Origin of the sequence: Pseudomonas lactucae (assembly GCF_036688725.1) — a bacterium.
In the GTDB taxonomy this organism is placed as follows: domain Bacteria; phylum Pseudomonadota; class Gammaproteobacteria; order Pseudomonadales; family Pseudomonadaceae; genus Aquipseudomonas; species Aquipseudomonas lactucae.
In genome coordinates, this window is sequence record NZ_JAQQPT010000006.1 from 115,344 (window position 1) to 228,059 (window position 112,716).

The following is a 112,716-nucleotide window of genomic DNA, read 5'->3' on the forward strand; positions in this document are numbered from 1 at the left end:
TCCAGGCATTGCACATTGCCGGAACCTTCCCAAGTGGAGTTCACCGGCGCCTCGCGGTACAGACGCGGCAGGATGCTGTCCTCCACGTAACCGGCACCGCCCATGCACTCGGCGGCTTCGTTGATCATGGCCGGCGCACGCTTGCAGATCCAATACTTGCCCACCGCCGTCACCAGCCGGGCGAACTTGGCTTCCTGCTCGTCGCCCAAGTGGTCCAGGGCGCGCCCCATGCGCATGCTCAAGGCCAGCGCGGCCTCGCTTTCCAGGGCCAGGTCGGCCAGTACGTTTTGCATCAGCGGTTGTTCGCTGAGCACACGGCCGCCGACCGTGCGATGGGCGCAGTGATGGCTGGCCTGGGTCAGCGCCTGACGCATCAAGGCGCTGGAGCCGACCATGCAATCGAAGCGGGTCATGGCGACCATCTCGATGATGGTTGGCACGCCACGGCCCTCTTCGCCGATCATCCAGGCCACTGCGCCGCGAAACTCCACTTCGCTGGAGGCATTGGAGCAATTGCCGAGTTTGTTTTTCAGGCGCTGGATATAGAACTGGTTGCGCGTGTCATCCGGACGGTGCCTGGGCAGCAGGAAACAGGTCAGGCCCTTGTCAGTCTGCGCCAGGGTCAGGAAGGCGTCGCACATCGGCGCCGAGCAGAACCATTTGTGGCCGACCAGCTCATAGGCTTGCCCTGGACCACCCGCCCCCACTGGATAGGCGCGTGTGGTGTTGGCGCGCACGTCGGTGCCGCCCTGTTTCTCGGTCATGGCCATGCCGATAGTGGCACCGGCCTTGTGGGCGATGCCGACGTTGCGTGGGTCGTAGTGAGTGCTGAGGATCTTCGGCAGCCAGGTCTTCGCCAGGTCAGGCTGCAGGCGCAGCGCCGGGACGCAGGCGAAGGTCATGGTCAGCGGGCAACCGGTGCCGGCTTCGGCCTGGCTGTGCAGGTACGTCATGGCGGCGCGGGCCACGTGGACGCCGGATTGCGGATGGGCCCACGGCAGCGACGGCAGGCCATGTTCAACGGCGGTGCGCATCAGCTCATGGTAGGCCGGGTGAAACTCCACCCAATCAATACGATGGCCGTAGCGGTCATGACTGTTGAACACCGGTTTGTTCTGGTTCGCCAGGAACCCGGCCGCCATCAACGGCCCACCGGCCAGCGCGCCGTAGGCATCGATGCGCGGCTCTGCCCAGCCGGCGCCGAAACGGCGTGACCAGTCTTGCAAGGGCAAGTCGATGCGATACAGGTTGGTGCCGTCCAGGGAAGGCGGCTGGTTGGTGACGTCGTGGGTTTCAGCGAACTGATGCAGGTTCATGACGGCCTCCTGAAAAAAGGCCCCGTTTGGTTGAGGCCTGCATTTCAGTTAAGCACCGTAGCCCGGCTTAAAAAAGTGACATACCCGCCGAATGCCCGGCGTTTTCGCCCTCGAATGCGCCCAGGACGCGACGCTCCAGCACCGCCTGCAGCACCTCGAAGCGCACCGGTTTAACCAGGCGTTCAGTCACACCGATGCCGTGCCCCTGCTCGCGCTCGGGCCCATTCAACGACGAACTCAAGGCGATCACCGGCAGCTCGCCGCAGCCAGACAGGGCACGAATCTGACAGCACAACGAGAAACCACCCTCAGCAATATCCAATAACACCGCGTCGTAATTGCCTCCCTGCAACATCGCCAATGCCGCCGGACCGCTGTCCACGGTTTTGACCCGATAGCCGAGCTTGAGCAACATGCCACGCACCGCCAGCGGGTTGACGCTGTTGTCGTCCACCAACAGCACGGCGCAGTCCTGCGGGACGCGTTGCCGGTCGGGCATGGCCTTGGGCTCGGACGGCACCACGTCGACTTCCACTTCCATCTGGAAGCGACTGCCCTTGCGCGGCTCGGAGTGATGGGTGAGGCGCCCGCCCAGCAGCTCGATCAATTGCCGGCAGATAGCCAGACCGATACCCAGGCCGCCGTACTCGCGGGTGGTGGAACCGTCGAGTTGGAAAAAACGCTGGTACAGGGTGGCTTCGTCGAGGAAGGCAAAGCCGATACCGGTGTCGGTCACGATAAAGCTCAGGCGCAAGCGACCGTCGCTCTGGGGCACGCCGACCACGCGCAGGCGCACAGCGCCTTCGTGGGTGAACTTGACGGCGTTATCCAGCAGGCAGTCCAGGCATTGGACCAACTTGCAGGCGTCACCGACCAGGCGATCCGGCAGCTCGCCCGCCACGTCGATGGAAAACGCCAGGCCTTTGCCCTGGGCACTGGCGCTGAATTGCTGGCGCAGGGTGTCGAGCGCGCCACGCAGGCTGAACACGTCGGGCTGGGCACTCAAGCGCCCGGCCTGCAGTTCGGTAAGGGTGAGGATGCCGTTGACCATGCGCATCATGTCCCGCGCCGAACCGGCGGCGGTTTGCTGGTACTGCGCCAGGTCGTCGTCCAGCGGCACGGTTTGCATGAGTTCCAACGAACCGATCACCCCATTCATCGGTGTGCGCAGTTCGTGGGTCAGGGTGGCAAGGAATTCATCCTTGAGCCGGTTGCTGCGCGCCAGTTGCTGGTTGAGCACTTCGAGCTTCTGGCTGGCGTCGAACAGGGTCTGCGCCTGTTGCTCGCGCATCGCATTGATGCGGTCTGCCAAGGCCAGCGACAGCAGCGCTACTTCAATCGCCGAGCCGATCTGGCTGGCGTACATGGTCAGGAACACATTGGGCAGGTAGCCGAGCACCATCAGCGTGTTCACCACCCCGCCCAGCAGGAACGCCGACCAGGCGATGATGAAATAGCGCGCCACCCGCTGGCCGCAATACCAGGCGTTTATGGCGGCGACAAAAATGCTCACGGTGAACACCAGCGCCAGGCCGGTGGCCAGGCGTAGCGCCAGGGCGTAGCTGGTCATCAGCGACAGCAGCATCACGACCGCGCCGCAGGCCACCAGCGCCAGCAACAGACGGTTGATCCAGCGGCTGTGTTGCGCGGTGTGCAGGAAGCTGCGCGCAAACAGGCTGCCGAACAGTGCCGATGCCCCAATCAGGAACGGCGTCGCGGCATTCGCCCACCAGGGATTGTTCGGCCAGAAATATTCCACCGCCGCGCCATTGACCGACAGCTGATACATGCCGAACGAGGCGATATAGAAGATGTAATAGAGATAGCTGGTGTCGCGCACGCTGAGGTAGATAAACAGGTTGTAGACCAGCATCCCCAGCAACACGCCGTAGATCAGACCCAGGACATACAAGCGCAGCGGCTGTTGTTCCAGGTAGGCAGTGCTGGACCAGAGGGTCAGCGGCGCCTGAATGGAACCTTCGCTTTGCAGGCGCAGGTACACGGTTTTCGTCTCGCCGGGGGCGAAGTCGACTTTGAACAGGTAGTTGTTCTGACGAATCTCACGTGCGGAAAACGGCAACGCATCGCCGGTATGTCCCGCCAGGCGATAGGCGCCGGTACTGTCAGGCAGGTACAGGTCGAGGTGGTCCAGCGGCGGGTAAGCCAGCTCCAGCAACCAGGTGCGTTGGGCTTCGGGAGCGGAAGGCAAGTAATGCAGGTCGGCCTTGAGCCAGAACACCGAGCGCGAGTAGCCGGCGTTGAGCGTGTCTTTATCGTGGGGCTTGAACCGCCGCGCGGCGGAAGGCGCGCTGACATCGGCAATGGTGAGGGCATCGGAGGGGTCTTCGAGCACTTGCATGGCTCGGCCCAGCGGCAGGCTGCGGGTGTCGTGGTCGAACTCGATGGCGCTGGCGAGCATCGGCAGCCCGCACAACAATAAAATCAGCAAATAGCGCATAGAGCCCCAGCGTGGCCTGTCCGGTTATGTCAAAAGCCCCCCCTTCCTTTTGAGACGACGTACACCGGCGATACAGTTAAGTTGTTTGGATCCACTCTAGCATAGCCGGTAGAGGCCATTGGACACCATTGAATAAAATTTTTAAACGCCTCTAGACCAAGGCTTTCAGCCGGTTTTATCGCGTATTTCAAGGCACCAAAAACGTCACGTCCTGAGCAAAATTCAACCCACGCCCGACGTCCCCGCAAAAAGCGTTTGGTGGTAAGCTCGCGCACCATGAATATCTACAGCTCTCGCCCTGTTGTCCTCTGTCTCTCCGGCCATGATCCCAGTGGTGGCGCCGGCTTGCAGGCAGATATCGAAGCCCTGCTCGCCCAGGGTTGCCATGCCGCGCCGACCGTCACCGCCTTGACCGTGCAGAACACCGTCAACGTCAGCGACTTCCGCGTGCTCGACCGCGAGTGGGTGCTGGCCCAGGCCAATGCCGTGCTCAGCGACTCCGAGGTCGCCGCCGTGAAACTGGGCATGCTCGGCTCCACCGTGATGGTCGACACCGTGGTCGAACTGCTGCAGGCACACCCGCACCTGCCGGTGGTCTGCGACCCGGTGCTGCGGGCCGGCGGCGGTGGCAGCCTGGGCAAGGACGAAGTCGGCTACGCAATGCGCGAACGGCTGTTGCCGCTGTCGCTGATCGCTACACCGAATCTGCCCGAGGCGCGCATCCTGGCCGAACTGCCTGACGGCACGGCCGACGAATGCGCCGAGAAGCTATTGCCGTTTATCCAGCACCTGTTGATCACCGGCGGCCACGGTGACGAGCATGAAGTGCACAACCGGCTGTATAGCCGCGACGGCACGCGCCATACCTTTACCTGCCAGCGCCTGCCAGGCAGCTATCACGGTTCGGGCTGCACATTGGCCAGCACCCTCGCCGGGCGAATCGCTCAGGGTGAAGGGTTGGTGAGCGCGGTGCAAACGGCCCTCAACTACACTTGGCGCACCCTGCGTGACGCTGAACAACTCGGCCGGGGCCAATTTGTACCGCGCCGTCTGCCGCTGGATTTCTGCTCTTAACTTTCTGCTCTTAAAAGCAAGAGGCCTGCACGATGAAACTACGTGGCCTTTACGCCATCACCGACAGCCAGCTGTTGGCCGGCAAATTCCTCGCCTACGTCGAAGCGGCGCTGGACGGTGGCGTGACCCTGTTGCAATACCGCGACAAAAGCAGCGACGAAGCCCGGCGCCTGCGTGAGGCAGAGAAGCTGCGCGAATTGTGCTCGCGCTATAAAACCCGGTTGATCATCAACGACGACGCCGAACTCGCCGCGCGGCTGGGCGTCGGCGTACACCTGGGCCAGACCGACGGCCCATTGACGCCGGCCCGTGCGCTGCTCGGCTCCAAGGCGATCATCGGCGCCACCTGCCACAGCCAGATCGAACTGGCCGAGCAGGCCGCGAAGGAAGGCGCCAGCTACGTCGCCTTCGGTCGCTTCTTCAATTCCACGACCAAACCCGGCGCACCTGCCGCCACCGTCGACATGCTGGCCCAAGCGCGCCAGCGTCTGCACCTGCCGATTTGTGTAATCGGCGGCGTCACCCTGGAAAACGCCGAACCCCTGGTGGCCCACGGCGCCGACCTGCTGGCGGTGGTGCACGGCCTGTTCGGTGCCGACAGCACCCAGGAAGTGACGCGCCGCGCCCGCGCGTTTAACGACCTTCTTAAATATTCAGTTTAGAGAGCCCGATCATGTCCCGTTCCGAAACCCTGTTTGCCAATGCCCAGAAGCACATCCCCGGCGGTGTGAATTCCCCCGTGCGTGCGTTCAAGAGCGTGGGCGGCACGCCGTTGTTCTTCAAGCATGCCGAAGGCGCCTACGTCACCGACGAAGACGACAAACGTTATGTCGATTACGTGGGTTCCTGGGGCCCGATGATTCTCGGCCATAGCCACCCCGACGTGCTGGATGCGGTGCGCAAGCAGCTGGAACACGGTTTGTCCTACGGCGCGCCGACCGCCATGGAAACCGAGATGGCTGACCTGGTGTGCTCAATCGTGCCGTCGATGGAGATGGTGCGCATGGTCAGCTCCGGCACCGAAGCCACCATGAGCGCGATCCGCCTGGCCCGTGGTTTTACCGGCCGTGACAGCATCATCAAGTTCGAAGGCTGCTACCACGGCCACTCCGACAGCCTGCTGGTCAAAGCCGGTTCCGGCGCCCTGACCCAGGGCGTGCCAAGCTCGGCCGGCGTGCCGGCGGCGTTCGCCAGGCACACCCTGACCCTGCCGTTCAACGACATCGGCGCGGTCGAGCAGATGCTCAGCGAAGTCGGCCAGGACGTGGCGTGCATCATCGTCGAGCCGGTGGCCGGCAACATGAACTGCGTACCGCCGGCACCGGGCTTCCTCGAAGGCCTGCGCGAACAGTGCGACAAGCATGGCGTGGTGCTGATCTTCGACGAAGTGATGACCGGTTTTCGCGTGGCGCTCGGTGGCGCCCAGGCGCACTACGGCGTCACGCCGGACCTGAGCACCTTCGGCAAGATCATCGGCGGCGGCATGCCGGTAGGCTGCTTTGGCGGCAAGCGCGAAATCATGCAGCACATTGCGCCGCTGGGCCCGGTGTACCAGGCGGGCACGCTGTCCGGTAATCCTCTGGCGATGGCGGCGGGCCTGACCACCCTGCGCCTGATCAGCCGCCCAGGTTTCCACGCCGAGCTGACCGACTACACCACGCGCCTGCTCGACGGTTTGCAAGAACGCGCCGACGCGGCCGGTATCCCCTTTGTCACCACACAAGCGGGTGGCATGTTCGGCCTGTATTTCAGCGGCGCCGACGATATCGTCACCTTTGACGACGTGATGGGCAGCGACGCCGACCTGTTCAAACGCTTCTTCCACCTGATGCTGGAGGGCGGCGTGTACCTGGCGCCAAGCGCCTTTGAAGCCGGCTTCACCTCGATCGCCCATGGTGATGCCGAGCTGAAACTGACCTTGGATGCGGCCGAACGCGCCTTTGCAGCCCTGAAATAAATAGCTGAGCGACCTGACGTCGCCCCGAGCGACGTCAGATTTGCTACTTTGCCTACAGATATGTCCTTATTTGTCCGAGAATTCACCCGCAATCCGGCAGATAACTTGCCTGACCCGCAGAAAAACGAGTAAAGACTTTGTAAGCAGGGGCCTGCTTATTTCATAATGCGCGCTTATTGGATCCCTAGCGGTCCGCGCGCCCCGTCAGAGGTAAGTCGATTCCCATGAAACGCACCGGCCGCACCCTGGTACTGGGCTGCCTGTTGCTCCTTCAGCCGCTGCTGGCACATGCACAAGCAGGCGGCAACTCGTTGTTAATCCCAGCGATGGGTCGTTGCACCCTCAATACCCAGCCAGAGAGCCAGGCCGAAGCCCTGAGCGCGTGCCAGAAACAGGCCGATGGTGGGGATGCGCAGGCGCAATACGAGTTGGGCGAGTACTTCCACGACAGCAAAAACCCCGCCCGCGACCTCAACAAGGCCTTGAGTTACTTCGAGAAAGCCTCGTTGCAGGGCCACGCCCAGGCACAGTTCCAGCTCGGCACCATGTTCTTCAAAGGTGAAGGCGTACCGGCCAATAACGTTCAAGCGTATATCGTGCTGAAAATGGCCGCGGTCAATGGCGCCGAAGATGCGCTGGACACCGCCGACGAAGTCGCCGAGCACATGCAGCGCGATGAATTGGAAGTGGCCACGCAGGTGCTGGGGCAGATCTTCCGCAACTACCTTCAGGAATTGCAGAGTGCCGATGGGCGCTCGCCTTTCTCACCCCTGCCATAAGTCGTTTCAAGGCGATAACAGAGACCCCTCTCGATAGGCCTTTGCGCCTGCGACGTGGGCAATCGTCATGCCCGCCGTCGCCATTCGCCGCACGGATCGAACATACACAAGCCCTTGATGCACACACGCGACCGGCGTCACGCGGTCAGTGATCGGATCGATGATTTCCGCTAGTTTTTGCCCCGCCTCCACGTAATCGCCCACCTGCGCGCAAAACACAATCAAGCCGCCCACCGGGCTTATCACCGGCTCTACCGCTGCCAGCGGTGTCGGTGGGTTGAGCAATGGCGGCAGCGGTGGTGCATGGCCTTCGATTGCGCCGCGCTGCATCAGGTAGTTGATCACCCCCTCACAGTCCTGACGTGCCAGCTCGTGGTCTACATCCGCAACACCGCGTAACTCCACAGTCACGGCAAACCCTGGCGCCGCAAAGCGCCCGGCAAAACGCGCCTGCATCTGCGCCCAGAACAACGTAAAACTCTCATCGAACGACTGCCCGCCCGCCTCGCGTGCCAAAAAGCAGGCCCTGGCGCCCAAGTAGCGCGCCAAAGGCTCGACGTCGGACCAAAAATCCGGCGACAGATACAGGTGCTGCACGGCTTCAAAATCACAATGCAGATCCAGCACGATATCGGCGTCGCAAGCCAGCGTTTGCAGGAGCAGGCGCATGGATTGCAACGGTGTCGCCGGCACCTGGCTGGCCAACGTTTGCCGCAGGGTCGAACGGATCAGTTGCAGATTGTTGGCCGGATCATCGGTCAGCAGACCTTGCACCCGATCACCAACCGGTTGGCTGACATCCAGAAAGCAGCGGTTGAAGTTCTCCCGGCTGTCGTTATCGAAGCGCCCCTGAGGCACATCCATCAGCACCTGCTCCAACCCCTGCGGATTGGCCACTGGCACCAGCACGACCGACCAACGCAACAAACCCGCCGCCTCCAGCCGCGCCAACTGCTGTTTCAAATGCCATAAGACCAGCATCACTGGCAGTTCATCGGCATGCAGCGAGGCCTGGAGGTAGACCTTGCCCGTTGCATTGGCCGGACCGTAATGAAAGCTATGAATCTGCCGTGACGTACCCGGTACAGCCGCCAGCAATTGATGCACACACGCCTGCATATCAGCCCCCTATCGGCCTGGATCAAGAAAGCGCAACCAACGCCGCTCAGCCAGGCGAAACAGACCGACCAACGCAAATGTGATGCACAGGTAAAGGGCTGCGGCGAGACCAAAGGATTGGAACGTCAGGAAGGTTGCGGCATTGGCATCCCGTGCCACTTTGAGGATATCCGGCACCGTGGCCGTAAACGCCAACGTGGTGGAATGCAGCATGAAAATCACTTCATTGCTGTAATAGGGCAATGAGCGGCGCAAGGCCGAGGGCATGATCAGGTGGACATACAACTTACACCCATCGAACCCAAGGGACCGGGCAGCCTCGATTTCCCCGCGCGGTATCGCCCGAATCGCGCCTGCCAGAATCTCTGTGGCGTAGGCCCCCGTATTCAGGGCGAACGCCAACAGCGTGCAGTTAATCGCCTCACGGAAAAAGCCATCCAACAGGGGTTGCTCGCGCACGGCTGCAATGCTGTAGATCCCGGTGTAGAAGATAAGTAACTGGATATACAACGGTGTCCCGCGAAACAGGTAGGTGAAGCTTTGTACCGGCCAACGCAGCCAACGCCGGGACGATACCCTGGCGATGGACAGCGGCAATGCCAGCAGCAGGCCGAAAAACAAGGAGGCGCTGGTCAGCCATAAGGTCATGGCCAAGCCGGTCATTTGCTGACCGTCGGAGTAGATGAACGGCCGCCAGTAATCCTGGATCAACTCGATCATGGCGATGACTCCTGCACACCGTGGCCGTAGCGACGCGCCAACCAGCGCAGGACGAGGCTTGAAACACTGCTGAGTAGCAGATAAATCAATGCGGCCATCAGCAAGAAGGCCAGCAACTGCTGGCTGCTTTTGCCTGCGACCTGGGCCACCTTGACCAAGTCCGCCAGACCGATGATCGACACCAACGCAGTAGCCTTGAGCAAGACCATCCAGTTATTGCCGAGTCCCGGCAGGGCGAACCGCATCATTTGCGGGGATATCACGTGCACAAAGCCCTGGGCGGCGCTCATGCCCAGGGCCTTGGCGGCCTGGAACTGGCCACGCGGCACGGCCAGCAACGCGCCGCGAAAGGTTTCGGTGAAATAGGCGCCGTAGATGAACCCCAGCGTAAGCACGCCCGAACTGAATGGGTCGATTTCGATGTAGGCCCAGCCCAGTGCCTGGGTCAGGCGGCTCAAGCCGGTTTGTACCCCATAGAAGATCAACAACATCAACAGCAGGTCTGGCACCCCGCGAACCAGCGTGGTGTAGAGCTGCGCGCAAAACCGCCAAGCCCTGACCCTGGAGAGCTTGGCGCCTGCACCGAGCAATCCGAAGGCCAGCCCCAGCAGCAACGACAGCAGCGCCAGTTGCACCGTGATCCAGACACCGCGCAGCAAAAGCGGCGCAAAACCGTCCAGGGTCGCGGCAAATTGCGTAAAAGTGGGTAGCATGCTGAGGCCCTCGCCGGTCATTGACCGCTGAACATGCTCACGCCTGGGAAGTACTGCTCTTGCAGCCGAGCATACGTGCCGTCCGAATGCAGAGCGGCCAGCCCTTTATCGAGCAGGGCTTTCAATGCCTGATTGCCCTTGGCAAGACCGATTGCGCTTTTGGAAGGCATCAGTTCGCTTTCAATCACCTTGCCCATCACGAACCCCGCGCCTTGGGGTGTGCGCAAAAACCCGCTCTTTGCCTGCTGGACATCTTGCAGCGAAGCGCGCAAACGGCCCGCCACCAGGTCGGCGTACACCTGCTCCTGATCGGCATACGCCACGATCCTCATGCCCTGCGGCGCGAGTACTTGCCGGGCGTAGGCTTCCTGGGTACTGCCCTGCAAATAGCCGACGGCCGTGCCCTGGGCCAATTCCGTGCCGGGGCGAAACACCATGGCGGTCGGGCTGGAGAAGACCTCCGAGGAGAAATCGATGACCTTTTGCCGCGCATCCGTGACTGTCATTGAGGCGAAGATCGCGTCGATCTTACCGGCGTTCAAACTTGGGATCATTCCATCAAAGTCGCTCTCTACCCATTGGCAGCGAACGTTCAGGTGTGCACAGATGGCATTGCCGATATCAACTTCGAAACCCGTCAAAGTGCCTGTCCCGTCCTTGTAGGCAAACGGAGCATAGTTGGGATCGACACCAAAACGGATAACCTCATACTCTTTGGCCAAGAGGGATGTGTTTATAAAGAACGTGGCGAATAACATCAGGATTATTTTTTTCATTATTGTATTCCTCGTTATTGATGAAACAGCGGGACGGACTAAACCTCGATATGGGGAATCTCTCGACGTACATGTAAAGAATCAGCAGGCGCATCAAACTCTCGGGCGATTCGATGTCCCGAATACACGGCTGCGGCAATCGTGCCGGGGGCCACGCAGTCTCCGGTCAACGTCACCGTATTGATGCCAGCCGCGTGTAGTTGCTCAGGTGCGCTATTCAACGCGTGATACAGCGCCTGCTCGGGTTCTCGGGAAGTCACCACCAGCAGGGACGCGGCGGCGATAAAGCGCGTCCGCCCGGTGTAGACACACCCGGCGAGCACACCTTCTGGCATGCACCTGACCAGCGTGTGGGACGCAATGATCGTGACATTCAACTCCAGCAGCCGGCACTGGATACGGTGTTGCTCAAGGGTGTTATGGGTCCAGGTCGCCACATCCGCCGCCGGGGTGACAAATATCACCTCCATGCCGCGCGCCACTAACTGCTCGGCCAACACGCTGCCCATGTAATAGTGATCGTCGTCGAACAGCAGCACCGGAGAAGGCGGCAGCACGCCCGCCATCAGATCGTCCGGCGTCAGTACGGGCAGGCACTCCAGGCCCGGCAATGTGGAGCGCAGGGCGCGTCCCACGCCGTCACGCCGCCACTGAGAACCGGTGGCGATGAACACATGTTCGGCCGCAAAATCCAGAACGTCCTGGGCCTGCAAGGGGCTCTCTCGATAAATCTCGACCGACGCCAGACGACTCAAGGCATCCAGTCGATAGTCGATAACCCGCGACCAGCTCGCCAACCCGGGAAGACGGGATTCCAGCGCCACGCGCCCACCCAGCGTGCGCAGGCTATCGACCAGTGCCACCTCCATCCCCCGCCCACCCAGTATCCGTGCGCACTCAAGGCCCGCAGGCCCGGCACCGACCACCAGCGCGCGCCCAGGATGACGCATGCGATTGACCGACTCCGGGTGCCAGCCACGCCGCCACTCTTCGCCCATGGTCGGGTTTTGTGTGCAACGCAAAGGCGTGCTGGTGTGGTCGCCACTGACACACACATTGCAGCCAATGCACTCACGGATCTCCTCCGCGCGCCCCTCTTCAATCTTCTTCGGCAGGAAAGGATCGGCAATCGAAGGGCGGGCCGCGCCGATCAAGTCCAGGACGCCACGGCGAACCAGGGAAACCATCGTATCCGGTGAGGTGAAGCGTCCTACGCCCACCACGGGCTTGCAGGTCAACGCCTTGAGCCCCAATAGAAAGGTCTCTTGATAACCTTCCGGGGCAAAGCGCGACGTCACGCTGTCGTTGGACCAGTCGGCCACATTGACGTCCCATAAGTCCGGCAGGTCCGCCAGCATCGAGAAAATTTCAGCGCCCTCCCCCTCACGGCTCAAGCCGCCGGCCGTCTGCTCATCCACCGCCAGGCGAACGGCCACGGCACACCGGTCACCTACCGCATCGCGGGTGTCCTCAATCAATTCGCGCAAAAGACGCACGCGGTTTTCGAGCACACCGCCGTACTCATCCGTGCGGCGGTTGTTGCGCGGCGTAAGAAAATGAAACGGCAGGCCCAGGTCATGCCCGGCATAGACATAGATAATGTCAAACCCCGCCGTCCGCGCCCGCAGCGCGGCGGCGCGGTGCATGGCACGCAACGCCTGGATATCGGCGCGGCTCATCGCCCGGGCTTGCACCGGGTCATAACCGCGCACCGGCGTATTGGAGGGCGCCCAGGGAATTTCACGACTGTAGCGGTTAGGCGCGGAGTAACCATTGAACGCCAGCTCTACGCCGGCCAGAGAACCGTGCTCATGGACGGCCTCACACATGCGTGCCAGCGCAGGAATGTCGCGTTCATCCCATAAACGCGCCTCGATGTAAGGAGAGAACTCGCTCAACGGGCTGATCTCACACTCCTCGGTGCAAACCACACCCCACCCGCCTTCGGCTTTTATGCCACGCATACGCGCCATGGCCGAAGGATGCACATGCCCCATGCCATTACAGTGAGGAACTTGATAAAAGCGATTGCGGGTAAGCACCGGCCCTATTTGTACCGGCTCAAACAGAATGTCATAGCGAGGATCGCGCACAAGGCTACTCCCGAACAGATAAGTTCGTTAATGACGGCGTGATAAGAAACTCGGTGTTAACTAAGAGGGGGGCTTACGTGTGTTGAAGCTGGGAAACTTTAAAGCGCTTTATTATTAATGTATTAAGACGCCCCCTCTGCGCCTGGACGAAAACTGCTACTTTTTCAGCAGAATGTCCATGCATGACGGGAACATTTCAGAAGCGTCCTACAAACTCATAATGATCTTTACTTCTCAGGCATCGGCATCGGAAATGGCATCACATTGCTGGTGCCCCGCGCTTCGCTGATCTTCGGCGTGCCCAGGCGCTCGACTTCATCGATGCGCACAATCGAATGCATCGGCACAAAACTGCGCACAACGCCTTCGAACTGAGCCTTGAGTTTCTCTTCGCCCGGGTCGACGACCAATTGGGTGCGCTCGCCAAAGACGAACTCTTCTACCTCCAGGAAACCCCACAGATCACTTTGATAGATCTGCTTGGCGTACATTTCGAACACCTGGCCCTGGTTGAGGAAAATCACCTTGTAGATTGGAGCTTCACGTTTGGTCATGGCGGGCGAGCAACACATCGCGGATATAAAAGAGGGCGCGAACTATAGCATGGCACCCGATGCACAACGCTAGGAACCAATGGGCATGCCCCCTATAATGCGCGGTTCTTTACCACCAGTTGACGATTCCCATGGCCAAGAAGCTTTACATCGAAACCCACGGTTGCCAAATGAACGAGTACGACAGCTCGCGCATGGTCGACCTGCTGGGCGAACACCAGGCCCTGGAAGTCACCGCCCGCGCCGAAGATGCCGACGTGATCCTGCTCAATACCTGCTCGATCCGCGAACGGGCCCAGGACCGCGTGTACTCGCAGTTGGGCCGCTGGCGTGAATTGAAACTGGCCAACCCGGACATGGTGATCGCCGTCGGCGGTTGCGTGGCCAGCCAGGAAGGCGCCGCGATCCGTGATCGCGCGCCCTATGTCGACGTGGTCTTCGGCCCGCAAACCCTGCACCGCCTGCCGGAAATGATCGACGCCGCCCGCGCTACCAAGCTGCCGCAGGTCGACGTCTCCTTCCCCGAAATCGAAAAATTCGACCATTTGCCCGAGCCGCGCATCGACGGGCCAAGCGCTTATGTGTCGGTGATGGAAGGTTGCAGCAAGTACTGCACATTCTGCGTGGTGCCCTACACCCGTGGCGAAGAAGTCAGCCGGCCGTTCGACGACGTGCTGTCGGAAATCATCCACCTGGCCGAAAACGGCGTGCGTGAAGTGACCCTGCTCGGCCAGAACGTCAACGGCTACCGCGGCCAGACCCACGACGGGCGCCTGGCCGACCTCGCGGAGCTGATCCGCGTGGTCGCGGCGGTGGACGGTATCGAGCGCATTCGCTACACCACGTCCCACCCGCTGGAGTTCTCCGACAGCCTGATCCAGGCCCACGCCGAGGTGCCGGAACTGGTCAAGCACCTGCACCTGCCGGTGCAATCGGGTTCGGACCGCATTCTGTCGGCGATGAAGCGCAACCACACGGCCCTGGAATACAAATCAAAACTGCGCAAGTTGCGCGCGGCGGTACCGGGCATCTGCATCAGCTCGGACTTTATCGTCGGCTTCCCCGGCGAAACCGAGAAAGATTTCCAGCAGACCATGAAGCTGATCGAAGACGTCGGTTTCGACTTCTCCTACTCGTTCGTCTACAGCCAGCGCCCGGGCACACCGGCTGCGGATTTGCTCGACGAAACGCCAGAAGCGTTGAAAAAGGAACGGCTGAATGCGCTGCAACATCGCCTGAATCAGCAAGGCTTCGAGATCAGTCGACAAATGGTCGGTTCGGTCCAGCGCATCCTGGTCACCGACTATTCGAAGAAAGACCCCGGCGAATTGCAGGGCCGTACCGAGAACAACCGGATCGTCAACTTCCGTTGCGACAACCCGACCTTGATCGGCCAGTTTGCCGATGTGCATATCGATGCGGCGCAACCGCACTCGTTGCGCGGGTCGTTGATTCAGTAATATCAGATCACCACATTAGAACCGCGCAGCATTCCGATGACGTAAGTGCTTTCGTACCCGCGCCACTGGCGTTATTCTCTCTTTCACCTCAACAGCCAAAGGGCGGCTAAAAGCGACCTTGAACGCACCCATAGTAGAACCCCATCGTTTCCTCCTCGAGCCGTTTGAGGCTCGCCGTTTCGCCAATCTGTGCGGACAGTTCGACGAGCACCTGCGCCTGATCGAACAACGCCTGAGCATCGAGATCCGCAACCGCGGCAATCAGTTCGAGCTTATTGGTGAACCCCAACACACCACATCCGCGGAAAACCTGTTGCGCCGCCTCTATCGCGAGACCAAGGGCAGTGAGCTGTCGCCGGAAACGGTGCACCTGTACCTGCAGGAGTCCGCCGTGGAAGACCTGGCCAATAACCCTGTGGCCGAAGCCAGTGTGGCCCTGCGCACCAAAAAAGGCATGATTCGCCCTCGCGGCTTGAATCAGCAGCGCTACGTCAAGGAAATCCTCGGCAACGACATCAACTTCGGCATCGGCCCGGCCGGTACCGGCAAGACCTACCTGGCCGTCGCCTGCGCGGTTGACGCCCTGGAGCGCGAGCAAGTGCGCCGTATCCTGTTGGTGCGCCCAGCGGTTGAAGCCGGTGAAAAGCTCGGTTTCCTGCCCGGCGACCTGGCCCAGAAGATCGACCCGTACCTGCGCCCACTCTACGACGCACTCTACGAGATGCTCGGCTTCGAATACGTGGCCAAGCTGATCGAGCGCCAGGTGATCGAGATCGCCCCGCTCGCCTATATGCGTGGCCGTACGCTGAACAACAGCTTCATCATCCTCGACGAAAGCCAGAACACCACCGTCGAGCAAATGAAGATGTTCCTCACCCGTATCGGTTTCGGCTCCACCGCCGTGATCACCGGTGACATCACCCAGGTCGACCTGCCCAAGGGCACCAAGTCGGGCCTGGGCCAGGTGATCGAGGTGCTCAAGGACGTGCCGGGCATCAGCTTCACGCACTTCATGCCCAAGGATGTGGTGCGCCACCCACTGGTGCAGCGCATTGTCGAAGCGTACGAACGCTTCGAACACCGCGATGACGGACTGTCAAAGGACGTCCGCCGCGATGCTTGAGCTAGACCTGCAGCTTGAAAGCACAAAGCCCGCCCCCAGCGAAGCCCGATTCCGCGAGTGGTGTGCCCTGGCCCTGCGCCAGCGCACCGCCGACTCGGAACTGACCATCCGCCTGGTGGACGAGCCCGAAGGCCGCGAACTGAACCGCACCTGGCGCCAGAAGGACTACGCGACCAACGTGCTGTCCTTCCCCGCCGACGTCCCCGATGAGCTGCTGGATATTCCGCTGCTGGGCGACCTGGTGATCTGCGTCGCGGTGGTTGAACGCGAAGCCAAGGAACAAGGCAAGGCACTCGAGGCCCACTGGGCCCACCTGGTCATTCACGGCTGCTTGCATCTCTTGGGTTACGACCATATAGACGATGACGAAGCCGAAGAAATGGAAGCACTGGAACGAACGTTGCTTGCAGAGTTGGGTCATCCTGATCCGTATGCGGATGACGAAGTTTAGAAATCACCTATTAACTGTAACGATAAAGGATTCAGAGTAATCGCTATGAGCGAAGACCGATCGAGCAATGGGCAGAAGTCATGGCTGGGTAAATTGACCCAGGCTTTTGCCCACGAGCCGAAAAACCGCCAGGAGCTGCTGGAGCTGCTGCGCGAGGCCCACCAGAACAAGTTGCTGGACAGCGAAGCGCTGGCCATCGTCGAAGGCGCCATCCAGGTAGCTGACCTGCAAGTACGCGACATCATGGTCCCGCGCTCGCAGATGATCAGCATCAAGGCGACCCAGACCCCACGGGAATTCCTCCCGGCCGTGATCGACTCGGCGCACTCGCGCTACCCGGTCATTGGTGAAAGCCATGACGACGTCATGGGTGTCCTGCTGGCCAAGGACCTGCTGCCGCTGATCCTCAAGGAGAACGGCGACAGCTTCAACATCAAGGACCTGCTGCGCCCGGCCACCTTCGTGCCCGAATCCAAGCGCCTGAATGTGCTGCTGCGCGAATTCCGCGCCAACCACAACCACATGGCCATCGTGATCGACGAATACGGCGGCGTGGCCGGCCTGGTGACCATCGAAGACGTGCTCGAACAGATCGTCGGCGACATCGAAGACGAGCACGACGTCGAAGAAGACAGCTACATCAAGCCGCTGCCCAGCGGTGATTTCCTGATCAAGGCGCTGACGCCGATCGAGAACTTCAATGAGTTCTTCGACAGCGAATTCTCCGATGACGAATTCGACACCGTCGGCGGCCTGGTGATGAGTGCGTTCGGGCACCTGCCAAAACGTAACGAAATCACCGAGATCGGCGCCTATCGTTTCCGCATCCTGAATGCCGATAGCCGTCGTATCCACCTGATTCGCCTGACTCCTATTGCCCGCTAAGGAATGACATGCAGCGCCTAACCCGCCCCGGCTGGCCCGGTAACTTGCTGGCCGTGGTGGCCGGCGCCATCACTACCCTGGCGCTGGCGCCGTTCGATCTGTGGCCGTTTGCACTGGTGGCGGTCGGATTGTTCTATGTGGGCTTGCGGGAACTGACCCCACGCCAGGCACTGGGCCGTGGCTGGTGTTTCGGTTTCGGCCTGTTTGGCGCCGGGACCAGCTGGATCTACTACAGCATCCACCACTTCGGCGGCGCTTCAGTGCTGCTGGCGGGGTTCCTGATGCTGCTGTTCACCGCCGCCATTGCCTGGTTCTTCGCCCTGCCCGCCTGGTTATGGGCACGCTGGCTGCGGCGCAATGAAGCACCGCTGGCGGATGCACTGACGTTTGCCGCGTTGTGGGTTGGCCAGGAGGCGTTTCGCGGTTGGTTCCTCACGGGGTTCCCGTGGCTCTACTCCGGTTACAGCCAGCTCGATGGCCCGCTCACCGGCCTGGCGCCCGTCGGCGGCATGTGGCTGATTTCCTTTGCCCTGGCGCTAACGGCCGCCTTGCTGTGCAACCTGCCGCGCTTGCTGGCCGGCAAGCGCAACGCCTTTGTCGGCGCGGGCCTGGTGTTGCTGGTCGCGCCTTGGGCCATCGGCCTGGCCCTCAAACATCACGCCTGGACCAGTCCTTCCGGCGCCCCACTCACCGTGGCGGCCATTCAGGGCAACGTCGAACAAAGCATGAAGTGGGACCCGGAACAGCTCAACGCGCAATTGGCGCTGTACCGCGACATGAGCTTCACCTCCAAGCGTGTCGACCTGCTGGTGTGGCCGGAAACCGCAGTGCCGGTGCTCAAGGAATCGGTGGAAGGCTACCTGGGCATGATGGGCAAGTTCGCCGCCGACCGGCACACCGCGCTCATCACCGGCGTGCCGATCCGCCAGGAGGTGCACCACCAGAAGCGCTACTTCAACGGCATCACCGTCGTGGGTGAAGGTGACGGCACCTACTTGAAGCAGAAACTGGTGCCTTTTGGCGAATACGTCCCGCTGCAGGACATGCTGCGCGGGCTGATCGCCTTCTTCGACCTGCCGATGTCGGACTTCGCCCGTGGCCCCGCTGACCAGGCCATGCTGCAGGCAAAGGGCTACCAAATCGCACCCTTCATTTGCTACGAAGTGGTCTACCCGGAATTCGCCGCCGGCCTCTCGGCCCAGAGCGACTTGTTGCTGACTATCAGCAACGACACCTGGTTCGGCCGCTCCATCGGCCCGTTGCAGCACCTGCAAATGGCGCAGATGCGTGCGCTGGAGGCCGGCCGCTGGATGATCCGCGCCACTAACAACGGTGTGACCGGGCTGATCAACCCGTTTGGGCAGATCACTGCGCAGATCCCGCAGTTCGAACGCGGCATTCTGTACGGTGAAGTGGTGCCGATGCATAACCTCACGCCGTACCTGCAATGGCGTTCGTGGCCGCTGATCATTGTGTGCCTGGGGTTGTTTGGTTGGGCGTTGCTGGCGGGCCGAATGGCCAAAACCGTCTGACAAAATCACACCGGACCCAATGTGGGTATGCCTGGTTATCGGTAAAACAGCCGATAACCAGTCTGCCCCACCGCCTCATTGATCAACTGCCCGCTCTGCCACACCGACTTGAACTCCGGCATCCAGCCGCCCAGCGGCCGGGCATTGTCCACGCCCAAAAAGCCCACCGGCGCCGGCACCACCGTGAAGCCGGCCTTTTCAAAGCTCCATACCGCCCGTGACATATGCCAGGCCTGCGTCACGACCACCACACGCTTGATGCCTTCGGGCAACAGAATCTCGGCACTCATCCGCGCGTTTTCCCAAGTGGTGCGGCTGCGCTCCTCTTTCCAGCGCACCGTCACACCGAAGTCATCCTGCATCGACACCGCCATCAACTGCGCCTCGCTGGGCGGCGTACCGTAATGCAGGCCACCGCTGGTCAGCACCGGCAGCCCGGAGGCCTTGGCCAGTCGCGCGGCATAACGCTGGCGCTCCAGGCCGATACCGGTAGGCTGGTCGGCGCCCCATGCCGGGTCACCGCGCTCACGCCCCGAACCCAGCACGACAATAGCATCGGCGCGCTGGGCCAGTGTGGACCACTCTTCACGCGCCAATGGCGGCTCGGTCTCCAGGACTCGCGCGCCCCACTCCACCATCACCGGCAAGCTGATCAGCCACATGCCGCCCAGGCCCAAAGCAAAGCAGCAGCCCGCCAGCCGCGGGCGACTGCGCCTAAACCACCAGGCAAGAGCCAGCAACAGCAAAAGAATGCCGGGCGGCAAAAGCAATTGTTTGATGAAGTAACGAATAGGCATCGGGCATCTCCAAAGATGCCCGAAGCCTAAGGTGTAACGGGGTTTAGCGACAATCTTTACAGTGACATAAAGCGCGGGTGCGGCTGCACGGGGAGTGAACTACTTGCAGCGGGCGGACCGGAATGTTTCCGGGCCACGACCGGCCGGCAAGTCTTTTAGCCACACCACCTTGGCAGAGTGCGGAGGCTCTTTGGCTGGCGGGGTTGCCACCCACGGAGGCGCACTGCGCTCGTTGCGTTCCAGGTAAGCCTTGATCAGTTCCAGCTCCGCGCGGCTCAACCCGCGCAGCTCCAACTCCACAGGCCGTTCATCTCGCAATCGGCCTGCTGTCCTTGCTGCATCCAATGCACGACCCAAGCGGTCGATCAATCCTTCGTAGATGTCCGGTTTCGTTGCGATTCGCTGCGATTCAACCATCCCCTCACCTCATTGAAGAAAGACTTGCTCCCCACTAAACAGCGTAGTCCCCGTGGCTGCGCCTGCCTGGCGCCGCGACAGACGGCCCTTACCGTGTAATCAGGGTTTCCCTCGATAGAGTGGGGTCATGTATGCTACGGCGCTTCCTGTAACTCCACTTCCCGCAGGGTTTGGGCATGGACGCGCCGCTTTTTGGTGTCGATCTACCCGGACAACGCTGCGAAGAGGATTAGGCCACCCCTATTCAGTTCAAAAGTAGCCATGCACGAACACTACCAGCCCCGTGAAATAGAAAACGCCGCCCAAACCTTCTGGGATGCGCAAAAGTCCTTTGAAGTCAGTGAACAGCCAGGCAAGGAGACTTACTACTGCCTATCGATGTTCCCTTACCCCAGCGGCAAGCTACACATGGGGCACGTGCGTAACTACACCATCGGCGACGTGATTTCCCGTTACCAGCGCATGCTCGGCAAGAACGTCCTGCAACCCATGGGTTGGGACGCCTTCGGCATGCCGGCGGAAAACGCCGCGATGAAAAACAACGTGGCCCCCGCCAAGTGGACCTACGAAAACATCGCCTACATGAAGACCCAGCTGCGTAGCCTGGGCCTGGCGGTGGATTGGTCCCGCGAGGTGACCACCTGCAAACCGGACTACTACCGCTGGGAACAGTGGCTGTTCACGCGCCTGTTCGAAAAAGGCGTGATCTACCGCAAGAACGGCACCGTGAACTGGGACCCGGTCGACCAGACCGTACTGGCCAACGAACAAGTGATCGACGGTCGCGGCTGGCGTTCCGGCGCGGTGATCGAAAAGCGCCAGATCCCGATGTACTACTTCAAGATCACTGCCTACGCGGATGAACTCTTGTCGAGCCTCGACGACCTGCCGGGCTGGCCTGAACAGGTCAAGACAATGCAGCGCAACTGGATCGGCAAATCCAAGGGCATGGAAGTGCAGTTCCCGTACAACGTCGACTCGATCGGCGAAGCCGGGGCTCTCAAGGTGTTCACCACCCGTCCGGACACCCTGATGGGCGCAACCTATGTCGCCGTGGCCGCCGAGCACCCCTTGGCCACCCAGGCCGCACAGAACAACCCTGAACTGCAGGCGTTCATCGCCGACTGCAAAGGCGGCAGCGTGGCCGAAGCCGACGTCGCCACCCAGGAGAAAAAAGGCCTGCCGACCGGGCTGTTCGTCGAGCACCCACTGACCGGCGAGAAATTGCCGGTATGGGTCGCCAACTATGTGCTGATGCACTACGGCGACGGCGCAGTGATGGCGGTGCCGGCCCACGACGAGCGCGATTTCGAATTTGCCACTAAGTACAACCTGCCGATCAAGTCGGTCGTGCGTACCAGCTCGGGCGATACCAACCCGGCGCCGTGGCAGGACGCCTACGGCGAGCACGGTACCCTGATCAATTCCGGCGAGTTCGACGGCCTGGACTTCGCCGGCGCCTTCGACGCCATCGAAGTCGCCCTGATCAAGAAAAACCTCGGTGCCTCGCGCACCCAGTTCCGCCTGCGCGACTGGGGCATCAGCCGCCAGCGCTACTGGGGCTGTCCGATCCCGATCATCCACTGCGACAGCTGTGGCGACGTACCAGTACCGGAAGAGCAACTGCCGGTCGTGCTGCCGGAAGACGTGGTACCGGACGGCGCCGGTTCGCCATTGGCGCGCATGCCCGAGTTCTACGAGTGCAGCTGCCCGAAATGCGGTGCGCCCGCCAAGCGTGAAACCGACACCATGGACACCTTCGTGGAGTCCTCGTGGTACTACGCCCGCTACGCTTCGCCGCACTACGAGGGCGGCCTGGTGGAGAAATCCGCGGCCGACCATTGGTTGCCGGTGGACCAGTATATCGGCGGCATCGAACACGCCATCCTGCACCTGCTGTACGCGCGCTTCTTCCACAAGCTGATGCGTGACGAAGGCCTGGTGAGCTCCGATGAGCCGTTCAAGAACCTGCTGACCCAGGGCATGGTCATCGCCGAGACTTACTATCGCCGCGAAGCCAATGGCGCCTACACCTGGTTCAACCCGGCGGACGTCGAGCTGGAGCGTGACAGCAAAGCCAAGGTCATCAGTGCCAAGCTGATCGCCGACGGCCTGCCGGTGGAGATCGGCGGCACCGAGAAGATGGCCAAGTCCAAGAACAACGGCGTCGACCCACAATCGATGATCGATCAGTTCGGCGCCGACACCTGCCGCCTGTTCATGATGTTTGCCTCGCCGCCCGACATGAGCGCCGAATGGTCCGACTCCGGCGTCGAAGGTTCGCACCGTTTCCTCAAGCGCGTCTGGCGCCTGGCGCACGCCCATGTCAGCCAGGGCCTGCCGGCCAAGCTGGACGTGGCGTCGTTGAGCGACGAGCAAAAAGCCATTCGCCGCAGCACCCACCTGGCCATCAAGCAAGCCAGCCAGGACGTGGGCCAGCACCACAAATTCAACACCGCCATCGCCCAGGTGATGACGCTGATGAACGTGCTGGAAAAAGCCCCGCAGGCAACCGGGCAAGACCGCGCACTGCTGCAGGAAGGCCTGGAAACGGTCACCCTGCTGCTGGCGCCGATCACGCCGCACATCAGCCACGAACTGTGGAGCCGTCTGGGCCACAGCGACGCGGTCATCGATGCGCGCTGGCCGGTACAGGATGACAGCGCCCTGGTCCAGGACACGCTGGCGCTGGTGATCCAGGTCAACGGTAAACTGCGTGGCCAGATCGACATGCCGGCCACCGCCAGCCGCGAAGACATCGAAGCGGCCGCGCGTACCAACGAAAACGTGCTGCGCTTCACCGAAGGCCTGACGATCCGCAAAGTGATCGTGGTGCCTGGCAAACTGGTCAATATCGTCGCCAGCTAAATCGGATCGGGCGCGGGGCTTGAGCCCTGCGCCGAACTAAACCTTCAGGGCCTCGATAAGGCCCGCCTGGTTTCAAGGGGAGCAACAAAATGATCAAACGCAATCTGCTGGTAATGGGCCTTGCCGTTCTGTTGAGCGCTTGCGGCTTCCAGCTGCGCGGCACCGGCACCAATGAATTGTCGCTCAAGGAACTCGACGTCAGCGCGCGTAACGCCTACGGCGAGACCGTGACTCAACTGCGTCAGGCTCTGGAAAACAGTGGCGTGCACGTCTATAACGGCGCCACCTACAAACTGTACGTGGCCGACGAGCAAGAAACCCAGCGCAACATCAGCTACGCCAGTGCCGGCCGCGCGTCGGACGTTGAGCTCATCACTACGATCAACTTTGATATACAAGGCCGCGACCATTTGCCTCTGATGAGTGACAAGATTCAGGTGCAGAAGGTCGTGAGCCACGACGGCAACAACCTGGTGGGTTCGGACTCCGAGAGCCTCCAGGTGCGCAAGGAAATGCGTCGCGAGCTGATCCAGCGCATGCTGATTCGCCTGCAACTGCTGACCCCGGAAAAACTCGCAGAGCTGCAGCACATTGCCGACAACAAGGCCAAGGCTGACGCCGATGCCCTGAAAGCCGCGCAAGAGTATGAAGACAACACACCGAAACAGTCGCCTGTTGAAGTTCCTGTCGAGTAAGCCAGACGGGGCGCCCCAGGCGCCCCGTTCGCCCTGCCTATGAAACTCGCTCCCGCCCAACTCGCCAAGCACCTGCAAGGTGGCCTCGCGCCTGTCTACATTGTCAGCGGTGATGACCCGCTGCTGTGCCAGGAAGCCGCGGACGCCATCCGCACCGCCGCCCGCCAGCAAGGCTTCGATGAACGCCAGGTATTCAGCGCCGACGCCAGTTTCGACTGGGGCACGCTGCTGCAAGCCGGCGCGAGCATGTCGCTGTTTGCCGAAAAACGCCTGCTGGAACTGCGCCTGCCTTCGGGCAAGCCCGGTGATAAAGGCGCGGCCGCCCTGATGGAATATTGTTCCCGGCCTGCCGAGGACACGGTATTGCTGATCAGCCTGCCCAAGCTCGACGGCAGTGCGCAGAAGACCAAGTGGGGCAAGGCTCTGGTGGAAGGGGCACAGACCCAGTTCATCCAGATCTGGCCGGTGGACAGCAGTCAGTTGCCGCAATGGATTCGTCAGCGCCTTTCACAATCGGGGCTGTCGGCGACGCAGGATGCGGTAGAGCTGATCGCCGCCCGGGTCGAAGGCAACTTGCTGGCCGCCGCCCAGGAAATCGAAAAGCTCAAGCTGATGGCCGAAGACGGGCAGATCACCGTCGAGACCGTGCAAGGTGCGGTGGCTGACAGCGCACGCTTTGACGTGTTCGGCCTGGTGGACGCGATCCTCAACGGCGAACCCGCCCACGCCCTGCGCATGCTCGAAGGCTTGCGCGGCGAAGGCGTGGAGCCGCCGGTGATTCTCTGGGCACTGGCCCGGGAGCTGCGGGTACTGGCCAATATCGCCCTGCAATACAGCCAGGGCACACCGCTGGACAAATGCTTCAGCCAGGCCCGGCCACCGGTGTGGGACAAGCGCAAACCCCTGATGAGCAAAGCCCTGCAACGCCACTCGGCGCAACGCTGGGCGCAGCTGTTGCTGGAGGCCCAGCGCATCGATGCGCAGATCAAGGGCCAGGCGGCCGGCTCGCCGTGGATGAGCTTGAGCCGTTTGTCGCTGTTGATGGCCGGACAGCGCCTGGCGTTACCTGCCGAATAACCCCTCTCTTAAAAACACCGAAAACCAATGTGGGAGGGGGCTTGCTCCCTCCCACATTTTTGATCGCGTTACAATTCATGGGCTTTACAACGATCTGACTTAGGCAGATTATTTTTGCCGTTAAAACCACCCAACGAGAGTAACCACCATGAGCAAAAAGCCATCCAAGCATGGCCCCAACAAGGCCAAATCCATCATCGCCCAGCCACTGTTCCGCAGCCGTCAGGAACGCGCCGGCAAGGGCAAAGGCAGCTACCGCCGCGAAGCCTTCCAGTCTAATAGCTGGGAGGCTTCTTACTTTCTGGCTGCCTGAAGGCAAGCGCCCCTCCGGCATGATAAGGTCTGCATCTGATCTGTAACCCCTGGACCTGTGCATGCCCTCTAGTCTTTCCCGTCGTTGGCACCTTCGCCAATTGATCGCTGCCTCCAGCCTCATTCTGCTTGTCGCCTGCGCCGAAAAACCGACCGCCGCCGACGCCCAACCGCTGCCGAAGCTGTCGACCGCCCCCGTGGTCGCGCCCGCTGTCGTGGCCCCGCTGGCCGTGGACAATCTCGATATCCAACCGACCCAGACCTTCGCCGAATGGCAGGCAGGTTTCCGTGTGGACGCCTTGAAAGCCGGGATCACAGCGGCGGTGTTTGATAACGCCTTCGCCAATGTCACCCCGGACATGGCGGTGATCCGAGCCGACCGCAGCCAGCCGGAGTTCTCCCGGCCGGTGTGGGAATACCTCGACGGAGCCTTGTCGCCAGTGCGGGTGCGCAATGGCCAAGCACTGCTGATCAAATACGCTGACATCCTGCAAAGCATCGAGCAACGTTATGGCGTCGACCGCCAGGCGCTGGTCTCGGTATGGGGCATGGAGAGCAACTTCGGCCAATTCCAGGGCAACAACTCGGTGATCCGCTCCCTCGCAACGCTGGCCTACGAAGGTCGCCGTCCGGCCTTTGCCCAGGCGCAGTTGCTGGCGGCGCTGCAGATCATCCAGCACGGCGATATCCAGGCCGACCAGATGAAAGGCTCCTGGGCCGGCGCAATGGGCCAGACCCAATTTATCCCGACCACCTACAACACCCACGCCGTGGACTTCGACGGCGACGGCCGCCGCGATATCTGGAACAGCCCGGCCGACGCACTCGCCTCCACTGCGCACTACCTGCAAAGCTCCGGCTGGCAGAAAGGCCAGCCGTGGGGCTTCGAAGTGAAACAACTGCCGGCGAACTTCGATTACGCCCTGGCCGACGGTGGCGTGCGCAAGAGCGTGGCCGAGTGGCTGAAGCTGGGCATCCAGCTGCCACCTGGCGCGAGCATGCCGCCCAACGTCGACCAACTGTCCGCCGCCCTGCTGCTGCCGGCCGGCTACCGTGGCCCGGCGTTCCTGGTGCTGGATAACTTCCGCGCAATCCTCAAGTACAACAACTCGTCGTCCTACGCACTGGCGGTTGGCCTGCTGTCGGAGCGCTTTGGTGGCGATGGTGTGATTCGCGGCGAATGGCCCAAGGATGAGCTGCCGCTGAGTCGTTCACAGCGTATCGATTTGCAGACGGCGCTGAGCGCCAAAGGCTACGACGCGGGCAACCCGGACGGGATTATCGGCGCCAACACACGCAAAGCGATTCGTGCGGCGCAGCAGGCGCTGGGCTGGCCGGCGGATGGGTATCCGACGGTGAAGTTGCTGGAGTCGTTGCAGAACCGCTAGATTGGCCTATGGCGACTACCGCTATCGGGGCGGTGCGACGATTCAACTTGCCCCCGATAGCGGTTCAGCAGACGACAACAGATTCAGAGCTTGAAGACCACATCCTGCTCCAACACCACCCGCTGTTCCCCCGCATCCAACCGCACCTGCGCCCCCATCGGCAACGTCAGGTTCGGATCACAGTGCCCACTGCGCCATCCGGACAACACCGGAATGCACAGCGGCTCGAAGGTCTGCTTCAGCAGACGATCCAATGCGACCTTATCCACGCCCGCCACATCCCCCACCAGCACACCGGCCACTTGAGCCAGTTTGCCTGCCAGGCGCAAATGCGTGAGCAGGCGGTCGATGCGGTAGATCGGCTCGTTGACGTCTTCGATAAACAGGATGATGCCTTCTGCGTCGATTTCGTACGGTGTGCCCATCACGGCGGCGATCATCGACAGATTGCCACCCAGCAAGCGCCCACAGGCGATGCCTGGTGCAATCGTGGTCAACGGCCAGGCCACCGGGTGCTTAAGCTCGGCGCCCGTACCGAGCTGGCCACGCAGCATACTCAGCAAGGACGATTCGGTCGGTGCCTGCTTATCGCCGAGCAGATCGGCATTGAGCATCGGGCCGTGAAAGGTCACGAACCCGGCGTAGCGGTTGATCGCCAAGTGCAAGGCGGTGATGTCGCTGTAGCCGACGAATGGCTTGGGGTTGGCGCGCAGCAGGTCGAAGTCCAGCGCATCGAGCAGCCGCGGCGTGCCGTAGCCGCCGCGCAGGCAGAGGATTGCATCGATGTCGGGGTTGGCGAAAGCCGCATGCAGGTCGTGCAGGCGCACTGCGTCGCTGCCGGCGAGGTAGCCGTCGCGCTCGTAGACGCCAGGGAAGATATGCAGATCGTAGCCGCGGGCGCGCACCCATTGCCCGGCCTTTTCAACGTCCAGCGCGGCAGGGCCGGCGGGGGCGATCAGAGCGATGGTGCCTTCAGCACGAAGGGCTGGAACGGCTGCTGCCATACAACTCTCCCTAACTAACGCGGAACGAAATGTGGGAGGGGCGGTGCGACGATTCGACTTGCCCCCGATAGCGGTGGATCAGCCAGCACCTGTAGCGACTGACACATCGCAATCGGGGGCAAGCCCCCCCACATTGGACCTGCGGTGTAGCGCAGATCTGTATTACGAAACCAGGCTCGCCTTGACCAGCTTGGCCTGTTCGTCGGCGTGGTACGAAGAACGAACCAGCGGGCCCGACGCGACGTTCTTGAAGCCCATCTTGTAGCCTTCCTCGGCGAACCAGGCGAAGGTGTCCGGGTGCACGAAACGCTGCACCGGCAAGTGGCTGCGCGATGGCTGCAGGTACTGGCCCAGGGTCAGCATGTCGATGTCGTGCTCGCGCATGCGCTTCATGACTTCGATGACTTCTTCGTCGGTTTCGCCCAGGCCCAGCATCAGGCCGGATTTGGTCGGGATGTGCGGCATCATCTGCTTGAATTTCTGCAGCAGGGTCAGCGACCACTGGTAGTCCGAACCCGGACGCGCGGCCTTGTACAGGCGCGGCACGGTTTCCAGGTTGTGGTTGAACACATCCGGCGGCTCGGCAGCGGTGATTTCCAGCGCGACGTCCATGCGGCCACGGTAGTCCGGCACCAGGGTTTCGAGCATCACGTTCGGCGACAATTTGCGGATTTCGCGGATGCAGTCGGCAAAGTGCTGGGCACCGCCATCGCGCAGGTCATCGCGGTCTACCGAGGTGATCACCACGTACTTGAGTTTCAGGTCGGCGATGGCGATGGCCAGGCTTTGCGGCTCGTTCACGTCCAGTGGCTTCGGACGGCCGTGGCCGACGTCACAGAATGGGCAGCGACGAGTGCAGATGTCACCCATGATCATGAACGTGGCGGTGCCGCCGGAGAAGCACTCGCCCAGGTTCGGGCAGGAGGCTTCTTCACATACGCTGTGCAGCTTGTGCTTGCGCAGCAGCGCCTTGATACGGTCGACTTCCGGCGAAACCGGGATGCGCACGCGGATCCAGTCGGGTTTTTTCGGCAGTTCGGTGGTCGGAATGATCTTCACCGGGATGCGTGCAACCTTCTCGGCGCCGCGCAGCTTGACGCCGGCTTCCACCTTGGCACGCGGGGCCGGGGCCGGACGCTCGGTGACGTCCAGCGTCGGGATCATGGTTTGCACTGCATCAGTAGTCATAATCAGTCGATTCCGCCCGTGAGGGTCGTCTGCTCAGCATAGTCGAGGTGTTTGACGAGCTGCGCGCGCAGCCGGGCACTTACCTCGGCAAATTTAATCGGTGTCGCGTGGTCGCTCAGTTGCGTCATCGCCAACCCGGCATAACCGCACGGGTTGATGCGCCGAAACGGTGCCAGGTCCATGTCCACGTTCAGGGCCAGGCCATGAAAGGAACACCCATGACGAATACGCAGCCCTAAGGAGGCGATTTTCGCGCCGTCGACGTAAACGCCCGGTGCATCCGGCTTGGCCGCGGCGGTCACGCCATAACTGGCCAGCAGCTCGATCAGGCAAGCCTCGATGCGACTCACCAGATCACGCACACCAAAACCCAGCTTGCGCACGTCCAGCAGCAAATAAGCGACAAGCTGACCGGGCCCATGGTAAGTCACTTGGCCACCTCGGTCGACCTGCACCACCGGAATATCCCCCGGAAGCAGCAGATGCTCAGCCTTGCCGGCCTGGCCCTGGGTGAACACCGGCGGGTGTTCCACCAGCCAGACTTCATCGGGCGCCGAGCTGCCGCGCTCGTTGGTGAAGCGCTGCATGGCGTGCCAGACCGGCTCGTACGCCATCCGGCCGAGCTCGCGAAAGCCCAGGACCTGTGACATCACAACACCATGTGCACGAAGCCGGTGGCCCGCAGTTCGCTGTTGATGTTGTAGAGCTGGTCCTGATCGGTTGCAACGATGTGCAACTGGATCGTGGTGTACTTGCCGGTGGAGCTTTGACGCTCGTCCACGCGTTTGTCGTTGACCGTCGCATGCTTCTTGACGATCTCGATAATCGTGTCCTTGCGGCCCACGCCGGTATCGCTGATCACCTTGACGGGATAATCCGTCACCGGGAATTCGATTTTTGGCGCCTTTACTTCTTTATCGGTCATGGCGTAACGGCCTCGTAAGCGTAAGCCGTGGCGACGGGCAAAGCCCCGCGTCGGATCAACGCGGGGCCTTGCAGGTGCACACAATCAGTTGAACAAGCCGTAGAAGAATAGACGGATGCTATCCCACACGCGGCGGAAGATACCACCTTCGTCGACGGCGTCCAGTGCGATCAGGTCGGCGCTGTGCACCACCTTGTCGTCCAGCTTCACTTCGACCTTACCGATCACGTCACCCTTGGCGATTGGGGCGACCAATTGCGGGTTCATGGTCATGCTCGCAGCGAGCTTTTTCAGCTGGCCTTTAGGCATGGTCAGCGTCAGGTCTTCGGCCAGGCCGGCCTTGACTTGCGAGGTGGCGCCTTTCCACACCGGCGCGGTCGCCAGCTCAGCACCCTTCTGGTAGAAGGTCTGGGTTTCGAAGAAGCGGAAACCATAGGTCAGCAGCTTTTGCGTCTCGGCCGCACGGGCCTGCTCGCTGTTGGTGCCGAAGACCACGGCAATCAGGCGCTGGCCGTCACGTACGGCGGACGACACCATGCAGTAGCCGGCTTCTTCGGTGTGGCCGGTTTTCAGACCGTCGACAGTCTTGTCGCGCCACAGCAGCAGGTTGCGGTTAGGCTGCTTGATGTTGTTCCAGAAGAATTCCTTCTGGGAGTAGATCGCATAGTGCACCGGGTCGACACGAATGATCGCGCGGGCCAGGATCGCCATGTCGTGAGCCGACGAATAGTGCTCCGGGTTCGGCAGGCCGGTCGGGTTCATGAAGTGGCTGTTGGTCATGCCCAGGTCGGCCACGGTTTTGTTCATCATGTCGGCGAAGGCGTCTTCGCTGCCGGCGATGTGCTCGGCCAGGGCGACGCTGGCGTCGTTACCGGACTGGATGATGATGCCATGCAGCAGGTCGCTCACGGTGACTTGCGAACCCACCTTGATGAACATCCGCGAACCGCCGGTGCGCCAGGCGTTTTCGCTGACGGTTACCGGATCGTTCTCGCCGATCTGGCCGCGACGGATTTCCAGGGTCGCGATGTAGGCAGTCATCAGCTTGGTCAGGCTGGCCGGTGGCAGGCGCTGGTCACCGTTGTTCTCCACCAGCACGTTGCCGCTGGCGGCATCCATGAGCACCCAGGCCTTGGCGGCCAGTTGCGGTGAGGCCGGCACCATTTCAACCGCCCAGGCGGCCGGGGTGATGATCAGCGAAAGAAGCAGGCACGTGCGTTTGGCTAAGGTGGTGATGTTCATCCGTCTCTCGAAATTGCTTATGGAAACTTGCCCTCGCGGGCAAAACTTTTTATTCAGACAGCCCGCTACCAGACTGTCACGTGTTCGGTTGCTCGCTCACCCCTTGCCTTCGGGTTTTTATTGTTAAACGAGCCAACAACCAGGGTTCAGGCACGCGCACGCGCCCGGACCATCAATCTTTTTATTCGGAGGTCACTACGCTGGGTTGCCCCAGGTTGGCCAGACGCACACTGTTCTGCACTTGCGCCACTTCGCTGGGCGAACCGATCGGCCCCATGCGCACACGGTGCAGGGTCTGCTGGTTACGCACGATGGAGCTGATGAACACCGGCGCGCTGACCATGCCGCTGAGCTTGGACCTTAACAGTTCCGCCGCATCCGGGTTGGCGAAAGCCCCCACCTGCAGGTACTGCCCGCCCACTGCCGAGGCACCCGGTGCCGCACGAGGCACCACCACGGTGTCCGGGGCGTGCTGCTGGGGCGGCGGTGTCCACTGCTCGATCTTGCCGGCCGACGCGGTTACCTGTGGTTGTGGGGCCTGCGGTTCGTTGAGCATCAACGGCGCCGGTTTGCCACGCTGGGCCCAGTACTGCGCCGGGTCGATGCCTTCGACCTTGACCCGTGCGGTGCCGGTTTCGGCGTAGCCGAGTTTCTTCGCGGCGGCGTAGGACAAGTCGATGATCCGGTCCGAATAGAACGGCCCACGGTCGTTGACCCGCAAAATCACCGTGCGGTTGTTGTCGAGGTTGGTCACGCGGACATAGCTGGGCAGCGGCAGCGTCTTGTGCGCCGCGCTCATGCCGTACAGGTCATACACTTCGCCGTTGGCGGTGTTCTGGCCATGGAATTTGGTGCCGTACCAGGACGCCGTGCCCGACTGCACATACGTCTTGGAATCCTGCAGCGGGAAATAGGTCTTGCCCAACACCGTATAAGGGTTGGCCTTGTAGGCGCCGGTGTGCAGGGTCGGGGTGGCATCCGGGATCTTCGACACGTCGACATCCCACCACGGCGCGCCGTCTTTGTGCGCGCGGTTGATGTCCAGACCCGGCTGGGAACGCACCGCGGTGCCGCCGGCCTTCTGCGCCGGCCCGCGGCTGGTGGAACAACTGACGACCAGCAGGGACAACGCGGCGAACGCCACCAGCTTGAGCGGTTGATTGAACAGCGATGCCCGCATTACTTGTTGCCCCGTGCTTGGACCAGCATGTCTGACAGCTGATGCACGGCCATGGCGTACATCACACTGCGGTTATAACGCGTGATTGCGTAGAAATTCTTCAGGCCCATCCAGTATTCAGGGCCATTTTCGCCTTCCAGGCGGAACGCCGTGACCGGCATGTCATCGCGTGGCGCATTCTGACTCGACCAGCCCAGCGCCCGCAACTCCCCGACCGTCTTGGCCGGCTCGATGCCCTGGGTCAGGCCCTCATCAACGCGCTCCCCGGCCACATCGGCGCGGATCACCACAGGCTCGCCGCCTACCCAGCCGTGGCGCTTGAAGTAGCTGGCCACACTGCCGATGGCATCGTCCGGGTTACTCCAGATATTGATGTGCCCGTCGCCGTCGAAATCCACGGCATAGGCGCGAAAGCTGCTCGGCATGAACTGCGGCAGGCCCATGGCGCCGGCATAGGAGCCTTTGAGGGTCAGCGGGTCGACCTGCTCTTCACGGGCCAGCAGCAGGAATTCGCGCAATTCCTTGCGAAAGAAGTCGGCGCGTGGCGGGTAGTCGAAGCCCAGGGTGGACAAGGCGTCGATCACCCGGTAACTGCCGGTATTGCGCCCGTAAAAGGTTTCAATGCCGATGATCGCGACAATCACCTGGGCCGGCACGCCATATTCCTGCTCGGCGCGGGCCAGCACGGCTTCATGCTGGCGCCAGAAATCCACACCTCGGGCCACGCGAGCATCGGTGAGGAACATCGGGCGATATTCTTTCCACTGCTTCACGCGCTCGGCGGGGCGGGAGATGGCATCGAGGATCGCCTGCTTTTTCTGCGCCTCGCGGAACACGCCCATCAGTTGCTCACCGGCAAAACCGTAGTCGCGGGTCATTTCACCGACAAATTCGGCGACCTGGGGTGAACCATCGTAGTCACCGGCCAGCGCCTCTTGCGTCGCGCCCAGCAGCCCAATCAGGCTCATCCAGGACGCATGCCGAGTCGCCCAGCCGCGCATTACTTGCATTGACATCTTCACCTTATTCAAACCTGCGCGATCCACTTGCGATGCGTATGAATCGACATCAAAACCCCAAACGCTGACATCAATGTCACCAGCGAAGTTCCGCCGTAGCTAATGAATGGCAACGGCACCCCCACCACCGGCAACAGGCCACTGACCATACCGATGTTGACGAAAACGTAAACAAAAAAAGTCATGGTCAGGCTGCCGGCGAGCAATTTGCCGAACAACGTCTGCGCCTGAGCGGTAATCACCAGGCCGCGCCCGATCAGCAGCAAATAGATCAGCAGCAGCGCGCAAATGCCCACCAGGCCGAACTCTTCGCCCATCACCGCAATGATGAAGTCGGTGTGGCTCTCGGGCAGAAAGTCCAGATGGGACTGGGTGCCCAGCAGCCAGCCTTTGCCAAATACGCCGCCGGAGCCGATGGCCGCCTTCGACTGGATAATATTCCAGCCGGTGCCCAGCGGATCGCTTTCCGGGTCGAGGAAGGTGAGAATCCGTTGTTTCTGGTAGTCGTGCATAAAGAAGAACCACATGGCCACCGCCACGGGGATGGCGGCGGCCAGCACGCTGAGGATCCAGCGCCAGCGCAGCCCGCCCATGAACAGCACGAACGCACCACCGGCCAGGATCAGCAGCGAGGTGCCGAGGTCCGGCTGACGCACGATCAGCACAAACGGGACGCCGATGAGGATCAGGCTGATACCCACGTGCTTGAGCTGCGGCGGCAGGGTGCGTTTGGACAAATACCAGGCAATCGTGGCTGGCATCAGAATCTTCATGAATTCCGACGGCTGGAAGCGAATCACCCCCGGAATATTGATCCAACGGGTCGCGCCCATGGCGTTGTGGCCCATGACGTCCACCACAACCAGCAGTAAAACGCCGGCGACATACCCCAACGGTACCCAGCGCGCCATGAAGCGCGGTTCCAACTGGGCGATGACCACCATCGACAACAGGCCCAGGCCGAACGAGGATGCCTGCTTGATCAGCAGGTCCCAATTCTTGCCGCTGGCCGAATACAGCACGAACAGGCTGCCGGCCGCCAGGGTCAGCAGCAGGATCAGCAACGGGCCATCAATGTGCATGCGTTGCAGCAACGTCGCGCGGCGACGCATCACATCTTCGCTGGAGAGGATGCGGTCAAAATTACTCTTCACTGGCCGTAACCTCGGGAATTGAAGGGGGGCCGCCAAATTCGGGCTTGAGCCTGCCGTCGTCGGCCAGCAACCAGGCGTCCATCACCTGGCGAACCACCGGTGCAGCGACGCCGGAACCGGACTCGCCGTTCTCGACCATCACCGCGACCACGATCTTCGGGTCGTCCGCCGGCGCAAAGCCGACAAACAAGGCGTGGTCGCGATGGCGTTCCTGGACCTTGGAGCGGTCGTATTTCTCGCCCTGCTTGATCGCGACCACCTGGGCCGTACCACTCTTGCCGGCAATGCGGTATTGCGCGCCGATCGCCGCTTTGCGCGCGGTGCCTCGGGCACCGTGCATCACCTGCTGCATGCCATGGTTGACCTTGGTCCAGTCCGAGGGATCACGCAGCACGATGTCCGGAATCGGGTTCTCATCCACCGGCTTTTCGCCTTCGATGGTCCTGGCCAGGTGCGGTCGGTTCCAGATGCCTTTGTTGGCCACCAGCGCCGTGGCCTGCGCCAATTGCAATGGCGTCGCCTGCATATAGCCCTGGCCGATCCCAAGAATCAGGGTTTCACCCGGGAACCATGCCTGCCGGCGGGTTGCACGCTTCCACTCCCGTGATGGCATCAAGCCTGGGGACTCTTCGAACATATCCAGGGAGACTTTCTGACCGAGGCCGAACTTGCCCATATAGGCAGACAAACGGTCGATCCCCAGCTTGTGGGCCAGGTCATAGAAATAGGTGTCGTTGGAACGCATGATCGCGGTGTCCAGGTCGACATAGCCGTCACCGGTGCGGTTCCAGTTACGGTATTTGTGATCGTAGTTGGGCAGCATGTAGTAGCCGGGGTCGTAGACCCGGCTCGATGCGGTGACCACACCGGCGTCCAGGCCGGCAATCGCTACCGCCGGCTTGATGGTCGAACCCGGCGGGTACAGACCACGCAGCACACGGTTGAACAGCGGCCGGTCGATGGAGTCACGCAGCTCGGCATACGCCTTGAAGCTGATACCGGTGACGAACAGGTTCGGGTCGAAGCTAGGCTGACTGACCATCGCCAGCACTTCGCCGGTCTTCGGGTCCAGCGCCACCACCGCGCCACGCCGACCGCCCAGGGCCATCTCCGCGGCTTCCTGCAGCTTGATGTCCAGGCTCAGCACAATGTCCTTGCCCGGCACCGGGTCGGTACGCTTGAGCACACGCAAGACGCGGCCGCGGGCGTTGGTCTCGACCTCTTCGTAACCCACCTGGCCGTGCAGCTCGGGCTCGTAGAAACGCTCGATGCCGGTCTTGCCGATGTGATGGGTGCCGCTGTAGTTGACGGGATCGAGGCTCTTGAGCTCTTTCTCGTTGATACGTCCCATGTAGCCGACGGAATGCGCAAAGTGTGGCCCTTGCGGGTAATGGCGCACCAACTGCGCCACCACTTCCACACCCGGCAGACGGAACTGGTTCACCGCGATCCGGGCGATCTGCTCTTCGGTCAGCTCAAACAGGATCGGCACCGGTTCGAATGGCCGGCGCCCCTGTCGCATGCGCTTTTCGAAGATCACCCGGTCTTCCGGGGTCAGTTGCAGCACTTCGACGATGACATCGAGCACCTGCTGCCAGTCGCCGGAACGTTCGCGGGTCATGCTCAGACTGAAGCTGGGCCGGTTATCCGCCACCACCACGCCATTGCGGTCGAAGATCAACCCACGGGTCGGCGGAATCGGCTGCACATGCACCCGGTTGTTTTCCGACAACGTGGAGTGATAGTCGTACTGGATCACCTGCAGGAAATACAGGCGGGCGATCAGCACCCCAATCAACGTCACCACCATGATCGCGCCAAACACCACGCGCGCGCGCACCAGACGTGCGTCTTTCTCGTGGTCCTTGATGCGGATCGGCTGAGTCATCGGGAAAGGCGCAGATTATTTGTGGTAAGGGTGCCCGGACAGCACTGTCCAGGCGCGATACAGCTGTTCACCGATCAGGATCCTTACCAACGGGTGCGGCAAGGTCAATGCCGACAACGACCAGCGCTGATCGGCCCGCGCACAGACTTCCGGCGCCAGCCCTTCGGGGCCGCCGACCATGAAGTTGACGGTGCGCGAATCCAGGCGCCAACGGTCCAGTTCCACCGCCAATTGCTCGGTGCTCCAGGGTTTGCCGTGCACTTCGAGGGTGACAATGCGCTCGTTGGGGCCGACCTTGGCCAGCATGGCTTCGCCTTCCTGGCGGATAAACCGCGCCACGTCGGCGTTCTTGCCCCGGGTGTTGAGCGGTATTTCCACCAGTTCAAGCGACAGCTCAGCGGGCAGACGCTTGGCATATTCGTGCCAGCCTTCTTCCACCCACTTGGGCATGCGTGAACCGACAGCGATCAGACGCAGGCGCACAGCCGTTCCTTATTCCTGGTCTTTGTTGAGCTTGTCGAAGTGCGCGTGGCCCACTTCCGGGCTGTGGTGCTTGCCATCGGCGGCACGGCTCTGCTCGGCGCCCTTCCACAGGCGTTCCAGGTCGTAGAACTGGCGGGCGTTGGAGGTCATCATGTGAACGATCACGTCGTCCATGTCCAGCAGCACCCAGTCGCTGTCGCCCTTGCCTTCTTCACCCAGCGGCTTGACGCCTTGGGCTTTGACGGCTTCGCGCACCTTGTCCAGCATCGCGCCGATCTGGCGGTTGGAGGTACCGGTGGCGATGATCATGAAGTCGGTGATGCTCTGCTTGTCGCGCACGTCCAGCACCTGGATGTCCTGGGCTTTCACGTCTTCCAGGGCAGCCACGGCGACTTTCACCAGCTCTTCGCCGGCCAGCTCGGGGCCAACGTGGGCTTCAACCGGCAGCGGAGCGCTTTTGAAGGTGCCTTTGCGCTTAACTTTGCTTACGTCTTTGTTCGTCATATAAAACTCGTTTTGCTCGTATGTTCGGGCGCTCGCTGCACGACGGTGCGTAGCGACAAGCGCGCCTTTTCAGTTCGACGCACGGTAAAGCCCGTGCGCATCGATGTAGGCCAGGACCGCGTCAGGCACCAGGAAACGTACCGACTTACCGCTGGCCAGCAGTTGACGGATCTGGGTGGCGGACACCGCAAGCGGGGTCTGCCAGACGAATGCAATATTCCCGTTCGGCCCGGTCAGGGCCAAGGGGTCACTTACCGACCGCGCGGCCAGCAGGTTGCGCAAGGCATCCGGCGGTTCGCTGTCGGCATCCGGGCGTTGCAAAACCAGGATGTGGCAATGCTGGAGGAGTTCCTCCCAGCGATGCCAAGAGGGCAGGCCGCAAAATGCGTCCCAGCCCAAAAGCAGAAACACCTGGTCATCGGCGGCCAACTCGGCGCGCATCAGTTCCAGGGTGTCGACAGTGTAGGACGGTTTATCGCGCTTGAGTTCGCGGTCGTCCACCACCAGCGGCGCTATGCCTTCCACGGCCAGGCGCACCATTTCCAGGCGCTGCTGTGGTGACACCTGCGGCGTGTCGCGATGCGGCGGCCGGAAATTGGGGATCAGGCGCAGCTCATCCAACGCCAGGGCATCCGCAACTTCCAGGGCGCTGCGCAAATGGCCGATGTGCACGGGGTCGAAAGTACCGCCGAGCAGCCCGATGCGTTTAGCCATCAAGTGCGCACATGACCGTCGCCGAACACCACGTACTTCTCGCTGGTCAGGCCTTCGAGACCAACCGGGCCACGGGCGTGGAGCTTGTCGGTGGAAATACCGATCTCCGCGCCCAGGCCATATTCAAAGCCGTCGGCAAAGCGTGTCGAAGCGTTGACCATCACCGAAGCGGAGTCCACTTCGTTGAGGAAACGCCGGGCATCGCTGAAATGCTCGGAAACAATGGCGTCGGTGTGCTTGGAGCCGTATTTGTTGATGTGTTCGATGGCCTGGTCCAGGTCGTCGACGATGCGGATCGACAGGATCGGCGCCGTGTACTCGGTGTACCAATCCTGCTCGGTCGCCTCGATCACGTCCGCGCCCAACAGCGCCCGGGTGCGTTCGCAACCACGCAGCTCCACGCCTTTGTCACGGTAGATGGCGGCCAGCGGCGGCAACACGCGCTCGGCAATGCCAACGTGCACCAGCAGGGTTTCCATGGTGTTGCACGGCGCGTAGCGGTGGGTCTTGGCGTTGTCGGCGATGCGGATCGCCTTGTCGATATCGGCTGCGATGTCGATGTACACGTGGCACACGCCGTCCAGGTGCTTGATGACCGGCACCTTGGCGTCACGGCTGACGCGCTCGATCAGGCTCTTGCCGCCACGCGGCACGATCACGTCGACGAACTCGGGCATGGTGATCAACGCGCCGACGGCGGCACGGTCAGTGGTTTCCACCACCTGCACCACGTCGGCCGGCAACTCGGCCACGGCCAGGCCTTGCTGGATGCAGGCGGCGATGGCGCGGTTGGAGTTGATCGCCTCGGAACCGCCGCGCAGGATCGTGGCGTTACCGGACTTGAGGCACAGGCTTGCGGCGTCGATGGTCACGTTGGGACGCGACTCATAGATGATGCCGATCACGCCCAGGGGCACGCGCATCTTGCCGACCTGGATGCCGGACGGCAGGTAGCGCATGTCGCGGATTTCACCGATGGGGTCAGGCAGCTTGGCCACCTGACGCAGGCCTTCGATCATGTCGTCGATACGTGCGGGCGTCAGCGCCAGGCGGTCCAGCAGGGCCGGCTCCAAGCCATTGGCGCGGCCGCTGGCCAGGTCCAGTTCGTTGGCGGCGGCGAGCTCGGAGCGCGAAGCATCCAGAGCATCGGCGGCGGCCAGCAGCGCACGGTTCTTCTGCGCGGTGCTCGCACGGGCGATCAACCGCGAGGCCTGACGGGCAGCGCGACCCAGGCGGGTCATGTAGTCAAGAACGGACTCAGTCATAGTCAGGGAGTCTTGGCAAAGAGGAAAGCGGCAGATTATAGCTGTGACGCCGCTCGACTGACAGCGGTGAGGGGCGGATGGTCGAAATGAACTGTAAAAACCTGAGGTTCAGCGGTAATTAAGGTGGGAGTTGTTATGATTCCGTCACATTTAGCCGTATTTACCTCTACCGCCATGCCCAGCACTTCGCTCCAACTGCCCGCCAGCGCCCTGCCCGACAGCTTCTTCGACCGCGATGCACAAATCCTCGCGCGCGAACTGCTGGGAAAAGTCATACGCCACCGTGTCGGCGATCTCTGGCTTTCAGCGCGAATTATTGAAACCGAAGCCTATTACGTGGCGGAAAAAGGCAGCCACGCCTCACTCGGCTACACAGAAAAGCGTAAGGCTTTGTTTCTGGATGGTGGCCATATCTACATGTACTACGCCCGTGGCGGTGATTCGCTGAACTTCAGCGCACAGGGGCCGGGTAACGCCGTGTTGATCAAATCGGCCTATCCGTGGGTCGATGAGATCTCCGGGCCGGCGAGCCTGGCGCAGATGCTGCTGAACAACCCGACTGCCGACGGCGGCCCGCGCCCATCGCAAAAGCTCTGCGCCGGCCAGACATTGCTGTGCAAGGCGCTGGGCCTGAAAGTGCCGATGTGGGATGCCAAGCGCTTCGACCAGGAATTGCTGTATGTGGAAGACGTGGGCCAGGTGCCGACGCAAATCATCCAGACTACGCGACTGGGCATTCCCAGTGGGCGTGATGAGCATTTGATGTACCGTTTCGTCGATGCGGGCTATGCACCTTATTGCACGCGGAACCCGCTGCGCCGAGGCCAGGTCGAAGGCCGCGACTATTTTTTGATTTGATCAATTGAACGCAGCGGTTCTTGCTGGACGATATTTGCCGCACAGCAGAACCCCTTGTGCTTCTGAGTATGTATTGCATTGTTGGAGTGGATTGTATGGGCCAATGGCTCGATAGCATCACCGGCTGGCTGAGCCTGAACCCGCAATGGCTGGCTGCGGCAGTGTTTATCGTCGCGTGCGTGGAGTGCCTGGCGATTGCCGGACTGATCGTGCCGGGCACGGTATTGCTGTTTGCCATTGCCGCACTGGCCGGCAGCGGTGCGCTATCGCTGAGCGAAACCCTGTTGCTGGGTTTTCTGGGCGGGTTATTGGGTGACGGGGTCTCCTACTTCCTGGGCCGGCACTTCCACCAGAACATCCGCCGCCTGCCCGGCTTGCGCCATCATCCCGAATGGATGAACGGTGCAGAGACCTACTTTCACAGGTACGGCATTGCCAGCCTGTTGGTCGGGCGCTTCATCGGCCCGTTGCGCCCCATGCTGCCGATGGTTGCCGGGATGTGCGACATGCCGTTCCCGCGTTTTGCCTTGGTGAGCGTGTTCGCCGCAGCCGGCTGGACGGTGGCCTACCTGCTGCCGGGCTGGGCCACTGGCGCCGCGTTCCGCCTGCCGTTGCCCGAAGGTTTCTGGCCCGAGGCAGGCGTGGTGATGGCGTGTCTGGCGGTGCTGCTGGGGCTGAGCCTGAACAGCAGCCTGCGCGAACATCGACGCGCCACGGTGTGGATCGGTTGCGCCAGCCTGACGCTATTGATCGCGCTGTTTATCGGCTACCCGCACCTGAACGACTTCGACCAGGGCCTGAGCGCACTGGTGCAGGAGCATCGCAGCCCGTGGCTGGATGAAACCATGGTGAGGGTGACGCAACTGGGCGAGTTCAAGAAGATGTTCGTCGCCAGCGCGATCTTCACCGGCCTGCTGCTGTTGGCTCGACAATGGCGCCACGCGCTGTTCGTGGGCGCGACCCTGGCCGGCGCGGCCGTGATCAATACGGCCAGCAAGCTGTTTTTCGCGCGCGGTCGCCCGGAAATCCTGACAGACCCATTGACCAGCTTCAGCATGCCCAGCGGCCACGCCTCGGGCGCCTTTGCGTTTTTCCTGGCCCTGGCAGTGCTCGCCGGGCGCGGCCAACCCACGCGACTGCGGTTGACGTGGTTGCTGCTGGGGTGCATTCCCGCAGCCTTCATCGCCCTCTCGCGGGTGTACCTCGGTGTCCACTGGCCCTCGGATATTCTCGCCGGGACCCTGCTGGCAATGACCGTGTGCGCGTTCAGCCTCACGGCCAGCGAGTACCGCAGCCCGCTGCCGCCGATGTCGGCCAAGGCCTGGTGGCTGGTGCTGCCCGCCGTGGTTGCGGTGTTCGGTTTTATCGCGCTCACCGGCACCGCCCACGCGCTGCTCAGGTATGCCTACTGACCCTTGGCGGGGCCGATCCACTCCACCGCGGCGGTTCGCCGCTCGGTGCAGCGTTCCCGTCGCTCCAGCAACATCTCGTCAGCTAGTTCAGCGGCGCGCTCGGCAATGTACTCCGGGCCGCGCTGTTCATGGTGCTGGATCAATTGCGTGGTGACACTGACAAAAAAGGCATCCCAAGTCGCTTGTTCCGATTGCGTCAGCCGAATCATGTTCATCCCCAGATCAAGGTCAAGTGATCGGAAACTAGCTGAGTCGATCACCGCAGAAGCGCAGGAATGCCTGAAAGATACGTAGGACAATCCTGAAGTTCAGGTAAACAACTCGCCCTGCAACTCATCCAGCAACATCTGGATCGCATCCAGGCGTTGCTGCGGGTCGTCGAGTTGCAGCAGTTCGATCTTGTCGGCCTCGGTAAACGGCAACAGATACGCCAGTTGGTTGCCCAGGGCCTGCTGGCCTTCGGCGTGGGCGTCCATGTCCAGCGACGCAACCATCGGGTGCTCGGCCAGCGCTTCAAGCAACGCCAGCAAGTCGGCATCTTCTTCATCCAATGGCTGGTCCGGCACCTCTTCCAGCCATTGCACATCGGCTACCAGCAGTTGGTCCTTCTGCACTCCGGCGTCGCGTACGCGGAAACGGCGGCCGCCCTCGACGCGAATACCGAGCAAGCCGTTGTCCTGCTGCTTGAAGTCGCGAATCAACGCTTCGCAGCCAATCAGTGCGTAACCATCCGGGGCGATGCCGACCTCCTTGCCTTCGAGGATGCACACCACGCCGAAGCCTTCACCCTTTTTCATGCAGCGGCTGATCATGTCCAGGTAGCGCGCCTCGAATATTTGCAGATCGAGGATGCAGCCGGGGAACAGCACGGTATTGAGCGGGAACAGCGCCAGACTCATAAAAGCGTCCTTAAACCTGGTTTAAACGATTACCGACACAGCCAGCGGCAGGAATACCGCCGTGGCCACGCCCATCAGACTCATGGCCAACGCGGCAAAGGCGCCGCACTCTTCACTTTCCTGCAGGGCTACCGAGGTGCCGACCGCGTGCGCCGTCATGCCCAGGGCCATGCCGCGCGCCTCGGGGCTGTGCACGCCCAGGCGCGAGAGCAACGCCGGGCCGACCATCGCGCCGACCACGCCGGTGATCAGTACAAACACCGCCGCCAATGCCGCCACGCCGCCGATCTGCTCGGCCACCAGCATGGCGATCGGCGAGGTCACCGACTTGGGCGCCATGGTCATCAACACCATGTGCTCGGCACCGAACCACCAACCCAGCAGCACACACAGCCCGGTAGCCAGCACCCCGCCTAACACCAGCGTAGTAAAAATCGGCCAGAACAATTGGCGAATCCGCCGTAGATTCAGATAAAGCGGTACCGCCAGGGCCACCGTGGCCGGGCCGAGCAGGACACCCATGATCTCGGTGCTCTTGCGGTACTCGGCGTAGCTCAGGCCACAGCTGAGCAACACGCCGATCACCAACAGCATGGAGACCAGCACCGGCTGCAGGAAAATCCAGCGGGTTTTCTCGAAACCCGCCAGCACCAGTTGATAGGCGCCCAGGGTAATGCCGATGCCGAACAGGGGATGATGAATCACCGCCGTCCACGCCCCCTGCCAGTCGAACATCATTGGTCCTTCTCCTTGCGCTTGACCATCTGCTGCATCAGCACACCGACAAACGCCATCGCGACCACCAGCGACAGCACCAGCGCGCCGACGATGGCCCAGAAATCCGCAGCGATGTCCTTGGCGTAGACCATCACGCCGACCGCCGGCGGCACCAGCAGCAACGGCAAATAGCGCAACAGGCTGCTCGCCGCCAGGCTCAGTGGCTCGCCGACTTCACCACGCCAGATCAGGAAACCCAGCATCAGCAGCAGGCCGATAATCGGACCCGGCAATACCGGCAACAGCAAATGATTGATCGCCGTACCAATCAATTGAAACAGCACCAGCCAGGTCAGGCCACGTAACAGCATTCGCTCTCTCCCCTCGAGACTCGCCCGCATTATAAGCACGCCGGCGCTATGGATCGGCATTCGCCAAGAGCATGGTGGGTTGACCGTGCCGGTTGCCCATGATGATCTACATTGGTTGTCTGTCACCCATGAAAACCGTATCGATGAACCAAGGAGAGACGCAATGCCCTATGTACCCGTAGCGCAGCTCAACGATTATGTCGGCAAGGAACTGGGACGTTCCGAATGGCTCACCATTGACCAGGCACGCATCAATCTGTTCGCAGAGGCCACCGGCGATCATCAGTTCATCCACGTCGACCCGGTCAAGGCCGCGCAAACCCCGTTCGGCAGCACCATCGCCCACGGTTTCCTGTCGCTGTCGCTGATGCCCAAGCTGATGGAAGACATTCTGATCATGCCCGAAGGCCTGAAGATGGCGATCAACTATGGCCTGGACAGCGTGCGCTTTATCCAGCCGGTGAAGGTCAACTCCAAGGTGCGCCTGAACGTCACCCTCACCGACGTCACCGAGAAAAAACCCGGCCAGTGGCTGTTCAAGGCCACCGCCACCCTGGAAATCGAAGGTCAGGAAAAACCGGCTTACATCGCAGAGTCGCTGTCACTCTGTTTCGTGTAAGGCGTTCCCTGTGGTGAGGCACTGAAACTCACCACAGGGTATGTAAATTTATGTATGAAACTCGCAGCTGCGGCATACTCGGCGCTCAATTATCCGGATCCCGCTATGCGCCCACTCGCTCCCCTTGCCCTTGCCCTGCTGCTCACCGCTTGCGGAGACGGCGAATCGCTGTTGCCGCCCGACGCGCGCCTGCCCGATGGCGGCCGTTACCGGGGCGATGTGGTCAACGGCCTGCTGCAAGGCCAGGGTCGCGTCGACTACCCCAACGGCAGCTGGTACGCCGGCGCGTTCGACAAAGGCCAGTGGCACGGCCAGGGTGAGTGGCATGGCAGCAATGGCGAAGTCTATAAAGGCCAGTTCAAGCAGGGCCTGTTCGACGGCCAGGGCAGCCTGACCACGACAGGCAGCCACTATGTCGGTGGGTTCAGCAAGGGTCGGCGCAACGGCGAAGGCACCCTCAAAGAAGGGCAGATGACCTATCGCGGCGAATTCAAGGACGACCAGTACTCCGGCCTCGGTCGCCTGGAACTGGCCGACGGCAGCCAGTACCAGGGTCAATTCGCCCACGGCAAACCCAACGGCGAAGGCCAGCGCAACGACGACAGCGGCAACCAGTTCAGCGGGCGTTTCGTCGAGGGTCAGCTGGAAGGCAACGGCACCTTCAACAGCGCCGACGGCGACATCTATGTCGGCCAGTTCAAACAGAACCAGCTCAACGGCAAGGGCCGCTACGAAAACGCCGACGGTGACGTGTGGATCGGCCAGTTCAAGGAAGGCGCGCTCACCGGCAAGGGCGAGTTGATCGGCGTGGACGGCAGCCATTACGTCGGCCAGTTCAGCGACTGGCGCTTCAGCGGCGAGGGCCGTTTGAACCTCACCGACGGCAGCTTCTATATCGGTGGCTTCGACAGCGACAATTATCAGGGTCGCGGCACGCTGGTACTCACCGACGGCACGGTGCAAGCCGGCACCTGGGTCAATGGCCTGCGCGTGCGCGATGCCGACGGTAAATTACTGCCCGACCCGCTGGAACTCGGCGTACTGGCCCAGGGCCGCTTGCTCGATGAAGCCCTGGCCGCCGTGCCCGCGTCCACCCCCGCCGTGGAGCTGTATACCCTGGTGCTGGCCGGCGACGGCAAACAAAGCGTATTCCTGCGCGAAGCCGATTACGTCAGTAACCTGCTTGCCTCGCGCTTCGGTGCACGCGGGCAGGTCCGTCTGGTCAACCACCGCGACCATATCGCCGACCGCCCCCTGGCCACCCGCGAAAGCCTGCGCCAGGCGGTGCAAACCCTGGCCGAACGCACCGGGCCGGAAGACCTTGTGTTTATCTACATGACCAGCCACGGCACCCACGAACACGAACTGGTGCTGGACCAGCCGCGCATGGAGCTGGCCGACCTGCCGGCCGATGAACTGGCCGCCGTGCTGGCACCGCTGAAAAACCGCGACAAGATCGTGGTGATCTCCGCCTGCTACTCCGGCGGTTTCATCCCGGCGCTCAAAGACGATCGCACGCTGATCATGACCGCTTCGCGGGCTGACCGGGTGTCCTTCGGTTGCTCGGAGGAAGCGGACTTTACCTACTTCGGCGACGCTCTCTTCGCTCAAGCCTTCAACCAGACAGACGACTTGCAGCAAGCCTTCAAGCTGGCGCAACTGCACGTCGCCGAACGCGAACAGGCGGACAACTTCGAAGCGTCCGAACCGCAGATCTGGGCCCCCAAGGGCGTGATCGCCCACTGGCAATTATTACGTAAACAGCAGGCACGAAAGGCGCTGGAAAGCGTCTCAATGAATAGCAAGGAAGCCAAAGGCAACTAAGCTGTAACGTGTAACAAGGGGGAAACACCATGTACCTGACACCGCAGCATATCCTGCTGGCTGGCGCCTCTGGCCTTACCGGCGAACACTTGCTCGATCGCCTGCTCAACGAACCCACCGTTACCCGCGTACTGGCACCCAGCCGCAGACCACTGGCCGAACACCCGCACCTGGAAAACCCGGTGGGCGACCCGGCGGCGTTGCTGCCGCAACTGAGTGGGCAGGTGGACATCGCCTTTTGTTGCCTGGGCACCACCCTGAAAAAAGCCGGTTCCGAAGCAGCCTTCCGCGCCGTCGACCTGGACCTGGTGGTGGCCTTCGCCCAGCGCGCGCGGGAGCTGGGCGCGCGGCACCTGATCGTCATCAGCGCGATCGGTGCCGACGCGAAATCCTCGGTGTTCTACAACCGGGTCAAAGGCGAAATGGAGCAGGCGCTGAAGGCCCAGGACTGGCCGCAACTGACCATCGTGCGGCCATCGCTGTTGTTGGGAGAGCGATTGGAACCGCGTCTGGCCGAACAACTGGCCGGGCCGTTGTCGCGGTTGATCCCGGGCAAATACCACGGCATTGAAGTGTGCGAACTGGCGCGAGCCATGTGGCGGCTGGCGCTGGAAGAGCAGGATGGGGTGCGCGTGGTGGAGTCGGATGAGCTGCGCAAACTCGGTAAGTAAGGCGATCTAAAGACCTTACACATTGGTTTTGTGTTGCCGCAGGAAGTTACGTCATAACCCGCCCGTGGCGTTAAACCCCACCCCCAGCACTGTCAATACCGACAGCGGCAACAGCAAGGTATCGAGCAACGCACTGGCCGGCAGATCGACGCCGGGGTAACTCGGAGCCTCGGCGCCAAACCGGTCCTTGGCGCAGCAGCCGCCATTGATCGCATACAGGTCCAATCGCGTGCCGGCATACACCACCGGCGCGCCGGGTTGCGCGGCGTCCAGCGTACGCGCGGTGGCGCAGCCCGTCAGATCCAGCGCCAGCACCAGCAGCAGGGCCTTATTCATCGCTGCTCAAATGGTGCTCGCCCCAACGCGGCAGCATGTCCTGGGGGATGTTCAACAGGTTGAGAATGCGCGCCACCACGAAGTCCACCAGGTCATCGATGGTTTGCGGCTGGTGATAGAAGCCCGGCGACGCCGGCAGGATGGTCACGCCCATATTCGACAACTTGAGCATGTGCTCCAGATGAATGCTCGAATACGGCGCCTCGCGCGGCACCAGAATCAACTGACGACGCTCTTTCAAGGTCACGTCCGCCGCACGCTCGATCAAATTGTTGCAGGCCCCCGTGGCAATCGCCGACAGCGTACCGGTGGAACACGGCACCACCACCATCGCCGCAGGAGCACCGGAGCCCGAGGCCACCGGCGACATCCAATCCTCTTTGCCATAGACCTTGATCTGCCCCGCCGCCGCACCGGTGTACTCAGTGAGGAACGCCTGCATGGTCTGCACCTTGGCCGGCAACGCCACGTCGGTCTCGGTGGCCATCACCAGTTGCGCGGCCTTGGAGATCAAAAAGTGCACCTCACGGTCCTCGCGCACCAGGCAGTCGAGCAGGCGCAGACCATAGGGCGCACCCGAGGCGCCGGTCATCGCCAGGGTGATGCGTTCGGGCCCGCTCATTTGAGCGCCTCGGCCAGCTTGCCATGCAGGCCGCCAAAGCCGCCGTTGCTCATGACCACCACGTGGGTGCCCGGTTTGGCCTGTTGTTTGACGTACTCGATAATGCCTTCAATGCTGTCACGAACCGTCGACGGCACGGTGCACAACGCCGCAATGCCCGGCAGGTCCCAGCCGAGGTTGGGCGGCGCATACCACACGGCCTGATCGGCATCGTTGACGCTTTCGGGCAAGCCATCGCGGTGCGCGCCGAGCTTCATGGAGTTGGAGCGCGGCTCGATGATCGCAATGATCGGTGCATCTCCCACACGCTTGCGCAGGCCATCCAGCGTGGTGGCGATCGCCGTGGGGTGGTGGGCGAAGTCATCGTAGATGGTAATCCCGTTCACATCGGCGACTTTTTCCATGCGCCGCTTCACGCTCTTGAACGCGCTCAACGCAGCAATGCCCATGGACGGCACCACACCCACATGCCGCGCAGCCGCCAACGTCACCAAGGCGTTAGCGACGTTGTGCTGGCCGGTCATGTCCCATTCGACGATGCCCTGGGCTTGGCCTTCGAACAGCACTTCAAACCTGGAACCGTCTTCGCTGAGCAATTTGACCTGCCACTGTCCGCCGGCGCCGGTGGTTTGCACCGGGGTCCAGCAGCCCATCTCGATCACGCGCTGCAAGGCCGGCTCGGTGGTGGGGTGAATCACCAGGCCTTCGCTCGGAATGGTGCGCACCAAGTGGTGAAATTGACGCTCAATGGCTGGTAGATCGGGGAAGATATCCGCGTGATCGAACTCCAGATTGTTCAGGATCGCCGTGCGCGGACGGTAGTGGACGAACTTGGAGCGCTTGTCGAAAAACGCGCTGTCGTATTCGTCCGCTTCAATCACAAAGAATGGTGTATCGCCCAGACGCGCCGACACCGAGAAGTTCTGCGGCACACCGCCGATCAGGAAGCCGGGGCTCATGCCCGCATGCTCCAGCACCCAGGCGAGCATGCTGCTGGTGGTGGTCTTGCCATGGGTGCCGGCAACGGCCAATACCCAGCGCCCTTGCAACACGTGGTCAGCCAGCCATTGCGGGCCGGACACATAGGGCAAGCCCTTATTGAGTACGTATTCGACCGCAGGGTTGCCACGGGACATGGCATTGCCGATCACCACCAGGTCGGGCGCCGGGTCGAATTGCGCAGGGTCGTAACCTTGGGTCAGCTCAATGCCCTGAGCCTCGAGTTGCGTGCTCATGGGCGGGTAGACATTGGCGTCGGAGCCCGTAACGTGGTGCCCCAGCTCTTTGGCCAGAACCGCCATCGAACCCATGAATGTGCCGCAAATACCGAGAATATGAATATGCATGGTTGACCTCTTAAACATCGAGGCAGGTTAGCGCAGGGCGTATGAAATCGCACTCTTTATACAGCCTGCGGCCGAGCAAGGTGTCGCAAGGACCTTGACTCGGCCGCAACGCTTTTCAGGCGGTCGTTACAGCCCCAGCTTTATTTTCCGTCTCTTTCATCGCGGCAAGAAAACGCAACTTCTCGTATGTCTCGACCATGCGTTCGAATTTCTTATCGATCAGATCAAGACGTTGTTCCGGTTGTGTGGGAATCGCTTCCCAAGGCTTATACGGCTTGAACACAAGGCTGTTTTGCCGAGCCGCTTTTTTCAGTTGTTGTTCCGATACACCGAGCAACTTCTCAAGGTTATTCAAACGTGCGGCAGTATCGGTAGGCCAACTTTCATCTTTGGTAAATACATCGCGCGTATCGCCGAGCAGAAACATTACGGTAGACGCCATGCCCAGCAACTTCATCTCGGCTTCCTCCAACCGAGCATTGATCGGGTCTGGCGCGGACAGTGTCGATTCAGTCGACGAGGGCGCCTGGGGTTTCGGTGCGCTGCCCGCCCCCGGCAAAAAAGGTGGCGGCAACACGCCCGGCGCATAGGTCGCCTTGATCGACTCGCCGGTGGCCACCGAGCCGGCATAGGACGCCACGTTGATGGGCGCGCTGACCATCCCGGTGATACCTGCGCTGATAAACGCATCACGGGCCACGCGACTGGCATTGGGTGCGGTGGAAATAACGCCCGCCTTGATCAGCTTGTCAGCATCGATCAAACGCTTGGCGGCATCCGCCACGCTGATCGGCGCCTGCTTGCGCAGGTTGGTCAGCAGCAACTCATCCTGAACCTTGATTTTATTGGCGTGGATAATCGCCTGCCCCGTTCCCTTGAATTTTTCCTGCAACGGAATCTGGCCGGGTTTTGAAGACGGTCCGGGCTTTGGCGAAAGCACAGGCTTGGGCGGCAGGGTTGGCCCGACCAGGGCTGGCTTTGGAGGAAGTGGCGGCGGGGATGGGGTTTTTCTAAACCACGAAAAGCTCAGTCCTCTTTTGCTGCGCCGTAAGGGCGCTTCAGGTGCGTCGTTGTCGTAGGTTGTCGGCGGTGCAGAAGGTGCCTCCACGGCTGGCGGTTGTGCAGGAATGAAAGGAACGGCTGGTGTGGTAATTCTCATCGTGTTCACCCGAGTGCTTGTTATTGTCAGAAAACACTGTCGCTGGTTGCCCTAATTAAGTGGGCCATCTGCGCTGAACAGTTCCTGTCAGCGCAGCCCAACTCAACGCGCACGATGTTTCCAACTAAACAATAAAAACTCGGTATCACTGACACGCTACGAGCACAACAACTGACAGACCGAACTTACAACGAGGCAGAACGGTTAATGCCATGCTTGCGTAACTTGCGATACAACGTATTGCGACTTACGCCCAAGTGTTCGGCGGTCTGCGTCATGTGCCAATGCTGACGCTCCAGCGCGGCGATCAGGGTCTGGCGCTCGGCATCTTCCAGCGGCCACTCGGTGATCGGCGGCGGCATGGGTGACGGATGAAGCAGCGCAGGCAGGTCCGCCAACCCCACTCGGCCGTCATCACACAGCGCCACCAGGGTACGCAGTACCGTCCGCAGCTGGCGCAGGTTGCCCGGCCAGGCAAAGGCCAGCAGCGCCTGGCGAGCATCGGGGTCCAGCTGCACCGATTGCGCCCCGGCCTCTTCGGCGAGCAGGAAGTCCAGCACCTGGGATCGGTCACTGCGCTCGCGCAAGGATGGCAGGGCGATTTCCAGACCGTTGAGTCGGTAGTACAGGTCTTCGCGAAAACTGCCGTCCCGCACACGCGCCAGCAAATTCCTATGGGTTGCGCTGATGATGCGCACATCCACCACCTGGGGTTCACCGCCCAGCGGCACCACCTTGCGATCCTCCAGCACACGCAACAGGCGGGTTTGCAGAGCCAGGGGCATATCACCGATTTCATCGAGAAACAGCGTTCCGCCGTCGGCCTGTTGCAACTTGCCGTGCATGCCCTCCTTGCGCGCACCGGTAAAGCTACCGCCGCGGTAGCCGAACAGTTCGCTTTCGATCAGGCTTTCCGGGATGGCGGCGCAATTGAGCGCCACGAAAGGGTTACCGGCGCGCTGGCTGGCGTGGTGCACGGCCTTGGCAAAGGCTTCCTTGCCGGAACCGGTTTCGCCGTTGATCAGCAATGGCACGTCACGCTCGAATACGCGCAGCGCCTTGCGAAAATCGCTTTGCAGCGTCGGGTCGCCCAGGCAGATGCCGGGCACAGGTGCCGGCTGCGCCTTGACCACGGCAGCCGGCACCGTGCGTGGCTGACCACGCAAGGCCGCAAACAGATGCCGCCCATCGCGGGTGCGCAGGGGCCAACTGGCGGTGGCATTGGCGCTGGCGCGACCGAGCAATGAGTCCAGCGAACAGTCGAAAAACGCGTCGACCGGTTGCCCCAGCAAGCCGTCACGCACCTGGCCGAGCAAATTCAGCGCGCTCTGGTTGACGGCACAAATCCGCCCCTCCCCATCGAACGCCAGCAGCCCCTCACTGAACAGGCCCACCGATTCGGCCTGCAGGTGAAAGCGCAGCAGCCAGTGGTGCTCGAAATGACGCAGGAAGTAACAGCTCTCGATCATCTTGGCCGACAGGTTCACCAACGCCATGGTGTGAAACTGACTCTGGCGCGATACCGCCTCGCGGGCCGATGACACATCCAGCACCGCCAGCAGGTCGCCATGGGGATCGAACACCGGACTCGCCGAGCATGTCAGCCCGGTATGCCGGCCGCGAAAGTGTTCATCACGATGAATGGTCAGTGACTGACGCTCTACCAGGCAGGTGCCGATGCCGTTGGTGCCTTCACAGGCTTCGCTCCAATCGGCACCGAGCCACAGCCCGGCACGCTCGAAAATCCGGCGCTCGGACGGCGCGGTGACACAGTTGAGGATCACCCCGCGGGCGTCGGTGAGCAGCACCGCGTGGCCGGCGCCGGAAAGTTGCTGGTGCAGGCTGTTCATCTCCGTGCCGGCGATGTGCAGGACTTGTTGCAGACGCTCGCGGCTCTCCAGCACGCGACCATGTTCCAGCACCGTGGGAGCGATGGTCTGCGCAGGGTCGAGGTGGTAGTCCTCCAGGCAACGCAGCCAGGAGCGGGCGATGGACGGGTCGCTGGCGGGGCCCTGAGGCAGGCTGTGCCCGCGTGCAACGGTCAGTACCTGCTGGGCATGGCGACTAAAATGATCGTTGTGCATGTTCTTATTGTTCTCCCTGCGTGAGAACGCCCAGCATCCCCCAGGCTTTGCGCCAATGCAATCCCGGCCCGACCCACCGGTCACAGGCTGTACCGTTTATGGCACAGATTGTCACTCCACCTGTGCCGGGAGCGTGACGGTCATGCGTCGCAACAATCTCCAACCCCTTGATTTACCTGCCCGCGAAGCGCTGGCCCGACCTTTGCTCTACGCTTTATCAAGCGCTTGAGCGCTGCACTCCAATAAACATAAAAGCCAGGAGATACCCACCATGCGTTACGCACACCCCGGTACTGAAGGCGCAATCGTTTCGTTCAAGGCCAAGTACGGCAACTTCATTGGTGGCGAATTTGTTGCGCCGGTCGACGGCAACTATTTCACCAACACTTCGCCGGTCAACGGCAAGCCTATCGCCGAATTCCCGCGCTCCACCGCCAAAGACATCGACAAGGCGCTGGACGCCGCCCACGCCGCCGCTGACGCCTGGGGCAAGACCTCGGCGCAGGACCGCTCGCTGGTGCTGCTGAAAATCGCCGACCGTATCGAACAGAACCTCGAACTGCTGGCCATCACCGAAACCTGGGACAACGGCAAGGCCGTGCGTGAAACCCTTAACGCCGATATCCCGTTGGCTGCCGACCACTTCCGTTATTTCGCCGGTTGCATCCGCGCCCAGGAAGGCACCAGCGCCGAAATCAATGAACACACCGCCTCCTATCATTTCCACGAACCCCTGGGCGTGGTCGGCCAGATCATCCCGTGGAACTTCCCCCTGCTGATGGCCGCCTGGAAACTCGCCCCGGCGCTGGCCGCGGGCAACTGCGTGGTGCTCAAGCCCGCCGAGCAAACGCCGCTGGGCATCAACGTGCTGATGGAAGTGATCGGCGACCTGCTGCCACCAGGCGTGCTGAACGTGGTGCATGGTTTCGGCAAAGAAGCTGGCGAAGCCCTGGCCACCAGCAAGCGCATCGCCAAGATCGCCTTCACCGGATCCACCCCGGTGGGCTCGCACATCATGCACGCGGCGGCCGAAAACATTATTCCATCGACCGTCGAACTGGGCGGCAAGTCGCCGAACATCTTCTTCGCCGACATCATGAAAGCCGAGCCATCGTTCATCGAAAAAGCGGCGGAAGGCCTGGTGTTGGCGTTCTTCAACCAGGGCGAGGTGTGCACCTGCCCATCCCGTGCGCTGGTTGAAGAATCGATCTACGACGACTTCATGAAAGTGGTGATGAAGAAAATCGAACAGATCAAGCGCGGCGACCCGCTGGACACCGACACCATGGTCGGCGCCCAGGCGTCCGAGCAGCAGTTCGATAAAATCCTGTCTTACCTGGAAATCGCCAAGGGCGAAGGCGCGCAACTGCTCACCGGCGGCAAGGTCGAGCAGCTCAGCGGCGACATGGCTGGGGGCTATTACATCCAGCCGACCCTGCTCAAGGGCACCAACGACATGCGCGTGTTCCAGGAAGAAATCTTCGGCCCGGTGGTCAGCATCACCACCTTCAAGGACGAAGCCGAAGCCCTGGCGATTGCCAACGACACCGAGTTCGGCCTCGGCGCCGGCGTATGGACCCGCGACATCAACCGCGCGTACCGCATGGGCCGGGCGATCAAGGCCGGTCGCGTGTGGACCAACTGCTACCACCTGTACCCGGCGCATGCCGCGTTTGGCGGTTACAAGAAGTCCGGCGTGGGCCGTGAAACACACAAGATGATGTTGGATCATTACCAGCAGACTAAAAACTTGCTGGTGAGCTACGACATTAATCCGTTGGGCTTCTTCTAACCAACCCTCCCCTCCCACGTTTGAAATGCAATCAACTGTGGGAGGGGGCAAGCCTCCTTCCACATTTAAATCTTCATAAGTACTTGCGATGTGCATCCGGCACAAAGATGCCGGGTTAAAAACAATAACAATGAAAGGTACTTCCCTATGCCTAGCGAACCCACTGGCTCTTCCGTCGACTTCGAAAAAGTCGACACTGATTACTTCCAACAACGCGAACTTAAAAAAGGCGCCGCCGGCTGGGTGTTATTAGTCGGCCTCGGCGTTGCCTACGTGATCTCCGGCGACTACGCCGGCTGGAACTTCGGCCTGGCCCAGGGCGGCTGGGGCGGGATGTTCCTCGCTACCTTGCTGATGGCCACCATGTACCTGTGCATGTGTTTTTCCCTGGCCGAACTGTCTTCGATGATTCCCACCGCCGGCGGCGGCTACGGTTTTGCCCGCAGCGCCTTCGGGCCCTGGGGCGGGTTCCTCACCGGCACCGCGATACTGATCGAATACGCTATCGCCCCTGCCGCCATTGCGGTGTTTATCGGCGCGTATTGCGAGTCGTTGTTCGGCATTGGCGGCTGGATGATCTACCTGGCGTTCTACATCATCTTCATCGGCATCCATATCTTTGGCGTCGGTGAAGCCTTGAAACTGATGTTTGTGATCACCGCCATCGCCGCGATTGCGCTGGGTGTGTTCCTGGTGGCGATGGTGCCGCACTTCAACGTCGCCAACCTGCTGGACATCCCAGTCACCGAAGCCAAGGGCGCCAGCACCTTTCTGCCCTTCGGCTACGTTGGCGTGTGGGCCGCAATCCCTTATGCGATCTGGTTTTTCCTGGCGGTCGAGGGCGTGCCACTGGCGGCCGAAGAAACCAAGAACCCCAAGCGCGACCTGCCTCGGGGCTTGATCGGCGCCATTGTGGTGCTGACCAGTTTTGCCCTGTTGATTCTAGTGATCGCACCAGGCGGCGCGGGGACTTATGCGCTGATCAAATCCGGTAACCCATTGGTGGAAGCGCTGTCACTGTCGTACGGTGGCTCGACGTGGATGGGCAGCTTCGTCAACCTGGTCGGCCTGGCGGGGCTGATTGCGAGCTTTTTCTCGATTATCTACGCCTATTCGCGGCAGATTTTCGCCCTGTCCCGCGCCGGCTACCTGCCGCGCAAGCTGTCGCAGACCAACAAGAGCAAGGCGCCGGTACTGGCGCTGGTGATCCCCGGCATCATCGGTTTTGGCCTGTCGCTGACCGGCCAGGGTGATTTACTGATCCTGGTAGCCGTGTTTGGCGCGACCATTTCCTACGTGCTGATGATGGCCGCGCACATCACCTTGCGCATCCGCCGCCCCAAAATGGAACGTCCTTACCGCACACCGGGTGGCATCTTCACTTCCGGCGTGGCGCTGGTACTGGCCTGCGTCGCCGTGGTGGCGGGCTTTCTGGTGGATCCTCGGGTGGTGATTGGCGCTGCGATCATCTATGGAGTATTAATTGCTTACTTTGCTTTCTACAGCCGGCATCACTTGGTAGCAGGCACGCCCGAAGAGGAATTCGCGGCGATCCAGGCCGCAGAGGCCGCCTTGCACTGACTGCCGTAAACCTCGGCGCGGGCGCCTTGCCCGCGTCGCCAAGGAGACACTGTATGGCAAGCTTTTCCCACGCGGTCGGTACACAAACCTACCGCTTCGACAGCCTCAAGGACGTGATGGCCAAGGCCAGCCCGGCACGCTCCGGAGATTTTCTGGCCGGCGTGGCGGCACAGAACGACGGCGAACGGGTCGCCGCGCAGATGGCGCTGGCGAATATCCCGCTCAAGCACTTTTTGCAAGAAGCGCTGATTCCTTATGAAAGCGATGAAGTCACCCGACTGATCATCGACACCCACGATAAACAGGCGTTTACCCCGGTCAGCCACCTCACCGTCGGCGGGTTGCGCGACTGGCTGCTGAGCGATGCGGCCGATGAACACTCCCTGCGTGCGTTGGCGCCCGGACTGACACCGGAAATGGCCGCCGCCGTGTCCAAGATCATGCGTGTGCAGGACCTGGTACTGGTGGCGCAGAAGATCCGCGTGGTCACGCAGTTTCGCGGCACCATGGGCTTGCGCGGGCGCCTGTCGACGCGCTTGCAACCCAACCACCCGACGGACGAACCGGCCGGCATCGCCGCGAGCATCCTCGACGGCCTGTTGTATGGCAACGGCGACGCCATGATCGGCATCAACCCGGCCACCGACAGCATCGCCTCGATCTGCGCCATGCTGGAGATGCTCGACGCCATCATCCAGCGCTATGAAATCCCCACCCAGGCCTGCGTGCTGACCCACGTGACCACCTCCATCGAGGCGATCAACCGTGGCGTACCGCTGGACCTGGTGTTCCAGTCGATTGCCGGCACCGAGGCGGCCAACGCCAGTTTCGGCATCAGCCTGAGTGTGTTGCAGGAAGGCTACGAGGCGGGCTTGAGCCTGAACCGCGGCACCCTGGGCCAGAACCTGATGTATTTCGAAACCGGCCAGGGCAGCGCCTTGTCGGCCAACGCGCACTTTGGCGTCGACCAACAAACCTGCGAAACCCGCGCCTATGCGGTGGCACGGCACTTCAAGCCGTTTCTGGTGAACACGGTGGTCGGGTTTATCGGCCCCGAATACCTGTACAACGGCAAGCAGATCATCCGCGCCGGTCTCGAAGACCACTTCTGCGGCAAGTTGCTGGGTGTGCCGATGGGCTGTGACATCTGCTACACCAACCACGCCGAGGCCGACCAGGACGACATGGACACCCTGCTGACCCTGCTCGGCGTGGCCGGGATCAACTTCATCATGGGCATCCCCGGCTCCGATGACATCATGCTCAACTACCAGACCACTTCGTTCCACGACGCCTTGTACGCCCGCCAAACCCTGGGGTTAAAACCGGCGCCGGAGTTTGAGCAGTGGCTGGCGAAAATGGGCATCTTCACGCAGGCCGATGGCAAGGTACGTTTCGGCAACAGCCTGCCACCGGCGTTTCGCCACGCATTGGCGCAATTGGGATGAAGGAACCTACCGTGCAACCAGACTTGCCTGACAACCCGTGGCTGCAATTGCGCCGCCTGACCCCGGCGCGTATTGCCCTGGGTCGCACCGGCACCAGCATCCCCACCAGCGCGCAACTGGACTTCCAGTTCGCCCACGCCCAGGCGCGGGATGCGGTGCACTTGCCCTTCGATCATGCGGGCCTCAGCCGCCAATTGGCCGAACGTGGACGTGACAGCCTGTTGCTGCACAGCGCCGCGACGGATCGGCACAGCTACCTGCAACGCCCGGACCTGGGTCGGCGTTTAAGCGACGAATCGGCTCAGGCGCTGCGCGAGCATGCGGCGGCCAACCCTGGCGGCGTGGACCTGGCGGTGGTAGTGGCCGATGGTTTATCGGCGCTGGCGGTGCATAAACATACGCTGGCGTTTCTGACACGCATGGAAGAACAGACCCACGCCGAGGGCTGGTCGCTGTCGCCGGTGATTCTGGTGGAGCAGGGTCGCGTGGCCGTGGCCGATGAGATCGGGCAATTGCTCGGTGCCAGAATGGTGGTGATCCTGATCGGTGAACGCCCAGGGCTCAGCTCGCCGGACAGCCTGGGCTTGTATTTCACCTACAACCCCAAGGTCGGCCTCACCGACGCCTACCGCAACTGCATTTCCAACGTACGCCTGGAAGGCTTGAGCTATGGCATGGCGGCCCATCGTTTGCTGTACTTGATGAAAGAGGCGTGCCGTCGGCAGCTGTCGGGGGTCAATCTCAAGGACGAGGCGCAGGTGCAGACCATCGAGTCCGACGACCCGGACCTGATGAAGGGCAACTTCCTGCTCAGCCCACCGACCGACTGATCCCGGCACGATTGCGCTTTTTGGCGTCTTTAGGCAGCATCGAGTCACGGCCGCGCGTGTGGTCGTACCCATTGGAAGTTGAGGCCTGGCATGCGGATCACTCAAGCGACCCTGGAACACCTGGACCTGCTGACCCCATTGTTCGTCAAATACCGCGAATTCTACGGGGCCCTGCCCTTCCCGGATTCATCGCGCGCCTTCCTGGAGAAGCGCCTGCGCCGCAAGGAGTCGGTGATCTACCTGGCCCTGGCCGACGATGACGACAAAAAGGTGCTTGGGTTTTGTCAGCTGTACCCGAGCTTTTCGTCGCTCTCGCTCAAGCGGGTGTGGATTCTTAACGATATCTACGTGGCCGAAGACGCACGCCGGCAACTGGTGGCGGACAACCTGATGCGCACGGCGAAGAAAATGGCCAAGGAGACCCACGCGGTACGGCTGCGGGTATCGACCAGCAGCGACAACGAAGTGGCGCAGAAGACGTATGAGTCGATCGGGTTTCGTGAAGACACGGAGTTCAAGAACTACACCTTGCCGATCAGCGAGGATTAAGTTCGACAGACCAGACAACACAGATCCCCTGCGGGGGGCGGTGCGACGATTTGACTTGCCCCCTCCCACAGTTGAGTCTCCAGCGGTTCCCAAGTCGCGCACCACGACATCCCCCGCTACAAAACCAACACGCTTTTCACCGATCAATCCGTATAATGCCGCCCTTTCAGGGTTGTAAGAAATACGGCATACAGGTGTAGCCTTATTACCCGAGCTTCCGCACAGGCCTGCAGAGCAGGGCCGTTCACACAGGTGCCACCAATGGATTTCAACCCGCTTGACCTTATCCTGCATCTCGATGTTTACCTCGACCTGCTGGTAACCAATTACGGTCCGTGGATCTACGCCATTCTGTTTCTGGTGATCTTTTGCGAAACGGGCCTGGTGGTCATGCCCTTCCTGCCGGGTGACTCCTTGCTGTTTATCGCCGGCGCCGTAGCCGCAGGTGGCGGCATGGACCCGGTGTTGCTGGGTGGCCTGTTGATGCTCGCCGCCATCCTCGGCGACAGCACCAACTACGTGATCGGGCGAACGGCGGGAGAACGCTTGTTCAGCAACCCGAACTCGAAAATCTTCCGTCGCGACTACCTGCAAAAAACCCACGATTTCTACGACAAACACGGCGGCAAAACCGTGACCCTGGCGCGCTTCCTGCCGATCCTGCGCACCTTTGCGCCGTTCGTCGCCGGTATCGCGAGAATGCCTTACGCGCGCTTCTTCGGCTTCAGCGTGCTGGGCACCGTGCTTTGGGTGGGTGGCCTGGTGACCCTGGGCTACTTCTTCGGCAACGTGCCCTTTATCAAGAAGAACCTGTCGTTGCTGGTGGTGTTCATCATTCTGCTGTCGCTGGTGCCGATGATCATTGGCGTATTGCGCAGCCGCTTTGGTCGCGCCTCCTCCGAAGCCAAGTCACAGTAACCCGCAATGTGGTCCCTCAGCGCCTGGCGTCGCCGGCGCCTGCTGGCCAAGCACCCGATTGCCGATGACACCTGGCAGCGGGTGCGCCACCACCTGACCTTCCTCGATGGCATCAGCACCGAGCAGGACCAATGGCTGCGTGAAGCCTGCGTGGTGTTCCTCGACGAAAAACACCTCACCGCCCTGCCCGGCGTCGAGCTGCACCAGGAACACCGCCTGCTGCTTGCCGCCCAGGCGCAACTGCCCTTGATGAACCTCGGCGACCTCGACTGGTACCAGGGCTTCCACGAAATCGTGCTGTACCCCGACGACTTCCTGAGCCCGCAACGCCATCGCGACGCCAGCGGTGTGGAACACGAGTGGAACGGCGAACACAGCGGCGAAGCCTGGCAACAAGGCCCGGTGATCCTGGCCTGGCCCGGCGTGCTCGCCAGCGGCCAATGGGAAGGCTACAACCTGGTGATCCACGAACTGGCGCACAAGCTCGACATGCTCAACGGTGACGCCAATGGCCTGCCACCGCTGCACAACGACATGCGCGTGCAAGAGTGGGCCCGTGTGATGCAGAGCGCTTATGACGATCTCAACCGCCAGCTCGACGCCGACCCCGATGTAGAGACGGTGATCGACCCCTACGCGGCGGAAAACCCGGCGGAATTTTTTGCCGTGACCAGCGAATATTTTTTCAGTGCCCCGGATCTGCTGGTCGACAGTTATCCACAGGTGTACACCCAACTCAGCCGCTTTTACCGCCAGGATCCCCTGACCCGCCTGACCCACCTGCAGGCGCACGATCCACGTTATCAGCCACAAGACGAATGACCGTACGACGTCTGGCGCATGGCATCGGCAACGGAATATGCCTATAATCGCCGCCACTTTTAGGCCAATCCGGCCAAGTTTCTTGGCCAATTAACGGGGGCAACGCCCAATGAGCTACAGCAAGATTCCGGCTGGCAAAGACCTGCCGAACGACATCTACGTCGCCATCGAGATTCCGGCCAACCACGCGCCGATCAAATACGAAATCGACAAAGACAGCGACTGCCTGTTCGTTGACCGTTTCATGGCCACCCCAATGTTCTATCCGGCCAACTACGGTTTCATCCCCAACACCCTGGCTGACGACGGAGACCCCCTCGACGTGCTGGTCGTCACCCCTTACCCGGTGACCCCAGGTTCGGTAATTCGCGCACGTCCGGTCGGTATCCTGAACATGACCGACGACGGCGGCGGCGATGCCAAAGTTATCGCAGTGCCACACGACAAGCTGTCCCAGTTGTACGTGGACGTGAAGGAATACACCGATCTGCCGCCGCTGCTGCTGGAACAGATCAAGCACTTCTTCGAGAACTACAAAGACCTCGAAAAAGGCAAATGGGTGAAGATCGACGGTTGGGGCAACGCAGACGCCGCCCGCGCCGAAATCATGAAATCGGTCGCCGCCTACAAAGGCTGATACCCGCTACTCATTGCCTGGCAATGTAAAAAAGCCCCGATTATTCGGGGCTTTTTTATGGGTAAAATTAAACATCAAGTTCAACTAACAGCAGCTTACGTTTAATAAAACGGCAAAACTGAAAAAACAGGCCACAACTAAGCAAAAACCTACACACCTAATTCAACGCATGGTTTATTTGCTTTGTTTTTCCGGCCAGTAAACTCGCGTTTATGAATAAATCAGGTGATCGTTTAAAAGCGCTATTACGGGAAGTTCATCTTTCCGCCTCCGACTTCGCCAAGAACCGCGGCGTCACGCCTCAACACGTGAACAACTGGTTCAAGCGCGGCGTGCCCATGGGCCGACTCAACGAGTTCGCAGAACTGTTGTGCGTGTCCAGCCGCTGGCTGCGCACCGGCGAAGGCCCCAAACATCCACCGGCCAACTTCCTGCTGGAAGGCTCGGACACTCGAAAAGGACTCGCCAGCACCCGCGAAGGACGCGGTAAATACCTCACAGGCCCCACCTGCGCCCCGGAAAAACTCGACGTGGAGATCCCCCTCCACCCCACGTTCACCTCAACCGAACGCATCCGCGTCTCCCTGCACACGCTCCAGACCCTCACCGTCAACCCCGACCGCGCGGTAGGCGCCTACATGGTCGACAACAGCATGATCGACATCATCCAACAAGGCGCCACCCTGGCCATCGACCGAGGCCGCACGCAAATCATCGACGGTGAAATCTACGCCGTCGAACACGACGGCATGCTGCGCATCAAATACCTCTACAACCGCCCCGGCGGAGGCCTGCGCATGCGCAGCCATAACGCCGGCGAACACCCCGACGAGTACCTCACCCACGAACAACGCTTCGAGCAAAACTTCCAGATCGTGGGCTGGGTCTTCTGGTGGTCCACCCTCAACAACCGCCGCCCACCCGTCCCGCTGGATGAACACCTGCTGGGCTGGGAAGGCTCTAAAACGGATCCGGAGGTGGGCAACTGAAGTGAATGTGGGTATCATGCGCCGCACATTTGGCAGGGGGCGGCGCAACGCTATCCACCCTGCCCGGCGAAGCGGAGGAGTTCCCGCGGATGCCCCTACTATTCAGCCCGACACGACGTGGGCTGAGCGATTTGAAGGCTGCTGAGGTTTGTCAAAAACAAGCTGAAGCAGTCAGCGAGAAGCCGGCCACAAGCCGGCTTTTTAATGCCTGCACGATTTCAGCGGGCAGCAGGTTGCGCTACCCGCCTTTACCGTCGTGTTACGCCGTTTGCAAACACTCCACAGCCCGATCCGCCACCATCTTCGCCATCTCCACCAAATGCATCACCGCCCTCTGCGGCGCAGGTAGCGGCTCACCGAGCACCTGCGACGTCGCCACTGCGCATTGCAGCAACTCCGCCACCCGCACCCAGGCATCTTCGAAGCTCAGTTCTTCATTCACAGTAAATGGGTGAGTTGCAGCCGATGAGGGCGAATCCGAAATAACGTTATCCATAGCAAAACTCCAATCGATAATTTAGAGCTGCCACTTCACGCGACTAAACGAAAGGCGGCAGCTGTACGCAGGTTAGTCGACCGGTCGATTGGAAACCCGGCGCACCCGAAGGTGCCCTGCGCACAGCCACCATAAGATGCAGGCGAAGAGATACCTGACTCATGAATTGCTTATGCGCCAATCGAATCCGGGCGACTAAACCCGATCACTGAATAGGCAGTGACGATCCGCAGCCTAGTCACGCATTTCCGCTGGCGCAAGCGCTTGGGATTCTCTCGGAAACGTCCTGCAAATGAAAGGGATCCGACCTGCTGGCCTTTAAAAATCACGTCCGAACCCTCTCCCGTGTTACCCCCCACCCACCCGTATCCACCAGTGACACTGTCTCTCCTCCCCGCCCCCAGAACCGTCCCAACGAATCCTCCTACAACCCCCTCTACCCCACCCATTCCCCACCGCCCAGCATTTTTTGGCCCAAAACCTGCTTATTGCACACCGTACAATAAAACCACCCTCAAGCCGGTTCACCCTCCACCACCGCTGCCCACCGCAGCCAGGGGAATGCTGATGGCGACTACACCGCTTCACTCTTCCAACCACGGCCTGGCGCGCTCGCTCAAGGAGCGGCATGTCATGTTGATTGCGATCGGCGGCATTATCGGGGCTGGTCTGTTTTTGGGCTCGGGCAAGGCGATTGCCACGGCGGGGCCGGCGTTGTTGCTGGCGTATGCGTTGTGTGGCGCGATGATTTATTTGATTGCGCGGGCGTTGGGGGAGTTGTCGTTGTATCGACCCGGCAGCGGTTCGTTTGCGACTTATGCGCAGGAATTTCTGGGGTCGCGCGTGGCGTTTGTCACGGGGTGGTCGTATTGGCTGATCTGGATTCTGGTGGGCGTGCTGGAGGTCACCGGGATCGGGGTGTTGATGAAGTATTGGTTCCCGGAGTTACCGCAGTGGATCCCCGCGCTGGTTACGGTCGGGATGTTGACGATGATCAATCTGTTTGCGGTGAAGACGTTTGGCGAAGTGGAGTTCTGGCTGGCGTTGATCAAGGTGTTGACGATTGTCGGGCTGATCGGCGCGGGGCTGGTGATTCTGTTGTTCGGGCTGGAAACCTCGGCGCAGGCCACACCTTCGCTGGCCAATCTGTGGCGCCATGGCGGTTTTTTTCCGAATGGCTGGAGTGGCTTCTGGTATGCGGTGCCGGTTGCCGCGTTCACCTTTGCCGGGGTGGAGGTGATTGGTTTGGTGGCCGCGGAAACGGCCGAGCCGCGGCGCACCTTGCCACGGGCAATCAATAGCCTCATCTGGCGCATGGCGATTTTTTATCTCGGGTCGATTGCGGTAATCATGGCGCTGTACCCGTGGAACCAGATCGATACGGCGCAAAGCCCGTTTGTGATGGTGTTCGACAGTATCGGCCTGGGCGTCGCGGCGGGGTTTATCAACTTTGTGGTGATCAGTGCGCTGGCCTCATCGTGCAATACCGGGCTGTTCGCGACCAGCCGCATGTTGTTTGCGCTGTCGCATCTGCAGCAGGCGCCGCGCCGGTTGCAGGTATTGAGCAAACGCCAGGTGCCAGTGCGTTGCCTGATGGTGTCGACCACCGTGTTGCTGGTGGGGGTGTTGCTCAATTATTGGATACCGGAGCGCATTTTCAGCCTGTTGATCACCGGGATTCTGGGGCTGTTGATCTGGGTGTGGACGGTAATAATCGCGGCGCATATGGCTTACCGGCGCAAGGTACGACGGGGTGAGACGCCCGAGGTGGCGTATCGCTTGCCTTGGGCCAGGGTGAGCAGTGTGCTGGTGCTGGGTTTTCTTGGGGTGCTGACCGTATTGGTGATCCGCGATCCGGAAACCCGTGCAGCCTTTTATGTAGCGTCGGCGTGGTTTGCACTGTTGTTGCTGGCGTATCCCAAGCCTCTTGCGACCAAGGAGGTGAACGATGTCTGGAACGCCTGAAAAGCTCGCGCTGGAGCGCTGCATCGAACGTTATATCCAGGCCAACCCGAACAGTGCCCATCAATTGAGCTGGGCCGCGCGGGTGATGCCCGGCGGTAATACGCGCTCGGTACTGTTCTACGAGCCGTTTCCATTGGTGATGTCGGGGGGTATCGGTTGCTTCCTGGATGACCTGGACGGGCATCGTTATGTCGATTTCCTGGCCGAATACACGGCGGCGCTGTACGGCCACTCTCACCCGGTGATCACCCATGCGCTGACCACCGCGATGGCCAACGGGCTGAACCTGAGCGCCCACACGGAGCTGGAGGCGCGGCTGGCCACGTTGATCGTGGAGCGCTTCGCGTGTATCGAGCAGGTGCGTTTCACCAACTCCGGTACCGAGGCGAATCTGCTCGCATTGGCGGCGGCAAAAGCCTACACCGGACGCGACGCCATTCTTGCGTTCAATGGCGGCTATCACGGTGGCGTGTTGAGTTTTGCCGGGCCGCACACGCCGATGAATGTGCCGCATCGTCTGCACCTCGCCGACTACAACGATTTGAGCGACGTCGAGCAATTACTGGCAAGGCATCCCGGTGAGTTCGCGGCCATCCTGGTGGAGCCGATGCTCGGTGCGAGCGGCTGTATCTGCGCCGAAGAAGGCTTTTTGGAAGGTCTGCGGGAGATGAGCCTGGCCCACGGCACGCTGTTAATTTTCGATGAGGTGATGACCTCGCGCCTGGGCCCTGGCGGCTTGCAGGAAAAACTTGGCGTCACCCCCGACTTGATCACCCTCGGCAAGTACCTGGGCGGCGGCATGCCATGTGGCATGCTTGGCGGGCGCCGGGACATCATGGCCCAGTTCGCCCCCCGCGGTGGGTGCCTGTCCCACGCCGGTACCTTCAACAACAATGTAATGACCATGGCCGCCGGCATCGCCGGGTTGGAGCAGGTGTACACCCGTGACGCGGCGGCGGCATTGAACGCGCGGGGCGATTGGTTGCGCGGGCAGCTCAATGCGGTGCTGGCGCGCCTGCCGATGCACTTCAGCGGGCAAGGGTCGGTGATGAATCTGCACCCCACGGCCGCGCCGATCCGGCGCCCGTCGGACAGCCCAACGGATCGAAACCACCTACGGGACCTGTTCTTTTTTCACCTGCTCGAATGTGGGATCTACAGCGCCCGACGCGGCTTGTTTGCGTTGAGCGTGCCGTTGACGGAGCAGGAATTTATCCGGCTGATCACGGCAACCCATCGCTTTGTAGAGCGCTATGGCGGCCTGTTGCGCAGCGATTGATCCGACGTCCGCTTGAGCGACAGCGCGTCGGTGAGCGACTATTCTTGCGCCGTCGCTCAACGGAACAAAACCCATGACCAGCAAAACCGCAAACCCACGGGGCCGGCGTAAAAAGACCGTGGGCGAAGCGTCGCAAGGTGTGCTGAACAAGGACACAATCATCGCCGCCGCGCTGGCCTTGATCGACCGCGACGGCCTGGACAAATGCAGCCTGCGTCACCTCGCCGATCAATTGGGCGTGTACCCCACGGCTATCTATTGGTATGTCTCTTCACGCGAGCTGTTGTTGAGCGAAGTGCTGGCCAAAGTCCTGGCGTCTGTGGCGCCGCCGCCCCAGGCACGCTGGCAGGATTACCTGCGTGCGGCGATGCTCAACTGCCATGACGCCGTGCGTCGACACCCGAATATTGCGCCATTGCTCGGGGCGCAATTGGTGTCCAACAGCCGTACCGACTTCACGCTGGTGGAGGGCGTATTGGCCGCCTTGCAACAGGCCGGTTTCAGCGGTCCGGCCTTGGTTGGGGCGTACAACACCTTTATCGCCGCCCTCGCCGGTTTCACCACGCTGGAGTTCGCGCCGCTGCCGGATAACACCCACGCGTGGCAGGATCAGGTGCAGCAAAGCCTGCAGTCGGTCGACGCCGAACAACACCCCACCCTCGCGCAAAACATGCACCGGTTAAGCAATCGCGGTTTCAGCCTGCGCTGGCAAAACGGCGTAGACGCGGCGCTGGATGAGAGTTTTGCGTTCTATGTCGACACAGTCCTGTGCGGCCTGGAAACCCTCGCGAACCGTTGATGCCCGCACGCGCATTGTCTCCTTTGAGTTGACGGTAAGACACGCGACAGCCGATTTATCAACGTGTCCCCACCCATTAATCTGTGCCCATGTTGAACGCAACGCCCAAACCCACTTAAACAAAAAGGATTCAACCATGAGCACTGCAACCTACAACCGCTTGAACAAAGACGACGCCATTGTTCTGCTGGTCGACCACCAGACCGGCCTGATCTCCCTGGTGCAGGACTTCTCGCCCAACGAGTTCAAGAACAACGTGCTGGCCCTGGCCGACCTGGCCAAGTTCTTCGACCTGCCGACCATCCTCACCACCAGCTTCGAGCAAGGCCCCAACGGCCCGATCGTACCGGAGCTCAAAGCGATGTTCCCGGACGCGCCGTACATCGCCCGCCCCGGTCAGATCAACGCCTGGGACAACGAAGACTTCGTCAAGGCGATCAAGGCCACCGGCCGCAAGCAGATCATCATTGCCGGTGTGGTCACGGATGTGTGCGTAGCGTTCCCGACCTTGTCGGCGCTGGCGGAAGGGTTTGATGTGTTTGTAGTGACCGATGCGTCCGGTACCTTCAACACCACGGTGCAGCAAGCAGCCTGGAGCCGCATGACACAGGCCGGCGCGCAGATGATGAACTGGTTCTCGGTGGCCTGTGAGCTGCACCGCGACTGGCGCAACGATATCGAAGGGCTGGGGAATTTGTTGTCCCAGCGGATTCCTAACTATCGCAATTTGATGAACAGCTACTCGGCGCTGACTGCTCGTCAAGACTAAGGTAACGACATCCCTTCAATAGGGTAATACGTAGCAGCTGTCGAGCCCTGGCGAGGCAGCTGCTACGCCAGGGGAACGCTCAAAATCACGCCCCGTCAATCCAGGATCAAATGCGGCAGAAACCGGCTCGAATCCTTGGTGATCAAACTGTTGTCCTCCCGCACACCAATCCCCGCCGCCTGATCACCTATCACCCAAGACCCGATCAGCGTGTAGCTGTCGTCAAATTTCGGCAACGGTGCAAACTCCTGAAGGATAAAAGGCGCATCGGTGTAGGGACCGTCTTCTTTGACGATCAGACCGTCGGCGGTTTGCAGTTCGATGTTGGCGCCTTCGCGCGAGAAGAACGGCTTGCGCACCCAGCCCTTTGGCACGGCTCGGCCTGGCTCGGTATCCAGGTGGGCCGCGAGCAGGTTGGGGTGGCCTTTGTTGAACTCCCACAACAGCGGCAGGATGCCTTTGTTGGAAAGAATGGACTTCCACGCAGGCTCGAAAAACTGCGTGTCACTCTGGGCAATCGCGGTACCAAAGGGTTCGTGGAAGATAAATTCCCAGGCGTGCAGTTTGAACAGGTGAGAAATCCAGCGATCCTGCAGGTCGACGAAACGGCCTTCGCTGGTCAGGCCGATGTCTTCGATATCGATGTGACGTGATTCGATGCCGACCTTTTCCGCGACCAGACGCAGGTAATCCGTGGTGCCTTTGTCTTCGATCGAGTCTTTCATCGAAGCAAAGTAGAACGGCTGGTTGAGCTGCAATTGAGCGAAAGCCTGATGCAGTTTGGTGTCGATGCTGTTGAATTGGTCGGCGTGCCTGGGCAGCAAGCCGCGTTCGATGCACTGCTCCAGCCAGCCCCATTGAAACGCCGCCGCCTCATACAGGCTGGTTGGCGTGTCGTAGTTGAGCTCCAGCAATTTGGCCGGCCCGGTGCCGTTATAGGAAAAATCCATGCGGCCATACAGGTGCGGGTGGCCTTCGAGCCATGAGGTGCGAATCATGTCGTAGAACGGCGCGGGAATGCTCAGGCGCTCCAGCAGCGCCTCGCTCTGAACCACACGGGCCACGAGGTCCATGCACATGTCATGGATCTCGGTGGTCGGGTCTTCGAGGTCGCGCTCGATTTGCTTGAGTGTGAACTGGTAATACGCGCGCTCGTCCCAGTAAGGTTCGCCGTCGATGGTATGGAACAGAAAGCCCAGGCTGTCGGCGGTCTGTTTCCAGTCATGACGCTCTGCGCAATGGATCTTCTTCATGGCCCGGGCTCCTTAACTGCTCGACCCGCCGCCGCCCCAGCCACTGCGTGCGCTGGCCTTGCTGCCAAAGCCGCCACGGGAGGTGGCCGAGGCAACGGCGCTCGACTTGCTGGAGGAACGCAGGGTATTGGCGTAATCGCTGCTGCCATACCTGGCCTGGTTGGACCGGCCGAATGTCGCCCCATTGGAGACGCGCTGATTGAGTGTCGAGTTGCCATAGTCGCCGCGATCATCGCGGTAGCGATACACCGGCTCGGAGCGGTAGCTGTTGCGATTATTACTGAGCATGTTGCCGATCAACAGGCCGGTCAGCAGGCTGCTGGTGGAGAAGCCTGAGCCGCCATTGCTCACTTGCGAGCCAGGCACTTGCGCTTGGGCGGCGTCCACCTGGGACTGTGTCACTTGGCCTTCGGCGGTCAGTTCGAAACCGCCCAGCTTGGGGATGAACTGGCCGTTGGAGTCCAGCTGGCACCAGCCGGCGACAAAGTCGGCATCGCAATCGGCCTGGCTGGCGTACACCGGGGCGATGCGGCGATGCTCGGCCATGGCCGTCATATAGGCATCCGAGCACACGTCCACCGGCAGCTTTTCATCGGCACATTGCTGGACCGACTGGAAGTTGTACTTCTTTTGCAAATCGTAGGTTTTTTCCGTCGGCCCGCAGCCGGATATCGCCATGGCGACCGAGGCGGCCAGCGAAAGCTGGACGTACTTGCTTCGTTTCATCGTGAGCTCCGTGCGCAATCAGTTCTGGGAAGGCGTCATGCACGCGGCATTCAACATGCCGACGCTGATGGCCACCGCAGCCACGTAGATGCCGGCGGCGAGCTCGCCTTTCTTGATGCGCGCAGAAGTGCCTTTGAGCACCAGGCTGGTCACCAGGAACGCCAACAGTTGGACGATGGCCGCGATCAATGCCCAAACCACGAAGTCGAGGATGCTGATCGAGTAGGCAATGACGTTGCTGGCTGGAATGGCGAAACCGATGATGGCACCGCCCAGCGCGACCGCAGCCGACACGTTGCCCGCACGGATCAGTTCGAATTCCTTGTGCGGCGTGAGGCGGGTATAGACGAACTGGAACAGTGCGAACAGTACGGCAGCCCCCAGGAGGTAGCTGACAAACCCGAACACAGCCGCTTTGTTCAGGGAGATGGAGAGAGCTTCTAGCATGGACGACTTCCTTTTTCAGAGCGCATTCAGGTCGGTTGTGTACAGCGAAATGCCCAGCGACGTGCTCAGGCTGACGGTGCCTTCGGCGTCTTCTTCGACGGAAAACAGCAAAAACTCTCGACGGTCGGTCAGGCCTGTGTCGCGGGCGTACAGCATTGAACGGTGTTCGACAATGTAGGAATCTTCTGGATTGATCACTTGCTCGCTCATCGCCACCAGTTCTGTCTGCCCCTCCTCGCCCCCCCACACACGGGCGTATTCCACGCCGTTGTGGGTGTAGGTCGGCAACCCGATCAGGCTTTGTGGACCCGCCAGCCGACGCAGTTCCGCTTCACTGCCGATAGTGACGTAACTCAGGTAGTTGAACAGGATCACCGACTCGACCTGCCCGGCGATATCGCCTGTGGTGTGCACCTGCAGCCAGTAATCTTCGTCGTTCATGTAGTAGCGCGACAGCCAGGTCGACTGCCCCAGGTCAACGGTGCCGTTACTCCAGATCTCCTGGGAGCCGGGGATCACCACCGAGGTTTTCCCGTCGAGCAACAACTTCAGGGTCGTGTCAAATATCACGCCTTTGCCCGGTGCCAGGCCCAACGGACCTGTAGTTGGCAGAGTGGTGCCGGCAGAGCCTTTCGACGCTGTATTCGCGTTCGGGGCCTCAAGCCCCATCAATTGTTTAAGCCATCCCATTGGAAATTTCCTTGAGGCGGGTGGAGGCGATATAGAAGAGTTCGCCGCCTTCAACGCGCGTGGCACTGGGCGGGTTGATCGAGGGTTGCCGGTCACCTTTGGCGCGATAGCCGATAAGGGTAGCGTTGTGGTGCTCTTTCATCTGCGTGTATAGATCGCCGAACGTGGCTTCAAAAGCCTCGGGCAATTTCATCAGGTATTGAGTGGCGCCTTGCCCTACGCACAGCAGCTCATTAATGACGACTGACGAACCCGGATCCTGGGAGGCGCGTACCAACATCTCGATAGCCATGCTTGAGGTGCATTCCAGACGGGGCGCGTAGGAGCTGGCGAGGGCGGCAATTTCACTTTCATTGAAGTGGGCGACTACATGCCCTACAGGACTCAGCTGATTCACCGCCAGTACGGTGGCCAGGGTCAGATCGTCGGACGGGGTACGCACCAGCACACGCTCGGCCCCCGGAACCCCGGCACGCAGTAAGAACGCCGTAGAGGACAGGCTTTCACCACGAATGAACGCCGCCTTGCCCGGCATCGGGTTTTCCTCGAGGGTGCAGTCGCAGATGACGATCAGGTTGTCGTTCGAGGTTTCGTCCTGAAGCAACAATTCAATGACCCGCTCGCTGCACGCCCCTTCCCAGCCAATGAGCACCGTATGGCCAACCTTGCCGGTGAAATCGCCTTTGCCCTTCATACCTTTTCTCCATGCATCGATAACACTGCTGGTGGTTTTGCCGATGGCTGCCGTCAACAGCGCAATGCCCCCGAGCATGACCCAGGTAGCCACAAAAACGCGCCCCGCCGCTGTCTGCGGCGCGAGATCGCCGTAGCCGACGGTAAGCGTGGTGGTGAGATAGAAGTAAACAAACGTGGCCGCAGCGGTGAGGTGCTGTTCGCCCAGCAATACAAGGCCCAGATAGGCCGTGCTCAGGTGTACTCCCAGGGCAACGACCAAGCCTGCCCAGCCGAATCGGTGAAAGAGGGACGAAGCGTACAGGCGCAATAAAAGAAAAATCGACATATCGTCCCTGGCTCCCTGGGGTACTTGATCCCTCATGGCGTCGCCTCTACGTCTGGAGGCTCTCGCGCATTCAGCCGGCATTAAACCTGCTGCGCGGCGTCGAGAGAAGTACCTTGGCTGCAATAAATCCGGCGAACGCACCAAAAAGATGGCCTTCAAAGGAAACGCCCTGGCGAGGCAGAAAGCCAACGACCAGGCCGCCGTACAATAAAGCCACGACACTGGCCGTTATCAGGTTGCTCCAACTGCGGTGAAACCAGGCGCGAGACAACAGGTAGGCCCATAGCCCAAATACCCAGCCGCTGGCACCGATGTGCAGACCTGCAAAACCGAACAACCAGACCAGCGAGCCGCCCAGCACAATAATGATCGCGCTGACGGCCATAAACCGTTTGACTCCTTCGATGATGACCAGGGTGCCCAGTATCAAAAAGGCAATCAGGTTCGCACTCAGGTGGGCAAAGGATGCATGCAAAAACGGTGAGGTGAGGATGCCGGGCAACCCGCGCATCGTTCTCGGGATCAGTCCGAACGCCATAAGGCTGTAACCGGTCACGGCATTGAGCAATTGCAGCGCGACCATGAACAGGGCCAAGCCTGCGATTATCTTGAAACCGTTAAGGGCACCCATCCCGACCTCGACACCTCGACATAAAAAAGAAGGGCAACTGATGCCCTTCTCGCGGCGGCGTCGCTTACTCGGCCGACTTTTGCTTCAGGCGTTCCAGAATCGCGTTGGCGCTGCCTTCGTTCGGCGTGATGCCGGCCTCGCGCAATTTGCGCTCCAGGTCGGTCCCCGTCGAGGCCTCAGCCAGCTCGTCCTGGGCTTGCAGTTCGGCGGCGCGTTGCTGCTGCTTGGCCTGCAAGCGGTTGAGCGTACCGACAGCGGTTTCCAGCTTGCCGTTGGCACCGCCACTGGCGATGGACGCACTGACCTGGGCCTTCTGTACGCTTTCGCGGGCCTTGGCCATGTCCACTTGCTGGCGCAGGCTTTTAATCCGGCTTTCGGCCTTGGTGATGTCCTTGCGCATGCTGTCGGCGTACCCACCGAATTCGGCGGTCTGCTTCTGCTCGACGTCGCGCTCGTTGGTCAGGGTAGAAATAGCTTCGGCCACTTCCAGGGCCAGGTCTTCACGGTTGGCCTGGATAGCGGCCATCGCCTTGGATTCCAGGTCCTTGATCTTGGCGTCGTACTCGCCGACGCGATCAGCCGCCAGTTTGTGCTTGGCCATGATGCTGACCAGCTCGCGCTTGGCGTTGGCCAACGCGGTGTCGGCATCGCGAATTTCCTGATCGAGGATGCGCAGGGCCTGTTGGTCGACGATCGATTCGCCGACTTCGCTGGCACCGCCACGCAGCGCGGTGAACAATTTGCTCCAGATGGATTGAGTCATTGGATACTCCCGAATACTTAATTGAAGAAACGTTCGAAGGCTTCGCTGGCGCGCTGCACGTTATCGACGAGGGTTTTCACCTCGGTCACGATGTTGGTCAGGCTGGAGTCGGAACTCAATGCGCCGAACATGTTGTAGACCACCTGCCCGTTAGGCATGGACTCGATACCGATCGAGGACAGCGGGAACATTTCCCGACTGCGTAGCACAGCATCGTTGAATGCCGTTACGTCAGTGATGGACTCGACGTCGACCAGCACGGTATCGACGATGATCTGCTCGCCCACTACCGCGATGTAAATCGGCAAGCCTCCGAAGTCGTTCATTTCCAGCTTGATACTGGATTCGGAACCTTGAACCAGAGACAGCGTAATGTCGTTGGCAACCACGTCGTCCAGGGCCTGAAGCGCACTGAAGAGGCGGTCGATGTTCCAGTTGGTACCTGCGCTCATGTAGTTCTCCGATATGAATGAGCCCGCCAGAATCGGCTGGCGGAGCTGTTTCTCCATTTGCTTGAGCAGGCTTCGGTTTTCGGGAAGCACCCAAGTTTCGTGTTTCACATAACCGGCCGCCGCCAGGCCCGCGCGCATCTGCTTCATGTAAAAGCTCGATGGCTTTTTAGCGGACGGTTTCAAGCGCTCTCCCTTGCGGCCTGGTGAATCTGTCTCGGGCCCTGCTGGCGGGCTCGATGGAGAGCTGCTTTTCATGGTACTGACCTCGTTGTGAAAAACTCACGCGTGAGAAAATCTACAGGTAATGTTCGCTATGCTCAATAGCTCACGCGTGAGATTTTTCTACGCACGTTGGATGAAGGGTTATGCAGCGCTGACGGCTCATCAGAAGCAAACCCGGCGACTGACCTGTGCTGCAAAGCAGGTGTGTGGCACTCTCCCTATCCCGCCAGCTCCCGCTCGATCTGTTCGATGCTCGGCAAACTGGTTTGAAGCGCTGCCGGCAACGACTCCCTTAATTGATAGTGCGCCACGCCAATCGGCCGATTGTTGTCGCGCAGCGCATACTCGGCCACTACTTCATTCTTGCTCTTGCACAACAAGAGTCCAATGGTCGGGCCATCCTGGGGATGTTTAAGCTGGGCATCCACGGCGGCGAGGTAAAAACTCAGTTTACCCAGGTGCTCTGGCTTGAATTTTCCGGTTTTGAGTTCGATCACGACGTAACAGCGCAGCTTCACGTGATAGAACAACAGGTCAATGAAGAACTCATCGCCCCCCACGTCCAGTAGCACCTGTTGGCCGACGAAAGCGAAACCTGCCCCCAGTTCCAGCAAAAAGTCGGTCACGTGCTTGATCAGGGCGTTTTCTATGTCGCGCTCCTGCGCATCCAAGGCCAGGCCAAGGAAATCAAAACGATAGGGATCTTTCAGCGACTCGCGCGCCAGATCCGATTGCGGCTTTGGCAAATGGCTCTCAAAGTTGCTGACAGCCTTGCTGCTGCGCTCCAGCAGACGATTCTCGATGTGCATCACCAGCGTATTGCGCGACCAGTTGTGTTCGATTGCCTGGGCGATGTACCAGCGGCGGGTTTCAGGGCCCGGAAGTTTGTCGAGCATCACCACGCTGTGACCCCAGGGCAATTGTGCAGCAGCCTGTTGCACAAACTCCAAATCCGGCCAGGCCTCGGCAAATGCACGCATGTACTTCAGATTACGCGGCGAAAACCCCTTCATTTGCGGAAAAGCCGCGCGCAAATCCTGGGCGAGCCGGTCGATAACCTTGCTACCCCAACCCTGCTCGCTTTGGCGAGTCAAAATATCGTGTCCGATTTTCCAGTAGAGCAGCACCAACTCGCGGTTGACGGCGAGTGTTGCGCGTTGCTGCGCCGTATGAATACGGCCCTTGAGGTCGGTCAGCCAATCGCTGTAGCCCTCAGGCGATGCGGTCACGCCGGTAGATACATTGCTCATGCCCGTCTCACGCTTGGGTTTTCGGCAGACTAGGCAGAGACCTGTGCCGTCACAAGTGCTTATGAATACTTCAGGAAGCGCCCTTCAAACCTTGCGGAACGGTCCTGCTGGCCTTTGCAAATCGACGTATTGCAATCCTCTCTCTTGACTCTCCCCTATACGGCACCCCCTACCCTGAATCTCATTTCAGGAGCTGTTCACATGAGCCAACGCATCCTGGTCGTCCTCGGCCACCCGTCCAACACCAGTCTCTGTTCAGCCCTCGCCGACACCTATACCCACGCAGCAAAAACCGCCGGCCACGAAGTCCGTGTACTGCGCCTGGGCGATCGGGTGTTCGACCCCGTCCTGCACGACGGTTACACACAGACCCAGCCATTGGAGGCCGTCCTGCAAAGCGCCCAATCCGACATCCTCTGGGCTACTCATCTGACGTTCGTGTTCCCGATCTGGTGGGGTGGTATTCCAGCGTTGATGAAGGGGTTTATCGACCGTATTTTCCTACCTGGTTTTGCCTTCAAATACCGTGCGGGCAAGACATTCCCTGACAAGCTATTACACGGCAAGACGGCGCATTTGTTAGTGACCCTGGACACACCGCCGTGGTATTACCGCTGGTTCCAGCACATGCCGGGCGTGCATCAGATGCGCAAGGCCACGCTGGCGTTTTGTGGCATCAAGCCGATCAAGACGCTGCTGTTCGGGCCGGTACTCGGCTCTACACCGGCACAACGCGATAGATGGCTCAAACAAGCCGGCGCACTATTTGGAAAAGGGAATTTTCATGTACATCGGCAAAGCCGCGCAACGGTCGGGCACCACCATCAAAGCGATTCGTCACTATGAGGCCATAGGCCTGCTGCCGGCGCCGCAGCGCCAGGGCCAATACCGGGTCTATTCGGAGCAGAGCGTTGAGCTGCTGATGTTTATCAAGTGCGCGCAGCAGTTGGGGTTCAAGCTCAAGGAGTTGCAGGAGATTATGCGCGACAGCCCACGAGACACCTTGCCCTGGGACCGGGCAGAACACGCCATCGCCAGCAAAAAACGCGAGCTGGCCGCGCAGATTACCGAGTTGCAGAAAATGCACACAGGGCTGACAGCGTTTGAAAGCCAGTTGAAAGAGGCGCAGGGACAATGCTCGTCAATGAGCTTGGTCGTTATTTGAAGTAGCCCTTCAGCGCGAGTTGGCGCTGACTTTTACGCCGCTGTCGTAAGCCCATTCTGATTTTCCCAACCGTTCATCCAGCCGCTTTTTGCAGCGGCAGACTCCGACGCCTTGCCCCCTGCCGAGACGTCACGGATGACCCACGCCGCCCACATTGCCTCTATCGAACATGAGTTGAATGGCTTTCATCAGAGCCTGGCGGTGTATCGCCAGCAGATGGGCGCCTGGTATTCCCGTGCGCTGGATTCGGTGAGCCATGCCGCGGATATGCCGTCGTTGCTGGGCATGGACCGAGTGGTGCGGGTGGGGGATACGCAGCGCTCCGTGAGCCTGTCCGATGCCGACTTTTCCACCGTGGCCCGTTGCCCGGTGGGCGGTGAGCTGAAGATCGAGAGCCAATTCGAGTCGCTGTATGACGTGCCGATTGGCGATATTCCGGTCGAGGTGATCGGGCTGGACGATGGCAGCTCCACGATGCTCATGCTCGACGAGCACGGCAAGGGCTCGCACTACTGCGCTGCCGGTGGGCGTTATCAGGTGCGGGTGCAGGGCGGCGTGTCGGCAGAGCAGGTGGATGCGTTGTTTGCCTCCTATGCCGGGCTGACGGCAGACCTGGAGCAGTGGCTTCGGTCTCATTGGCAAGCCGTCAAACCGTATTGGGAGCAGTCCACCGCCAGCGCGATTGGCAGCGGCGTGCGGGCGGGCAGTTGGGCCGCGATCATGGACGTGTGGGACAGCATCAAGCTGGTGCAGGCGATCCTTGAAAACCCGCTGAAGTACGTCGAACAGCTCGGTGATCAGGCAGCCAAGTTGGCGCAAATCGCCACCGATGCGCCCAAGGTCATGGAACAGGCGATGTTGCTGGCCAGTGACGAGGCGGCGTTGTTCCTGCTGGTGCGCACGGCGATGCTGTGGCTGGACGCGCTGCCGCCCGGCCAGGTTGCGCAGGTAGGTGCAGGGTTTGTGGTGTCGCTGCTGGTCGATCTGGTGATTGGCGTGGTGCTGACCATCGCCTTGCAGGCGGCGGGTGTGGCATATCTGGGTGTGCGCTTGGTCAAGTACGGCGCGCAAATGCTGGATGCCGCGGTAGGTTTTGTTGAAGGCCTGCTAAAGATTCTGACCCGCTTCATGCAGGCCGTGGATCGCTACAAGGCGGTAGCGATTCGCGGGGTGGTCGGCGGGGTGAAGCAAGGCACCTTGCAGATGCGCTGGCGGGCGCGGCAGAACGCGGTGCTGAAGCAGACCGAGCATGTGGACGATGCGCCTGTTTCGGGGAAAAACCTGAACGGGGATGCGGCGGCGGCTTCGGATAAGACCGTGACTAATGGGTGCCCGGTGTCGATGGTGACCGGGGAGGAGTTGCTCACGCTCACCGACGGCACGTTGGATGGGATTTTGCCGTTTGAGTGGACGCGGTTGTATCGCACCAGCGCGGTGGAAGTGGATGTTGGGTTGGGGTTTGGTTGGAGTCATTCGCTGGCGCAGCGGTTGGTGGTTTCCGGCGATTCGGTGGTGTGGACGGATCATGAGAATCGCATTACTTCGTTTCCGATGCCGACCGTTGCTCGCCCGGCAATCACCAATAGCCTGGCTGAAGCGGCGATTTATTTGGGTTCGTTGCCGGATGAATTGGTGCTGGCCCAGGCATCGCGGTTTTATCACTTTCGCGACGGTGTGCTGGTCTCGATCAGTGATGCGTATGACAACCGGCTGCGGATTGCCCGGGATTTTATGGGCCGCATTGAGCGGTTGGATAACGGTGTCGGCCGCTCGTTGTGTTTGCGTTATGAGCTGGGCCGCATCGTGGCGGTGGATTACCAGGTTCAGCGGGCCAAGGGGTATGAGCCTTACGAATGGATCACTGAGCAGAGCGTCGTTTCCTACGCCTATGACGACTTGGGCCGACTGGTTTGCGCGACCAATGCCGTCGGCGAAAGTGAGGTTTATCGGTACGACGAGCAGCACGTCATTCTGGAGCGGGGCTTGGCTGGTGGGGCGAGCTTCTTTTGGGAATGGGAACGCTCCGGCAAGGCCGCACGCTGTGTTCGGCACTGGGCCAGTTTTTCGCAGATGGATACGCGGTATGCCTGGGGTGATGACGGCCACGTTGTCGTGCATAACGCCGATGGCAGTCAGGAAGTGTATGTCCACGATGACCGCGCACGGCTGGTGCAGCGCATCGATCCGGACGGTGCCCAGCATTTTAAATCCTACGACGCTAAAGGCCGGCTGACCGTCGAGCAGGACCCGCTGGGGGCGGTGACGGCGTATCAGTACGACGACGCCGGACGCTTGGTGGCGGTGTTTCCGGGGGATGATGAGCCGACGTCCTACGAGCATGACAATGGTTTCGTACGGGTTGTGCGGCGTGGGAAGGCGCTTTGGAAGTACGAGCGTAACGATCAGGGCGATGTGACGCGTAGGACCGATCCCGACGGCCAAGTGACGGACTACAGCTACAACCAATATGGGCAGTTGATTGGGGTTTGGTACCCCGATCACAGCTGTCATCGCCTGGTCTGGAACGAACGCGGCCAGTTGCTTGAAGAGCAACTGCCCAATGGCGGCATCAAGCGCTATCGCTACGACGATCTGGGCCGCCAGATTGCCCGCGAGGATGAACAAGGCGCGCTGACCCAATACCAATGGGACAGCGTTGGTCGGCTAATTCGCGTCGTACTCCCCGGCGGTGCCACGCGGGAATACAGCTACAACCCCTACGGAAAAATCACCGCCGAACGCGACGAACTCGGCCACATCACCCGCTACGAATACGCCGACGGCCTGCACCTGATCAGCCGCCGCATCAACGCCGATGGCACTCAGGTCAAGTACCGCTACGACAACGCTCGACTGCTGCTGACCGACATCGAAAACGAAATCGGCGAAACCTACCGACTGGACTACCACCCCAACGGCCTGATCCAGCAGGAAATCGGCTTCGACGGCAAACGCACCGCCTACGTTTATGACCTCAACGGCAACCTGCAGGAAAAAACCGAACACGGTGATGACGGCCGTCAGCTAGTTACCGTTTACCAGCGCGACCACGCCGGCCGCCTCGTACGAAAAACCCTCCCCGACGGCAACACAGTCGATTACACCTACGACCGCCAAGGCAACCTCCTCAGCGTCGACGACGGCCACTGGGCACTGGCCTACGAATACGACGCTCAAAATCGCCTCACCGCCGAACATCAGGGCTGGGGCACCCTGCGCTATGGCTATGACGCCTGCGGTCAACTTCAACATCTACGACTGCCAGACAACAACCGACTGGTGTTCAACCACGCCAAAGGTGGTCATTTGGCGACAGTTGAGTTGAATGGCGAAACGCTGACCTCGCACCTCTTCAAAGCCGGCCAGGAACACCAACGCCAACAAGGCCAACTCCTCAGCCACTACCACTACGACGAGCAGCACCGCCTGCACGCCCACACCGTCACCCAGCAGGAGAACTATTTTTACCAACGCCACTACGACTACGACCCATCCGGCAACCTCACCCGCCTCAATGACACCCGCAAAGGCGAACACCACTACCGCTACGACCCGCTCAACCGGCTGACCCGCGCCGATCACTCGCAAGACCAGCAAGAACGCTTCGCCCACACCCCCGCCGGCAACCTGCTTATGCAAGACCGCCCCGGCCCTGACATCGTGGCGGGCAATCGGTTGATGATTCAGGGTGATCGGCACTACGACTACGACGCCTTCGGCAACCTGATCCGCGAACGGCGCGGCAAGGGCCATCAACTCGTTACCGAATACCGCTACGACTGCCAGCATCGGTTGATCGGTATTACGCAGCCCAACGGCCAAACGGCGAGTTACCGTTATGACCCGTTCAGGCGGCGTATCAGCAAAACCGTGGACGGCATCACCACCGAGTTCTTTTGGCAGGGCGACAAACTCATCGCCGAACACCATGCGGACCGCCATCGCAGCTATCTCTATGAACCGGACAGTTTCCGGCCCTTGGCCCTGTTGGAAGGATTTGGTCCACAGGAAACAAAACCCTACCACTACCAACTCGACCACCTCGGCACGCCCCAAGAACTCACCGCTCCAGACGGAGAAATCGTCTGGTCCGCCCATTACCGCGCCTACGGCCAAATCAGCCGCCTCGACGTCGAAAAAGTCGACAACCCGCTGCGCTTCCAAGGTCAGTACTTCGACCCGGAAAGCGGGCTGCACTACAACCGTCATCGCTACTACAATCCTGATATTGGTCGTTACCTGACCCCGGACCCGGTCAAGCTGGCGGGTGGGATCAACGCGTACCAGTACGCACCTAATCCGATGGGATGGGTAGATCCGCTAGGGTTGGCGTGTAGACCTACGAATTGCCCTCAACAAAGCACGGAAAAAAAGTGGGAATTAAACTCTGCTGTCGATCTTGACTGGCGCAAACAAAACAGCAGTGCTCATGAGCAAATGCATAGAGGCTTGGATGAAGCTTTCCGCAGGACGGCAATACCAAAGCATGATTACAATGTGACTAAGTGGGGGAAGGATAAGTATGGAAAATCCTTTCCAACCGAATGGCGTGTACAAAGAGGGCCCAACAAGGGTGCAGAAGTCAACGTAGATGACCCTACGCTCGTTCCCAGCAAAGAGGGACCACAATCACCGCACATCGGCTATCAAACTCCCGGAAAAAGAGCAGGGGGCGGCGCCACGAGAGGTCACATACTCCTTGAATTGCTTCCTGTTAGCCGCTCAAAAATAGGAGTTCCTTAGTGAGTTATCTAGAAGAAGAAATAGACGAAACCCTCAACACGTTTAAAATTCAGCATGAAAAACTGCAAGCGAAAGAACTCGCAGCATTAATAAATTCCATCACAAAGAAATTTTTTACATCACAGAGCGATATTTTAGACCCCAATAAACTCATTGAAAAACATACTGAATACAACCCGAACTTCTGGAAAGAAATACCAGAACGCATAACCAAAAAAGGCCTTACGCTCTTAGTTTTCGATACAGCTTACAGAGCGTGGAAACTTCGGAGCGCGCAAGAGCTTGCATTGATTATAAGTGAGACGACCGGCTATCCATTTTGGATAACTGACCATGAGCTAACGTTTCTGGTCCATTTAGATGATCATGACTGCGTACTGTGGGCATAATAAAGAGAAATTCACCAGCCAACAGAAACAGGTATTTTTCACTTTTAATAAACCACCAGCGCAAAAAACATAACTAATCTTCATATCTTGATTACAGGCGCAGAACCTTCTCATACAGGTTCATCTTCACCTGCAATTACCTCACTGCCACAAAGCACCGCCATGGACGCCGAGCCAAATAAGATGCACATCAGCTCACCATATGAGCCGAATAACCTCTCTATTCGGCTCACGCACCCAGGCGCTCCCTCATGGACCATCCACACTGGATCTGGCAACACGTCGACTGGCCGCATTTCCACTGGCAACCCGCCCGTCTGGCCGTCTTGTTACGCGAATGTGGGCAAGCCCAAGGTCGGCTCCTAGGCATGCTAGGTTGCTTCCCCCAGGGAGTCAGTGCGCAAAATGAGTTGGATGCGCTGCTGCAAAATATCCTGACCTCTTCTGCGATCGAAGGTGAGCAACTGAATGTTGGCTCCGTTCGCTCCTCACTGGCACGACGCATGGGCTTGGAGGCGATGAATGACGGCCAGGTCAGCCGTCGCAGCGAAGGCCTTGCCGAGCTGATGATGGATGCAACTCAGCAATTCACCCTGCCTTTGCAATAGCGCAAATAGACGAATAGTGAGCGAGAGCCGGTTCTGGCAACAACACCGCGACCTTGCTTTGTCCGCCGAGCAGATCAAAGTTCTCAACCGCTTACTCGACGGTGGTGAAAGGGGCTTAGAACACGGCATCAGCGCCGCGCAATACCAAACAGTGGCAAAGGTCTCCAAAGCGACGGCCACACGACACCTGGCCGACCTGCTGAAAAAAACTGCCTGATCCGCCTCCCCGGAGGCGGCCGCAGCACGCGTTATCAGGTCAATACAACGGACCGCTGACACCCCGCTCATTTGCCCCAATTCCCCATGTCTGCTAGTGTCGCGCCGGTTTACCGTCTACCGGAATTGCCGCCATGGCCCGCAAAAAAGTTGCACTCGATTTCGAACAATCCCTCGCCGACCTGCAAACCCTGGTCGAGCGTCTGGAGAACGGCGAGTTGTCGCTGGAGGACTCGCTGACGGCGTTTGAGCAGGGCATCGGCCTGACCCGCGACTGCCAAAGCGCGTTGGCGCAGGCCGAGCAGAAGGTACAGGTGTTGCTGGAACGTGACGGGGAGTTGGCCGAAGAACCTTTCGATGCGGAACAGCCGGAATGATCGACGCGTATCAGGCCAGTAGCCAAGCCCGGGTCAATGCGGCGCTGGAACCCTTGTTTGTTGCGCCAAGTCCGCAAATGAAGCGTCTGTACGAAGCCATGCGCTACAGCGTGATGAACGGCGGCAAGCGTGTGCGTCCGTTACTGGCCTATGCCGCGTGTGAAGCCCTGGGCGCGCCGGCCGAGCAGGCCAATGGCGCGGCGTGTGCGGTTGAGCTGATTCACGCCTACTCCCTGGTACACGACGATTTGCCGGCGATGGACGACGACGACCTGCGTCGCGGCCAGCCGACTACTCACAAAGCCTTTGATGAAGCCTATGCGATCCTCGCCGGTGACGGCTTGCAGAGCCTGGCGTTCAGTGCATTGCTGGACCCGGGCTTGAGCAGCGTCAATGCCGAGATCCGCCTGCGCATGGTCACCGCCCTGGCCCTGGCTGCCGGCCCGGCCGGCATGGTCGGCGGGCAGGCTATCGACATGGGTTCGGTCAGCCTCAAGCTGGATCAGCAAGCCCTCGAACACATGCACCGCCACAAGACCGGCGCGCTGATCGAGGCCGCCGTGCAATTGGGCGCGCTGGCCAGCGGCCGCGCCGAAGCTGCGCAATTGGCGGCCTTGCAGACTTACGCCCGGGCCATCGGCCTGGCGTTCCAGGTGCAGGACGATATTCTCGACGTAGAGAGCGACACCGCCACGCTGGGCAAGCGTCAGGGCGCCGACATCGCACGGGACAAACCGACTTATCCGGCACTGCTCGGGCTTGCTGCGGCCAAGGCGTATGCCCTTGAGTTGCGCGACCAGGCCCTGGACGCCCTGCGACCTTTCGACGCGGCGGCCGAGCCGTTGCGTGACCTGGCGCGGTATATCGTCGAACGCCGCCACTGATAACCGCGGCCATTGCAGCCGCATATCGGCCAAGTTCGGCGCTCTGCGTGGGCAGTTTGCGATGCTTGAGGTAAACTGCCGCCTCTTCTATACCTATAACGATTCGCCTGATGCCCACGACGTTTCAAGAGATTCCCCGCAAGCGCCCGTCCACGCCCCTGCTCGACCGTGCTGCCACGCCGGACGGCCTGCGTCGACTGGGTGAAGCCGAGCTGGAAACCCTGGCCGATGAGTTGCGCCTGGAATTGCTCTACACGGTCGGCCAGACCGGTGGGCATTTTGGTGCCGGCCTGGGCGTCATCGAGCTGACCATCGCCTTGCATTACGTGTTCGACACCCCGGACGACCGGCTGGTGTGGGACGTTGGCCACCAGGCGTATCCGCATAAAATCCTCACGGGCCGCCGCGAGCGCATGAGTACCCTGCGCCAGAAGGACGGTGTTGCCGCCTTCCCGCGTCGTTCCGAGAGCGAGTACGACACCTTTGGCGTCGGCCACTCCAGCACCTCGATCAGCGCAGCGCTGGGCATGGCGATTGCTGCCCGCCTGCAAAACAGCGACCGCAAGGCGATCGCGGTGATCGGTGATGGTGCGCTGACCGCCGGCATGGCCTTCGAAGCGCTGAATCATGCGCCGGAAGTGGACGCCAACATGCTGGTGATCCTCAACGACAACGACATGTCGATTTCGCGCAATGTCGGTGGCCTGTCGAATTATTTGGCAAAGATTCTCTCCAGCCGCACCTATGCCAGCATGCGCGAAGGCAGCAAGAAAGTGCTCTCGCGTCTGCCTGGCGCTTGGGAAATTGCCCGTCGTACCGAAGAATACGCCAAGGGCATGCTGGTTCCGGGCACACTGTTCGAAGAGCTGGGCTGGAACTACATCGGCCCAATCGACGGGCATGACCTGCCGACCCTGATCGCCACGCTGCGTAACATGCGTGACCTCAAGGGCCCGCAATTCCTGCATATCGTCACCAAAAAGGGCAAAGGCTTCGCCCCGGCGGAAGTCGACCCGATTGGTTACCACGCGATCACCAAACTCGAACCCCTGGACGCCCCCGCCGCCGCGCCGAAAAAGGCCAGCGGGCCGAAATACTCCGGTGTGTTCGGCGAATGGTTGTGCGACATGGCGGCCGCCGACCCGCGCCTGGTGGGAATTACCCCGGCGATGAAAGAAGGCTCCGATCTGGTTGCCTTCAGCGAGCGCTTCCCGCTGCGCTACTTCGATGTGGCGATTGCCGAGCAGCACGCCGTCACGTTTGCCGCCGGCATGGCCTGTGAAGGCGCCAAGCCGGTGGTGGCGATCTACTCGACTTTTCTGCAGCGCGGTTATGACCAGTTGGTGCATGACGTCGCGGTACAGAACCTCGATGTGCTGTTCGCCATCGACCGCGCCGGTTTGGTCGGCGAAGACGGCCCGACCCATGCAGGCAGCTTCGACCTGTCTTACCTGCGCTGCATTCCCGGCATGCTGGTGATGACGCCAAGCGACGAAAACGAGCTGCGCAAGATGCTCAGCACCGGCCACCTGTACAACGGCCCGGCCGCCGTGCGTTACCCACGCGGCAATGGCCCGAATGCGGTGATCGAAAAAGACCTGGAACCGATCGAGATCGGTAAAGGCATCGTGCGTCGCCAGGGCAGCAACGTCGCCTTCCTGGTGTTCGGCGTGCAGTTGGCCGAAGCGCTGAAAGTCGCCGAGAAAATCGACGCCACCGTGATCGACATGCGCTTTGTCAAACCGCTGGATGAAGCCTTGGTGCGCGAAATCGCCGGCAGCCACGCGTTGCTGGTGACTGTCGAAGAAAATGCCATCATGGGCGGTGCCGGTGCGGCGGTCAGTGAGTTTCTGGCGCGGGAGAATATCCTCAAGTCGGTGCTGCATCTGGGCTTGCCGGATGTGTATGTCGAACACGCCAAGCCGGCGCAGATGCTGTCGGAGTGTGGACTGGATGAGGCAGGCATTGAGGCATCTGTGCGCCAGCGTATGGCGCTGCTCTCCCTGTAGAAACCGGATCAAAATGTGGGAGGGGACTTGCCCCTCCCACATTTGATTTATGCCATCTTGAAGTGCCATAGACAGCCCATGAAACGCCTGTACCTTGCCCTGCTGCTGCTCCCCACACCCGAGCTGCTCGCCGACACCCGCGACGCCGCCCTCAAACTTCCCGATGTGGTCATCAGCGCCAACCGCCAGGTCCAGGCGCGCAACGACAGCAGTGCCGCCAACACCGTCTTCACCCGCGACGACATCGACCGCCTGCAACCCACCAGCCTCACCGACCTGCTCAGCCGCGTGCCCGGCGTGCAAGTGGCGCCCACCGGCGGACGCGGCAGTTTGCCGGGAATCTACCTGCGCGGCACCAAATCCGCCCAGAGCCTGGTACTGGTGGACGGCCAACGCATTGCCAACACCACTTCCGGCGACAGTGGCCTGCAATACCTCAACGTCGACCAGATCGAGCGCGTGGAAGTGCTGCGCGGTTCTCGCTCGGTGATCTACGGCAGCGATGCGATCGGCGGGGTGATCCAGGTGTTTACCCGACGCAATGCCGAACAAGGCCTGCAACCGCACCTTAAGCTGGGTTATGGCAGCCACGACACGTGGGAACGCAGCCTCGGCCTGTCGGGCGGCGATGAACACACGCGCTTCAACCTCGGTGCGAGCCTGGATGAAACCGCCGGCATCAACGCCACGCACCAGTCATTCCCCAGTGACGGCGATCATGATGCCTACCGCAACCAGTCGGTCAGCCTGAACCTCAGCCATTCATTCAGCGACGAATTGGAGGCGGGGTTCAACCTGTTGGATAACCGCGGTAAATCGGAATACGACAACAGCTTCGGCCGCTACGACGCCGCCAGCGGGCAGACGTTGGGGCAAAAGCCCTACACCGACTACGCGGTCAGCAGCACCAGCGGTTATCTGGACGCCACACTCAGCGAGCGCTGGCAGTCGCGCCTGGAGCTGGGCCACAGCGAAAACCGTGACACCAAGCGCGACACCCTCAGCGATGACTTCAGCGTGTTCAACACCTACCGCGACTCAGTGAACTGGCAGAACGACTTGACGCTGGATGAGCAGAACCGCCTGATCCTGGGCGGCGACTGGTACGAGGATCGCTTCCACGGTTCCACCACGTTTACAGAAAACAGCCGCTGGAACCGCGCCGCGTTCGTGCAGCACCGCTTCCACGGCGACGGGTTCTCCACCGAACTGGGCCTGCGCCGCGACCAGAACCAGCAGTTTGGTGGCCAGAACAGTTGGAGCGGCACCCTGACCTTGCCGGTCAACCCCGACAACGATGTATTGCTGACCTACAGCGAAGGCTTTCGGGCGCCGACCTTTAACGACCTGTATTACCCGGACGCGAAATACAGCAACCCCAACCTGCAGCCCGAGACCTCGAAAAGCTACGAACTGCAATGGCGCAGCCAACTGACTGACAGCACGCACCTGGAAGCCTCGCTGTACCGCACCGATTTGAGCGACGCGATCATTCTCGACCGCACCGGCAAGCCGCAGAACGTGGCATCGGCACGCATCAACGGCGTTGAAGCGGCGCTCAAGCAGACGCTATTCGGCTGGCAGGGCAACCTGGGGCTGTCGATCATCGACCCGCGCGACCGCGACAGCGGCCACACCCTCGCCCGTCGCGCACGGCGTACGTTGAGCCTGGATGTGGATCGACAATTCGACCAATTGGGCCTGGGGGCCAGTTGGCAGGCGGTCAGCAGCAGTTACGACGATGAAGACAACACGCAGCGCCTGGGCGGTTACGCCTTGCTCGGGCTGCGCAGCAGTTGGGCGCTGAGTCGGGAGGTGGTGCTGTCGTTGAAGGTCGATAACCTGTTGGATAAATCCTATGCACGGGCGATGTACAGCTACAACGATCCCTCGTTCTTGAACAATCAGGATTATCGGGAAGACGGTCGGGTGTGGAGGGTTGGGGTGACGTGGACACCCGAAATCTGATCGTTGCCTGTACCGGCCTCACAGGCCAGGTGAAATCACCTGACACAACCGCGCCACCGCCTCCAGCATCTGCCCACTGGGCCGCTCCAGGCCTTTGTCCGGCACGAGCCGCACCCGCCCTGCCATCGCCGGCCAGACCTTCCAGGCATCCGCCTGAGCCTGGTCACCGACCAGAATCACCTCGGGCTCGCGCTGCAACACCGACTCAATGCTGACCTGCGGCGCAGGCAGCTTCAGGTCATCGAACACATTGCGCGCACCGCATACCGTCAACGCGTCACTGATGATCTGCCCACCGCCCACGGTATAGAGCGGCTGGTTCCACACCTGATAAAACACCCGTAGCGGCTCGGCCCGCTGATACCGCTGACGCAGCTCGGCCAGGCGCTGACGCAACTGGGCAGCCAACTGGCGACCGGCATCCGCCCGGCCCAGTTGCCGGGAAATGGCGTCGACCTGTGCCGTCAGTTGCTCAAGGCTATGGGGTTCGGCGACGTAGACAGGGATATTCAGGCGCTGCAACTGTTCACGCTGGGCCGGGCCGATGCTGCCGGGCCATAACAGAATCAGGTCGGGCTTGAGGCTGAGCAGGCGCTCGATGTTCAATTGGCCGTAATGGCCCACGGACGGCACGCTCGCCAACGCGGCAGGCCGGTCGCCGCCGTCCAGCACGCCCACCAGCCGATCGGCGGCGCCCAGTTCAAGCACGATTTCAGTCAGCGAAGGCGCCAGGCTCACCACGCGCTCGGCCGCCAACGCCTGGGCGCTCAGCACCAACAGCACGGCCAGCCAGCAGCGCATCACCCCAGTTGACGCGGGATGCGGTAGAGGTAGAACAGCACCATCGTCGACAGTGCCAGCAGAAACAGCGGCACCGCCTCCAGCCCGACGAACACCGCCAGCGCGCCCACCCAGGCAGGGATCGCCGCCACCAGCAGGGCCGCACGCCGACGGGCCGCCAGGGTGATCCAGGCCGCCGGTTCTTCAGGCGTATCGAGGGCTTTGGAGGTCGCGATCAACGCGTGTTTATAGCCGTTGAAGAAGCGCAGGCTGAAAAACATCGAAGCCACGCCAGCGATAAAGAACGGCATGGCCAGCACTGGCAAAAGCGATTGTGCCTGGCCGAACACCAGGTTGATCACAAACAACGGCAGCAACGCCAGGGCCAGGTACCGCCACCAGTCGAACGACAGTCGTCGCTTTACCTGACCGCGGGTCACGCGCGATCGACCTCGCCCTGGTGCTCGTTGCCCATCATGTGGTCGAGCTTGCTGGCCTTGGTGGCCAGGTAGAGTTTGTTGTGCGGGTTATGCCCGGTGTGCAGCGGCACGCGCTCGGCGACGGTGATGCCCATCTCGGTCAAAGCGTTGACCTTGCGCGGGTTGTTGGTCATCAGACGCAGGGATTTGACCCCCAGGTGTTCGAGCATCGGCAGGCAGATCGCGTAGTCACGCTGGTCGGCGGCGAAGCCCAGGCGCTCGTTGGCCTCAACGGTATCGGCACCGCCATCCTGCAACTCATAGGCGCGAATCTTGTTCAGCAGGCCAATGCCACGGCCTTCCTGACGCAAATACAGCAGCACGCCACGGCCCTCGCGAGCGATGGCGCGCATGGCAGCCTCCAATTGCGAGCCGCAATCACACCGCTGGCTGAACAGCGCATCGCCGGTCAGGCACTCGGAATGCAGACGCCCCAGCACCGGCGCGCCATCGGCGATATCGCCCAGGCTGAGCACAACGTGCTCGCGCCCGGTGGCTTTTTCGAGAAAGCCATGCATGGTGAACGTGGCAAAAGGGGTAGGCAGCTTGGAGGCAGCGACGAAAACGACGGGCACCGTGTGCTCCTGATTTCAGATTTCACAGAGGCGGGCATTGTAACAGCAGGTTCCTACAGACGCTTAAGCTGAATTATCGCTGATAAAGATCAATCGGTTTGATTGGCCTTCATCCCGGTTCTATGCAGGTCAGAAGGGATACGGCAGTTTCCAGCGACGGAAAATCGGCTTCAGCTCGCCACTTTTCACCAGCACGGCCATGCGCTCGTCGAACACTGTGCGCAATGCACGTCCACGTTCGGTATCGGCAAAGCCTACGTAGAGCGGCAGATCGATGATGGGAGTGAGCCGGAATGTGGCTGGGTCTTGCGCCTGGCTGAGCACCTCATTGGCTTCGGGGAGGGCATCGATATAGAAGTCGACCCGGCCATGCTGGAGCATCGGTAAAATGCCATCGCGCCGCTGGATCTGGTTAAAGCGCCGCACGTTAGGCAAATACGCCTCGTACCTGTAGCCGCGCACCCAGGCCAGTCGGTAATCGCCCAGCGTCGCCGCGCTCGGTGTCGGCGAGGTGGCCAACCCGAGGGCATAGATCTGGTCGGAGTCGAAGTTCCAGCGCGGGTAGAGCACGCCCTTGACCTCATCGCGGTAAGAACCGACCCAACCGTCCACTTCACCGCGCTGGGCCAGGCCCACGGCGCGGGTATAGGGCTCGATACGGGTTTGCAAGGTGATCCCGGCCGGCTCGAATACCCGTCGCAATACATCCCAGGCCAGGCCGCTGCCGTCGGCGTTGGTGTAGTCCTCCCAGGCTTCACTGGCCAGCATGACTTTGCCGGGCAGCGCCGACCGATTCTCTGCCCACCCACAGGTCGAAACGACACACAGCAGCATCAACGGCCAGCGGCGCACTTCCATGGGTACGACCTCCTGCAAAGCCTTGCATCGCGAATAACGTTATAGAGGGTAGCGCAGCACACCGATTCAGGGCGTCTCGCGAAAATGCTGATAGCCACGGATAGCCGGGGTGATGTCTTGCCCGCCGGCATCAAGCAGCGTTACACCCATCCCCGCCTCGACTCGGCCGATGACATGCACCGGCCAACCGCCGGCTCGTAACGGCGCCAACTCGACGGGCGGTAGGGTGAACGCCAGCACGTAGTCGTCGCCGCCACTCAATGCCGCCACCCGCGCCGCATCGTCCCCCACAAACGCGAGCAAGGCCTTGGACAAGGGCAGGCGGTGACGCTCAACCAACAGGCTGACGCCCGACGCCTTGGCGATATGCCCGCAATCGGCCAACAGCCCGTCGGAGATGTCCATCGCGGCCGTAGCCTTGCCCCGAAGGGCCAGGCCCAAGGCCAACTGCGGTTGCGGCGACCAGTAATGCGCCAACAGCGGATCAGCGATGGCCGCCTCGGCGCTGCGTTGGCCCAGCACCAACGGCAAGGCGCCCGCAGCGTTGCCCAACTCGCCGCCGACACACAGCAGGTCGCCCGGTTGCGCACCGCTGCGCGTCAACGCCTGCCCGGCCGGAACCCGGCCGAACACGCTGAGGGTCAGGCTGAGCGGCCCGCGCGTCGTGTCGCCGCCCACCAGGCCCACGCCGCAGCGTTGCGCCATGGCATTCAATCCCTGGGCATAGCGTTGCAGCCAGTCGGCATCGAACGTCGGCGTGGTAAGGGCAAGGGTAAATGCGAGAGGGTTGGCGCCCATGGCGGCCAGGTCGCTCACCGCCACGGCCAACGAGCGCTGGCCGAGCAGGAACGGATCGCAGGGGTCGGCAAAGTGCACGCCAGCCACCAGCGTATCGGTGGAGATCGCCAGCTGCTCCCCAGGCGGGAGCGCCAGCAAGGCGCAGTCGTCGCCGATCCCCAGGGCAATGCCCTCGCCACCCTGCGCGCACGGCGCGGCGGCGAAGTATTTGTGGATCAGCTCAAACTCGCCCATTCAGCACTCAAGCGCAGGTTAGCGCTTGTACGCCTTCACTTCGGCTTCACGCAGGCGCGGAGCCAGCTTGTCGAGCACGCCGTTGACGAACTTGTGACCGTCGGTCGAACCGTAGACTTTCGCCAGTTCGATGCCTTCGTTGATCACTACGCGATACGGCACGTCGACGCGCTTGAGCAGCTCCCAGGTGGACAGGCGCAGTACGGCCAGTTCAACCGGATCCAGCTCTTCGAGGGCCAGGTCCAGGCACGGCGTCAGCGCGGCGTCGATCTCGGTCAGGTTGGCCGGGACACCGTGCAGGATGTCGTGAAAGTAGCTCTGGTCGGCAAAGGTGAAGTCGTTATCGACGCGAAATTGCGCTTCGATTTCGTTCAGCGACGTGCCGGCCATGTGACGCTGGTAAAGCGCCTGGGTCGCGAGCTGACGAGCCGCACGACGCTTTTCGCTTTTCGAGGGCTTGCCGGCGTCCGCTGGACGCTCGTCGCGTGGGTTGAAACGATCGCTCTCGTCGGAAATCACTTGGCCTCCAACTGCGACAGCAGGCTGACCATTTCCAGGGCGGACAGCGCGGCTTCAGCGCCCTTGTTACCAGCCTTGGTGCCGGAACGCTCGATGGCCTGCTCGATGGAATCAACGGTCAGTACGCCGAACGCGACAGGCACGCCGAATTCCATGGACACCTGGGCCAGGCCCTTGGTGCATTCGCCAGCCACGTATTCGAAGTGCGGAGTCCCGCCACGAATGACCGCGCCCAGGGCAATGATCGCCGCGTATTCGCCCTGTTGAGCAACTTTTTGCGCAACCAGTGGAATTTCGAAGGCGCCAGGGGCACGGATGATCGTGATGTCGCTCTCGCTCACACCGTGGCGAACCAGGGCGTCCACGGCACCGCTTACCAGGCTTTCAACCACGAAGCTGTTGAAGCGGCCAACCACCAGGGCATAGCGGCCTTTGGGGGCGATGAAGGTACCTTCGATGGTCTTCAGGGTCATTCGACAAATCTCTTAAAGAGCCGGGACGCGAAAAATGCGTCCCTCAGTGATGATTTAACCGCGAACAAGGGGCAACAAACGCCAGCCTTTATTCGGAGGGCACGTATTCTACAACTTCCAGATCGAATCCGGATATCGCATTAAATTTCATCGGCGCGCTCATCAGGCGCATTTTGCGCACACCGAGGTCACGCAGGATCTGCGAACCGGCACCGACGATGCTGTAGGTGGTCGGCGTTTTCACCTGGGTCTGCTCGGCGGTTTCGCGGATATGCGCCAGCAACACGTCGCCGTCCACCGGGTTACCCAGCAGCAGTACCACGCCACTGCCGGCCTCGGACACCGCAGCCATGGCGGCGCGCAGGCTCCAGCGGCCCGGTTGCTTGACCATCAGCAGGTCGCGCAGCGGGTCCATGTTGTGCACGCGCACCAGGGTCGGCTCGTCGGCGCAAATGGTGCCCAGGGTCAGGGCCATGTGCACGTCGCCTTCCACTGAATCACGGTAGGTCACCAAATTGAATTGGCCCAGTTCGCTGTCCAGCGGCTGCTCGGCAATCCGCTGAACGGTACGTTCGTGGATCATGCGGTAGTGAATCAGGTCGGCGATGGTGCCGACCTTGATGTTGTGTTCGGCGGCAAAGGCTTCGAGTTCGGCACGGCGAGCCATGGTGCCGTCGTCGTTCATCACTTCGCAGATCACGCCACTGGGCTCGAAACCGGCCATGCGCGCCAGGTCGCAGGCGGCTTCAGTATGGCCGGCACGGGCCAGGGTGCCACCCGGCTGGGCCATCAGCGGGAAAATATGGCCGGGGCTGACGATGTCTTCGGCCTTGGCATCTTTCGCGGCAGCGGCTTGCACGGTGCGGGCGCGGTCAGCGGCGGAAATGCCGGTGGTGACGCCGGTGGTCGCTTCGATCGACACGGTGAACTTGGTACCAAACCCGGAACCATTGCGCGGTGCCATCAGCGGCAGCTTGAGCAGCTCGCAGCGCTCGCGACTCATGGGCATGCAGATCAGCCCACGGGCATGTTTGGCCATGAAGTTGATGTGCTCGGGCTTGCAGGCCTCGGCGGCCATGATGATGTCGCCTTCGTTTTCGCGATCTTCATCATCCATCAGGATGACCATCTTGCCTTGGCGGATGTCTTCAACCAGTTCTTCGATGCTATTGAGCGCCACGCGGCACCCCCTTGGTCAGGATTTGAGATAGCCGTTGGCGGCCAGAAAACTTTCAGTGATGTTGCCTGATGCAGGCTCTGCGGCCTTATCGCCCAACAGCAGGCGCTCCAGGTAACGGGCAAGCAAGTCGACTTCCAGGTTCACCCGGCGACCCGGCTGGTACGAGGCCATGATGGTTTCGCTGAGGGTGTGGGGAATGATGGTCAGTTCGAATTCGGCGCCGTTCACGGCGTTCACGGTCAGGCTGGTGCCATCGACAGTGATCGAGCCTTTGTGGGCGATGTATTTGGCCAGCGCTTTGGGGGCGCGGATGCGAAATTCCACGGCTCGCGCATTTTCGCTGCGCGCGACCACTTCGCCGACACCGTCGACGTGGCCGCTGACCAGGTGACCGCCCAGGCGGGTGGTCGGCGTCAGGGCTTTTTCCAGGTTGACCGGGCTGCCGGCCTTGAGGTCGCTCATCGCGGTGCAGTCCAGGGTTTCCCGGCTGACATCGGCGGCAAAGCCATTGCCCGGCAGCTCGACGACGGTCAGGCACACGCCGCTGACGGCGATGCTGTCGCCCAGCTTGACGTCGCCCAGGTCGAGCTTGCCGGTGTCAACCAGCAGGCGCACGTCGCCACCTTTGGAGGTCATGGCGCGGATGCTGCCGATGGATTCGATAATGCCGGTGAACATGGCCTTCTCCTGGAAACGGGTGCGGGCACCTGAGCGCCCGGTCAGAATTATACGCTCGCTGCTGGCATAGGGATGGCAGTGACTCGCCAGTCGTCGCCTACAGCGCGCATCTCAGTGATCTTGAGTTGGGGGGCATCGGCCAGTTTCTCAAGCGGCCAGTCGAGCAACGGCCGCGCAGCGCAGCCGAGGAACTTGCCGGCGACGAATATCACGTATTCGTCCACCAGGCCCTGCTGGGCAAATGCGCCCGCCAGGCTTGGGCCCGCTTCCACCAACACCTCGTTGACGCCGCGCGCCGCGAGAGCGACCAGGGCTGAGCGCAGGTCGACCTGGCCTTCCACGCCGGGCACCACCAGGCACTCGGGACCGCGAGGGAACTGGTTCTGCGCAGTGACACAGGTGATGACCAATGCCGGTCCGGCCTTGAAGAACGGGGCATTGAGCGGCACACGCAGGCGGCCGTCGATCAATACGCGCAACGGCGGACGCGACATGACCAGGGCTGTGGTTTCGGCATCCAGGCCCAGCTCAGCGGCGCGCACGGTCAAACGAGCGCCGTCAGCCAGGACGGTATCGGCGCCGGTCAGCACCACGCTGGCCTCGGCGCGCAGGCGCTGCACGGCGGCGCGGGCGGCGGGGCCGGTAATCCATTGGCTTTCGCCGCTGGCCATGGCGGTGCGACCGTCCAGGCTCATCGCCATTTTGACCCGCACGAACGGCAGGCCGTGTTCCATGCGCTTGAGAAAGCCTCTATTAAGGGCCCGCGCCTCACCTTCCAATACGCCGCTACGCACCTCGATCCCCGCCTGGGCCAAGCGCTGCATACCGCGCCCCGCCACTTCCGGGTTAGGGTCCTGCATCGCCGCGACCACCCGTGCCAGCCCGGCGCTCACCAGCGCATCGGCGCACGGCGGCGTGTGACCGTAATGGCTACAAGGCTCAAGGGTGACGTACGCCGTGGCGCCGCGCGCCTTGTCGCCGGCGGCGCGCAGGGCATGTACTTCGGCATGGGGTTGGCCGGTACGCTCATGCCAACCTTCGCCGACAATCTGCCCATCGCGCACAATCACGCAGCCCACCCGAGGGTTGGGGTGGGTGGTGTACAGGCCATTGCGCGCCAACTCCAGCGCGCGGGCCATGTAATGGGCGTCGAGGACGGCCTGTTCAGCAGAGGGAGGGTTCATTGTTTGGAGGGCTCACGGGCCAGGCGGTCGATCTCTTCGCGGAACTCGTTGAGGTCCTGGAAGCGTCGATACACCGAGGCGAAACGGATATAGGCGACTTCGTCGAGCTTTTGCAGCTCGCCCATCACCAATTCTCCCACCACCAGGCTCTTGACCTCGCGCTCGCCGGTTGCGCGCAGCTTGTGCTTGATATGCACCAGCGCCGCTTCCAGGCGCTCGACACTCACCGGGCGTTTTTCCAGGGCACGCTGCATACCGGCGCGCAGTTTTTCTTCGTCGAAAGGCTGGCGGCTGCCGTCGGATTTGATCAGACGTGGCAATACCAGTTCGGCGGTTTCGAAGGTGGTGAAACGTTCACCGCAGCCAGAGGCCAGGCATTCGCGCCGGCGACGCACTTGGTCGCCCTCGGCGACCAGACGCGAGTCAATGACCTTGGTGTCGTTGGCACCGCAGAAGGGACAGTGCATGGTGGCAGACAACAAAAAAAGGGAGGGCCATGGTAGCGCATCCCCGTGGCAAGACAAGCCATAGCCTTTACGGTATATAGGCTGACGAATATGTTTCTTACATTTAAAGACACGGATTTTTGTCCTTTCTGGAGCCGTACATGCAGTTACGACCACTTGTTTTGCTCACCCTGGTCAGTTTTCTGGTCGCCTGCAGCAGCGAAGCCCCCAAGCCGTCCGTGCCGCAACCGGTGCCGGCGCAAGAGAAAAAAGTCCCCGGTATTGAAGACCTCGGCCCACTGCCGGCTTACCAGCGTGAAATCAACGGCAGCCTGACCAACGTGCCCGCAGGCGCCGAAGTCGAGATGGCCCTGCTGGTGATCGACGATCGTTCGCGCCCGCAGCAACTGCTCGCCAGCAGCGTGTTGACCGGTAACGGCAAGCCCCTGGCGTTCCGCCTGCGCTTCAACCCCGAGGCCTTTCCGGCCGGTGCGCGAGTCGAACTGCGCGGCCGCGCCAGCCAGTCCGGACAGTTGATCCTGCACCTGCCGGCCGTGCGCATCACCCAGGCGATCACCCAGACCACCGGCCCGCTGGAACTCGTCAAGGCACCATGACCCCGCCGTTGGACTTGCAGCGCGCCCTGAGCGAGCTGATCGGCGACGCCCACCTGGTGCCCTGCCCGCTGCCGGGCACCGAGCTGTCGTTGTGGCTGCTGGATGCGGACAACATGGACCGGGCCTTCAGCTCCGAAGAAACCCGGCGCATCCTGCATGAACCGCCCTACTGGAGTTTTTGCTGGGCCAGCGGCCTGGCACTGGCGCGATACCTGGCGGCCAACCCTGAGTGGGTCGCCGGCAAGCGCGTGCTGGATTTTGGTGCCGGTTCCGGCGTGGCCGCGATTGCGGCCTTCAAGGCGGGCGCATTGGAAGTAGTGGCGTGTGACCTCGACCCGCTGGCCTTAGCCGCTTGCCGCGCCAATGCCGCGCTCAATAACGTGGCATTAACCTACTCGGCGGACTTTTTCGCCGAAACCGACCGCTTCGACCTGATCCTGGTGGCCGACGTGCTCTATGACCGCGCCAACCTGCCGTTGCTGGATCAGTTCCTTACCCGTGGCCGTGAAGCGCTGGTTGCGGATTCACGCGTGCGGGACTTTCAGCACCCGGCCTATCAGCGCCTGGAGATACTGGACGCATTGACGTTGCCCGACCTGGCCGAGCCTTGGGAGTTTCGCAAGGTGAGCCTGTACCATTCGCGGCGCCAGCCCTTATAGTTGCCCCATTCCCGCTTTATTCGAGACGCCCCATGAGTGAGCCCACGCCGTACATCTTCGACGTCACCACCGCCAACTTCGACCAGGCCGTGATCCAGAACTCCTTCGAAAAACCCGTCCTGGTGGATTTCTGGGCCGAATGGTGCGCGCCATGCAAGGCGCTGATGCCGATGCTGGCGCAGATTGCCGAGAGTTATCAGGGCGAGTTGCTGCTGGCCAAGGTCGACTGCGAGGCCGAGCAGGACATCGTCGCGCGGTTTGGCATTCAAAGCCTGCCGACCGTGGTGCTGTTCAAGGATGGCCAGCCAGTGGACGGTTTTGCCGGCGCGCAGCCGGAGTCGGCGATACGTGCGTTGCTCGCGCCGCATGTGCAGATGCCGGCGCCGAAAGCGGCTGATCCGCTGGAGCAGGCCCAGGCGCTGTTCGCTGACGGCCGCATCAGCGAGGCCGAGGCCGTGCTGGTCGCGCTGTTGGGCGAGGACAATACCAATGCCGCCGCGCTGATCCTGTATGCGCGCTGCCTGGCCGAACGCGGCGAGTTGGGTGAGGCCCAGACCGTGCTCGACGCCGTCAAAAGCGATGCGCACAAAGCCGCCCTCGCCGGGGCCAAGGCGCAGATCACCTTCCTGCGCCAGGCTGCCGATTTGCCCGACGCCGCCGACTTGAAAAGCCGCCTGGCGCAAAACCCGCAGGACGATGAAGCCGCCTATCAACTGAGCATCCAGCAACTAGCGCGCCAGCAATACGACGCAGCGCTGGAAGGTTTGCTCAAATTGTTTATCCGCAACCGCGGCTACAGCGAAGGCCTGCCGCACAAGACCTTGCTGCAGGTATTCGAACTGCTGGGCAATGACCACCCGCTGGTCAGCGTGTACCGCCGCAAGTTGTTTGCCGCGCTGTACTAATCGCCGATCCAGCTGTACAGCGGCGTGTCTGCGCCGCTGACCACTTTGACCTGGGCGCTGTGGCGCAAGCGCACCAACAGGCGCTTGGCCGCCGCCGCGTCGCCGGCCAACCCTTCCAGTTGATCGAGCAGCTCCAGGCCGCTGAGTTGCCCGGCCTTGCGCAACAGGTCCTGGGCGTTCTGCCACAGGTCCTCACGCGGTTTGACCGCTGCCGCTGACGGTGCGCTTGGCGCGGCCACGGGGGCGGCCTGCAATTGCGCGCCCAACCGTGCCCAATCGCCGTCATCCAGCTCCAGCGTCAAGTCCACCGGCAGGTCGCCGACGGTTCCACGAATTCGCAACATCGTCCTTCTCCTGCAGTTTTTTCTGACGGGCATGCTCCCATGCGGCTTGCGCAACGCCAAGCGGACGGTCAAACTCTCGGCCTTATTGTTATAAGATCACATAACAAAACTTTCATCTCCTGGAGCTTACTCATGCGCCGTCTGTTGCTTGCTTTGCCGTTTGCCCTGCTGCCCCTGGCCATTGCCCATGCGGCGGACGAACATGACCACGATCATGAGCATGGCAGCCTCGGCGCTCACGAACATGGCGTCGGCCGCCTCAACGCCGTGCTCGACGGCCAAGCCCTGGAGCTTGAACTGGACAGCCCGGCGATGAACCTGGTGGGTTTCGAACACCTCGCCACCAGCGCGGCGGACAAAGCCAAGATCGCCGCTGTACACAAACAGCTCGAAAACCCTCTGGCCCTGTTCAACCTGCCCAAGGCCGCCGGTTGCGTGGTCAGCTCCCAGGAGCTGAACAGCCCATTGTTCGGCGACAAACCCGAAGCGGAGCATGACGATGATGATGACGACCACGACGCCAAAGACGGCGCCCACGAACACCATCACGACCACAGCGAAATCCACGCCCACTATCAGTTCACCTGCGCCACGCCAACCGCGTTGAGCAACCTGGACCTGAGCCAGGTATTCAAGACCTTCCCCGCCACTCAGAAAATTCAGGTACAACTGATCGGCCCAAGCGGCCAGCAGGGTGTTGATGCGACGGCCCAGGCAGCCGCCCTGAAGTTCTGAGATACCCATGACTCAAGCCTTAATCGAACTGTCTGACCTGGGTTTCAACTGGCCCGGTCACCCAACGTTGCTGGACATCCCCACGTTCCGCCTGGAACGCGGGGAAACCCTGTTTCTCAAAGGCCCCAGCGGTAGCGGCAAAACCACGCTGCTGGGCTTGCTCGGCGGCGTGCAGAAGCCCAGCCAGGGCAGCATTCGCCTGCTCGGCCAGGAGTTGACCGAGTTGTCCGCCGGGGCCCGCGACCGCTTTCGCGTCGACCACACCGGCTACATCTTCCAGCAGTTCAACCTGCTGCCGTTTCTGTCGGTGCGCGAGAACGTCGAGTTGCCTTGCCACTTTTCCAAGCTGCGCGCACAACGGGCCAAACAGCGTCACGGCAGCGTCGACCAAGCCGCCGCCGCATTGCTCGCGCACCTGGGGTTGAAAGATAAAGACCTGCTGGAGCGCCGCGCCGATTCGCTGTCCATCGGCCAGCAGCAACGGGTGGCCGCCGCCCGCGCACTGATCGGCCAACCGGAACTGGTGATTGCCGACGAACCCACCTCGGCCTTGGACTACGACGCCCGCGAAGCTTTCCTGCAACTGCTGTTCGCCGAATGCCGCGACGCAGGCGCCAGCCTGTTGTTTGTCAGCCATGACCAGAGCCTGGCGCCGCTGTTCGACCGCAACCTGTCGCTGGCCGAACTCAATCGCGCCGCCACGCCCGCAGAGGTTTGAGATGTATTTGTTTCGTCTAGCCATGGCCAGCCTGGCTAACCGTCGCTTTACCGCGATCCTCACCGCCTTCGCCATCGCCCTGTCGGTGTGCCTGTTGCTGGCGGTGGAGCGCGTACGCGTGGAGGCACGCAACAGTTTCGCCAGCACCATCAGCGGCACCGACCTGATCGTCGGCGCCCGTTCCGGTTCGGTGAACCTGCTGCTGTATTCGGTGTTTCGCATCGGCAACGCCACCAACAATATTCGCTGGGACAGCTTCGAGCACTTCGCCGCCAACCCCCAGGTGAAATGGGCGATCCCGATTTCCCTCGGTGACTCTCATCGCGGCTACCGCGTGATGGGCACCAACCAATCCTATTTCGAACACTACCAGTACGGGCGCAGGCAAAACCTCGAACTTGCCAGCGGCCGCGCCTTCGCCACCGACCCGTTCGAAGTGGTGCTCGGCGCCGAAGTCGCCGACGCATTGCACTACAAGCTCGGCGATAAACTGGTGCTGGCCCATGGCGTGGCGGTGGTCAGCCTGGTCAAGCACGACGACAAACCCTTCACCGTGGTCGGCATTCTCAAGCGCACCGGCACGCCGGTGGACCGCACGTTGCACATCAGCCTCGGCGGCATGGAAGCAATCCACATCGACTGGCACAACGGCGTGCCGGCCCAGGGCAAAGGGCGCATCAGCGCCGATCAGGCGCGCAACATGGACCTGACCCCGCAGGCCATCACCGCGTTCATGCTGGGCCTGAACAACAAGATTTCCACCTTCGCCCTGCAGCGTGAGATCAATGAGTTTCGCGGCGAGCCGATGCTGGCGATCCTTCCGGGCGTAGCGCTGCAAGAGCTGTGGAGCATGATGGGCACCGCCGAAAAAGCGCTGTTCGTCATCTCGCTGTTCGTGGTGTTGACCGGCTTGATCGGCATGCTCACGGCGATCCTCACCAGCCTCAACGAGCGCCGCCGCGAGATGGCGATTTTACGCTCGGTGGGCGCGCGGCCTTGGCACATCGCTACATTGCTGATCTTCGAAGCGTTCGCCCTGGCCTTGTCCGGCGTGATCGCAGGTGTCGGCTTGCTGTACGTATGCATCGCCGCCTCACGCGGGTATTTGCAGGCCAACTATGGCCTGGACCTGCCGATGGCGTGGCCGAGCGAATATGAATGGACCTTGCTCGCCGGTATCCTCGGCGCTGCGCTGTTGATGGGCAGCGTGCCCGCCTGGCGCGCCTACCGACAGTCTTTGGCCGATGGCCTGTCCATCCGTTTATGAGGAAGGTTTCGATGCGTCGTGCCCTGTTTGCACTGTTAATGCTGGTGGTCGTTCCTGCATGGGCGGAAGAACAACCCAAGGATTTGTCCTGGCAGGAGATGATCCCGCCGGACGCGCCGCCGGAAGTGCCCAACATGAAACCGCTGCACAATTTGTCGAACATGGCCGATGCCTTGTCCGTCGAAGCAGCGCCGGCCGCCAAGCAGGATTTGCCCAACGCGCCGGTGGTGCAGAGCCTCGATGGCCAGCACATCCGTTTGCCGGGCTATATCGTGCCGCTGGAGGTCAGCGAAGAAGGTCGCACCACCGAGTTTTTGCTGGTGCCGTATTTCGGCGCGTGCATCCATGTGCCGCCGCCGCCGTCGAATCAGATCGTGCATGTAAAAAGTGAAGTCGGCGTGAAGCTCGACGAGCTCTATCAGCCGTATTGGATTGAAGGCGCGATGCAGGTCAAACCGTCCACCAGCGAGCTGGCCGATGCCGGCTACCAGATGGATGCCGAGAAGATTTATATCTACGAACTGCCGGAATAACGCTGATCGCCCTTTCATTGAGCTGAGTCAACAGACCGAACGGAACGATCTTTACCATTGGACGCACAACTTTTAAACGTCCTTTGGAGCTCCCATGAACAAGTCTCTGCTCGGCGCGTCCCTCTTCGCGCTCGCCCTCGTCGCCCCTGTTGCCCACGCTCACGAAGCCGGCGATATTCTGGTTCGCGCCGGTGCAATCACCGTGAACCCGAAGGCCGACAGCAGCACCGTCAAAGTTGACCAGGGTCCACTGGCCGGCGCCAACCTGGGCGGTAAGGCAACCATGAGCAGCGACACTCAACTGGGCCTCAACTTCGCCTACATGCTTACCAACCACGTCGGTATCGAACTGCTGGCGGCCACGCCGTTCGAGCATGACGTGAAGATCAAGGGCACCGCCCTCGGCGCCGCCAACGGTAAGCTCGGCACCCTGAAACACCTGCCGCCGACCCTGAGCGTCGTGTACTACCCACTGGACAACAAGTCCGCGTTCCAACCGTATGTAGGCGCCGGTATCAACTACACCTGGATCTACGACGAACACGTCGGCAGCCGCGCCTCCGAAGCCGGTTTCAGTAACTTCAAGGCCGAGAATTCCTGGGGTTGGGCCGCGCAGATCGGTGCTGACTACATGATCAACGACAAGTGGATGATCAACGCCCAGGCGCGTTACATCGACATCAGCACCAAGGCCACCGTGGAAAACAACGCCGTGGCGCCGGGTACCCGTGCCAAGGTGAATGTAGACGTGGACCCAATGGTCTACATGGTGGGTATCGGCTACAAGTTCTAAGCCTGTTTTAACCAACACTTCATAACCCATGTGGGAGGGGGCTTGCTCCCGATAGCAGTGGATCAGTCAATGAATCTGTTGACTGTCAACTCTGCTATCGGGAGCAAGCCCCCCCACATTTGGTTTTGCGTTGGATTCAGCTGTGGCGGTAGAACCGGTCCAGCAACGCCGGCAGCCCCGCCCGCCATGCCCGTGGCTTGATGCCGAAGGTATGCAGGATTTTTTTGCAGGCCAGCACCGCATGTTGCGGTTCGTCCGCCGCATCCGGGCGGGCCGCATGGGCCTGGGCAGTGGGAGCTTCGATAGCCAGCGCGTGGAAGTTGCGCGCTTCGGTGAGGATCGCCTGGCCCAGCGCCAGCGGCGTGGTCGCCTCATGCCCGGCATAGTGGTAAGTGCCCCACAGCGGCGCGGCGCAATCGAGTTGCTTGAGCACCGAGATGATCACGCGCGCGGCATCATCCACCGGCGTCGGGTTGCCGCGACGATCGTCCGCCATCAGCAACTCATCCGGTTGTTCGGCCCGGGCCAGGAAGCGCCCCAAGGTGCCGTCGACACTGTCATCCAGCAGCCAGCCAAAGCGCAGCAGCACATGCTGCGGGCAGGTGGCGCGCACGCTCTGTTCAATACGCCACAACGCCTGGCCGCGCAGGCCCAGGGGCACCGGCTCGTCCTTTTCGCTGTAGGCGGTGGCGCGGGAGCCATCGAACACGCGGTAACTGGACGGTTGCACCAAGGTGATGGTGTGGTGCTGACACAGTTCAGCCAGGCGTTCGATGGCGAACTCCTGGGCGGCCAGACGGGTTTCGCTGACCGCTTCGGCCTGGAACCAGTCGAAATAGTAGGCGAGGTTGATCAAGGCATCGGGACGGGTGTCGTCGAGCAATTGGGTGAGGCTCGCGGCATCCCAGCCGTCTTGGGGCGGTTTGGGGGCGAGGAAACCGATGTCTTCCTCCGCACCGAGGCGAATCAGCGCCTGCCCGAGGGCATTCCCGCCGCCCAGTAACATAAGGCGCATTCGCATAGATTGAGCAGGCCCGGTCTGTTTGGAACGATGGTTATTATCGACAGGCGTGTGAGCCTTGCCGCAGGTAGTTGCCAGAATCGTTGCATTTTGCGGGTTTGTAGCGCAACCGTCACGGATAAAGTGCGGGGTTGCAACTTGTCGGAACCGGTGGCATCAATCACTGCATGAGCCTTCCTGAATCGACCGATACGGTGTTGGACGACTTTCACCCCGCCGTCAGCGCCTGGTTTCGCAGCACCTTCCCTTCGGTGACCCACGCCCAGGCGCAGGCGTGGCCGTTGATCCGCCAGCGCCGCTCGACCCTGATCGCCGCGCCGACCGGGTCGGGCAAGACGCTGACAGCCTTCCTCGCGGTGCTGGATGACCTGGTTCACCAAGGCTTGGCCAACACCGGGCAACTGCCGGACGAAACCCTGGTGGTGTACGTGTCGCCGCTCAAGGCGCTGTCCAACGACATTCAGATCAACCTGCAGAACCCGCTGGCCGGCATTACCGAACAGTTACATGCCCAGGGCCTGCCCCCGGTGGCGATCCGCACCGCCGTGCGTACCGGCGACACCCCGCAAAAAGACCGTGCGCAGATGCGCAAGCGTGCACCGCACATTCTGGTGACCACGCCCGAATCGCTCTACGTGCTGCTCGGTTCCGACTCCGGTCGACAGATGCTTGCCAGCACGCGCACGGTGATCGTCGATGAGATCCACGCCATCGCCGCCAGCAAGCGCGGCAGCCACCTGGCCCTGAGCCTGGAGCGCCTGCAAGGGTTATGCGCCGCGCCGCTGACCCGCATCGGGCTGTCGGCCACGCAAAAACCCATCGACGCGGTCTCACGGTTTTTAGTCGGCACCGACCGCACCTGCGCCATCGTCGACATCGGCCACGCCCGCCCGCGCGACCTGGCGATCGAAGTGCCGCCCGTGCCGCTCTCGGCGGTGATGGCCAACGATGTCTGGGAATTGGTCTACGACCGCCTCGCCACACTGGCCCGCGAGCACCGCACCACGCTGATTTTCGTCAACACCCGGCGCCTGGCCGAGCGCCTGGCGCGGCATTTGAGCGAGCGCCTGGGCAAAACCGCAGTGGCCGCCCACCACGGCAGCCTGGCCAAGGAACTGCGCCTGGACGCCGAACAGCGCCTCAAGGCCGGTGAGCTGCAAGTGCTGATCGCCACCGCGTCGCTTGAGCTGGGGATTGATATCGGCGATGTCGACCTGGTGTGCCAGATCGGCTCTCCCGGTTCCATCAACGGGTTCCTGCAAAGGGTCGGCCGCTCCGGGCACCAGGTCGGCGGCACGCCCAAGGGACGCCTGTTCGCCACCACCCGCGACGACCTGATCGAATGCGCCGCCCTGCTCGATTGCGTGCGCCGGGGTGAACTGGACACCTTGCGCATCCCCGTCGCGCCGCTGGATGTACTGGCCCAACAGATCATCGCCGAAGTCAGCGCACAGGAATGGTCGGAGCAGGCCCTGCTCGCGCTGATCCGTCGTGCCTCGCCCTATGCCGTACTGGATGAACGCCATTACCAGGCGCTGTTGCAGATGCTCAGCGAAGGCTACAACGGTCGCCAGGGCATCCGCAGCGCCTACCTGCACCGCGACGCCCTCAGCCGCACATTGCGCGGCCGGCGTGGCGCGAGGCTCACGGCCGTAACCAGCGGCGGCACCATCCCGGACAATGCCGACTACAGCGTGTTGCTCGAACCCCAGGGCCTGAATATCGGCAGCGTCAACGAAGACTTTGCGGTGGAAAGTATCGCCGGGGATATCTTCCAGCTCGGTAATACGTCCTACCGGATCTTGCGGGTAGACACCGGCAAGGTACGGGTCGAAGACGCCCAGGGCCAGCCGCCGAGCATTCCGTTCTGGCTGGGCGAAGCACCCGGGCGCAGTCACCAATTGTCGATGGCCGTGGCGCGCTTGCTGGGCCAGATGGATGCCTTGCTCGGCATCACGCCGGGCGACTTGCAACCCGCGCAAGGCTGGCTCACCGACACCCTCGGCTTGAACCGCGCCAGCACCGAGCAGATCCTCGATTACCTGGCCCGCACACGCCTGGCTCTCAGCGCCTTGCCGTCCCAGGACACGTTGATCATGGAGCGGTTTTTCGACGAATCCGGCGGCACACAATTAATCATCCACACGCCCTTCGGCAGCCGCCTCAACCGCGCCTGGGGCCTGGCCCTGCGCAAGCGCTTTTGCCGCACCTTCAATTTCGAATTGCAGGCGGCGGCCAGCGAAAATGCGATCGTGCTGTCGTTGTCCACCAGCCACAGCTTCGCGCTGGATGACGTGTGGCGCTATCTCAACAGCAACAGCGCCGAGCACTTGCTGATCCAGGCCGTGCTGGACGCGCCGCTGTTCGGCGTGCGCTGGCGCTGGAACGCCGGCGTGGCCCTGGCCTTGCCGCGCTACACCGGCGGGCGCAAGGTGGCGCCGCAGATCCAGCGCATGAAAAGCGAAGACCTGATCGCCAGCGTGTTCCCCGACCAGATCGCCTGCCTGGAAAACCTCGCCGGCGAACGCGAAGTGCCGGAACACCCATTGGTGGAACAGACCCTCGACGACTGCCTGCACGACGCCATGGACAGCGACGCCTGGCTGGCCCTGCTGCGGCGCATGGAGCGTGGCGAGGTGCGCCTGGTCAGCCGCGACCTGCCGGCGCCCTCGCCCATGGCCGCAGAAATCCTCAGCGCGCGGCCCTATACCTTTCTCGACGACGCACCGCTGGAAGAACGCCGCACCCAGGCCGTGCTCAACCGGCGCTGGAGCGACCCGCAGAGCACCGATGACCTGGGCGCACTGGATGCCGACGCCATCGCCGGCGTGCGCGAAGAGGCATGGCCGGCGCCCCATGGCGTGGATGAAATGCACGAGGCGTTGATGAGCCTGGCGTGCATTGCCGCCGCTGAAGTCACGCCGCAGTGGGCGCAATGGCTGCGCGCCCTGGCCAAGAGTGGTCACGCTCATTCGTTGCCCAACGGCCTGTGGGTGGCGGCCGAGCGCTTGAGTTGTGTCCAGGCGATTTACCCGAATGACTTACCACTGCTGCCCGGTTTCGACGAGCCCTGGACCTATGATCAAGCGCTGCTGGAAGTGGTGCGCGCACGCCTGGGCGGTTTTGGCCCGCTGAGCCTGATCGAGATCGCCGCGCCCCTGGGTCTGCCGGTGGCCGATATCACTCAGGCACTGGCCCGGCTGGAACAGGAAGGCTACGTGTTGCGCGGCCGCTTCAGCCCCGGCGCCACCGAGGAGCAATGGTGCGAACGGCATTTGCTGGCGCGCATTCATCGCTACACGGTCAAGCGCCTGCGACGGGAAATCGAGCCGGTGGCGCTGCAGGATTTCATGCGTTTTCTGTTCGATTGGCAGCACCTGTCCGATGGCACCCGTGGCCAGGGCAGCGCCGTATTGCCGCAGATCGTCGCTCAGCTCGAAGGCTATGCCGCCGCCACCTCGGCCTGGGACAGCGACTTGCTCAGCGCACGGCTCAAGGATTATTCACCCACCTGGCTGGACGACCTGTGCCGCAGCGGCAAGCTGGTGTGGACGCGCCTGAGCCACAAGAGCAGCGCCATGGCCCTGCGCAGCACGCCGGTGGTGTTGCTGCCGCGCAGCCAGGTTTCGTTGTGGAGCGGGCTGACCGAACTCACCGACAGCACCACCCTGTCGCCCAAGGCCCAGAAAGTCCATCTGGCCCTGCGCGAACATGGCGCGCTGTTTTTCGATGAGCTGGTGCACGAGGCCCACTTGCTGCGCAGCGAACTGGAGAGCGCCTTGCAAGAGTTGGTGGGCGCCGGCCTGGTGAATGCCGACAGCTTCGCCGGGCTGCGCGCCCTGACCACGCCCGCCAGCAAACGCCAGGCGCGCAGCAGTCGGCGTGGGCGTGGGGCGTTTATCGGCGGTATGGACGATGCCGGACGCTGGGCCTTGGTACGACGCGCGCCCGCGGCTGCCGGCCCGCATTCGACCGAGACGCTGGAACATATCGCAATGACCCTGCTGCGCCGCTATGGCGTGGTGTTCTGGCGCCTGCTGGAGCGCGAGGCGGATTGGCTGCCGAGCTGGCGCGAATTGCTGCGCACGTTTCACCGGCTGGAAGCGCGGGGGCAGATTCGCGGCGGGCGATTTGTCAGCGGCCTGGCGGGGGAACAGTTTGCGTTGCCGGAAGCGATCCCGTTACTGCGCGAAGTGCGGCGCCGGCCCCATGACGGTAGTTTGATTGCGGTGTGTGGGGCCGATCCGCTGAATCTGGTCGGAACGCTGTTACCGGGAACCAAAGTGCCGGCGGTGAGTGGCAATCGGGTTGTGTACCGGGATGGGTTGCCGGCCGCCGTGATGGTTGGGGGTAAGCAGCAGATTTTGCTGGAAATGAAACAGCAGGCTATTCAGGAGAAGTTGCTCAGGCGGTGAGCTGCGATGAGGCCAGAACAACCAACCTCATTCTTGAAGCCTGGGCTGCTCGGTCAGCGCCACCGAGGCGGGCATCTCCTCATTCACCTGCGCCATCCGCTTGGGTAACACCACCTGCTGTGGATAAGTTTGCGCGAAATGCACCTCATCGCAGTTATCCACAAGCTTTTTCAGCCGCTGGTTAAACGCGCGACTCACGGCATATTGCCCACCCGACACGGTGCGGAACTGCGCCGTGAGCACCACGCCATTGAGGTCCATCTTGTCGACGCCAAACACCTCCAGCGGCCCTTGCAGGTTGTACTTGAGGAACACATCGTCGCGAATCGCCTGCCCCGCCTCGCGGATCAGCTCCACGGCCTTGTCCACGTCGGTGTCGTAGGTGAACTGCACCGAGAAGAACGCATAGGCAAACTGGCGCGACTGGTTGGTAACGGCCTTGATCTGCCCGAACGGCACCGAGTGTACAAAGCCCTTGCCGTCGCGCAGGCGCAGGGTACGAATGGTCAAGCCCTCGACGGTGCCGGCGTGGCCGGAGTCGAGCACCACCCAGTCGCCGATCGACAGGGTGTCTTCGATGATGATGAACAACCCGGTGATCACATCCTGCACCAGTTGCTGGGAACCAAAACCAATGGCCAGCCCGACCACCCCGGCACCTGCCAGCAGGGGCGCAACGTTGATGCCCAGGTTGGCCATGGTGGTGATCGCACAGATCACCACCAGGATGATCTTCACCGCGTTGCGCAGCAGCGGCAGGATGGTTTTGACCCGCGTGCTCGGCTGGCGGCTGGAGCGTTTATTCACCGGCGGTTTCAGTGCTTCCTGGATCGCCGTGTCGAGCACCACCCAGAACAGCCAGGTCATCAGCAGGATCAGGCCGATACTGCTCAGGGAGTTGCTGATGGCGCGGCCTATGGCGTTGCGTTCAGCGAACTCAAACAACGACACGCCCCAGATACGCCCAAGGATTTCGATAAAGGCCACGGCCATGACGATGCGCAATACCGCGTGCAGCAGGCTCAGAAAGCGCTCCTTGTAGGCGCTGCTGCGCTGGATCGCCACCTGGCTGCGGGACTTGAACAGGTGTTGCAGCACCGTGCTGAGAAACACCGTGCCGATCAGCAAAATCGTGGTGAACAGCGCACAGCGCAAGGCCTTCTGACTATCGTCGCCGGCGCCGATCAGGTTGATCGCCGAGACCAGCACCATCAACAGGATCGGCCAATACCAGAGCCCGGAGAAGATCCGCAGCGATTGCTGCAACGCCGGATGTTTGAGGCGTTGGGCCAATGGCCGGTTGCGGATCAAATGCGCCACAGGTCGACGCAGGCGCACCACGAGCACGCCGAAAATCACCGTTGCGAACAGCGCGGTAAACACCGCGATGCTGCTGGTGATATTGCCGCCCAACTGACGGGCAATCTGCGGGCTGGTCAGCGCATCACTGAGGGCGGCGAGAAAGCCGATGAGGAACAGCGGCTTGGGGCAGTAGTCGCGAATACTCCGCACCGCAGTGCGCTTGTGACCGACGTTGAACATGACAATCACGCACAACAGCATGGAGGTGGAGAAAATACCGCTGCTGGTGGCGTAGGCAAAACACAGCGCCAGCGCACGGCCGATGGAGGTGTCCAGAAAATGGCTGACGTAGAGGGTCAGCGGCAGGCAGATCACGGCCGGGATCGTATAGGGCAAGCCATAGCCCAGCACCGCCAGCAGGCGCTCGCGCCGCTCGAAAAAGCTGCGCTGGCCCAGCCGATGCACGATAAATCGCCCCAGCAGCGTCAACAGCGTGAAGGCGCCGACCCACACCCCGGACAGCAACAGGAAGTCACCGGCCACGCTCCACGGTGAGCGCGCAGCGGTCTGGTCCACCAGGCGTCCGACTTCATTCGCGGCCCGGTCGGCGCGCAGACGCCATTCATCGATGACGTTCTGGTTCAGATCCAGCTTCTGCTGCACGTCGTCGATGCTGGAGCTGATGGCCCCGAGCAAGCCGCCTTCCACCAACAATTCCGGCTTGGCCGGTGCTTCGGGCTCAGGCGCGGTTGCCGCGGCCTGCAATGCGCCGCTGCCGCAGAACAACAGCGCGCCAAGCAGTAATGCAGTCTTGAGATTCAACAAAACACCGAGCTCCTTCAGAAGGGTCTGTAAGGAACTGACGAGTTTGCGCCATGATCGTTCCCGAGAATATGCCGCCTGTAGGAACAGCGAAACTTTCACACAAATCTCGCAGTCATCCCACAACGACCCTCTTCCCACGGGAGCAACCATGGCGGCGATTCACATCGGCATTTCCGGCTGGCGCTACACGCCCTGGCGCGGGGACTTCTACCCCGAAGGGCTGACCCAGAAACGCGAGTTGCAGTTTGCGTCACGGGCCGTCAACAGCATCGAAATCAATGGCTCGTTCTATGCGCTGCAAACGCCCAAGCGCTACGCCGAGTGGTATGCCGACACGCCTGAAGGGTTCATGTTCAGCGTCAAGGCGCCGCGCTACATCACGCATATCCTGCGGCTGAACGACGTGCATGCGCCGTTGGCGAATTTCTTCGCCTCAGGCGTATTGGCGTTGAAAGACAAGCTCGGGCCGATCCTCTGGCAGTTCCCGCCCAGCTTCAAGTTCGACCCGCCGCTGTTCGAGGCTTTCCTCAGGCAATTGCCCACCGACACGCAACAGGCCGCCGCCCTCGCCCGCCAGCACGAGCCGCGCCTGAACGGCAAGGCAAGCCTGCAGGCCCACGGCAAGCGCGCGTTGCGCCATGCGGTTGAGATCCGCCACACGAGTTTTGCCGTGCCGGAATTTGTGCAGTTGCTCGATAAGTACGGCGTCGCCCTGGTGGTCGCGGACACCGCCGGCAAGTGGCCCTATCTCGAAGATGTCACCGCCGACTTCGTTTACCTGCGCCTGCACGGTGACAAACAGTTGTACGCCAGCGGCTACACCGACGAAGCACTCCAGCGCTGGGGAGATCGCATCGACTGCTGGCGCCACGGCAAACAGCCCGCGGACGCCCACCTGGCCGACCCGCAGCGCAAGCCCCGCGCACGCAAGCAACGCGATGTGTTCTGCTTTTTCGACAACGACATCAAGGTGCGGGCGCCCTTCGATGCCCGCCACTTGCTACAACGTTTCGAGCTGGATAAACACCTCGCCACGGCGCCTGGAAAATTGCCTGAGCCGGGGGTATTGCCATGACGCAGCCGGAACTGATCCCCGTCGCACCCACCGCCGCCATCACGCGCTTCACGGTATTGACGGTGAATATCCACAAGGGCTTCACCGCCCTCAATCGACGCTTCATCCTGCCCGAACTGCGTGAAGCGGTGCGCAGCGTGGGCGCCGATATCGTGTTCCTGCAGGAAATCCACGGCACCCACGAACGCCATCCGCAGCGCTACAGCGATTGGCCGAACATGCCGCAGTACGAGTTCCTCGCCGACAGCATCTGGCCGCAGTTCGCGTACGGGCGCAATGCGGTCTATCCCCACGGCGACCATGGCAATGCGCTGTTGTCGAAATTCCAGATCGTGAGCTACGACAACCTCGACATCTCCCAGAGCGGCCACGAGAACCGTGGCCTGTTGCACTGCGTGTTGCGCCTGCCGGGCACCGGGCAGGAGGTGCATGCAATCTGTATGCACCTGGGCCTGCGCGAGGTGCACCGCCAGCAGCAACTGCGCCTGCTGGAACAGCGCATCAGGGAGATCCCCGCCGACGCCCCGCTGGTGGTGGCCGGCGATTTCAATGACTGGCGCCAGCGCGCCGACCTTAGCCAGAGCGGCCTTACGGAAGTGTTCGTGCACGCCCACGGCAAACTCGCGCGCACCTTCCCGGCACGCCTGCCGTTGCTGGCGCTGGACCGCATTTATGTGCGCAACCTGAAGGTGCATCACCCACGGGTACTGAATACACGCCCGTGGTCACACCTGTCCGACCATGTGCCACTGTCGGTGGAGATTGAACTATGAACGTCGCCGTCGAGCACATTTCCACCGACCAGCCGCCGGATGACAGCAAGGCCCGCGATCTGGACTACGGTTGGCAAACCGGCAACCAGGTCGAGTTGCTGGAGAATGGCGAGGCGTATTTCCCTCGGGTGTTCGATGCCATGCGCAAGGCCCAGCGCGAGATCCTGCTGGAGACCTTCATTCTCTTCGAAGACAAGGTGGGCCATGAACTGCAAGGCATTCTGATCGAGGCCGCGCAGCGTGGCGTCAAGGTGGTGGCGAGCCTTGACGGTTTTGGCTGCGGCGAACTGAGTGCGCCATTTTTAAAGGCGTTGGCCGATGCCGGCGTGATGGTGCAACTGTTCGACCCTGCCGCCAAGACCCTGGGCATTCGCACCAACTGGTTTCGTCGCCTGCACCGCAAGATCGTGGTGGTGGATGGCACGGTGGGGTTTATCGGCGGGATCAATTTTTCGGCCGATCACCTGGGAGATTTCGGCCCCGAAGCCAAACAGGATTACGCCGTGCAGGTGACCGGCCCGGCAGTGGCCGACCTGCATCATTTTGCCCTCGCCCAAAGCGGTCGCCAGGTGCGTGCGCGACGCGGCTGGCGGCGACGTCAGCAACGACCTTCGCCATGGCCGACCGACAAGGGCGACGGTCTGGTACGCCTGATTTACCGCGACAACCTGCAACACCGCAACGACATCGAAGAGGCCTATATCCATGCGTTGAGCAAAGCGCAAAAACGCGCGGTAATCGCCAACGCCTACTTCTTCCCCGGTTACCGCCTGCTGCGCGAGATTCGCAATGCGGCGCGGCGCGGCGTGAACGTGCAGTTGATCATGCAAGGCCAACCCGACGTGCTGCTGGCCAAGCTCGCGGCGCGCATGCTCTACGACTATTTGCTCAAGGATGGCGTGGTGATCCACGAATATTGCCAGCGCCCGCTGCACGGCAAAGTGGCGTTGGTGGATGACGACTGGGCCACCGTGGGTTCGAGCAACCTGGACCCGTTGAGCCTGGCGCTGAACCTGGAAGCCAATGTGCTGATCCGCGACCGTGGTTTCAATCAGTGCCTGTACGAGCGGTTGCAAGCCCTCGCCAAAAATCACTGCCAGACCATGCCGGAAAACCGCAAGCCGCGCCTGTGGTTATGGCGGCTGACCGTGGGTTTCCTGGTGTTTCATGTGATGCGCCACTTTCCCGCGCTGACCGGTTGGCTGCCGGCGCACAAACCGCGATTGAAACCTTTTGAGAGCCACGCCCATGACGTCTGAAACCGGCGGTTCGCGTTTCAAGCGCTGGAAGAAACCGCTGACCATCGCCTTCTTCCTGTTGCTGATCGTACTCTTCACGATGCTCGCGCGCCGTATCGACTGGAGCGAGGTGTTCCAGACCCTGGGCGACTTCAAGCTGCGCACGCTGCTGATCGCCAGCGCGTTGACCCTGTGCAGCTTCATCGTTTACGCCTGCTTCGACCTGATCGGCCGCACCTACATTCGCCAAGACCTGCGCTGGAAGCAGATCCTGCCGGTGGGGATCATCAGCTACGCGTTCAACCTCAACCTCAGTGCCTGGGTGGGCGGGATCGCCATGCGCTACCGGCTGTATTCACGACTGGGGGTGAGCACGAGCAATATCGCGAAAATCCTCGGCCTGAGCCTGGCCACCAACTGGTTCGGCTACATGGCGTTGGCCGGCGCGGTGTTCAGCAGCGGGTTGGTGAGCATGCCGCCGGGCTGGAAACTCAGCAGCGGCGCGCTGCAAGGCGTCGGCGTGTTGTTGGTGCTGGTGAGCCTGGGTTACCTGGCG

Annotated in this window: 109 protein-coding genes and 1 pseudogene (2 of these 110 running past the window's edge); 54 read left to right on the plus strand and 56 right to left on the minus strand. The window is 61.4% G+C overall.

Annotated features, from left to right (window positions below; translation table 11 throughout):
- Positions 1 to 1,316, minus strand: the 5' portion of a protein-coding gene (locus V6M90_RS08420; RefSeq protein ID WP_003176268.1) for an acyl-CoA dehydrogenase family protein. It extends 340 nt beyond the left edge of the window; only the first 1,316 of its 1,656 coding nucleotides appear in the window; it begins with the start codon at positions 1,314 to 1,316; its stop codon lies beyond the left edge, outside the window.
- Between the two features lie 67 nt (positions 1,317 to 1,383).
- On the minus strand, positions 1,384 to 3,774 hold the full coding sequence (locus V6M90_RS08425) for a hybrid sensor histidine kinase/response regulator (RefSeq protein ID WP_332846320.1): 2,391 nt from the start codon (positions 3,772 to 3,774) through the stop codon (positions 1,384 to 1,386).
- A 276-nt stretch (positions 3,775 to 4,050) separates the two neighbouring features.
- Between V6M90_RS08425 and V6M90_RS08430 the strand changes: the two genes are divergently transcribed.
- From V6M90_RS08430 to V6M90_RS08445, 4 genes are all read left to right on the plus strand, one after another.
- A complete protein-coding gene (locus V6M90_RS08430; RefSeq protein WP_305427929.1) occupies positions 4,051 to 4,848 on the plus strand; it encodes a hydroxymethylpyrimidine/phosphomethylpyrimidine kinase in 798 nt (265 codons plus the stop codon).
- 32 nt (positions 4,849 to 4,880) lie between these two features.
- On the plus strand, positions 4,881 to 5,510 hold the full coding sequence (thiE, locus tag V6M90_RS08435) for a thiamine phosphate synthase (protein ID WP_003176271.1): 630 nt from the start codon (positions 4,881 to 4,883) through the stop codon (positions 5,508 to 5,510).
- 11 nt (positions 5,511 to 5,521) lie between these two features.
- Positions 5,522 to 6,805 (plus strand): glutamate-1-semialdehyde 2,1-aminomutase, encoded by a 1,284-nt coding sequence (gene hemL, locus V6M90_RS08440; protein WP_003176272.1) that lies wholly within the window; start codon positions 5,522 to 5,524, stop codon positions 6,803 to 6,805.
- 224 nt (positions 6,806 to 7,029) lie between these two features.
- On the plus strand, positions 7,030 to 7,584 hold the full coding sequence (locus V6M90_RS08445; RefSeq protein ID WP_003176273.1) for a tetratricopeptide repeat protein: 555 nt from the start codon (positions 7,030 to 7,032) through the stop codon (positions 7,582 to 7,584).
- Positions 7,585 to 7,590: 6 nt separating this feature from the next.
- Here V6M90_RS08445 and V6M90_RS08450 read toward each other — a convergent pair whose 3' ends face one another.
- The 6 genes from V6M90_RS08450 to V6M90_RS08475 form a co-directional block, all read right to left on the minus strand.
- Positions 7,591 to 8,703, minus strand: coding sequence for a succinylglutamate desuccinylase/aspartoacylase family protein (locus tag V6M90_RS08450; RefSeq protein ID WP_332846321.1), 1,113 nt, complete (start codon positions 8,701 to 8,703; stop codon positions 7,591 to 7,593).
- A 9-nt stretch (positions 8,704 to 8,712) separates the two neighbouring features.
- Positions 8,713 to 9,423 carry an ABC transporter permease gene (locus tag V6M90_RS08455; protein ID WP_141063434.1) on the minus strand — a complete coding sequence of 237 codons (711 nt, stop codon included), beginning with the start codon at positions 9,421 to 9,423 and terminating at the stop codon, positions 8,713 to 8,715.
- Positions 9,420 to 10,136 carry an ABC transporter permease gene (locus V6M90_RS08460; protein WP_141063433.1) on the minus strand — a complete coding sequence of 239 codons (717 nt, stop codon included), beginning with the start codon at positions 10,134 to 10,136 and terminating at the stop codon, positions 9,420 to 9,422. The genes V6M90_RS08455 and V6M90_RS08460 overlap by 4 nt, the downstream gene beginning before the upstream one ends.
- Before the next feature lie 17 nt (positions 10,137 to 10,153).
- Positions 10,154 to 10,912, minus strand: a complete 759-nt coding sequence (locus V6M90_RS08465) for a transporter substrate-binding domain-containing protein (RefSeq protein WP_141063432.1) — start codon at positions 10,910 to 10,912, stop codon at positions 10,154 to 10,156.
- A gap of 38 nt (positions 10,913 to 10,950) precedes the next feature.
- Positions 10,951 to 13,005, minus strand: a complete 2,055-nt coding sequence (locus V6M90_RS08470; protein ID WP_332846322.1) for an oxidoreductase — start codon at positions 13,003 to 13,005, stop codon at positions 10,951 to 10,953.
- A 227-nt stretch (positions 13,006 to 13,232) separates the two neighbouring features.
- The gene (locus V6M90_RS08475) at positions 13,233 to 13,559 is read right to left on the minus strand and encodes a DUF1820 family protein (RefSeq protein ID WP_003194436.1); all 327 of its coding nucleotides are present in this window, start codon (positions 13,557 to 13,559) and stop codon (positions 13,233 to 13,235) included.
- 131 nt (positions 13,560 to 13,690) lie between these two features.
- Between V6M90_RS08475 and miaB the strand changes: the two genes are divergently transcribed.
- From miaB to lnt, 5 genes are all read left to right on the plus strand, one after another.
- Positions 13,691 to 15,019: a tRNA (N6-isopentenyl adenosine(37)-C2)-methylthiotransferase MiaB gene (gene miaB, locus V6M90_RS08480; protein ID WP_003176275.1), complete on the plus strand. Its 1,329-nt coding sequence runs from the start codon at positions 13,691 to 13,693 to the stop codon at positions 15,017 to 15,019.
- Between the two features lie 118 nt (positions 15,020 to 15,137).
- A complete protein-coding gene (locus tag V6M90_RS08485; protein ID WP_003176276.1) occupies positions 15,138 to 16,142 on the plus strand; it encodes a PhoH family protein in 1,005 nt (334 codons plus the stop codon).
- Positions 16,135 to 16,593, plus strand: coding sequence for an rRNA maturation RNase YbeY (ybeY, locus tag V6M90_RS08490; protein WP_003176277.1), 459 nt, complete (start codon positions 16,135 to 16,137; stop codon positions 16,591 to 16,593). Before V6M90_RS08485 ends, ybeY begins: the two co-directional genes overlap by 8 nt.
- A gap of 45 nt (positions 16,594 to 16,638) precedes the next feature.
- Complete coding sequence (locus tag V6M90_RS08495; protein WP_003176278.1) at positions 16,639 to 17,478, plus strand: HlyC/CorC family transporter; 840 nt, start codon at positions 16,639 to 16,641, stop codon at positions 17,476 to 17,478.
- Between the two features lie 8 nt (positions 17,479 to 17,486).
- Positions 17,487 to 19,010: an apolipoprotein N-acyltransferase gene (gene lnt, locus V6M90_RS08500; RefSeq protein WP_003176279.1), complete on the plus strand. Its 1,524-nt coding sequence runs from the start codon at positions 17,487 to 17,489 to the stop codon at positions 19,008 to 19,010.
- Positions 19,011 to 19,045: 35 nt separating this feature from the next.
- Here the strand turns inward: lnt and V6M90_RS08505 are convergent, their stop codons facing one another.
- Positions 19,046 to 19,807, minus strand: a complete 762-nt coding sequence (locus V6M90_RS08505; RefSeq protein ID WP_003176280.1) for a YdcF family protein — start codon at positions 19,805 to 19,807, stop codon at positions 19,046 to 19,048.
- Between the two features lie 99 nt (positions 19,808 to 19,906).
- The gene (locus V6M90_RS08510) at positions 19,907 to 20,224 is read right to left on the minus strand and encodes a hypothetical protein (protein WP_003176281.1); all 318 of its coding nucleotides are present in this window, start codon (positions 20,222 to 20,224) and stop codon (positions 19,907 to 19,909) included.
- A 261-nt stretch (positions 20,225 to 20,485) separates the two neighbouring features.
- Here V6M90_RS08510 and leuS point away from each other — a divergent pair, with 261 nt between their 5' ends.
- The 5 genes from leuS (at position 20,486) to V6M90_RS08535 (ending at position 26,564) form a co-directional block, all read left to right on the plus strand.
- On the plus strand, positions 20,486 to 23,092 hold the full coding sequence (gene leuS, locus V6M90_RS08515; protein WP_003176282.1) for a leucine--tRNA ligase: 2,607 nt from the start codon (positions 20,486 to 20,488) through the stop codon (positions 23,090 to 23,092).
- A gap of 89 nt (positions 23,093 to 23,181) precedes the next feature.
- The gene (locus tag V6M90_RS08520) at positions 23,182 to 23,787 is read left to right on the plus strand and encodes an LPS-assembly lipoprotein LptE (protein ID WP_003176283.1); all 606 of its coding nucleotides are present in this window, start codon (positions 23,182 to 23,184) and stop codon (positions 23,785 to 23,787) included.
- Between the two features lie 39 nt (positions 23,788 to 23,826).
- On the plus strand, positions 23,827 to 24,864 hold the full coding sequence (holA, locus tag V6M90_RS08525) for a DNA polymerase III subunit delta (RefSeq protein ID WP_057703213.1): 1,038 nt from the start codon (positions 23,827 to 23,829) through the stop codon (positions 24,862 to 24,864).
- Between the two features lie 148 nt (positions 24,865 to 25,012).
- Positions 25,013 to 25,177, plus strand: coding sequence for an alternative ribosome rescue factor ArfA (gene arfA / locus V6M90_RS08530; RefSeq protein WP_003176285.1), 165 nt, complete (start codon positions 25,013 to 25,015; stop codon positions 25,175 to 25,177).
- A 61-nt stretch (positions 25,178 to 25,238) separates the two neighbouring features.
- A complete protein-coding gene (locus tag V6M90_RS08535; RefSeq protein ID WP_003176286.1) occupies positions 25,239 to 26,564 on the plus strand; it encodes a lytic murein transglycosylase in 1,326 nt (441 codons plus the stop codon).
- Between the two features lie 83 nt (positions 26,565 to 26,647).
- Here V6M90_RS08535 and V6M90_RS08540 read toward each other — a convergent pair whose 3' ends face one another.
- From V6M90_RS08540 to V6M90_RS08600, 13 genes are all read right to left on the minus strand, one after another.
- Complete coding sequence (locus V6M90_RS08540; protein WP_332846323.1) at positions 26,648 to 27,568, minus strand: S66 peptidase family protein; 921 nt, start codon at positions 27,566 to 27,568, stop codon at positions 26,648 to 26,650.
- A 162-nt stretch (positions 27,569 to 27,730) separates the two neighbouring features.
- On the minus strand, positions 27,731 to 28,732 hold the full coding sequence (gene lipA / locus V6M90_RS08545; RefSeq protein ID WP_164485627.1) for a lipoyl synthase: 1,002 nt from the start codon (positions 28,730 to 28,732) through the stop codon (positions 27,731 to 27,733).
- A gap of 26 nt (positions 28,733 to 28,758) precedes the next feature.
- On the minus strand, positions 28,759 to 29,406 hold the full coding sequence (gene lipB / locus V6M90_RS08550; protein WP_003176290.1) for a lipoyl(octanoyl) transferase LipB: 648 nt from the start codon (positions 29,404 to 29,406) through the stop codon (positions 28,759 to 28,761).
- Entirely contained in the window at positions 29,406 to 29,681 is a 276-nt protein-coding gene (locus V6M90_RS08555; protein ID WP_332846324.1) for a DUF493 domain-containing protein, read from the minus strand. Before V6M90_RS08555 ends, lipB begins: the two co-directional genes overlap by 1 nt.
- Before the next feature lie 84 nt (positions 29,682 to 29,765).
- Positions 29,766 to 30,923 carry a D-alanyl-D-alanine carboxypeptidase family protein gene (locus tag V6M90_RS08560; RefSeq protein WP_003176292.1) on the minus strand — a complete coding sequence of 386 codons (1,158 nt, stop codon included), beginning with the start codon at positions 30,921 to 30,923 and terminating at the stop codon, positions 29,766 to 29,768.
- Between the two features lie 181 nt (positions 30,924 to 31,104).
- Complete coding sequence (locus V6M90_RS08565; RefSeq protein ID WP_332846325.1) at positions 31,105 to 32,103, minus strand: septal ring lytic transglycosylase RlpA family protein; 999 nt, start codon at positions 32,101 to 32,103, stop codon at positions 31,105 to 31,107.
- Positions 32,103 to 33,113, minus strand: coding sequence for a lytic murein transglycosylase B (mltB, locus tag V6M90_RS08570; protein WP_078826199.1), 1,011 nt, complete (start codon positions 33,111 to 33,113; stop codon positions 32,103 to 32,105). The genes V6M90_RS08565 and mltB overlap by 1 nt, the downstream gene beginning before the upstream one ends.
- 17 nt (positions 33,114 to 33,130) lie before the next feature.
- Positions 33,131 to 34,234: a rod shape-determining protein RodA gene (gene rodA, locus V6M90_RS08575; protein ID WP_050784919.1), complete on the minus strand. Its 1,104-nt coding sequence runs from the start codon at positions 34,232 to 34,234 to the stop codon at positions 33,131 to 33,133.
- A gap of 31 nt (positions 34,235 to 34,265) precedes the next feature.
- Positions 34,266 to 36,164 carry a penicillin-binding protein 2 gene (gene mrdA / locus V6M90_RS08580; RefSeq protein ID WP_078734808.1) on the minus strand — a complete coding sequence of 633 codons (1,899 nt, stop codon included), beginning with the start codon at positions 36,162 to 36,164 and terminating at the stop codon, positions 34,266 to 34,268.
- Between the two features lie 15 nt (positions 36,165 to 36,179).
- Positions 36,180 to 36,647, minus strand: a complete 468-nt coding sequence (rlmH, locus tag V6M90_RS08585) for a 23S rRNA (pseudouridine(1915)-N(3))-methyltransferase RlmH (RefSeq protein WP_003176297.1) — start codon at positions 36,645 to 36,647, stop codon at positions 36,180 to 36,182.
- 9 nt (positions 36,648 to 36,656) lie between these two features.
- Complete coding sequence (gene rsfS, locus V6M90_RS08590; protein ID WP_003176298.1) at positions 36,657 to 37,151, minus strand: ribosome silencing factor; 495 nt, start codon at positions 37,149 to 37,151, stop codon at positions 36,657 to 36,659.
- 69 nt (positions 37,152 to 37,220) lie between these two features.
- The gene (gene nadD, locus V6M90_RS08595; protein ID WP_003176299.1) at positions 37,221 to 37,865 is read right to left on the minus strand and encodes a nicotinate-nucleotide adenylyltransferase; all 645 of its coding nucleotides are present in this window, start codon (positions 37,863 to 37,865) and stop codon (positions 37,221 to 37,223) included.
- A complete protein-coding gene (locus V6M90_RS08600) occupies positions 37,865 to 39,130 on the minus strand; it encodes a glutamate-5-semialdehyde dehydrogenase (protein WP_003176301.1) in 1,266 nt (421 codons plus the stop codon). The genes nadD and V6M90_RS08600 overlap by 1 nt, the downstream gene beginning before the upstream one ends.
- 174 nt (positions 39,131 to 39,304) lie before the next feature.
- Here V6M90_RS08600 and V6M90_RS08605 point away from each other — a divergent pair, with 174 nt between their 5' ends.
- Together V6M90_RS08605 and V6M90_RS08610 are read left to right on the plus strand one after the other, a co-directional pair.
- Positions 39,305 to 39,988, plus strand: coding sequence for a DNA-3-methyladenine glycosylase (locus V6M90_RS08605; RefSeq protein ID WP_042945319.1), 684 nt, complete (start codon positions 39,305 to 39,307; stop codon positions 39,986 to 39,988).
- A gap of 95 nt (positions 39,989 to 40,083) precedes the next feature.
- Complete coding sequence (locus V6M90_RS08610) at positions 40,084 to 41,400, plus strand: bifunctional DedA family/phosphatase PAP2 family protein (RefSeq protein WP_332846326.1); 1,317 nt, start codon at positions 40,084 to 40,086, stop codon at positions 41,398 to 41,400.
- Here V6M90_RS08610 and V6M90_RS08615 read toward each other — a convergent pair.
- From V6M90_RS08615 to V6M90_RS08630, 4 genes are all read right to left on the minus strand, one after another.
- Positions 41,394 to 41,609: a hypothetical protein gene (locus V6M90_RS08615; protein WP_003176304.1), complete on the minus strand. Its 216-nt coding sequence runs from the start codon at positions 41,607 to 41,609 to the stop codon at positions 41,394 to 41,396. The two genes, V6M90_RS08610 and V6M90_RS08615, sit on opposite strands and share 7 nt — an antisense overlap.
- Before the next feature lie 99 nt (positions 41,610 to 41,708).
- A complete protein-coding gene (locus V6M90_RS08620) occupies positions 41,709 to 42,299 on the minus strand; it encodes an LON peptidase substrate-binding domain-containing protein (RefSeq protein WP_332846327.1) in 591 nt (196 codons plus the stop codon).
- 21 nt (positions 42,300 to 42,320) lie between these two features.
- Positions 42,321 to 43,037 carry an LrgB family protein gene (locus V6M90_RS08625; RefSeq protein WP_332846328.1) on the minus strand — a complete coding sequence of 239 codons (717 nt, stop codon included), beginning with the start codon at positions 43,035 to 43,037 and terminating at the stop codon, positions 42,321 to 42,323.
- Entirely contained in the window at positions 43,034 to 43,387 is a 354-nt protein-coding gene (locus V6M90_RS08630) for a CidA/LrgA family protein (RefSeq protein WP_003176307.1), read from the minus strand. Before V6M90_RS08630 ends, V6M90_RS08625 begins: the two co-directional genes overlap by 4 nt.
- 163 nt (positions 43,388 to 43,550) lie before the next feature.
- Here V6M90_RS08630 and V6M90_RS08635 point away from each other — a divergent pair, with 163 nt between their 5' ends.
- The 3 genes from V6M90_RS08635 (at position 43,551) to V6M90_RS08645 (ending at position 46,501) form a co-directional block, all read left to right on the plus strand.
- A complete protein-coding gene (locus V6M90_RS08635) occupies positions 43,551 to 44,006 on the plus strand; it encodes a MaoC family dehydratase (protein ID WP_003176308.1) in 456 nt (151 codons plus the stop codon).
- Between the two features lie 105 nt (positions 44,007 to 44,111).
- Positions 44,112 to 45,830 (plus strand): C13 family peptidase, encoded by a 1,719-nt coding sequence (locus V6M90_RS08640; RefSeq protein ID WP_003176309.1) that lies wholly within the window; start codon positions 44,112 to 44,114, stop codon positions 45,828 to 45,830.
- Positions 45,831 to 45,859: 29 nt separating this feature from the next.
- Positions 45,860 to 46,501 carry an oxidoreductase gene (locus tag V6M90_RS08645; RefSeq protein ID WP_141063424.1) on the plus strand — a complete coding sequence of 214 codons (642 nt, stop codon included), beginning with the start codon at positions 45,860 to 45,862 and terminating at the stop codon, positions 46,499 to 46,501.
- Between the two features lie 51 nt (positions 46,502 to 46,552).
- Here the strand turns inward: V6M90_RS08645 and V6M90_RS08650 are convergent, their stop codons facing one another.
- The 5 genes from V6M90_RS08650 to V6M90_RS08670 form a co-directional block, all read right to left on the minus strand.
- Positions 46,553 to 46,837, minus strand: coding sequence for a YceK/YidQ family lipoprotein (locus tag V6M90_RS08650; RefSeq protein WP_332846329.1), 285 nt, complete (start codon positions 46,835 to 46,837; stop codon positions 46,553 to 46,555).
- Positions 46,830 to 47,459, minus strand: coding sequence for a flavin prenyltransferase UbiX (gene ubiX, locus V6M90_RS08655; protein ID WP_003176312.1), 630 nt, complete (start codon positions 47,457 to 47,459; stop codon positions 46,830 to 46,832). Before ubiX ends, V6M90_RS08650 begins: the two co-directional genes overlap by 8 nt.
- Positions 47,456 to 48,805, minus strand: a complete 1,350-nt coding sequence (mpl, locus tag V6M90_RS08660) for a UDP-N-acetylmuramate:L-alanyl-gamma-D-glutamyl-meso-diaminopimelate ligase (RefSeq protein WP_042945321.1) — start codon at positions 48,803 to 48,805, stop codon at positions 47,456 to 47,458. The genes ubiX and mpl overlap by 4 nt, the downstream gene beginning before the upstream one ends.
- A gap of 115 nt (positions 48,806 to 48,920) precedes the next feature.
- Entirely contained in the window at positions 48,921 to 49,964 is a 1,044-nt protein-coding gene (locus V6M90_RS08665) for a hypothetical protein (RefSeq protein ID WP_332846330.1), read from the minus strand.
- Positions 49,965 to 50,149: 185 nt separating this feature from the next.
- A complete protein-coding gene (locus V6M90_RS08670) occupies positions 50,150 to 52,048 on the minus strand; it encodes a sigma-54-dependent Fis family transcriptional regulator (RefSeq protein ID WP_332846331.1) in 1,899 nt (632 codons plus the stop codon).
- A 271-nt stretch (positions 52,049 to 52,319) separates the two neighbouring features.
- Between V6M90_RS08670 and exaC the strand changes: the two genes are divergently transcribed.
- The 9 genes from exaC to V6M90_RS08715 all read left to right on the plus strand — a co-directional run bounded on the left by exaC (position 52,320) and on the right by V6M90_RS08715 (position 61,614).
- Positions 52,320 to 53,840: an acetaldehyde dehydrogenase ExaC gene (gene exaC / locus V6M90_RS08675; protein WP_003176316.1), complete on the plus strand. Its 1,521-nt coding sequence runs from the start codon at positions 52,320 to 52,322 to the stop codon at positions 53,838 to 53,840.
- A 147-nt stretch (positions 53,841 to 53,987) separates the two neighbouring features.
- On the plus strand, positions 53,988 to 55,421 hold the full coding sequence (eat, locus tag V6M90_RS08680; protein WP_003176317.1) for an ethanolamine permease: 1,434 nt from the start codon (positions 53,988 to 53,990) through the stop codon (positions 55,419 to 55,421).
- Between the two features lie 53 nt (positions 55,422 to 55,474).
- Complete coding sequence (locus tag V6M90_RS08685) at positions 55,475 to 56,869, plus strand: ethanolamine ammonia-lyase subunit EutB (protein WP_078826210.1); 1,395 nt, start codon at positions 55,475 to 55,477, stop codon at positions 56,867 to 56,869.
- A complete protein-coding gene (eutC, locus tag V6M90_RS08690) occupies positions 56,866 to 57,699 on the plus strand; it encodes an ethanolamine ammonia-lyase subunit EutC (RefSeq protein WP_141063421.1) in 834 nt (277 codons plus the stop codon). Before V6M90_RS08685 ends, eutC begins: the two co-directional genes overlap by 4 nt.
- Positions 57,700 to 57,789: 90 nt before the next feature.
- Positions 57,790 to 58,248: a GNAT family N-acetyltransferase gene (locus tag V6M90_RS08695; protein WP_003176320.1), complete on the plus strand. Its 459-nt coding sequence runs from the start codon at positions 57,790 to 57,792 to the stop codon at positions 58,246 to 58,248.
- 261 nt (positions 58,249 to 58,509) lie between these two features.
- Positions 58,510 to 59,166 carry a DedA family protein gene (locus V6M90_RS08700; RefSeq protein ID WP_003176321.1) on the plus strand — a complete coding sequence of 219 codons (657 nt, stop codon included), beginning with the start codon at positions 58,510 to 58,512 and terminating at the stop codon, positions 59,164 to 59,166.
- A gap of 6 nt (positions 59,167 to 59,172) precedes the next feature.
- Positions 59,173 to 59,988 (plus strand): M90 family metallopeptidase, encoded by an 816-nt coding sequence (locus V6M90_RS08705; protein ID WP_003176322.1) that lies wholly within the window; start codon positions 59,173 to 59,175, stop codon positions 59,986 to 59,988.
- A 109-nt stretch (positions 59,989 to 60,097) separates the two neighbouring features.
- Positions 60,098 to 60,625 carry an inorganic diphosphatase gene (gene ppa, locus V6M90_RS08710; protein WP_003176323.1) on the plus strand — a complete coding sequence of 176 codons (528 nt, stop codon included), beginning with the start codon at positions 60,098 to 60,100 and terminating at the stop codon, positions 60,623 to 60,625.
- Between the two features lie 212 nt (positions 60,626 to 60,837).
- The gene (locus V6M90_RS08715) at positions 60,838 to 61,614 is read left to right on the plus strand and encodes a LexA family transcriptional regulator (RefSeq protein ID WP_003176324.1); all 777 of its coding nucleotides are present in this window, start codon (positions 60,838 to 60,840) and stop codon (positions 61,612 to 61,614) included.
- 259 nt (positions 61,615 to 61,873) lie between these two features.
- Here V6M90_RS08715 and V6M90_RS08720 read toward each other — a convergent pair whose 3' ends face one another.
- Positions 61,874 to 62,110, minus strand: coding sequence for a hypothetical protein (locus V6M90_RS08720; protein ID WP_003176325.1), 237 nt, complete (start codon positions 62,108 to 62,110; stop codon positions 61,874 to 61,876).
- Positions 62,111 to 62,677: 567 nt separating this feature from the next.
- Between V6M90_RS08720 and V6M90_RS08725 the strand changes: the two genes are divergently transcribed.
- The 4 genes from V6M90_RS08725 (at position 62,678) to ycaC (ending at position 66,922) form a co-directional block, all read left to right on the plus strand.
- A complete protein-coding gene (locus tag V6M90_RS08725) occupies positions 62,678 to 64,075 on the plus strand; it encodes an amino acid permease (RefSeq protein ID WP_332846332.1) in 1,398 nt (465 codons plus the stop codon).
- Positions 64,059 to 65,354, plus strand: coding sequence for an aspartate aminotransferase family protein (locus V6M90_RS08730; protein ID WP_141063418.1), 1,296 nt, complete (start codon positions 64,059 to 64,061; stop codon positions 65,352 to 65,354). The genes V6M90_RS08725 and V6M90_RS08730 overlap by 17 nt, the downstream gene beginning before the upstream one ends.
- A gap of 73 nt (positions 65,355 to 65,427) precedes the next feature.
- Positions 65,428 to 66,153 (plus strand): TetR/AcrR family transcriptional regulator C-terminal domain-containing protein, encoded by a 726-nt coding sequence (locus tag V6M90_RS08735; protein WP_003176329.1) that lies wholly within the window; start codon positions 65,428 to 65,430, stop codon positions 66,151 to 66,153.
- A 136-nt stretch (positions 66,154 to 66,289) separates the two neighbouring features.
- Positions 66,290 to 66,922, plus strand: a complete 633-nt coding sequence (gene ycaC, locus V6M90_RS08740) for an isochorismate family cysteine hydrolase YcaC (RefSeq protein WP_003176330.1) — start codon at positions 66,290 to 66,292, stop codon at positions 66,920 to 66,922.
- A 95-nt stretch (positions 66,923 to 67,017) separates the two neighbouring features.
- Here ycaC and V6M90_RS08745 read toward each other — a convergent pair whose 3' ends face one another.
- The 9 genes from V6M90_RS08745 to V6M90_RS08785 all read right to left on the minus strand — a co-directional run bounded on the left by V6M90_RS08745 (position 67,018) and on the right by V6M90_RS08785 (position 74,377).
- Entirely contained in the window at positions 67,018 to 68,175 is a 1,158-nt protein-coding gene (locus V6M90_RS08745) for a glutathionylspermidine synthase family protein (RefSeq protein WP_332846333.1), read from the minus strand.
- A 12-nt stretch (positions 68,176 to 68,187) separates the two neighbouring features.
- The gene (locus V6M90_RS08750; protein ID WP_003176332.1) at positions 68,188 to 68,901 is read right to left on the minus strand and encodes a DUF1190 domain-containing protein; all 714 of its coding nucleotides are present in this window, start codon (positions 68,899 to 68,901) and stop codon (positions 68,188 to 68,190) included.
- Between the two features lie 18 nt (positions 68,902 to 68,919).
- On the minus strand, positions 68,920 to 69,348 hold the full coding sequence (locus V6M90_RS08755; RefSeq protein WP_003176333.1) for a DUF350 domain-containing protein: 429 nt from the start codon (positions 69,346 to 69,348) through the stop codon (positions 68,920 to 68,922).
- 15 nt (positions 69,349 to 69,363) lie between these two features.
- On the minus strand, positions 69,364 to 70,038 hold the full coding sequence (locus V6M90_RS08760; RefSeq protein ID WP_003176334.1) for a DUF2491 family protein: 675 nt from the start codon (positions 70,036 to 70,038) through the stop codon (positions 69,364 to 69,366).
- Positions 70,025 to 71,059, minus strand: a complete 1,035-nt coding sequence (locus V6M90_RS08765) for an ion channel (RefSeq protein WP_003176335.1) — start codon at positions 71,057 to 71,059, stop codon at positions 70,025 to 70,027. Before V6M90_RS08765 ends, V6M90_RS08760 begins: the two co-directional genes overlap by 14 nt.
- A 70-nt stretch (positions 71,060 to 71,129) precedes the next feature.
- The gene (locus V6M90_RS08770) at positions 71,130 to 71,690 is read right to left on the minus strand and encodes a rhomboid family intramembrane serine protease (RefSeq protein ID WP_332846334.1); all 561 of its coding nucleotides are present in this window, start codon (positions 71,688 to 71,690) and stop codon (positions 71,130 to 71,132) included.
- A gap of 64 nt (positions 71,691 to 71,754) precedes the next feature.
- Positions 71,755 to 72,453: a PspA/IM30 family protein gene (locus tag V6M90_RS08775; protein ID WP_078734836.1), complete on the minus strand. Its 699-nt coding sequence runs from the start codon at positions 72,451 to 72,453 to the stop codon at positions 71,755 to 71,757.
- Positions 72,454 to 72,470: 17 nt separating this feature from the next.
- A complete protein-coding gene (locus V6M90_RS08780; RefSeq protein ID WP_181408587.1) occupies positions 72,471 to 73,052 on the minus strand; it encodes a YjfI family protein in 582 nt (193 codons plus the stop codon).
- Positions 73,053 to 73,345: 293 nt separating this feature from the next.
- The gene (locus tag V6M90_RS08785) at positions 73,346 to 74,377 is read right to left on the minus strand and encodes a PDDEXK nuclease domain-containing protein (protein ID WP_141063415.1); all 1,032 of its coding nucleotides are present in this window, start codon (positions 74,375 to 74,377) and stop codon (positions 73,346 to 73,348) included.
- Positions 74,378 to 74,578: 201 nt separating this feature from the next.
- On the opposite strand from V6M90_RS08785, the gene V6M90_RS08790 reads away from it, so the two are divergent.
- The 9 genes and pseudogenes from V6M90_RS08790 to V6M90_RS08835 all read left to right on the plus strand — a co-directional run bounded on the left by V6M90_RS08790 (position 74,579) and on the right by V6M90_RS08835 (position 86,736).
- Positions 74,579 to 75,223, plus strand: coding sequence for an NAD(P)H-dependent oxidoreductase (locus tag V6M90_RS08790; protein ID WP_042945332.1), 645 nt, complete (start codon positions 74,579 to 74,581; stop codon positions 75,221 to 75,223).
- Complete coding sequence (locus V6M90_RS08795; RefSeq protein ID WP_141063414.1) at positions 75,162 to 75,542, plus strand: MerR family transcriptional regulator; 381 nt, start codon at positions 75,162 to 75,164, stop codon at positions 75,540 to 75,542. The genes V6M90_RS08790 and V6M90_RS08795 overlap by 62 nt, the downstream gene beginning before the upstream one ends.
- Before the next feature lie 135 nt (positions 75,543 to 75,677).
- Entirely contained in the window at positions 75,678 to 80,285 is a 4,608-nt protein-coding gene (locus V6M90_RS08800) for an RHS repeat-associated core domain-containing protein (RefSeq protein ID WP_332846335.1), read from the plus strand.
- Positions 80,285 to 80,674, plus strand: coding sequence for a hypothetical protein (locus V6M90_RS08805; protein WP_042945336.1), 390 nt, complete (start codon positions 80,285 to 80,287; stop codon positions 80,672 to 80,674). The genes V6M90_RS08800 and V6M90_RS08805 overlap by 1 nt, the downstream gene beginning before the upstream one ends.
- A gap of 251 nt (positions 80,675 to 80,925) precedes the next feature.
- Positions 80,926 to 81,558, plus strand: a pseudogene (locus V6M90_RS30110) (DUF4172 domain-containing protein).
- Positions 81,559 to 81,632: 74 nt separating this feature from the next.
- On the plus strand, positions 81,633 to 81,875 hold the full coding sequence (locus V6M90_RS08820) for an exodeoxyribonuclease VII small subunit (RefSeq protein WP_003176346.1): 243 nt from the start codon (positions 81,633 to 81,635) through the stop codon (positions 81,873 to 81,875).
- Positions 81,872 to 82,759 carry a (2E,6E)-farnesyl diphosphate synthase gene (gene ispA, locus V6M90_RS08825; RefSeq protein ID WP_003176347.1) on the plus strand — a complete coding sequence of 296 codons (888 nt, stop codon included), beginning with the start codon at positions 81,872 to 81,874 and terminating at the stop codon, positions 82,757 to 82,759. Before V6M90_RS08820 ends, ispA begins: the two co-directional genes overlap by 4 nt.
- Before the next feature lie 110 nt (positions 82,760 to 82,869).
- The gene (gene dxs / locus V6M90_RS08830; RefSeq protein ID WP_305427960.1) at positions 82,870 to 84,768 is read left to right on the plus strand and encodes a 1-deoxy-D-xylulose-5-phosphate synthase; all 1,899 of its coding nucleotides are present in this window, start codon (positions 82,870 to 82,872) and stop codon (positions 84,766 to 84,768) included.
- A gap of 78 nt (positions 84,769 to 84,846) precedes the next feature.
- Entirely contained in the window at positions 84,847 to 86,736 is a 1,890-nt protein-coding gene (locus V6M90_RS08835) for a TonB-dependent receptor domain-containing protein (protein WP_042945342.1), read from the plus strand.
- An 18-nt stretch (positions 86,737 to 86,754) separates the two neighbouring features.
- Here V6M90_RS08835 and V6M90_RS08840 read toward each other — a convergent pair whose 3' ends face one another.
- The 11 genes from V6M90_RS08840 to nrdR all read right to left on the minus strand — a co-directional run bounded on the left by V6M90_RS08840 (position 86,755) and on the right by nrdR (position 94,961).
- Positions 86,755 to 87,540, minus strand: coding sequence for a cobalamin-binding protein (locus tag V6M90_RS08840; RefSeq protein ID WP_141063410.1), 786 nt, complete (start codon positions 87,538 to 87,540; stop codon positions 86,755 to 86,757).
- A complete protein-coding gene (locus V6M90_RS08845; protein WP_141063409.1) occupies positions 87,537 to 87,956 on the minus strand; it encodes an MFS transporter in 420 nt (139 codons plus the stop codon). The genes V6M90_RS08840 and V6M90_RS08845 overlap by 4 nt, the downstream gene beginning before the upstream one ends.
- Entirely contained in the window at positions 87,953 to 88,570 is a 618-nt protein-coding gene (ribA, locus tag V6M90_RS08850) for a GTP cyclohydrolase II (RefSeq protein ID WP_003176352.1), read from the minus strand. The genes V6M90_RS08845 and ribA overlap by 4 nt, the downstream gene beginning before the upstream one ends.
- 129 nt (positions 88,571 to 88,699) lie before the next feature.
- A complete protein-coding gene (locus V6M90_RS08855; protein ID WP_332846336.1) occupies positions 88,700 to 89,428 on the minus strand; it encodes a substrate-binding periplasmic protein in 729 nt (242 codons plus the stop codon).
- A gap of 66 nt (positions 89,429 to 89,494) precedes the next feature.
- The gene (thiL, locus tag V6M90_RS08860) at positions 89,495 to 90,460 is read right to left on the minus strand and encodes a thiamine-phosphate kinase (RefSeq protein ID WP_332846337.1); all 966 of its coding nucleotides are present in this window, start codon (positions 90,458 to 90,460) and stop codon (positions 89,495 to 89,497) included.
- An 18-nt stretch (positions 90,461 to 90,478) separates the two neighbouring features.
- Entirely contained in the window at positions 90,479 to 90,979 is a 501-nt protein-coding gene (gene nusB, locus V6M90_RS08865; protein WP_332846338.1) for a transcription antitermination factor NusB, read from the minus strand.
- Positions 90,976 to 91,452 (minus strand): 6,7-dimethyl-8-ribityllumazine synthase, encoded by a 477-nt coding sequence (ribH, locus tag V6M90_RS08870; RefSeq protein ID WP_003176356.1) that lies wholly within the window; start codon positions 91,450 to 91,452, stop codon positions 90,976 to 90,978. The genes nusB and ribH overlap by 4 nt, the downstream gene beginning before the upstream one ends.
- 88 nt (positions 91,453 to 91,540) lie before the next feature.
- Positions 91,541 to 92,632, minus strand: a complete 1,092-nt coding sequence (ribBA, locus tag V6M90_RS08875; protein WP_003176357.1) for a bifunctional 3,4-dihydroxy-2-butanone-4-phosphate synthase/GTP cyclohydrolase II — start codon at positions 92,630 to 92,632, stop codon at positions 91,541 to 91,543.
- A gap of 15 nt (positions 92,633 to 92,647) precedes the next feature.
- Positions 92,648 to 93,310, minus strand: coding sequence for a riboflavin synthase (locus V6M90_RS08880; RefSeq protein ID WP_332846339.1), 663 nt, complete (start codon positions 93,308 to 93,310; stop codon positions 92,648 to 92,650).
- A 47-nt stretch (positions 93,311 to 93,357) separates the two neighbouring features.
- Positions 93,358 to 94,494, minus strand: coding sequence for a bifunctional diaminohydroxyphosphoribosylaminopyrimidine deaminase/5-amino-6-(5-phosphoribosylamino)uracil reductase RibD (gene ribD / locus V6M90_RS08885; RefSeq protein ID WP_003176359.1), 1,137 nt, complete (start codon positions 94,492 to 94,494; stop codon positions 93,358 to 93,360).
- A complete protein-coding gene (gene nrdR / locus V6M90_RS08890; RefSeq protein ID WP_042945960.1) occupies positions 94,491 to 94,961 on the minus strand; it encodes a transcriptional regulator NrdR in 471 nt (156 codons plus the stop codon). Before nrdR ends, ribD begins: the two co-directional genes overlap by 4 nt.
- A gap of 140 nt (positions 94,962 to 95,101) precedes the next feature.
- On the opposite strand from nrdR, the gene V6M90_RS08895 reads away from it, so the two are divergent.
- Genes V6M90_RS08895 through trxA form a run of 3 tightly spaced genes read left to right on the plus strand, consistent with a single transcriptional unit; the run spans position 95,102 to position 97,121 of the window.
- The gene (locus V6M90_RS08895) at positions 95,102 to 95,557 is read left to right on the plus strand and encodes a YbaY family lipoprotein (protein ID WP_003176361.1); all 456 of its coding nucleotides are present in this window, start codon (positions 95,102 to 95,104) and stop codon (positions 95,555 to 95,557) included.
- Complete coding sequence (locus V6M90_RS08900; RefSeq protein WP_332846340.1) at positions 95,554 to 96,216, plus strand: class I SAM-dependent methyltransferase; 663 nt, start codon at positions 95,554 to 95,556, stop codon at positions 96,214 to 96,216. Before V6M90_RS08895 ends, V6M90_RS08900 begins: the two co-directional genes overlap by 4 nt.
- A 32-nt stretch (positions 96,217 to 96,248) precedes the next feature.
- Complete coding sequence (gene trxA, locus V6M90_RS08905) at positions 96,249 to 97,121, plus strand: thioredoxin (protein WP_141063404.1); 873 nt, start codon at positions 96,249 to 96,251, stop codon at positions 97,119 to 97,121.
- Here the strand turns inward: trxA and V6M90_RS08910 are convergent.
- Positions 97,118 to 97,465: a hypothetical protein gene (locus V6M90_RS08910; protein WP_003176366.1), complete on the minus strand. Its 348-nt coding sequence runs from the start codon at positions 97,463 to 97,465 to the stop codon at positions 97,118 to 97,120. The genes trxA and V6M90_RS08910 overlap by 4 nt on opposite strands.
- 132 nt (positions 97,466 to 97,597) lie before the next feature.
- Here V6M90_RS08910 and V6M90_RS08915 point away from each other — a divergent pair, with 132 nt between their 5' ends.
- The 5 genes from V6M90_RS08915 (at position 97,598) to V6M90_RS08935 (ending at position 101,511) form a co-directional block, all read left to right on the plus strand.
- Positions 97,598 to 98,200: a DUF2796 domain-containing protein gene (locus V6M90_RS08915; RefSeq protein WP_332846341.1), complete on the plus strand. Its 603-nt coding sequence runs from the start codon at positions 97,598 to 97,600 to the stop codon at positions 98,198 to 98,200.
- A gap of 7 nt (positions 98,201 to 98,207) precedes the next feature.
- Complete coding sequence (locus V6M90_RS08920; RefSeq protein WP_332846342.1) at positions 98,208 to 98,918, plus strand: ABC transporter ATP-binding protein; 711 nt, start codon at positions 98,208 to 98,210, stop codon at positions 98,916 to 98,918.
- A 1-nt stretch (position 98,919) separates the two neighbouring features.
- A complete protein-coding gene (locus tag V6M90_RS08925) occupies positions 98,920 to 100,185 on the plus strand; it encodes an ABC transporter permease (protein WP_003176369.1) in 1,266 nt (421 codons plus the stop codon).
- Positions 100,186 to 100,196: 11 nt separating this feature from the next.
- Positions 100,197 to 100,718: a DUF3299 domain-containing protein gene (locus V6M90_RS08930; protein ID WP_003176370.1), complete on the plus strand. Its 522-nt coding sequence runs from the start codon at positions 100,197 to 100,199 to the stop codon at positions 100,716 to 100,718.
- Between the two features lie 94 nt (positions 100,719 to 100,812).
- Positions 100,813 to 101,511 carry an OmpW/AlkL family protein gene (locus V6M90_RS08935; protein WP_003176371.1) on the plus strand — a complete coding sequence of 233 codons (699 nt, stop codon included), beginning with the start codon at positions 100,813 to 100,815 and terminating at the stop codon, positions 101,509 to 101,511.
- A 136-nt stretch (positions 101,512 to 101,647) separates the two neighbouring features.
- Here V6M90_RS08935 and V6M90_RS08940 read toward each other — a convergent pair whose 3' ends face one another.
- Positions 101,648 to 102,532, minus strand: coding sequence for a sugar nucleotide-binding protein (locus V6M90_RS08940; RefSeq protein ID WP_042945347.1), 885 nt, complete (start codon positions 102,530 to 102,532; stop codon positions 101,648 to 101,650).
- 167 nt (positions 102,533 to 102,699) lie between these two features.
- Between V6M90_RS08940 and V6M90_RS08945 the strand changes: the two genes are divergently transcribed.
- Positions 102,700 to 106,947 (plus strand): DEAD/DEAH box helicase, encoded by a 4,248-nt coding sequence (locus tag V6M90_RS08945; RefSeq protein ID WP_332846343.1) that lies wholly within the window; start codon positions 102,700 to 102,702, stop codon positions 106,945 to 106,947.
- A 27-nt stretch (positions 106,948 to 106,974) separates the two neighbouring features.
- Here the strand turns inward: V6M90_RS08945 and V6M90_RS08950 are convergent, their stop codons facing one another.
- Positions 106,975 to 109,074 (minus strand): mechanosensitive ion channel family protein, encoded by a 2,100-nt coding sequence (locus V6M90_RS08950; RefSeq protein WP_332846344.1) that lies wholly within the window; start codon positions 109,072 to 109,074, stop codon positions 106,975 to 106,977.
- 148 nt (positions 109,075 to 109,222) lie between these two features.
- Here V6M90_RS08950 and V6M90_RS08955 point away from each other — a divergent pair, with 148 nt between their 5' ends.
- The 4 genes in view from V6M90_RS08955 to V6M90_RS08970 are tightly spaced (each overlapping or abutting the next) and all read left to right on the plus strand, a layout consistent with a single transcriptional unit that may run on beyond the window.
- Positions 109,223 to 110,149, plus strand: a complete 927-nt coding sequence (locus V6M90_RS08955; protein ID WP_332846345.1) for a DUF72 domain-containing protein — start codon at positions 109,223 to 109,225, stop codon at positions 110,147 to 110,149.
- Positions 110,146 to 110,922: an endonuclease/exonuclease/phosphatase family protein gene (locus V6M90_RS08960; RefSeq protein WP_332846346.1), complete on the plus strand. Its 777-nt coding sequence runs from the start codon at positions 110,146 to 110,148 to the stop codon at positions 110,920 to 110,922. The genes V6M90_RS08955 and V6M90_RS08960 overlap by 4 nt, the downstream gene beginning before the upstream one ends.
- Entirely contained in the window at positions 110,919 to 112,181 is a 1,263-nt protein-coding gene (clsB, locus tag V6M90_RS08965; RefSeq protein ID WP_332846347.1) for a cardiolipin synthase ClsB, read from the plus strand. The genes V6M90_RS08960 and clsB overlap by 4 nt, the downstream gene beginning before the upstream one ends.
- Positions 112,171 to 112,716: the 5' portion of a lysylphosphatidylglycerol synthase domain-containing protein gene (locus tag V6M90_RS08970; protein ID WP_003176378.1), read on the plus strand. Its footprint extends 408 nt past the window's final position; only the first 546 of its 954 coding nucleotides appear in the window; the start codon lies at positions 112,171 to 112,173; the stop codon falls past the right edge of the window. Before clsB ends, V6M90_RS08970 begins: the two co-directional genes overlap by 11 nt.

What these genes read in the sequence shown, in the direction of transcription:
- V6M90_RS08425 (WP_332846320.1), bottom strand. Translation starts at nt 3,774, where the DNA reads ATGCGCTATTTGCTGATTTTATTGTTGTGCGGGCTGCCGATGCTCGCC.
- V6M90_RS08430 (WP_305427929.1), top strand. Translation starts at nt 4,051, where the DNA reads ATGAATATCTACAGCTCTCGCCCTGTTGTCCTCTGTCTCTCCGGCCAT.
- thiE (WP_003176271.1), top strand. Translation starts at nt 4,881, where the DNA reads ATGAAACTACGTGGCCTTTACGCCATCACCGACAGCCAGCTGTTGGCC.
- hemL (WP_003176272.1), top strand. Translation starts at nt 5,522, where the DNA reads ATGTCCCGTTCCGAAACCCTGTTTGCCAATGCCCAGAAGCACATCCCC.
- V6M90_RS08445 (WP_003176273.1), top strand. Translation starts at nt 7,030, where the DNA reads ATGAAACGCACCGGCCGCACCCTGGTACTGGGCTGCCTGTTGCTCCTT.
- V6M90_RS08450 (WP_332846321.1), bottom strand. Translation starts at nt 8,703, where the DNA reads ATGCAGGCGTGTGTGCATCAATTGCTGGCGGCTGTACCGGGTACGTCA.
- V6M90_RS08455 (WP_141063434.1), bottom strand. Translation starts at nt 9,423, where the DNA reads ATGATCGAGTTGATCCAGGATTACTGGCGGCCGTTCATCTACTCCGAC.
- V6M90_RS08460 (WP_141063433.1), bottom strand. Translation starts at nt 10,136, where the DNA reads ATGCTACCCACTTTTACGCAATTTGCCGCGACCCTGGACGGTTTTGCG.
- V6M90_RS08465 (WP_141063432.1), bottom strand. Translation starts at nt 10,912, where the DNA reads ATGAAAAAAATAATCCTGATGTTATTCGCCACGTTCTTTATAAACACA.
- V6M90_RS08475 (WP_003194436.1), bottom strand. Translation starts at nt 13,559, where the DNA reads ATGACCAAACGTGAAGCTCCAATCTACAAGGTGATTTTCCTCAACCAG.
- miaB (WP_003176275.1), top strand. Translation starts at nt 13,691, where the DNA reads ATGGCCAAGAAGCTTTACATCGAAACCCACGGTTGCCAAATGAACGAG.
- ybeY (WP_003176277.1), top strand. Translation starts at nt 16,135, where the DNA reads ATGCTTGAGCTAGACCTGCAGCTTGAAAGCACAAAGCCCGCCCCCAGC.
- V6M90_RS08495 (WP_003176278.1), top strand. Translation starts at nt 16,639, where the DNA reads ATGAGCGAAGACCGATCGAGCAATGGGCAGAAGTCATGGCTGGGTAAA.
- lnt (WP_003176279.1), top strand. Translation starts at nt 17,487, where the DNA reads ATGCAGCGCCTAACCCGCCCCGGCTGGCCCGGTAACTTGCTGGCCGTG.
- V6M90_RS08505 (WP_003176280.1), bottom strand. Translation starts at nt 19,807, where the DNA reads ATGCCTATTCGTTACTTCATCAAACAATTGCTTTTGCCGCCCGGCATT.
- V6M90_RS08510 (WP_003176281.1), bottom strand. Translation starts at nt 20,224, where the DNA reads ATGGTTGAATCGCAGCGAATCGCAACGAAACCGGACATCTACGAAGGA.
- leuS (WP_003176282.1), top strand. Translation starts at nt 20,486, where the DNA reads ATGCACGAACACTACCAGCCCCGTGAAATAGAAAACGCCGCCCAAACC.
- V6M90_RS08520 (WP_003176283.1), top strand. Translation starts at nt 23,182, where the DNA reads ATGATCAAACGCAATCTGCTGGTAATGGGCCTTGCCGTTCTGTTGAGC.
- holA (WP_057703213.1), top strand. Translation starts at nt 23,827, where the DNA reads ATGAAACTCGCTCCCGCCCAACTCGCCAAGCACCTGCAAGGTGGCCTC.
- arfA (WP_003176285.1), top strand. Translation starts at nt 25,013, where the DNA reads ATGAGCAAAAAGCCATCCAAGCATGGCCCCAACAAGGCCAAATCCATC.
- V6M90_RS08535 (WP_003176286.1), top strand. Translation starts at nt 25,239, where the DNA reads ATGCCCTCTAGTCTTTCCCGTCGTTGGCACCTTCGCCAATTGATCGCT.
- V6M90_RS08540 (WP_332846323.1), bottom strand. Translation starts at nt 27,568, where the DNA reads ATGGCAGCAGCCGTTCCAGCCCTTCGTGCTGAAGGCACCATCGCTCTG.
- lipA (WP_164485627.1), bottom strand. Translation starts at nt 28,732, where the DNA reads ATGATCCCGACGCTGGACGTCACCGAGCGTCCGGCCCCGGCCCCGCGT.
- lipB (WP_003176290.1), bottom strand. Translation starts at nt 29,406, where the DNA reads ATGTCACAGGTCCTGGGCTTTCGCGAGCTCGGCCGGATGGCGTACGAG.
- V6M90_RS08555 (WP_332846324.1), bottom strand. Translation starts at nt 29,681, where the DNA reads ATGACCGATAAAGAAGTAAAGGCGCCAAAAATCGAATTCCCGGTGACG.
- V6M90_RS08560 (WP_003176292.1), bottom strand. Translation starts at nt 30,923, where the DNA reads ATGAACATCACCACCTTAGCCAAACGCACGTGCCTGCTTCTTTCGCTG.
- V6M90_RS08565 (WP_332846325.1), bottom strand. Translation starts at nt 32,103, where the DNA reads ATGCGGGCATCGCTGTTCAATCAACCGCTCAAGCTGGTGGCGTTCGCC.
- mltB (WP_078826199.1), bottom strand. Translation starts at nt 33,113, where the DNA reads ATGCAAGTAATGCGCGGCTGGGCGACTCGGCATGCGTCCTGGATGAGC.
- rodA (WP_050784919.1), bottom strand. Translation starts at nt 34,234, where the DNA reads ATGCGTCGCCGCGCGACGTTGCTGCAACGCATGCACATTGATGGCCCG.
- mrdA (WP_078734808.1), bottom strand. Translation starts at nt 36,164, where the DNA reads ATGACTCAGCCGATCCGCATCAAGGACCACGAGAAAGACGCACGTCTG.
- rsfS (WP_003176298.1), bottom strand. Translation starts at nt 37,151, where the DNA reads ATGACGAACAAAGACGTAAGCAAAGTTAAGCGCAAAGGCACCTTCAAA.
- nadD (WP_003176299.1), bottom strand. Translation starts at nt 37,865, where the DNA reads ATGGCTAAACGCATCGGGCTGCTCGGCGGTACTTTCGACCCCGTGCAC.
- V6M90_RS08600 (WP_003176301.1), bottom strand. Translation starts at nt 39,130, where the DNA reads ATGACTGAGTCCGTTCTTGACTACATGACCCGCCTGGGTCGCGCTGCC.
- V6M90_RS08605 (WP_042945319.1), top strand. Translation starts at nt 39,305, where the DNA reads ATGCCCAGCACTTCGCTCCAACTGCCCGCCAGCGCCCTGCCCGACAGC.
- V6M90_RS08610 (WP_332846326.1), top strand. Translation starts at nt 40,084, where the DNA reads ATGGGCCAATGGCTCGATAGCATCACCGGCTGGCTGAGCCTGAACCCG.
- V6M90_RS08615 (WP_003176304.1), bottom strand. Translation starts at nt 41,609, where the DNA reads ATGATTCGGCTGACGCAATCGGAACAAGCGACTTGGGATGCCTTTTTT.
- V6M90_RS08620 (WP_332846327.1), bottom strand. Translation starts at nt 42,299, where the DNA reads ATGAGTCTGGCGCTGTTCCCGCTCAATACCGTGCTGTTCCCCGGCTGC.
- V6M90_RS08625 (WP_332846328.1), bottom strand. Translation starts at nt 43,037, where the DNA reads ATGATGTTCGACTGGCAGGGGGCGTGGACGGCGGTGATTCATCATCCC.
- V6M90_RS08630 (WP_003176307.1), bottom strand. Translation starts at nt 43,387, where the DNA reads ATGCTGTTACGTGGCCTGACCTGGCTGGTGCTGTTTCAATTGATTGGT.
- V6M90_RS08635 (WP_003176308.1), top strand. Translation starts at nt 43,551, where the DNA reads ATGCCCTATGTACCCGTAGCGCAGCTCAACGATTATGTCGGCAAGGAA.
- V6M90_RS08640 (WP_003176309.1), top strand. Translation starts at nt 44,112, where the DNA reads ATGCGCCCACTCGCTCCCCTTGCCCTTGCCCTGCTGCTCACCGCTTGC.
- V6M90_RS08645 (WP_141063424.1), top strand. Translation starts at nt 45,860, where the DNA reads ATGTACCTGACACCGCAGCATATCCTGCTGGCTGGCGCCTCTGGCCTT.
- V6M90_RS08650 (WP_332846329.1), bottom strand. Translation starts at nt 46,837, where the DNA reads ATGAATAAGGCCCTGCTGCTGGTGCTGGCGCTGGATCTGACGGGCTGC.
- ubiX (WP_003176312.1), bottom strand. Translation starts at nt 47,459, where the DNA reads ATGAGCGGGCCCGAACGCATCACCCTGGCGATGACCGGCGCCTCGGGT.
- mpl (WP_042945321.1), bottom strand. Translation starts at nt 48,805, where the DNA reads ATGCATATTCATATTCTCGGTATTTGCGGCACATTCATGGGTTCGATG.
- V6M90_RS08665 (WP_332846330.1), bottom strand. Translation starts at nt 49,964, where the DNA reads ATGAGAATTACCACACCAGCCGTTCCTTTCATTCCTGCACAACCGCCA.
- V6M90_RS08670 (WP_332846331.1), bottom strand. Translation starts at nt 52,048, where the DNA reads ATGCACAACGATCATTTTAGTCGCCATGCCCAGCAGGTACTGACCGTT.
- exaC (WP_003176316.1), top strand. Translation starts at nt 52,320, where the DNA reads ATGCGTTACGCACACCCCGGTACTGAAGGCGCAATCGTTTCGTTCAAG.
- eat (WP_003176317.1), top strand. Translation starts at nt 53,988, where the DNA reads ATGCCTAGCGAACCCACTGGCTCTTCCGTCGACTTCGAAAAAGTCGAC.
- V6M90_RS08685 (WP_078826210.1), top strand. Translation starts at nt 55,475, where the DNA reads ATGGCAAGCTTTTCCCACGCGGTCGGTACACAAACCTACCGCTTCGAC.
- eutC (WP_141063421.1), top strand. Translation starts at nt 56,866, where the DNA reads ATGAAGGAACCTACCGTGCAACCAGACTTGCCTGACAACCCGTGGCTG.
- V6M90_RS08695 (WP_003176320.1), top strand. Translation starts at nt 57,790, where the DNA reads ATGCGGATCACTCAAGCGACCCTGGAACACCTGGACCTGCTGACCCCA.
- V6M90_RS08700 (WP_003176321.1), top strand. Translation starts at nt 58,510, where the DNA reads ATGGATTTCAACCCGCTTGACCTTATCCTGCATCTCGATGTTTACCTC.
- V6M90_RS08705 (WP_003176322.1), top strand. Translation starts at nt 59,173, where the DNA reads ATGTGGTCCCTCAGCGCCTGGCGTCGCCGGCGCCTGCTGGCCAAGCAC.
- ppa (WP_003176323.1), top strand. Translation starts at nt 60,098, where the DNA reads ATGAGCTACAGCAAGATTCCGGCTGGCAAAGACCTGCCGAACGACATC.
- V6M90_RS08715 (WP_003176324.1), top strand. Translation starts at nt 60,838, where the DNA reads ATGAATAAATCAGGTGATCGTTTAAAAGCGCTATTACGGGAAGTTCAT.
- V6M90_RS08720 (WP_003176325.1), bottom strand. Translation starts at nt 62,110, where the DNA reads ATGGATAACGTTATTTCGGATTCGCCCTCATCGGCTGCAACTCACCCA.
- V6M90_RS08725 (WP_332846332.1), top strand. Translation starts at nt 62,678, where the DNA reads ATGGCGACTACACCGCTTCACTCTTCCAACCACGGCCTGGCGCGCTCG.
- V6M90_RS08730 (WP_141063418.1), top strand. Translation starts at nt 64,059, where the DNA reads ATGTCTGGAACGCCTGAAAAGCTCGCGCTGGAGCGCTGCATCGAACGT.
- V6M90_RS08735 (WP_003176329.1), top strand. Translation starts at nt 65,428, where the DNA reads ATGACCAGCAAAACCGCAAACCCACGGGGCCGGCGTAAAAAGACCGTG.
- ycaC (WP_003176330.1), top strand. Translation starts at nt 66,290, where the DNA reads ATGAGCACTGCAACCTACAACCGCTTGAACAAAGACGACGCCATTGTT.
- V6M90_RS08745 (WP_332846333.1), bottom strand. Translation starts at nt 68,175, where the DNA reads ATGAAGAAGATCCATTGCGCAGAGCGTCATGACTGGAAACAGACCGCC.
- V6M90_RS08750 (WP_003176332.1), bottom strand. Translation starts at nt 68,901, where the DNA reads ATGAAACGAAGCAAGTACGTCCAGCTTTCGCTGGCCGCCTCGGTCGCC.
- V6M90_RS08755 (WP_003176333.1), bottom strand. Translation starts at nt 69,348, where the DNA reads ATGCTAGAAGCTCTCTCCATCTCCCTGAACAAAGCGGCTGTGTTCGGG.
- V6M90_RS08760 (WP_003176334.1), bottom strand. Translation starts at nt 70,038, where the DNA reads ATGGGATGGCTTAAACAATTGATGGGGCTTGAGGCCCCGAACGCGAAT.
- V6M90_RS08765 (WP_003176335.1), bottom strand. Translation starts at nt 71,059, where the DNA reads ATGTCGATTTTTCTTTTATTGCGCCTGTACGCTTCGTCCCTCTTTCAC.
- V6M90_RS08770 (WP_332846334.1), bottom strand. Translation starts at nt 71,690, where the DNA reads ATGGGTGCCCTTAACGGTTTCAAGATAATCGCAGGCTTGGCCCTGTTC.
- V6M90_RS08775 (WP_078734836.1), bottom strand. Translation starts at nt 72,453, where the DNA reads ATGACTCAATCCATCTGGAGCAAATTGTTCACCGCGCTGCGTGGCGGT.
- V6M90_RS08780 (WP_181408587.1), bottom strand. Translation starts at nt 73,052, where the DNA reads ATGAAGCAGATGCGCGCGGGCCTGGCGGCGGCCGGTTATGTGAAACAC.
- V6M90_RS08785 (WP_141063415.1), bottom strand. Translation starts at nt 74,377, where the DNA reads ATGAGCAATGTATCTACCGGCGTGACCGCATCGCCTGAGGGCTACAGC.
- V6M90_RS08790 (WP_042945332.1), top strand. Translation starts at nt 74,579, where the DNA reads ATGAGCCAACGCATCCTGGTCGTCCTCGGCCACCCGTCCAACACCAGT.
- V6M90_RS08795 (WP_141063414.1), top strand. Translation starts at nt 75,162, where the DNA reads ATGTACATCGGCAAAGCCGCGCAACGGTCGGGCACCACCATCAAAGCG.
- V6M90_RS08800 (WP_332846335.1), top strand. Translation starts at nt 75,678, where the DNA reads ATGACCCACGCCGCCCACATTGCCTCTATCGAACATGAGTTGAATGGC.
- V6M90_RS08820 (WP_003176346.1), top strand. Translation starts at nt 81,633, where the DNA reads ATGGCCCGCAAAAAAGTTGCACTCGATTTCGAACAATCCCTCGCCGAC.
- ispA (WP_003176347.1), top strand. Translation starts at nt 81,872, where the DNA reads ATGATCGACGCGTATCAGGCCAGTAGCCAAGCCCGGGTCAATGCGGCG.
- dxs (WP_305427960.1), top strand. Translation starts at nt 82,870, where the DNA reads ATGCCCACGACGTTTCAAGAGATTCCCCGCAAGCGCCCGTCCACGCCC.
- V6M90_RS08835 (WP_042945342.1), top strand. Translation starts at nt 84,847, where the DNA reads ATGAAACGCCTGTACCTTGCCCTGCTGCTGCTCCCCACACCCGAGCTG.
- V6M90_RS08855 (WP_332846336.1), bottom strand. Translation starts at nt 89,428, where the DNA reads ATGGAAGTGCGCCGCTGGCCGTTGATGCTGCTGTGTGTCGTTTCGACC.
- thiL (WP_332846337.1), bottom strand. Translation starts at nt 90,460, where the DNA reads ATGGGCGAGTTTGAGCTGATCCACAAATACTTCGCCGCCGCGCCGTGC.
- ribH (WP_003176356.1), bottom strand. Translation starts at nt 91,452, where the DNA reads ATGACCCTGAAGACCATCGAAGGTACCTTCATCGCCCCCAAAGGCCGC.
- V6M90_RS08880 (WP_332846339.1), bottom strand. Translation starts at nt 93,310, where the DNA reads ATGTTCACCGGCATTATCGAATCCATCGGCAGCATCCGCGCCATGACC.
- ribD (WP_003176359.1), bottom strand. Translation starts at nt 94,494, where the DNA reads ATGAACCCTCCCTCTGCTGAACAGGCCGTCCTCGACGCCCATTACATG.
- nrdR (WP_042945960.1), bottom strand. Translation starts at nt 94,961, where the DNA reads ATGCACTGTCCCTTCTGCGGTGCCAACGACACCAAGGTCATTGACTCG.
- V6M90_RS08895 (WP_003176361.1), top strand. Translation starts at nt 95,102, where the DNA reads ATGCAGTTACGACCACTTGTTTTGCTCACCCTGGTCAGTTTTCTGGTC.
- V6M90_RS08900 (WP_332846340.1), top strand. Translation starts at nt 95,554, where the DNA reads ATGACCCCGCCGTTGGACTTGCAGCGCGCCCTGAGCGAGCTGATCGGC.
- trxA (WP_141063404.1), top strand. Translation starts at nt 96,249, where the DNA reads ATGAGTGAGCCCACGCCGTACATCTTCGACGTCACCACCGCCAACTTC.
- V6M90_RS08910 (WP_003176366.1), bottom strand. Translation starts at nt 97,465, where the DNA reads ATGTTGCGAATTCGTGGAACCGTCGGCGACCTGCCGGTGGACTTGACG.
- V6M90_RS08915 (WP_332846341.1), top strand. Translation starts at nt 97,598, where the DNA reads ATGCGCCGTCTGTTGCTTGCTTTGCCGTTTGCCCTGCTGCCCCTGGCC.
- V6M90_RS08920 (WP_332846342.1), top strand. Translation starts at nt 98,208, where the DNA reads ATGACTCAAGCCTTAATCGAACTGTCTGACCTGGGTTTCAACTGGCCC.
- V6M90_RS08925 (WP_003176369.1), top strand. Translation starts at nt 98,920, where the DNA reads ATGTATTTGTTTCGTCTAGCCATGGCCAGCCTGGCTAACCGTCGCTTT.
- V6M90_RS08930 (WP_003176370.1), top strand. Translation starts at nt 100,197, where the DNA reads ATGCGTCGTGCCCTGTTTGCACTGTTAATGCTGGTGGTCGTTCCTGCA.
- V6M90_RS08935 (WP_003176371.1), top strand. Translation starts at nt 100,813, where the DNA reads ATGAACAAGTCTCTGCTCGGCGCGTCCCTCTTCGCGCTCGCCCTCGTC.
- V6M90_RS08940 (WP_042945347.1), bottom strand. Translation starts at nt 102,532, where the DNA reads ATGCGAATGCGCCTTATGTTACTGGGCGGCGGGAATGCCCTCGGGCAG.
- V6M90_RS08945 (WP_332846343.1), top strand. Translation starts at nt 102,700, where the DNA reads ATGAGCCTTCCTGAATCGACCGATACGGTGTTGGACGACTTTCACCCC.
- V6M90_RS08955 (WP_332846345.1), top strand. Translation starts at nt 109,223, where the DNA reads ATGGCGGCGATTCACATCGGCATTTCCGGCTGGCGCTACACGCCCTGG.
- V6M90_RS08960 (WP_332846346.1), top strand. Translation starts at nt 110,146, where the DNA reads ATGACGCAGCCGGAACTGATCCCCGTCGCACCCACCGCCGCCATCACG.
- clsB (WP_332846347.1), top strand. Translation starts at nt 110,919, where the DNA reads ATGAACGTCGCCGTCGAGCACATTTCCACCGACCAGCCGCCGGATGAC.